Source organism: Streptomyces sp. NPDC042259, assembly GCF_055582085.1.
The window spans coordinates 787,372-900,603 of sequence record NZ_JBVJDW010000002.1 but is presented as its reverse complement, the minus strand read 5'-3'; the positions used below and the strand labels follow the sequence as shown (position 1 = coordinate 900,603).

At 72.7% G+C, this 113,232-nt stretch carries 99 protein-coding genes and 1 pseudogene (2 of these 100 cut by a window edge); 38 read left to right on the top strand and 62 right to left on the bottom strand.

Annotated elements, in window-relative coordinates:
• Positions 1-1,140 carry the 5' portion of an acyl-CoA dehydrogenase family protein gene (locus ACZ6MA_RS08370; protein WP_469432058.1) on the bottom strand. It extends 507 nt beyond the left edge of the window, so the window shows 1,140 of its 1,647 coding nt (coding positions 1-1,140); it begins with the start codon at positions 1,138-1,140; its stop codon lies off the left edge, out of view.
• Positions 1,141-1,226: 86 nt separating this feature from the next.
• Here ACZ6MA_RS08370 and ACZ6MA_RS08365 point away from each other — a divergent pair, with 86 nt between their 5' ends.
• From ACZ6MA_RS08365 to ACZ6MA_RS08350, 4 genes are all read left to right on the top strand, one after another.
• Complete coding sequence (locus ACZ6MA_RS08365) at positions 1,227-1,994, top strand: PaaX family transcriptional regulator C-terminal domain-containing protein (RefSeq protein ID WP_469432056.1); 768 nt, start codon at positions 1,227-1,229, stop codon at positions 1,992-1,994.
• A 177-nt stretch (positions 1,995-2,171) separates the two neighbouring features.
• Positions 2,172-2,870, top strand: a complete 699-nt coding sequence (locus ACZ6MA_RS08360) for a response regulator transcription factor (RefSeq protein WP_338932583.1) — start codon at positions 2,172-2,174, stop codon at positions 2,868-2,870.
• Positions 2,871-2,923: 53 nt separating this feature from the next.
• On the top strand, positions 2,924-4,462 hold the full coding sequence (locus ACZ6MA_RS08355) for an ATP-binding protein (protein ID WP_469432297.1): 1,539 nt from the start codon (positions 2,924-2,926) through the stop codon (positions 4,460-4,462).
• Positions 4,459-5,007 (top strand): hypothetical protein, encoded by a 549-nt coding sequence (locus tag ACZ6MA_RS08350; protein ID WP_469432054.1) that lies wholly within the window; start codon positions 4,459-4,461, stop codon positions 5,005-5,007. The genes ACZ6MA_RS08355 and ACZ6MA_RS08350 overlap by 4 nt, the downstream gene beginning before the upstream one ends.
• Before the next feature lie 36 nt (positions 5,008-5,043).
• On the opposite strand, the gene ACZ6MA_RS08345 is transcribed toward ACZ6MA_RS08350, so the two are convergent.
• The 5 genes from ACZ6MA_RS08345 to ACZ6MA_RS08325 all read right to left on the bottom strand — a co-directional run bounded on the left by ACZ6MA_RS08345 (position 5,044) and on the right by ACZ6MA_RS08325 (position 11,259).
• Positions 5,044-7,329: a heavy metal translocating P-type ATPase gene (locus tag ACZ6MA_RS08345; RefSeq protein ID WP_469432053.1), complete on the bottom strand. Its 2,286-nt coding sequence runs from the start codon at positions 7,327-7,329 to the stop codon at positions 5,044-5,046.
• Positions 7,330-7,465: 136 nt separating this feature from the next.
• Positions 7,466-8,008: a MarR family winged helix-turn-helix transcriptional regulator gene (locus tag ACZ6MA_RS08340; RefSeq protein WP_469432051.1), complete on the bottom strand. Its 543-nt coding sequence runs from the start codon at positions 8,006-8,008 to the stop codon at positions 7,466-7,468.
• A 121-nt stretch (positions 8,009-8,129) separates the two neighbouring features.
• Positions 8,130-9,146: an acyl-CoA dehydrogenase family protein gene (locus ACZ6MA_RS08335; protein WP_469432050.1), complete on the bottom strand. Its 1,017-nt coding sequence runs from the start codon at positions 9,144-9,146 to the stop codon at positions 8,130-8,132.
• The gene (locus ACZ6MA_RS08330; protein WP_469432048.1) at positions 9,143-10,318 is read right to left on the bottom strand and encodes an acyl-CoA dehydrogenase family protein; all 1,176 of its coding nucleotides are present in this window, start codon (positions 10,316-10,318) and stop codon (positions 9,143-9,145) included. Before ACZ6MA_RS08330 ends, ACZ6MA_RS08335 begins: the two co-directional genes overlap by 4 nt.
• The gene (locus tag ACZ6MA_RS08325) at positions 10,318-11,259 is read right to left on the bottom strand and encodes an enoyl-CoA hydratase (RefSeq protein ID WP_469432047.1); all 942 of its coding nucleotides are present in this window, start codon (positions 11,257-11,259) and stop codon (positions 10,318-10,320) included. Before ACZ6MA_RS08325 ends, ACZ6MA_RS08330 begins: the two co-directional genes overlap by 1 nt.
• Before the next feature lie 46 nt (positions 11,260-11,305).
• Here ACZ6MA_RS08325 and ACZ6MA_RS08320 point away from each other — a divergent pair, with 46 nt between their 5' ends.
• From ACZ6MA_RS08320 to ACZ6MA_RS08310, 3 genes are read left to right on the top strand one after another with little or no spacing between them, the layout of a single operon-like run.
• Positions 11,306-12,130: an SDR family oxidoreductase gene (locus tag ACZ6MA_RS08320; RefSeq protein ID WP_469432045.1), complete on the top strand. Its 825-nt coding sequence runs from the start codon at positions 11,306-11,308 to the stop codon at positions 12,128-12,130.
• A gap of 14 nt (positions 12,131-12,144) precedes the next feature.
• Positions 12,145-12,768 (top strand): TetR/AcrR family transcriptional regulator, encoded by a 624-nt coding sequence (locus ACZ6MA_RS08315; RefSeq protein WP_469432044.1) that lies wholly within the window; start codon positions 12,145-12,147, stop codon positions 12,766-12,768.
• A 34-nt stretch (positions 12,769-12,802) separates the two neighbouring features.
• Entirely contained in the window at positions 12,803-13,960 is a 1,158-nt protein-coding gene (locus ACZ6MA_RS08310; RefSeq protein ID WP_469432043.1) for an acetyl-CoA C-acetyltransferase, read from the top strand.
• Here the strand turns inward: ACZ6MA_RS08310 and ACZ6MA_RS08305 are convergent.
• The 4 genes from ACZ6MA_RS08305 to ACZ6MA_RS08290 are packed head-to-tail and all read right to left on the bottom strand — an operon-like array spanning position 13,944 to position 17,417.
• Entirely contained in the window at positions 13,944-15,002 is a 1,059-nt protein-coding gene (locus tag ACZ6MA_RS08305; RefSeq protein WP_469432042.1) for an NAD(P)H-dependent flavin oxidoreductase, read from the bottom strand. The genes ACZ6MA_RS08310 and ACZ6MA_RS08305 overlap by 17 nt on opposite strands.
• Positions 14,999-15,769, bottom strand: a complete 771-nt coding sequence (locus ACZ6MA_RS08300; RefSeq protein WP_469432040.1) for a CoA-transferase subunit beta — start codon at positions 15,767-15,769, stop codon at positions 14,999-15,001. The genes ACZ6MA_RS08305 and ACZ6MA_RS08300 overlap by 4 nt, the downstream gene beginning before the upstream one ends.
• Positions 15,766-16,614 carry a CoA transferase subunit A gene (locus tag ACZ6MA_RS08295; RefSeq protein ID WP_469432296.1) on the bottom strand — a complete coding sequence of 283 codons (849 nt, stop codon included), beginning with the start codon at positions 16,612-16,614 and terminating at the stop codon, positions 15,766-15,768. Before ACZ6MA_RS08295 ends, ACZ6MA_RS08300 begins: the two co-directional genes overlap by 4 nt.
• Before the next feature lie 14 nt (positions 16,615-16,628).
• Positions 16,629-17,417, bottom strand: coding sequence for an enoyl-CoA hydratase family protein (locus tag ACZ6MA_RS08290; protein WP_469432039.1), 789 nt, complete (start codon positions 17,415-17,417; stop codon positions 16,629-16,631).
• Between the two features lie 82 nt (positions 17,418-17,499).
• On the opposite strand from ACZ6MA_RS08290, the gene ACZ6MA_RS08285 reads away from it, so the two are divergent.
• Both ACZ6MA_RS08285 and ACZ6MA_RS08280 read left to right on the top strand, forming a co-directional pair.
• Entirely contained in the window at positions 17,500-18,315 is an 816-nt protein-coding gene (locus tag ACZ6MA_RS08285; protein WP_469432037.1) for an SDR family oxidoreductase, read from the top strand.
• 1 nt (position 18,316) lies between these two features.
• On the top strand, positions 18,317-19,231 hold the full coding sequence (locus ACZ6MA_RS08280) for an SDR family oxidoreductase (protein WP_469432036.1): 915 nt from the start codon (positions 18,317-18,319) through the stop codon (positions 19,229-19,231).
• A 4-nt stretch (positions 19,232-19,235) separates the two neighbouring features.
• On the opposite strand, the gene ACZ6MA_RS08275 is transcribed toward ACZ6MA_RS08280, so the two are convergent.
• The 3 genes from ACZ6MA_RS08275 to ACZ6MA_RS08265 form a co-directional block, all read right to left on the bottom strand.
• The gene (locus tag ACZ6MA_RS08275; protein WP_469432035.1) at positions 19,236-20,102 is read right to left on the bottom strand and encodes an ABC transporter permease; all 867 of its coding nucleotides are present in this window, start codon (positions 20,100-20,102) and stop codon (positions 19,236-19,238) included.
• Positions 20,099-22,849, bottom strand: coding sequence for an alpha/beta fold hydrolase (locus ACZ6MA_RS08270; protein WP_469432034.1), 2,751 nt, complete (start codon positions 22,847-22,849; stop codon positions 20,099-20,101). Before ACZ6MA_RS08270 ends, ACZ6MA_RS08275 begins: the two co-directional genes overlap by 4 nt.
• A gap of 91 nt (positions 22,850-22,940) precedes the next feature.
• Positions 22,941-23,489, bottom strand: a complete 549-nt coding sequence (locus ACZ6MA_RS08265) for a DUF1697 domain-containing protein (RefSeq protein WP_469432032.1) — start codon at positions 23,487-23,489, stop codon at positions 22,941-22,943.
• 58 nt (positions 23,490-23,547) lie between these two features.
• Between ACZ6MA_RS08265 and ACZ6MA_RS08260 the strand changes: the two genes are divergently transcribed.
• A complete protein-coding gene (locus tag ACZ6MA_RS08260) occupies positions 23,548-24,645 on the top strand; it encodes an alpha/beta hydrolase (protein ID WP_469432030.1) in 1,098 nt (365 codons plus the stop codon).
• 54 nt (positions 24,646-24,699) lie between these two features.
• On the opposite strand, the gene ACZ6MA_RS08255 is transcribed toward ACZ6MA_RS08260, so the two are convergent.
• The 6 genes from ACZ6MA_RS08255 to ACZ6MA_RS08230 form a co-directional block, all read right to left on the bottom strand.
• Positions 24,700-27,732 (bottom strand): alpha-mannosidase, encoded by a 3,033-nt coding sequence (locus ACZ6MA_RS08255; protein ID WP_469432029.1) that lies wholly within the window; start codon positions 27,730-27,732, stop codon positions 24,700-24,702.
• Between the two features lie 13 nt (positions 27,733-27,745).
• Complete coding sequence (locus tag ACZ6MA_RS08250; RefSeq protein WP_469432027.1) at positions 27,746-29,815, bottom strand: endo-beta-N-acetylglucosaminidase; 2,070 nt, start codon at positions 29,813-29,815, stop codon at positions 27,746-27,748.
• Between the two features lie 110 nt (positions 29,816-29,925).
• Positions 29,926-31,164 carry a glycoside hydrolase 5 family protein gene (locus ACZ6MA_RS08245; protein ID WP_469432025.1) on the bottom strand — a complete coding sequence of 413 codons (1,239 nt, stop codon included), beginning with the start codon at positions 31,162-31,164 and terminating at the stop codon, positions 29,926-29,928.
• 52 nt (positions 31,165-31,216) lie between these two features.
• Positions 31,217-32,002: a carbohydrate ABC transporter permease gene (locus ACZ6MA_RS08240; protein WP_469432295.1), complete on the bottom strand. Its 786-nt coding sequence runs from the start codon at positions 32,000-32,002 to the stop codon at positions 31,217-31,219.
• Positions 32,003-32,046: 44 nt separating this feature from the next.
• Complete coding sequence (locus ACZ6MA_RS08235) at positions 32,047-32,949, bottom strand: carbohydrate ABC transporter permease (protein ID WP_469432023.1); 903 nt, start codon at positions 32,947-32,949, stop codon at positions 32,047-32,049.
• A gap of 7 nt (positions 32,950-32,956) precedes the next feature.
• Complete coding sequence (locus tag ACZ6MA_RS08230) at positions 32,957-34,267, bottom strand: ABC transporter substrate-binding protein (protein WP_469432022.1); 1,311 nt, start codon at positions 34,265-34,267, stop codon at positions 32,957-32,959.
• A gap of 252 nt (positions 34,268-34,519) precedes the next feature.
• Between ACZ6MA_RS08230 and ACZ6MA_RS08225 the strand changes: the two genes are divergently transcribed.
• The 9 genes from ACZ6MA_RS08225 (at position 34,520) to ACZ6MA_RS08185 (ending at position 44,474) form a co-directional block, all read left to right on the top strand.
• Complete coding sequence (locus tag ACZ6MA_RS08225; RefSeq protein WP_469432021.1) at positions 34,520-35,587, top strand: LacI family DNA-binding transcriptional regulator; 1,068 nt, start codon at positions 34,520-34,522, stop codon at positions 35,585-35,587.
• A gap of 121 nt (positions 35,588-35,708) precedes the next feature.
• A complete protein-coding gene (locus ACZ6MA_RS08220; RefSeq protein WP_469432019.1) occupies positions 35,709-36,701 on the top strand; it encodes an NADPH:quinone oxidoreductase family protein in 993 nt (330 codons plus the stop codon).
• Positions 36,698-37,963: an acyl-CoA dehydrogenase family protein gene (locus tag ACZ6MA_RS08215; protein ID WP_469432017.1), complete on the top strand. Its 1,266-nt coding sequence runs from the start codon at positions 36,698-36,700 to the stop codon at positions 37,961-37,963. The genes ACZ6MA_RS08220 and ACZ6MA_RS08215 overlap by 4 nt, the downstream gene beginning before the upstream one ends.
• Positions 37,960-39,084, top strand: a complete 1,125-nt coding sequence (locus ACZ6MA_RS08210; protein WP_469432016.1) for an acyl-CoA dehydrogenase family protein — start codon at positions 37,960-37,962, stop codon at positions 39,082-39,084. The genes ACZ6MA_RS08215 and ACZ6MA_RS08210 overlap by 4 nt, the downstream gene beginning before the upstream one ends.
• A 149-nt stretch (positions 39,085-39,233) precedes the next feature.
• Positions 39,234-40,841, top strand: coding sequence for an ABC transporter substrate-binding protein (locus ACZ6MA_RS08205; protein WP_469432015.1), 1,608 nt, complete (start codon positions 39,234-39,236; stop codon positions 40,839-40,841).
• On the top strand, positions 40,838-41,830 hold the full coding sequence (locus tag ACZ6MA_RS08200) for an ABC transporter permease (RefSeq protein WP_469432013.1): 993 nt from the start codon (positions 40,838-40,840) through the stop codon (positions 41,828-41,830). Before ACZ6MA_RS08205 ends, ACZ6MA_RS08200 begins: the two co-directional genes overlap by 4 nt.
• The gene (locus tag ACZ6MA_RS08195) at positions 41,823-42,734 is read left to right on the top strand and encodes an ABC transporter permease (protein ID WP_469432012.1); all 912 of its coding nucleotides are present in this window, start codon (positions 41,823-41,825) and stop codon (positions 42,732-42,734) included. The genes ACZ6MA_RS08200 and ACZ6MA_RS08195 overlap by 8 nt, the downstream gene beginning before the upstream one ends.
• 104 nt (positions 42,735-42,838) lie before the next feature.
• A complete protein-coding gene (locus tag ACZ6MA_RS08190; protein WP_469432294.1) occupies positions 42,839-43,738 on the top strand; it encodes an ABC transporter ATP-binding protein in 900 nt (299 codons plus the stop codon).
• Positions 43,731-44,474 carry an ABC transporter ATP-binding protein gene (locus ACZ6MA_RS08185; RefSeq protein WP_469432011.1) on the top strand — a complete coding sequence of 248 codons (744 nt, stop codon included), beginning with the start codon at positions 43,731-43,733 and terminating at the stop codon, positions 44,472-44,474. The genes ACZ6MA_RS08190 and ACZ6MA_RS08185 overlap by 8 nt, the downstream gene beginning before the upstream one ends.
• A 27-nt stretch (positions 44,475-44,501) precedes the next feature.
• On the opposite strand, the gene lysX is transcribed toward ACZ6MA_RS08185, so the two are convergent.
• A complete protein-coding gene (gene lysX / locus ACZ6MA_RS08180; RefSeq protein WP_469432010.1) occupies positions 44,502-47,858 on the bottom strand; it encodes a bifunctional lysylphosphatidylglycerol synthetase/lysine--tRNA ligase LysX in 3,357 nt (1,118 codons plus the stop codon).
• Between the two features lie 223 nt (positions 47,859-48,081).
• Here lysX and ACZ6MA_RS08175 point away from each other — a divergent pair, with 223 nt between their 5' ends.
• Positions 48,082-48,276: a hypothetical protein gene (locus ACZ6MA_RS08175; protein WP_469432008.1), complete on the top strand. Its 195-nt coding sequence runs from the start codon at positions 48,082-48,084 to the stop codon at positions 48,274-48,276.
• A gap of 65 nt (positions 48,277-48,341) precedes the next feature.
• Here the strand turns inward: ACZ6MA_RS08175 and ACZ6MA_RS08170 are convergent, their stop codons facing one another.
• From ACZ6MA_RS08170 to ACZ6MA_RS08160, 3 genes are all read right to left on the bottom strand, one after another.
• Positions 48,342-49,751 carry a family 2B encapsulin nanocompartment shell protein gene (locus ACZ6MA_RS08170; RefSeq protein WP_469432006.1) on the bottom strand — a complete coding sequence of 470 codons (1,410 nt, stop codon included), beginning with the start codon at positions 49,749-49,751 and terminating at the stop codon, positions 48,342-48,344.
• Positions 49,752-49,899: 148 nt separating this feature from the next.
• Entirely contained in the window at positions 49,900-51,312 is a 1,413-nt protein-coding gene (locus ACZ6MA_RS08165; protein WP_469432004.1) for a family 2B encapsulin nanocompartment shell protein, read from the bottom strand.
• Positions 51,313-51,448: 136 nt separating this feature from the next.
• Positions 51,449-52,669: a phosphodiester glycosidase family protein gene (locus tag ACZ6MA_RS08160; RefSeq protein WP_469432002.1), complete on the bottom strand. Its 1,221-nt coding sequence runs from the start codon at positions 52,667-52,669 to the stop codon at positions 51,449-51,451.
• Between the two features lie 218 nt (positions 52,670-52,887).
• On the opposite strand from ACZ6MA_RS08160, the gene ACZ6MA_RS08155 reads away from it, so the two are divergent.
• Positions 52,888-53,760 carry a phosphatidylinositol-specific phospholipase C/glycerophosphodiester phosphodiesterase family protein gene (locus ACZ6MA_RS08155; protein ID WP_469432001.1) on the top strand — a complete coding sequence of 291 codons (873 nt, stop codon included), beginning with the start codon at positions 52,888-52,890 and terminating at the stop codon, positions 53,758-53,760.
• On the opposite strand, the gene ACZ6MA_RS08150 is transcribed toward ACZ6MA_RS08155, so the two are convergent.
• Positions 53,708-54,205 carry a hypothetical protein gene (locus ACZ6MA_RS08150; protein WP_469431999.1) on the bottom strand — a complete coding sequence of 166 codons (498 nt, stop codon included), beginning with the start codon at positions 54,203-54,205 and terminating at the stop codon, positions 53,708-53,710. The genes ACZ6MA_RS08155 and ACZ6MA_RS08150 overlap by 53 nt on opposite strands.
• A gap of 510 nt (positions 54,206-54,715) precedes the next feature.
• Here ACZ6MA_RS08150 and ACZ6MA_RS08145 point away from each other — a divergent pair.
• Complete coding sequence (locus tag ACZ6MA_RS08145; RefSeq protein WP_469431997.1) at positions 54,716-55,171, top strand: hypothetical protein; 456 nt, start codon at positions 54,716-54,718, stop codon at positions 55,169-55,171.
• 57 nt (positions 55,172-55,228) lie between these two features.
• Here ACZ6MA_RS08145 and ACZ6MA_RS08140 read toward each other — a convergent pair whose 3' ends face one another.
• From ACZ6MA_RS08140 to ACZ6MA_RS08130, 3 genes are all read right to left on the bottom strand, one after another.
• The gene (locus tag ACZ6MA_RS08140; protein ID WP_469431996.1) at positions 55,229-56,098 is read right to left on the bottom strand and encodes a YceI family protein; all 870 of its coding nucleotides are present in this window, start codon (positions 56,096-56,098) and stop codon (positions 55,229-55,231) included.
• A gap of 140 nt (positions 56,099-56,238) precedes the next feature.
• Positions 56,239-57,519, bottom strand: coding sequence for an SWIM zinc finger family protein (locus tag ACZ6MA_RS08135; RefSeq protein WP_469431995.1), 1,281 nt, complete (start codon positions 57,517-57,519; stop codon positions 56,239-56,241).
• On the bottom strand, positions 57,516-60,449 hold the full coding sequence (locus ACZ6MA_RS08130) for a DEAD/DEAH box helicase (RefSeq protein ID WP_469431994.1): 2,934 nt from the start codon (positions 60,447-60,449) through the stop codon (positions 57,516-57,518). Before ACZ6MA_RS08130 ends, ACZ6MA_RS08135 begins: the two co-directional genes overlap by 4 nt.
• 282 nt (positions 60,450-60,731) lie before the next feature.
• On the opposite strand from ACZ6MA_RS08130, the gene ACZ6MA_RS08125 reads away from it, so the two are divergent.
• Positions 60,732-61,763, top strand: coding sequence for a fatty acid desaturase family protein (locus ACZ6MA_RS08125; RefSeq protein ID WP_469431992.1), 1,032 nt, complete (start codon positions 60,732-60,734; stop codon positions 61,761-61,763).
• A 67-nt stretch (positions 61,764-61,830) separates the two neighbouring features.
• Here the strand turns inward: ACZ6MA_RS08125 and ACZ6MA_RS08120 are convergent, their stop codons facing one another.
• Both ACZ6MA_RS08120 and ACZ6MA_RS08115 read right to left on the bottom strand, forming a co-directional pair.
• Entirely contained in the window at positions 61,831-62,127 is a 297-nt protein-coding gene (locus ACZ6MA_RS08120) for a hypothetical protein (protein WP_469432292.1), read from the bottom strand.
• Positions 62,128-62,282: 155 nt separating this feature from the next.
• Positions 62,283-62,882, bottom strand: coding sequence for a class I SAM-dependent methyltransferase (locus tag ACZ6MA_RS08115; protein WP_469431991.1), 600 nt, complete (start codon positions 62,880-62,882; stop codon positions 62,283-62,285).
• Between the two features lie 297 nt (positions 62,883-63,179).
• Here ACZ6MA_RS08115 and ACZ6MA_RS08110 point away from each other — a divergent pair, with 297 nt between their 5' ends.
• Entirely contained in the window at positions 63,180-63,602 is a 423-nt protein-coding gene (locus tag ACZ6MA_RS08110) for a roadblock/LC7 domain-containing protein (protein WP_469431990.1), read from the top strand.
• 120 nt (positions 63,603-63,722) lie between these two features.
• Positions 63,723-64,688: a DUF6397 family protein gene (locus ACZ6MA_RS08105; protein WP_469431989.1), complete on the top strand. Its 966-nt coding sequence runs from the start codon at positions 63,723-63,725 to the stop codon at positions 64,686-64,688.
• 37 nt (positions 64,689-64,725) lie between these two features.
• Here ACZ6MA_RS08105 and ACZ6MA_RS08100 read toward each other — a convergent pair whose 3' ends face one another.
• Entirely contained in the window at positions 64,726-65,589 is an 864-nt protein-coding gene (locus ACZ6MA_RS08100; RefSeq protein ID WP_469431987.1) for an acyl-CoA thioesterase, read from the bottom strand.
• A gap of 49 nt (positions 65,590-65,638) precedes the next feature.
• Complete coding sequence (locus ACZ6MA_RS08095; protein WP_469431985.1) at positions 65,639-68,152, bottom strand: DEAD/DEAH box helicase; 2,514 nt, start codon at positions 68,150-68,152, stop codon at positions 65,639-65,641.
• Positions 68,153-68,294: 142 nt separating this feature from the next.
• On the opposite strand from ACZ6MA_RS08095, the gene ACZ6MA_RS08090 reads away from it, so the two are divergent.
• Positions 68,295-69,086 (top strand): metal-dependent hydrolase, encoded by a 792-nt coding sequence (locus ACZ6MA_RS08090; RefSeq protein ID WP_469431983.1) that lies wholly within the window; start codon positions 68,295-68,297, stop codon positions 69,084-69,086.
• 74 nt (positions 69,087-69,160) lie between these two features.
• Here ACZ6MA_RS08090 and ACZ6MA_RS08085 read toward each other — a convergent pair whose 3' ends face one another.
• Positions 69,161-70,942, bottom strand: coding sequence for an ABC transporter ATP-binding protein (locus tag ACZ6MA_RS08085; RefSeq protein WP_469431982.1), 1,782 nt, complete (start codon positions 70,940-70,942; stop codon positions 69,161-69,163).
• Positions 70,939-72,741, bottom strand: coding sequence for an ABC transporter transmembrane domain-containing protein (locus tag ACZ6MA_RS08080; protein ID WP_469431981.1), 1,803 nt, complete (start codon positions 72,739-72,741; stop codon positions 70,939-70,941). Before ACZ6MA_RS08080 ends, ACZ6MA_RS08085 begins: the two co-directional genes overlap by 4 nt.
• Positions 72,742-72,889: 148 nt before the next feature.
• Here ACZ6MA_RS08080 and ACZ6MA_RS08075 point away from each other — a divergent pair, with 148 nt between their 5' ends.
• A complete protein-coding gene (locus ACZ6MA_RS08075) occupies positions 72,890-74,512 on the top strand; it encodes a peptide-N4-asparagine amidase (RefSeq protein WP_469431979.1) in 1,623 nt (540 codons plus the stop codon).
• A gap of 103 nt (positions 74,513-74,615) precedes the next feature.
• Here ACZ6MA_RS08075 and ACZ6MA_RS08070 read toward each other — a convergent pair whose 3' ends face one another.
• Positions 74,616-75,056: a MarR family winged helix-turn-helix transcriptional regulator gene (locus ACZ6MA_RS08070; protein ID WP_469431977.1), complete on the bottom strand. Its 441-nt coding sequence runs from the start codon at positions 75,054-75,056 to the stop codon at positions 74,616-74,618.
• A gap of 128 nt (positions 75,057-75,184) precedes the next feature.
• Here ACZ6MA_RS08070 and ACZ6MA_RS08065 point away from each other — a divergent pair, with 128 nt between their 5' ends.
• Positions 75,185-76,981 (top strand): ABC transporter ATP-binding protein, encoded by a 1,797-nt coding sequence (locus tag ACZ6MA_RS08065; RefSeq protein ID WP_469431976.1) that lies wholly within the window; start codon positions 75,185-75,187, stop codon positions 76,979-76,981.
• Between the two features lie 85 nt (positions 76,982-77,066).
• Here the strand turns inward: ACZ6MA_RS08065 and ACZ6MA_RS08060 are convergent, their stop codons facing one another.
• From ACZ6MA_RS08060 to ACZ6MA_RS08040, 5 genes are all read right to left on the bottom strand, one after another.
• On the bottom strand, positions 77,067-78,227 hold the full coding sequence (locus ACZ6MA_RS08060) for a CaiB/BaiF CoA transferase family protein (protein WP_469431974.1): 1,161 nt from the start codon (positions 78,225-78,227) through the stop codon (positions 77,067-77,069).
• 61 nt (positions 78,228-78,288) lie between these two features.
• Positions 78,289-78,978, bottom strand: a complete 690-nt coding sequence (locus ACZ6MA_RS08055) for a LutC/YkgG family protein (protein ID WP_469431973.1) — start codon at positions 78,976-78,978, stop codon at positions 78,289-78,291.
• Positions 78,975-80,450, bottom strand: coding sequence for a lactate utilization protein B (locus ACZ6MA_RS08050; RefSeq protein ID WP_469432291.1), 1,476 nt, complete (start codon positions 80,448-80,450; stop codon positions 78,975-78,977). The genes ACZ6MA_RS08055 and ACZ6MA_RS08050 overlap by 4 nt, the downstream gene beginning before the upstream one ends.
• Before the next feature lie 50 nt (positions 80,451-80,500).
• A complete protein-coding gene (locus ACZ6MA_RS08045) occupies positions 80,501-81,250 on the bottom strand; it encodes a (Fe-S)-binding protein (protein ID WP_469431971.1) in 750 nt (249 codons plus the stop codon).
• Between the two features lie 18 nt (positions 81,251-81,268).
• Complete coding sequence (locus ACZ6MA_RS08040) at positions 81,269-82,423, bottom strand: NAD(P)-binding domain-containing protein (protein WP_469431969.1); 1,155 nt, start codon at positions 82,421-82,423, stop codon at positions 81,269-81,271.
• 114 nt (positions 82,424-82,537) lie between these two features.
• On the opposite strand from ACZ6MA_RS08040, the gene ACZ6MA_RS08035 reads away from it, so the two are divergent.
• Positions 82,538-82,960 carry a YjbQ family protein gene (locus ACZ6MA_RS08035; protein WP_469431968.1) on the top strand — a complete coding sequence of 141 codons (423 nt, stop codon included), beginning with the start codon at positions 82,538-82,540 and terminating at the stop codon, positions 82,958-82,960.
• Between the two features lie 50 nt (positions 82,961-83,010).
• Here ACZ6MA_RS08035 and ACZ6MA_RS08030 read toward each other — a convergent pair whose 3' ends face one another.
• The 3 genes and pseudogenes from ACZ6MA_RS08030 to ACZ6MA_RS08020 all read right to left on the bottom strand — a co-directional run.
• Positions 83,011-83,934, bottom strand: coding sequence for a D-alanyl-D-alanine carboxypeptidase family protein (locus ACZ6MA_RS08030; RefSeq protein ID WP_469431966.1), 924 nt, complete (start codon positions 83,932-83,934; stop codon positions 83,011-83,013).
• A gap of 114 nt (positions 83,935-84,048) precedes the next feature.
• Positions 84,049-84,531, bottom strand: coding sequence for an Lrp/AsnC family transcriptional regulator (locus tag ACZ6MA_RS08025; RefSeq protein ID WP_469431965.1), 483 nt, complete (start codon positions 84,529-84,531; stop codon positions 84,049-84,051).
• Positions 84,532-84,710: 179 nt separating this feature from the next.
• Positions 84,711-85,031 (bottom strand): annotated as a pseudogene (locus tag ACZ6MA_RS08020) (response regulator transcription factor); the annotation flags it as partial.
• A 21-nt stretch (positions 85,032-85,052) separates the two neighbouring features.
• Between ACZ6MA_RS08020 and ACZ6MA_RS08015 the strand changes: the two are divergent.
• The 3 genes from ACZ6MA_RS08015 (at position 85,053) to ACZ6MA_RS08005 (ending at position 86,762) form a co-directional block, all read left to right on the top strand.
• Positions 85,053-85,868, top strand: coding sequence for an alpha/beta hydrolase (locus ACZ6MA_RS08015; protein WP_469431963.1), 816 nt, complete (start codon positions 85,053-85,055; stop codon positions 85,866-85,868).
• Between the two features lie 325 nt (positions 85,869-86,193).
• Positions 86,194-86,436 (top strand): hypothetical protein, encoded by a 243-nt coding sequence (locus ACZ6MA_RS08010; protein ID WP_469431961.1) that lies wholly within the window; start codon positions 86,194-86,196, stop codon positions 86,434-86,436.
• Positions 86,437-86,453: 17 nt separating this feature from the next.
• A complete protein-coding gene (locus ACZ6MA_RS08005) occupies positions 86,454-86,762 on the top strand; it encodes a polyhydroxyalkanoate synthesis regulator DNA-binding domain-containing protein (RefSeq protein ID WP_469431960.1) in 309 nt (102 codons plus the stop codon).
• A 7-nt stretch (positions 86,763-86,769) separates the two neighbouring features.
• Here the strand turns inward: ACZ6MA_RS08005 and ACZ6MA_RS08000 are convergent, their stop codons facing one another.
• The 4 genes from ACZ6MA_RS08000 to ACZ6MA_RS07985 form a co-directional block, all read right to left on the bottom strand.
• Entirely contained in the window at positions 86,770-87,318 is a 549-nt protein-coding gene (locus ACZ6MA_RS08000; protein WP_469431958.1) for a hypothetical protein, read from the bottom strand.
• Positions 87,319-87,472: 154 nt separating this feature from the next.
• Entirely contained in the window at positions 87,473-87,655 is a 183-nt protein-coding gene (locus ACZ6MA_RS07995) for a hypothetical protein (RefSeq protein WP_469431957.1), read from the bottom strand.
• Between the two features lie 694 nt (positions 87,656-88,349).
• Entirely contained in the window at positions 88,350-89,810 is a 1,461-nt protein-coding gene (locus ACZ6MA_RS07990; RefSeq protein ID WP_469431955.1) for an ABC1 kinase family protein, read from the bottom strand.
• A 322-nt stretch (positions 89,811-90,132) separates the two neighbouring features.
• Positions 90,133-90,345: a hypothetical protein gene (locus ACZ6MA_RS07985; protein WP_469431953.1), complete on the bottom strand. Its 213-nt coding sequence runs from the start codon at positions 90,343-90,345 to the stop codon at positions 90,133-90,135.
• Between the two features lie 717 nt (positions 90,346-91,062).
• On the opposite strand from ACZ6MA_RS07985, the gene uppS reads away from it, so the two are divergent.
• Positions 91,063-91,722 (top strand): polyprenyl diphosphate synthase, encoded by a 660-nt coding sequence (gene uppS / locus ACZ6MA_RS07980; RefSeq protein WP_469431952.1) that lies wholly within the window; start codon positions 91,063-91,065, stop codon positions 91,720-91,722.
• Between the two features lie 406 nt (positions 91,723-92,128).
• Positions 92,129-93,106 carry a terpene synthase family protein gene (locus tag ACZ6MA_RS07975; protein ID WP_469431950.1) on the top strand — a complete coding sequence of 326 codons (978 nt, stop codon included), beginning with the start codon at positions 92,129-92,131 and terminating at the stop codon, positions 93,104-93,106.
• 61 nt (positions 93,107-93,167) lie between these two features.
• Here ACZ6MA_RS07975 and ACZ6MA_RS07970 read toward each other — a convergent pair whose 3' ends face one another.
• On the bottom strand, positions 93,168-93,347 hold the full coding sequence (locus ACZ6MA_RS07970) for a hypothetical protein (RefSeq protein ID WP_469431949.1): 180 nt from the start codon (positions 93,345-93,347) through the stop codon (positions 93,168-93,170).
• A gap of 124 nt (positions 93,348-93,471) precedes the next feature.
• Here ACZ6MA_RS07970 and ACZ6MA_RS07965 point away from each other — a divergent pair, with 124 nt between their 5' ends.
• Entirely contained in the window at positions 93,472-94,029 is a 558-nt protein-coding gene (locus ACZ6MA_RS07965) for a TetR/AcrR family transcriptional regulator (RefSeq protein ID WP_469431948.1), read from the top strand.
• Positions 94,030-94,518: 489 nt separating this feature from the next.
• Here ACZ6MA_RS07965 and ACZ6MA_RS07960 read toward each other — a convergent pair whose 3' ends face one another.
• Complete coding sequence (locus ACZ6MA_RS07960; RefSeq protein WP_469431947.1) at positions 94,519-94,668, bottom strand: hypothetical protein; 150 nt, start codon at positions 94,666-94,668, stop codon at positions 94,519-94,521.
• A 158-nt stretch (positions 94,669-94,826) separates the two neighbouring features.
• The gene (locus ACZ6MA_RS07955; RefSeq protein WP_469431945.1) at positions 94,827-95,153 is read right to left on the bottom strand and encodes a hypothetical protein; all 327 of its coding nucleotides are present in this window, start codon (positions 95,151-95,153) and stop codon (positions 94,827-94,829) included.
• 424 nt (positions 95,154-95,577) lie between these two features.
• On the opposite strand from ACZ6MA_RS07955, the gene ACZ6MA_RS07950 reads away from it, so the two are divergent.
• Both ACZ6MA_RS07950 and ACZ6MA_RS07945 read left to right on the top strand, forming a co-directional pair.
• Positions 95,578-97,086, top strand: coding sequence for an FUSC family protein (locus ACZ6MA_RS07950; protein WP_469431943.1), 1,509 nt, complete (start codon positions 95,578-95,580; stop codon positions 97,084-97,086).
• 107 nt (positions 97,087-97,193) lie between these two features.
• On the top strand, positions 97,194-98,276 hold the full coding sequence (locus ACZ6MA_RS07945; RefSeq protein WP_469431942.1) for a lactonase family protein: 1,083 nt from the start codon (positions 97,194-97,196) through the stop codon (positions 98,274-98,276).
• Between the two features lie 125 nt (positions 98,277-98,401).
• Here the strand turns inward: ACZ6MA_RS07945 and ACZ6MA_RS07940 are convergent, their stop codons facing one another.
• From ACZ6MA_RS07940 to ACZ6MA_RS07925, 4 genes are all read right to left on the bottom strand, one after another.
• Entirely contained in the window at positions 98,402-99,346 is a 945-nt protein-coding gene (locus tag ACZ6MA_RS07940; RefSeq protein ID WP_469431941.1) for a sirohydrochlorin chelatase family protein, read from the bottom strand.
• 106 nt (positions 99,347-99,452) lie between these two features.
• Positions 99,453-100,571 carry an N-acetylglucosamine kinase gene (locus tag ACZ6MA_RS07935; RefSeq protein ID WP_469431940.1) on the bottom strand — a complete coding sequence of 373 codons (1,119 nt, stop codon included), beginning with the start codon at positions 100,569-100,571 and terminating at the stop codon, positions 99,453-99,455.
• Between the two features lie 192 nt (positions 100,572-100,763).
• Entirely contained in the window at positions 100,764-101,441 is a 678-nt protein-coding gene (locus tag ACZ6MA_RS07930; protein WP_469431939.1) for a uracil-DNA glycosylase, read from the bottom strand.
• A gap of 121 nt (positions 101,442-101,562) precedes the next feature.
• Positions 101,563-102,654 (bottom strand): NADH:flavin oxidoreductase/NADH oxidase, encoded by a 1,092-nt coding sequence (locus ACZ6MA_RS07925; protein ID WP_469431938.1) that lies wholly within the window; start codon positions 102,652-102,654, stop codon positions 101,563-101,565.
• A 149-nt stretch (positions 102,655-102,803) separates the two neighbouring features.
• On the opposite strand from ACZ6MA_RS07925, the gene ACZ6MA_RS07920 reads away from it, so the two are divergent.
• The gene (locus ACZ6MA_RS07920; RefSeq protein ID WP_469431937.1) at positions 102,804-103,169 is read left to right on the top strand and encodes an ArsR/SmtB family transcription factor; all 366 of its coding nucleotides are present in this window, start codon (positions 102,804-102,806) and stop codon (positions 103,167-103,169) included.
• A gap of 33 nt (positions 103,170-103,202) precedes the next feature.
• Here ACZ6MA_RS07920 and ACZ6MA_RS07915 read toward each other — a convergent pair whose 3' ends face one another.
• From ACZ6MA_RS07915 to ACZ6MA_RS07875, 9 genes are all read right to left on the bottom strand, one after another.
• A complete protein-coding gene (locus ACZ6MA_RS07915) occupies positions 103,203-104,552 on the bottom strand; it encodes an FAD-dependent oxidoreductase (RefSeq protein WP_469431936.1) in 1,350 nt (449 codons plus the stop codon).
• 331 nt (positions 104,553-104,883) lie between these two features.
• A complete protein-coding gene (locus tag ACZ6MA_RS07910; RefSeq protein ID WP_469431934.1) occupies positions 104,884-105,579 on the bottom strand; it encodes an HAD family hydrolase in 696 nt (231 codons plus the stop codon).
• Positions 105,580-105,702: 123 nt separating this feature from the next.
• Complete coding sequence (locus ACZ6MA_RS07905) at positions 105,703-106,347, bottom strand: hypothetical protein (protein ID WP_469431933.1); 645 nt, start codon at positions 106,345-106,347, stop codon at positions 105,703-105,705.
• Between the two features lie 206 nt (positions 106,348-106,553).
• Positions 106,554-107,426 carry a DMT family transporter gene (locus ACZ6MA_RS07900; RefSeq protein ID WP_469431932.1) on the bottom strand — a complete coding sequence of 291 codons (873 nt, stop codon included), beginning with the start codon at positions 107,424-107,426 and terminating at the stop codon, positions 106,554-106,556.
• A gap of 139 nt (positions 107,427-107,565) precedes the next feature.
• A complete protein-coding gene (locus ACZ6MA_RS07895) occupies positions 107,566-108,225 on the bottom strand; it encodes an LppU/SCO3897 family protein (RefSeq protein ID WP_469431931.1) in 660 nt (219 codons plus the stop codon).
• Between the two features lie 17 nt (positions 108,226-108,242).
• Positions 108,243-108,872: a PadR family transcriptional regulator gene (locus tag ACZ6MA_RS07890; RefSeq protein ID WP_469431930.1), complete on the bottom strand. Its 630-nt coding sequence runs from the start codon at positions 108,870-108,872 to the stop codon at positions 108,243-108,245.
• A gap of 16 nt (positions 108,873-108,888) precedes the next feature.
• The gene (locus tag ACZ6MA_RS07885) at positions 108,889-109,752 is read right to left on the bottom strand and encodes a maleylpyruvate isomerase N-terminal domain-containing protein (protein WP_469431928.1); all 864 of its coding nucleotides are present in this window, start codon (positions 109,750-109,752) and stop codon (positions 108,889-108,891) included.
• 111 nt (positions 109,753-109,863) lie between these two features.
• Positions 109,864-111,822 (bottom strand): helix-turn-helix domain-containing protein, encoded by a 1,959-nt coding sequence (locus ACZ6MA_RS07880; protein WP_469431926.1) that lies wholly within the window; start codon positions 111,820-111,822, stop codon positions 109,864-109,866.
• A gap of 74 nt (positions 111,823-111,896) precedes the next feature.
• A protein-coding gene (locus ACZ6MA_RS07875) for an MFS transporter (protein ID WP_469431925.1) crosses the window boundary here: on the bottom strand, positions 111,897-113,232 show its 3' portion. Its footprint extends 116 nt past the window's final position; 1,336 of the gene's 1,452 nt are visible here — the last part of the coding sequence; its start codon lies beyond the right edge, outside the window; its stop codon occupies positions 111,897-111,899.

Here is a 113,232-nt window from a genome sequence, read left to right as displayed (position 1 = left end):
CTTGCCCGCCGCCAGCGCGAGCCGGCGCAGGGCCGCCTCGCCCGCGTCACCCGACTCGGAGGCGTCCAGTGCCGCCGCGAGCCGCATCGCCAGCAGCGTCGCCGCCTCGGACTCCACGGCGAGGTCCGCCAGGACGTTGCGCATCAGCGGCTGGTCGATCAGCTCGGCGCCGAACGCCCGCCGGTGTGCGCTGTGGTGCAGGGCCTGCCGCAGACCCGCGCGCATGCCGGCCGCCGAGCCGATGACGCAGTCGAGCCGGGTCATGTTGACCATCTCGACGATCGTCCGCACCCCACGGCCGAGTTCACCCACCGGCCAGGCCACGGCCCGCTCGTACTCGATCTCGGCCGAGGCGTTGGAGCGGTTGCCGAGCTTGTCCTTCAACCGCTGCAGCCGCATCGCGTTGCGGGTGCCGTCCGGCAGCACGCGCGGCATGAGGAAACAGCTCAGGCCCTCCGGTGTCTGTGCCAGCACCAGGAACACATCACTCATCGGTGCCGACGTGAACCACTTGTGCCCGGTGATCACATACGAGCCGTCGCCCGCCGGCACGGCCGTCGTCGTATTGGCCCGCACGTCCGAGCCGCCCTGCTTCTCCGTCATCGACATCCCGGCGATCAGGCCCCGCTTGCCCGTCGGCGGACGCAGCCCGAAGTCGTACGCGCGCGAGGCGAGCAGCGGCTCGTAGACGGCGGCCAGCTCGGGCTGGGCGCGCAGCGCGGGGACCGCCGCGTACGTCATGGAGACCGGACAGCCGTGGCCCGGCTCGGCCTGGGCCCAGACGTAGAACTTCGCGGCGCGCACCAGATGCGCCCCGGGCCGGGCGTCCGCCCAGGGCGCGGCGTGCTGGCCGCTCTCCACGGCCACCGTCATCAGCTGGTGCCAGGCGGGGTGGAACTCCACCTCGTCGAGGCGGTGGCCGAAACGGTCGTGGGTGCGCAGTACCGGGGGGTGCGCCTCGGCCAGCCGTGCCCACTCCTGCGTCTGCGGCGACCCGGCGCGCGCGCCCAGCTCGCGCACCTCCGCCTCGCCCCAACCGCCGCCGTCCCGGCGCAGCGCCTCCAGCAGCGCCGGATCGTCGGCGGTGGTGAAGCCGGTCAGGGGCGGAGCCTGGTTGAGGACTTCGTGCGTGGCGCTCACAGCGACCTCCGAGGGGTGCGTACGGCCCGGCATTACAAGTTTATGATGCGTGGTCGAAGACTGTAATGGATAGGGTTTCGCCCATCATGGACACCGGATCCCTCGCCCTGCCGCCGCTGACCGCGCGTTCGATCGTGCTCTCCACCCTGCTGGGCCACCACCCGCCCGCGCTGCCCGCCCGCGCCCTCGTCCGCGTCGGCGAACTCTTCGGCACCGCCGAGGGCACCGTCCGTACCGCCCTCACCCGGATGGTCGCCGCCGGCGACCTCGAACAACGCGACGGCACCTACCGGCTCACCGACCGTCTCCTCGCCCGTCAGGCCCGGCAGGACGACAGCCGGGCGCCGCGCACCCGGCCCTGGGACGGCGGCTGGGAGATCGCCGTCGTCACCACCGAACGGCGCCCGGCGGCCGACCGCGCCGCCCTCCGCCAGGCCATGGCCGCCCAGCGCCTGGCCGAGCTGCGCGAAGGCTGCTGGCTGCGCCCGGCCAACCTGGTGCGGGCCCCCGGCCACGCCCCGCCCGACGTGATCGGCGAACAGTGCACCCGGCTCACCGGCGTCCCCGAGGGCGATCCGGCCGTGCTCGCCGCCACGCTGTGGGACCTCGACGGCTGGGCGGCGCGGGCCCGCGCGCTGGAGGCGGCGCTGCGCGCGGAGCGGACCGAGAACCTCGCGGACCGCTTCATGGTCTCGGCGGCGGTCCTGCGCCACCTCCTCGCCGACCCGGTGCTCCCCGCCGCCCTGCTCCCCGGCGACTGGCCCGGCGACCGGCTCCGGCACCGCTACGAGAGCACCGACCGGGACTTCCGCGCGCTCCTGCTGCGGCACATCGGCGGGCCCGATCGTGGCTGAGCCCGGCCCAACCTGACCAACCGGCCCGTCCGTGAGCGAGAACGCGCCCGCGGGGCGCTCGCCGCGGGCGGCACTGCGGCAGGGGCAGCGGCGGTGAATATGAGCAGTCGGTGACAGTTGCGCTGCTCACAGGCCCGCGAGGCGCACGAGTGCGCCGAGGGGAACGATACTGTCCGCATGTCACGCGTGCTTCTGATCGAGGACGACCGGGCCGTACGGGAAGGGGTCACTCTCACCCTGCGCCGCCGCGGCCACGAGGTCGAGGCCGCGCCGACCGGCGAGGCCGGTCTCGCCGCCCTGGAGTCCTTCCGCCCCGACCTGGTCCTGCTCGATCTGATGCTGCCCGACAAGAGCGGCTTCGAGGTGTGCCGCCGTATCCGCGCCACCCAGCAGATCCCGATCATCATGCTCACCGCGCGCGGCGACGACATCGACGTCGTCCTCGGCCTGGAGGCCGGCGCGGACGACTACATCGTCAAGCCCGCCCGGGGCGAGGTCCTCGAAGCGCGGATCCGGGCCGTGCTGCGCCGGGCCGCCCCGAGCGACGGCGGACCGGACCCGGCCGTCACCCAGCCCGCGGAGACCCACGGCGACCTGACCGTCGACCGCGCGGGCCTGCTCGTCTCCAAGAACGGCCAGGACCTGGCCCTCGCCCCCTCCGAGATGAAGCTGCTGCTGTACCTCTCCGCCACCCCGGGCCGGGTCTTCAGCCGCCAGCAGCTGCTGGAACACGTGTGGGAGCACAGCTACCACGGTGACGCCCGGCTGGTGGACGCCTGTGTGATGCGGCTGCGCACCAAGGTCGAGGACTCCTCGCGGTCACCGAAGTACATCCAGACCGTGCGGGGCTTCGGGTACCGGTTCGGGCCCCTGTGACCCGAAAGACCCCCGCGACCCCCGGGAGACCCGGCCTCCCGTGGCACGCGCGGCTGCGGGACACGCGGCTCGGGCGCCCCGCGCTGGGCACCTTCGCCCGGGGGCTGCGGGCGCGGCTCGTCGTGGCGTTCCTGCTGGTGGCCGCCCTCAGCGCGCTCACCACGGCGGGGCTGACCTTCCGCGAGGCCCGCACCAAGATCCTCAAGCGCACCCAGGACACGGCCGTGGAGACCCTCCGCGCGCAGGTCAACTCGCAGGTGCCCGAAGTGCCCTTCCCCCCGCGGGACGCCGACCTCGTGAAGCTCTCCGAGGGGCTCGACCGGGCGGGGGTGGCCCAGCGCTGGATCATCCACACCCGCTACAAGGACGGCCCCCTTTTCCCGCCCACCGGCCCGAACGGCGGCCGGGGCATCCCGGCCGGCGTCCAGGGCAAGGTCCACAAGGGCATCGCGGCGTTCCAGCGCATCGAACTCGACGGCAAGCCGTGGCTGGCGATCGGACTGCCCGTCACCTACAGCGGGGACGGCGGGGAGATCTCGGGCCTCGAGGTGTACGCGAAACTGCCGCTGCGCGAGGACGAACTCAATGTGCAGGCGCTCGTCCAGGCCGCCCAGAACGGAGCGCTGCCCGCGATCGCGCTGGCCGTGGTCCCCGCCCTGATCGCCGCGCGCGGGGTGCTGCGGCCCGTACGGGAGCTGCGGCGCGCCACCCAGCAGATCACCGCCGGCGAGCTGGACACCCGGCTGAAGGTGACGGGCCGCGACGAGCTGGCCGACCTCTCCCGGACCTTCAACGACATGGCGGCGGCACTGGAGGAGAACGTGGCCGAGCTGCGCCGCATGGAGGCCAACTCCCGGCGCTTCGCGGCCGACGTCTCGCACGAGCTGCGCACCCCGCTGGCCGCGATGACCGCCGTCGTCGACGTCCTGGACGAGGACGCCGCCACGCTCGACCCGGACACCGCCTACGCCGTGCGGCTCATCAGCGAGGAGACCGGGAAGCTCGCCCGTATGGTCGAGGACCTGATGGAGATCTCCCGCTTCGACGCGGGCGCCGCGGCCCTCCACCTGGACGAGGTCGACGTGTCCGAGACCGTCCGCAAGACCCTCCAGGCCCGCGGCTGGCAGGACAAGGTCGCCGCCGATCTGCCCGAGGGCGTCCGGGCCCGGCTGGATCCGCGCCGGATCGACGTCGTGGTCGCCAACCTCGTCGGCAACGCGCTGAAGCACGGCGGCGAACCGGTGAGCGTCGCGGTCCGCACGGCGAAGGCGGCCGGCGGGGCCGGGGAACAGCGTTTGCTGATCGAGATCGCGGACCGGGGCGCGGGCATCGACCCCGAGGTGCTGCCGCACGTCTTCGAGCGGTTCTTCAAAGCGGACTCCGCCCGGGCCCGCTCCGAGGGCAGCGGGCTCGGGCTCGCCATCACCCTGGAGAACGTCCGGCTGCACGACGGAACCGTACGGGCCGCCAACGGCCCCGCGGGGGGCGCGGTGTTCACCGTGGACCTTCCGCTGCGGCGCGGGGAATTCGGCGAGAGCGGGGAGTCCGGGGAGTTCGGCGGGACCGGGCCAAACGAGAAGGGGACACCATGAGGACGCGAAGGGCGGCCGCCGTCGCGGCCCTGCTCGGTGCGCTCACCGCGCTGGCCGGGTGCGGCATCGAACCCACCGAGGTCATCGACGTGGGCTACCCGGCCACCGGCGCCAAACGGCCCGGCGTTCCGGCGACGCAGGCCGTGCTGTACTTCGCCTACCCGGGGGGCGTGGTGCCGGTGAGCCGGCCGGCCGGTGACGCGGTGACCGCGGAGGACGCGGTACCGCTCCTGCTGAAGGGGCCCAACGAGCCCGAGCGGCTGCGCGGCTACTACTCCGAGCTGCCGAAGGTCGGCGGTGTGGACGTCTCCACCAGCACCGACCGCGTCGTCATCCGGCTGGCGACGGACGTCTCCCGGCTCACCCGGACCGCCCGCAACCAGCTCGTGTGCACCGCGGCCCACAACGGGGTGCCGGGCAAGCTGCCTGCCGACGAGGTGAAAGTGAGCCTGGTCGGGGGCGGAAAGTCCGTCCCCGACCAGGTCTGTGCCTCCGTCTTCCCGCAGACCGGCCGCCCCGCCCCGTCCGTGTCCCCGCGGCCCTGACGGCACTTCGGGCGCCGGGCGCCGGTGCCGCGGGGTCTACCGGCCCAGGGGACGGAAGCCGCGCAACCGCAGGCTGTTGCCGACGACGAAGACCGACGAGAAGGCCATCGCGGCACCCGCGATCATGGGGTTGAGCAGTCCCGAGGCCGCCAGCGGCAGCGCAGCCACGTTGTAGGCGAAGGCCCAGAACAGGTTCGACCTGATGGTCCCCAGCGTCCGGCGCGCCAGCCGGATCGCGTCCGCCGCGACCCGCAGGTCCCCCCGAACGAGCGTGAGGTCGCCCGCCTCGATGGCCGCGTCCGTGCCGGTGCCCATCGCGAGCCCGAGGTCCGCCTGGGCGAGCGCGGCCGCGTCGTTGACGCCGTCGCCGACCATCGCGACGACCCGCCCCTCGCCCTGGAGCCGCTTGACGACGTCGACCTTGTCCTGCGGCAGAACCTCGGCGATCACCTCGTCGATACCGACCTCGGCGGCGACCGATTCGGCCACGGCCCGGTTGTCGCCCGTGAGCAGGATCGGGGTCAGCCCCAGGGCTCGCAGCCGGCCGACGGCCTCGGCGCTGGTCTCCTTCACCGCGTCCGCCACCTCCAGCACCGCCCGGGCCGCGCCGTCCCAGGCCACCAGGACGGCGGTGTGCCCCGCCGCCTCGGCCGCGGCCTTCGCCCGCTCCAGCTCCGCCGGCAGCGCGATGGCCCACTCGGCCAGCAGCTTCTCCCGGCCGACGAGCACGGCGTGGCCCTCGACGACACCCTGGACGCCCCGACCCGGCAGGTTCACGAAGTCCTCCGGCACGGGCAGCGTGCCGGTCTGCTCGGCGGCGCCCGCCGCGACCGCCCGGGCGATCGGGTGTTCGGACGCGTGCTCCAGTGCCCCGGCCAGCCGCAGTGCCTCGGTCCCGGCCGTGCCGTCGACGGTGTGGACGTGGCGCAACGCCATCCGGCCGGTGGTGACCGTGCCGGTCTTGTCCAGGACGATCGTGTCGACCCGCCGCGTGGTTTCCAGCACCTCGGGCCCCTTGATGAGGATGCCCAGCTGCGCGCCCCGGCCCGTGCCCACCATCAGGGCCGTCGGTGTGGCCAGCCCCAGCGCACACGGGCAGGCGATGATCAGCACGGCCACCGCGGCCGTGAACGCGGCGGTCAGTCCCGCACCGCTGATCAGCCAGAACGCGAGCGTGCCGAGCGCCAGCGCGATGACGACGGGCACGAAGACCGCGGAGATCCGGTCGGCCAGCCGCTGGGCCGCCGCCTTGCCGTTCTGGGCGTCCTCCACCATCCGGGCCATCCGCGACAGCTGGGTGTCGGCACCGACCCGGGTGGCCTCCACGACGAGCCGGCCGCCCGCGTTGAGCGTCGCTCCCGTCACCGTGTCGCCCACGCCGACCTCGACCGGCACCGACTCACCCGTCAGCATCGAGGCGTCCACGGCGGAACCGCCCTCGACGACGGTGCCGTCCGTGGCGATCTTCTCGCCGGGCCGGACCACGAACCGGTCCCCGACCGCCAGGTCCTCGACGCGGACCGGCTCCTCGCGGCCGTTCCGCAGCACGGTCACCTCCTTGGCGCCCAGCTCCAGCAGCGCCTGGAGCGCGGCCCCGGCCCGGCGCTTGGAGCGGGCCTCGAAGTAGCGCCCCGCCAGGACGAACGCGGTGACCCCCGCGGCCGCCTCCAGATAGAGGTTCCCCGCGCCGTCACCGCGTGCGATGGTCAGCTCGAAGCCGTGGGTCATGCCGGGCATGCCGGCGCTGCCGAAGAACAGCGCCCACACCGACCACGCGAACGCCGCCGAGGTGCCGACGGAGATCAGGGTGTCCATGGTGGCCGCGCCGTGCCGGGCGTTGGTCCAGGCGGCCCGGTGGAAGGGCCACGCCGCGTAGGTGACGACGGGCGCGGTCAGCGTCAGGGACAGCCACTGCCAATAGGTGAACTGCCAGGCCGGCACCATCGCGAGCAGGACCACCGGAACGGCCAGCAGGACCGCCGTGACCAGCCGCTGCCGCAACGGCAGCAGCGCGTCCGCCTCCGCGCTCCCCCCGGCCCCGCCGCGCCCGTCATGCCCGCCGTCCGCGCCGGTGGCCCGTACGGGCGCGGGCGGCGCGGCCGTGTACCCCGTGGCCTCCACCGTGGCGACCAGCTCGGCCACCGCGATGTCCGCACGATAGGTGACCTGCGCCTTCTCGGTGGCGTAGTTGACCGTGGCGGTCACGCCGTCCATGCGGTTGAGCTTCTTCTCGATCCGCGCGGCGCACGAGGCGCAGGTCATGCCGCCGATGGCGAGTTCGACCCGGGAATCCCGGGCGGTATCGGTGGTCGTCGTGGTCATCGCTGCTCCCACTTCCAGGGCTCTTGATACCCCCAGGGGGTATCCATCGAGGACATGTATACCCCCCAGGGGTAGCTGCTCGCAAGTGAGGCCGGAGGCTGTCCGATGTGCTCCGCCACCGGGGCGGAGCGTCCGCTCAGGGCTGGAGCCCGCCGATCCGCCCTTCCAGAAGGACGAGAAGGTCGGCCAGGGTCGCGGCGAGATCGTCCCGGCGCTCCACGCCGAGTCCGGCCAGCAGGGCGCCCTCGTAGGCGACCTGCTGCGGGACCAGCCGGTCGATGAGCGCACCACCGCTCTCGGTGAGCGACAGATGGGCGACCCGGCGGTCCCGGTCGTCGGGCCGGCGGGAGACGAGCCCGCGCCCTTCGAGCACCCGCAGCCGCTTGGTGACCGCGGCCCCCGAGGCGAAGGTCTCCCGTGCGATCTGCCCCGGCGTCAGCTCCCGGCCGGTGCGCCGCAGCGTGCCGAGGACGTCGAACTCCCCCCGCGACAGCCCCTCGCCCGCCAACGGGGCATCGGTGGCCTGCTGGAGCAGGGCCGCACAGCGGTTCAGCCTGCCGATCACGGCCATCGGCGCGGTGTCGAGCCCGGGGTGGACCCGCTGCCACTGGCGCAGCACGCGCGCGACGATGTCCTCCGCGGCCCCGGCGCTCCCGGCACCCCCGGTCTCATGGCCCACGGTGTCGGTCCTCTCCGGTCGGTGCACTGGAGAGTGATTGTGCCGTCTCCCGGGCGACGCGCCGAAGGAGGACACGACTCGCCCGCTGCCCACGGCACGGCCGCTCGGGCCGCGGGGCCGGCTACCCCTCGGCGTACAGCTCCAGCGCGCGGGCCCGGCAGGCCGCCGGCGTGCCCCACGCCGACCGCAGCGCCCTGGCCTTGCCGAGCCACAGGGACAGGTCGTACTCGGCGGTGTAGCCGATCGCGCCGTGCACTTGAAGGGCGGTACGGGCGGCCGCGTACGCCGCGTCGCAGGCGGCGGCCTTGGCCGCGGCGATGTCTGCCCCGGCGCCCGGCGCCCCGGACGCGAGGGCCACGGCGGCACCGTGGAGCAGGGGCCGGGCGAACTCCAGCCCGAGCAGCGCGTCGGCCAGCCGGTGCTTGACCGCCTGGAACGAGCCGATGGCCGCCCCGAACTGGGTACGGGCCCTGGCGTACGCGACCGTGCGCTCCAGCAGGGCCAGCCCCACGCCGAGCGCCTGGGCAGCCGTCGTGAACGCGGCCACGCCGGTGGCGTGAGCGGCCGCGTCCCGCACGGCGGGACCGTCCGCGAGCACTTCCCCGCCGGGCAGCGGGCGCGACAGCCGCCGCGCGGGATCCAGCGAGGGCTGCACCGGCCCGTGGCCGGTGGCGCGCCACAGCGTGGGCTGATCGCCCGTCACCACGAAGGCCGCGTCGGCGGCGTCGGCGTCCAGCGCGTACGGGCCGCCGCCCGCCAGGGCCACCGTCACCCGTGCCGTCCCGGCGGCGATGAGGGGCAGCCACCGATCGGCGGGTGCCGCCACACCGTGCTCGGCGAGACGGGACAGCAGCGCCGCCGTGGCGACCGTCTCGACCAGCGGGCCCGGCACGGCGTGCCGGCCCAGGGCGACGAAGGCGACGGACAGCTCGACGGGCAGCGGCCCCACACCGCCGTGCCCGCCGGGCACGGCGAGGGCGAAGACCCCGGCGTCCGCGAGCCGCTCCCACAACGTGAACCCCGGCCTGTGGTCGCCGTCCGCCCACGCCCGCACGACCGCCGGGGTGCCGGCGGCGGCCAGCAGCCGGTCGAGGCTGTCGCCGAAAGCGGTCTGCTCGGTGTCCAGTACGAACCTCATGCGCGGCGCGTTCCCCTCGGCAGCCCGAGCAGCCGCTCGGCGATGATGTCCCGCTGGATCTCGTTGGTGCCCGCGTAGACCGGTCCGGCCAGGGCGAAGGTGTAGCCGTCCGCCCAGACGCCGTGCGCGGGGGCGTCCCGCGCCCCGTCGGCGAGTTCACCGTAGGGGCCGAGCAGGTCCAGGGCGGTTTCGTGGAGGGCGAGGTCCAGCTCGGACCAGAACACCTTGGTGAGACTGGACTTCGCGTCCGGCCCGCCTCCCGCGGCCGGGCGGGTGGCGTCGGCGTAGGCGGACAGCTGATAGGCGCGGGCCCGGATCACGACGTCGGCGACCCGGTCCCGCAGGACCGGGTCGCCGACGTCGCCGTAGGTGTGCCACAGCCCCACGAGCCGGCGTGCGGCGGCGGTGAAGCGGCCGGGGCTGCGCAGCACCGGCCCCCGTTCGCTGCCTGCCGTGCTCATGGCGACGGACCAGCCCCGCCCGGGCTCCCCGACGATGTCCGCGTCCGGCACGAAGACGTCGTCGAGGAAGATCTCCGCGAAGGCGGGCTTGCCGTCGAGGCGCCGTACGGGCCGCACGGTCACCCCGTCCGCGTCGAGGGGGAACATCGCGTACGTCAGCCCCCGGTGCGGGCGGTCCGCGTCGGCGTGGGTGCGGAACAGGCCGAACGCGCGGTCGGCGAAGGCGGCCCGCGAGGACCACGTCTTCTGCCCCCGGAGCAGCCAGCCGCCCGCCGTGCGCACCCCGACGGAGCGCAGGGAGGCGAGGTCGGAACCCGCCTCCGGCTCGGACCAGGCCTGCGCCCAGATCGTCGCACCGCTCGCCATGGGCGGCAGGACGCGGGCCCGCTGCTCGTCGGTGCCGTGCGCGAAGAGGGTGGGGGCCAGGAGGTGGATGCCGTTCTGGGCGACCCGGGCGGGGGCACCGGCCGCGTAGTACTCCTCCTCGAAGACCAGCCACTCCAGCGGCGAGCGGTCCCGGCCGCCGTACGCGGCCGGCCAGGACACCACCGACCAGCGGTCGGCGAACAGCGTCCGCTCCCAGGCCCGGTGCTCGGCGAACCCCTCCGCGGTCTCCAGGGACCGCAGGGGCGGGCGGGGCACGTGGGCCGCCAGCCAGGCGCGGGCCTCGTGGCGGAAGGCATCCTCGGCGGGGGTGAAGTCGAGATCCATCAGCGCCGCGTCCCCCCGCGCCCCTGTGCCCGCGCCTTCAGCGCGGTGACGTCCATCCCGCCGAGCGGATCGGCGGTGGTCTCCGCGTTGTGCGCGTGGGCGAGGTGATGGAGGCCGAACACCGAGTCCAGTCCGCTGTGCAGCCCCTGGAGGTCCTCGGCCTGGTTGACGGCCCGCTTGGCGAGGGCGAGACCCATGCGCGGCATTTCCGCCACCCGTTCGGCCAGCTCGCGGGTGCGCCCGGCGAGCCGCTCGCGGGGCACCACGTGGTTGACCATCCCGACCTCGTGCGCCCGCCGCGCGCTCATCCGGTCGCCGGTGAAGAGGAACTCCTTGGCGACCCGGGGCGGCATCACCCACGGATGGGCGAAGTACTCGACGCCGGGGATGCCCATCCGGACGACCGGGTCGGCGAAGAAGGCGTCCTCGCTCGCCACGATCAGATCGCACACCCAGGCCAGCATCAACCCGCCCGCCACACAGGCCCCCTGGACGGCGGCGACCATCGGTTTCGGCAGTTCGCGCCAGCGGCGGCACATGCCCAGATAGACCTCGGACTCGCGGGCGAAGCGGCGCTCCGCGCCCTCCTTGCCGCAGTGGTCCCACCACAGGCCCGCCCGGCGGGCGAAGGGGACGTCGGCGTCGCGCCCCGGGGAGCCGATGTCGTGACCGGCGGAGAAATGCGCACCCGCCCCGGCGAGGACGACGACCTTGACCTCGTCGTCGGCCGAGGCCGCGGCGAAGGCGTCGTCCAGGGCGTAGGTCATCGCGGAGTTCTGGGCGTTGCGGTACTCCGGCCGGTTCATGGTGACGGTCGCGACCGGGCCCCGCCGTTCGTAGCGCACCACCGGATCCCCCGGTCCCGCGGCGGGGTCGGGGGCTCGGCCGTCGTGGCCGTCACGCACGTCACCGTCGCGGCCGTCGTCATGGTCGGGGGCCATCCGCCACTCCTTCCCTAACAAGTGTTTGGTAGGTTAACGTACGGCCATGAGCAGCGTCGAGGAGTCCGCTCCGGCCAGCGCTCGCCCCCCGGGCCCGCCGTCCTATCTCCCCGGTCACGCCCTGCTGGCCGGCCGTACCGCCGTGATCACCGCCGCCGCCGGTGCCGGGATCGGCGGTGCCACCGCCCGCCGCTTCCTGGAGGAGGGCGCCCGCGTGGTGCTCGGCGACCTCCACGCGCGCCGTCTGCGCGGCTGCGTCGCCACGCTCGCCGACGAGTTCGGCGCCCGCGCCGTCGCCGGGCTGACCTGTGACGTCACCGAGGAGAGCCAGGTCGCCGCCCTGTTCGACCTCGCCGAGGAGCGGCACGGCGGCCTGGACGTCGTCGTCAACAACGCCGGTCTCGGCGGCACCGCCGATCTGGTGGACATGACCGACGAGCAGTGGGACCGGGTCCTCGACACCACCCTCACCGGCACCTTCCGCTGCACCCGCGCCGCCCTGCGCCGGCTGCGGCACGGCACCGGCGGCGGAGTCGTCGTCAACAACGCCTCCGTCATCGGCTGGCGCGCCCAGCGCGGGCAGGCCCACTACGCCGCCGCCAAGGCCGGCGTCATGGCCCTCACCCGCTGCGCCGCCGTGGAGGCCGCCGCCTACGGGGTGCGCGTCAACGCCGTCTCCCCGAGCCTGGCCATGCATCCGCACCTGGCGAAGGTCACCACGCCCGGGCTGCTCGCCGAGCTGACCGGGCGCGAGGCGTTCTGGCGCCCCGCCGAGCCCTGGGAGATCGCCAACGTGATCGTCTTCCTCGCCAGCGGCTACTCCTCGTACATGACCGGGGAGACGGTCTCCGTCAGCAGCCAGCGGGCGTGACCGACAATGGGAGCGTGCCGACGAACAGCAGGAAGACCACCGCGAACCCCCCTCCCGAACGGCGCCGCGAACTCCTCGCGACCGCCGCCGAGGTATTCGCCGCGCAGGGCTACAACGCCACCACCGTCCGCCGGATCGCCGACGAGGCGGGACTGCTCGCGGGCAGCCTCTACTACCACTTCGACTCCAAGGAGTCGATGCTCGACGAGATCCTTTCCGGTTTCCTGGACGAGCTGTGGACCGGCTACGACGCCGTGCTCGACGCCGGTCTCGCCCCCCGGGCGACCGTCGAGGCCCTCGTCACGGAGTCCTTCCGGGAGATCGACCGGCACCGCGCCGCCGTCGCCATCTACCAGAAGGAGTCCCGGCACCTGGTCACCCAGCCCCGCTTCGGCTACCTCGCGGAATCGCAGCGGAAGTTCGAGAAGGCCTGGCTGGGCACGCTCGAGCGCGGCGTGGCCGACGGGTCCTTCCGCGCCGACCTCGACATCCGGCTCGTCTACCGCTTCGTGCGCGACACCGTCTGGGTCGCCGCGTCCTGGTACCGGCCGGGCGGGGCGCACCGCCCCGAGGAGATCGCCCGGCAGTACCTGTCGATGGTGCTGGACGGCATCGCCGGGAGGGAACCCGCCGCATAGGCCCGCACGGACACCATCTGCCGAAGGAGCAGCCATGGCCGAGGCGTACATCGTCGGGGCGGTACGCACCCCCGTCGGCAAACGGAACGGCGCCCTCGCCTCCGTTCACCCCGCCGATCTCGGGGCGCACGTCCTCACGGCGCTGATGGAGCGCACGGGTGTGGACCCGGCCGCCGTCGAGGACGTCGTCTTCGGCTGTCTCGACGCGGTCGGGCCGCAGGCCGGTGACATCGCCCGGACCAGCTGGCTGGCCGCCGGGCTGCCGGAGGAGGTGCCCGGCGTCACCGTCGACCGGCAGTGCGGGTCCTCCCAGCAGGCCGTCCACTTCGCCGCCCAGGCCGTGCTCTCCGGCACCCAGGACCTGGTCGTCGCGGGCGGCACGCAGAACATGTCGCAGATCCCCATCGGGTACGCCACCCGCCGGGCCACCGAGCCGCTGGGGCTGACCGAGGGGCCGTTCGCCGGGTCGCGCGGCTGGCGGGAACGCTACGGCGACCGGCCCGTCAGCCAGTTCCACGGTGCCGAGCTGATCGCCGAGCGGTGGGGCATCACCCGCCCGGCCATGGAGGAATTCGCCCTCCGCTCGCACCGGCGGGCGCTGCGGGCCGTCGACGAGGGCCGCTTCGACCGCGAACTCGTCGCCTACGGCGAGGTGACGACGGACGAGGGCCCGCGCCGCGACACCACGCGGGAGAAGATGGCGGCCCTCCCGCCCGTCATGCCCGGCGGGCGGCTGACCGCGGCCCTCTCCTCACAGGTCTCGGACGGCGCGGCGGCCATGCTCCTCGCGAGCGAGCGCGCCGTGCGCGACCACGGGCTGACCCCGCGCGCCCGGATCCACCACCTCTCGGCCCGCGGCGAGGACCCCATCCGGATGCTGTCCGCGCCCATCCCCGCCACGGCGCACGCGCTGAAGAAGACCGGCCTCGCGATGGCCGACCTCGACCTGGTCGAGATCAACGAGGCCTTCGCCCCCGTGGTCCTGGCCTGGCAGCACGAGACGGGCGCCGACCCCGAGCGGGTCAACGTCAACGGCGGCGCCATCGCCCTGGGCCACCCCCTGGGCGCCACCGGCGTCAAGCTGATGACCACCCTGCTGCACGAACTGGAGCGCACCGGCGGGCGCTACGGCCTCCAGGTGATGTGCGAGGGCGGCGGCCAGGCGAACGTCACCGTCATCGAGCGGCTGTGACCGGCGGGAGGCCCGCGAGCGTCTCGTGGGCCTCCCGCATGACGCGCTCCACCAGCTCCGCGCAGGTCGGCAGATCCTCGACGAGCCCCGCCACCTGCCCCGAGGCCATCACCCCCAGGTCCGTACGGCCGTCCACCATGGCGGCCTTGAGCAGCATCGGGGTGTTCGCGGCCAGCAGCACCTGGCTCCAGGTCAGCTCCCTGCCGTGCCGCATCGCCAGCCCCTCGCGCAGCATCCGGGGCCAGGTCAGCCCGGAGACCGCGCGGAAGGAGTGGGCGTGCCGTACCGCCCGCAGCAGCGCCCGGGCCCGGCCCGAGCGCTCCAGGGCGTCGACGAACGGCGTGCGCAGCACGCGGTGGGGGAGGCCGTCGACCTTCGTGGTGACCGTGACGTCACCGACGGATGCCGCGAGGTAGGCGGCCTTCACGGCCGCCGGCACCGTGCTGTCGGCCGTCAGGAGGAACCGGGTCCCCATCGCCACCCCGGCCGCCCCGAAGGCGAGGGCGGCGACCAGGCCCCGGCCGTCGTGGAAGCCGCCCGCCGCGACGACCGGGACGTCCACCGCGTCGACCACCTGGGGCAGCAGGACCGTCGTCGCGACGCCCCCGGTGTGCCCGCCGCCCTCGCCGCCCTGCACGACGACCGCGTCCGCGCCCCACGCCGCGACCTTCTCCGCGTGCCGCCGCGCGCCCACGGACGGCATGACGACGACCCCGGCGTCCTTCAGGCGGGCGATCAGCTCGCGCGAGGGGGCGAGCGCGAAGGAGGCGACCCGCACGCCCTCGCCGATGATGATCCGCACCCGTTCCCCCGCGTCCTCGGCGTCGGCGCGCAGATTCACCCCGAACGGGCGGTCGGTGCGCAGCCGCACCTCGCGGACCGCCTCCCGGAGCCGGCCGGGCGTCATGGTCGCGGAGCCCAGGATGCCGAGCGCCCCCGCGTTCGCCGTCGCCGCGACGAGACGCGGCCCCGCGACCCAGCCCATGCCGGTCTGCACGACGGGATGGCGGACGCCGACCAGGTCGGTGAGCGCGGTCCTCACCGGGGCACCTCCCGCCCGCGCAGCCCGGCGGGGTCGACGACCTCGCGGATCAGGCGCAGTTCACGGGCCGTCGGCTCGCGGGTGCGCGGCACGTCGTCGGGCACGGCGAGGGGGAAGCCGGTCGCCGCCCGCAGCTCGGCGGGCGTGACCCCCGGGTGCAGGGACCGCACCCGCATCGTGCGGTCCGGGGTCTCGAAGTCGAGCACGGCCAGATCGGTGACCACACGGTGGAGGTGGTGGAAACGGGTCGCGGACGGGCCGGCCGCCGCCGCCCGGTCGTAGCCCACACCGCACACCATGTCGACCCGCTCCACCAGCACCCGCGGCGAATGCCGGGGCACCCAGTAACTGGTGGGGTTGTTCACGGTGTTGACGGGAGCGCCGCGCACCCCCAGGAGCTGGCGGTCGGGCCGCTTCCAGTCGCCGACGCAGGAGATGTTCTGGTTGCCGTGGCGGTCCAGTTGGCTCGCGCCCATCATCACGTGCCGCCTGCCGCCGGTGACGTGGGCCAGATGCCGGCGGTAGGGCAGCCACCCCTCGCTCACCTCGGACGCCGCCCCGAGCGCGGGCACGTCGCCCATCAGCGCCGCCTCGCCGTCGGTCAGCAGCAGGGCGGGGGAGAAGGTGAGCTTCGCGAGCCGCGCGCCGGCCGTCGGGACGAGCCCCATCGCGGCGGCCAGGACCTCCCCGGCGCCGCGCCACGCCTCCGCGCAGGCGAGGACGCAGTACTCGGCACGGGTCACGCCCGTCGTCGCGTCCGCGCTCACGCGCCCTCCCCGGCGAAGGCCGCGACGGCGGCCCGGTAGTCGTTCTCGTCCCCCGACAGGAAGCGGCCCGCGAACGCGCGCCACGCCACCGGGTCGGCGGCGGCCTCGGCGTACGCGGCCTGGAAGGCCTCGTCGCGGTCGTAGTCCGGGGCGCAGGAGGTGAAGTGCGCGCCGCCCGGGGCGTGGACCACACCGGTGACGCAGTGCCGCCCGATCAGCAGGGTCTGCGGGCCGCCCGCGGGCGCGAACGCGGCGCTGTCCACGACCTGTTCACAGGAGACGTAGGCCTCGCGCGCCGCCTCGCAGAAGAGATCGTCGAAGTACGGGTCCGGGCCGAGGTACTGGGCGTTGCCCCGGGCGTCCGCCCGGTTGAGGTGGACGAGGGCCGCGTCCAGGGTCAGCGCGGGCACCGCGACGAGTTCCTCGCCGTCCGCGTACGGCGAGGTGACCGTCCGCAGCCGCGGGTTGACCGTCATGACGTCGGAGCCGAGTCCGGCCCGGACGGGCAGGAAGGGCAGCCGGTGCGCGGCGGCCGTCAGCCCCCACATCAGCATCGCCTCGTCCAGCTCCGTCAGCTCCAGACGGCCGCTCTGCCGGGCCGCCCGGAAGTGCGGTTCGAGCGGGACGGAGTCGAGGGTGACGAAGGCGGTCACGAGCCGGGTGATCCGTCCCGCCGCCGCCAGCAGGCCCACGTCCGGGCCGCCGTAGGAGACCACGGTGAGATCCGTCAGGCCGGAGCGCAGCAGGGCCCGGACGAGCGCCATCGGTTTGCGCCGCGAGCCCCAGCCGCCGATGCCGAGGGTCATGCCGCTCTCCAGCCGGCCGACGGCCTCGTCGGCGGTCATCAGCTTCTCGCCGGTCACGGCTCCTCCTCGTGGTCCTGCGCGGATGCCCCGGGCGCCCGGGGGCCCCGGGAGACGAAGGCCTCGCGGTGCCGGTCGGCCACACCGCTGAGCGCGGCCTCGAAGGTGAAGCCCTGCTCGAAGCGGTAGCCGCGGTGGACGTCGACCGGGTCGATGCCGTTGAGGGCGGCCTTGGCCAGGCGGATCAACGAACCGTCCTTGGCCGCGATCTCGCGCGCCAGCTCCAGGGCGGCGGCCGGGAGTTCACCGGGCGGCACGACCCGCCACACGGATCCGTGCCGGTGCAGCTCCCGCGCGGTGACGGTGCGCGAGGTGTAGTACAGGGTGCGCAGCAGATGCCCGGGCACCAGCCGGGCGAGGTGGGTGGCGGCGCCGAGCGCGCCCCGGTCCAGCTCGGGCAGGCCGAAGGTGGCGTCCTCGGCGGCGACGACGGCGTCGGCGTTGCCGACGAGCCCGACCCCGCCGCCCAGGCAGAAGCCCCGCACGGCGGCGACGACCGGCACCTCGCAGTCGTACACGGCCGAGAACGCGGCGGCACAGCCTCGATTGGCGCCGATCAGCGCCCGCCGGCCCGGCCCCCGCTGGATCTCCTTGAGATCGACCCCCGCGTTGAAGCCGCGCCCGGCGGCGGTCAGGACCACGCAGCGCACACCGGGGTCGGCGCCCGCCGTGCGCAGGGCCTCGGCCAGTTCGTACCAGCCCCGCACGGGCACGGCGTTGACGGGCGGGAAGTCGACGGTGACGACGGCGATGCCCGCTTCGGGGCGGGAGGTGGAGACACCCATCAGTGGATCAGCTACCTTTCCACCAAACGTTTGTTAGGGGCGAAGGTAGCAGCGGATCGCCCGGCGCGGGAGGTGGCACGGGATGAGCACGGAGCGCGCTCTGCACGGACGCGTCGCCGTCGTCACCGGCGGGACACGCGGCGTCGGCGCGGGCATCGCGCGGGCGCTGCTGCGCGCCGGGGCGCGGGTGGTGGTCTGCGCCCGCCGTCCCCCGGACACCCCGGTCACGGCCGCCGGGCGGACCGCCTGCTTTCGGCCCCTCGACGTGCGCCGGCCGGGCGCCGTGGACGCCCTGTTCGACGAGCTGGCCCAGACCTTCGGCCGTCTGGACCTGCTGGTCAACAACGCCGGTGGCGCGCCCTTCCGGATGCTCGATGACGCCGACGCCGAACGCCACGCGCGCGTCCTGGACCTCAACCTCACCGCGCCGCTGACCGTCGCGCTCGCCGCCCGCCGGGTGATGCGCGGGCAGCCGGGCGGCGGCTGCGTCCTGATGATCGGGAGCGTGAGCGGCACCCGCCCGTCACCGGGCACGGCGGCCTACGGCGCCGCCAAGGCCGGTCTGGAACACCTCGCCCGCACGATGGCGGTGGAATGGGCACCGGCCGTGCGCGTCAACACCCTCGTCCTCGGCATGGTGCGCACGGAGTCGGCACACCTGCACTACGGCGACGCGGCGGGCGTCGCCGCCGTCGCCCGCACCGTCCCGGCCGGCCGCCTGGCCGAACCCGACGAGATCGGCGACGCGGTGGTCTTCCTCGCCTCCGACCACGCGTCCTACATCACCGGCGCGAGCCTGGTCGTCCACGGCGGCGGCGAACGGCCGGCGTTCCTGGCGGCGGCCCCCATCAACCGGTCGGCCGCCAACCCGCCGGCCACCCCCTGCGAGGAGACCTGAGATGACCGGAATCTGCGCGGGCCGCGTCGTCGCCGTCACCGGCGCCGGCCGCGGTCTCGGCCGGGCGCACGCCCTCGCGCTCGCCGCCGAAGGCGCGCGCGTCGTCGTCAACGACCTCGGCGTAGGGCCCGGCGGGGAGGGCGGCTCGGCGGACCCCGCCCGGCGGGTCGCCGACGAGGTCCGCGCCCGCGGCGGCGAAGCCGTCGCGCACAGCGGCGACATCGCCACCACCGAGGGCGCCGCCGGCCTCCTCGCCACGGCCCTCGACACCTACGGGCGGCTCGACACGCTCGTCAACAACGCCGGCTTCCTGCGCGACCGGATGCTCGTCAACCTCGACGAGGACGACTGGGACGCGGTCCTGCGCGTCCACCTCAAGGGCCACTTCCTGCCGCTCAAGTGTGCGGCAGGCTACTGGCGCGCCGAGTCCAAGGCGGGCCGCCCCCGCCGGGCCCGCGTCGTCAACACCACCTCCGGCGCGGGACTGCTGGGCAGCGTCGGGCAGGGGAACTACGCCGCCGCGAAAGCCGGCATCGTGGCCCTCACCCTCGTCGCCGCCGAGGAACTGGCCCGTTACGGCGTCCAGGTCAACGCCGTCGCCCCCGCCGCCCGCACCCGGATGACCGAGCGGGTGTTCGCCGACACCATGGCCGCGCCCGGGGGCGGGTTCGACGCCATGGCACCGGAGAACGTCTCGCCGCTGGTGGTGTGGCTCGCCTCGGCGGACTCCGCCGAGGTCAGCGGGCGGGTCTTCGAGGCGGAGGGCGGACGCATCACCGTGATGGAGGGCTGGCGGCCGGGCCCCACGGCCGACAAGGGCGCCCGCTGGACCCCGGCCGAGGCGGGCGGTGCGGTCCGGGAACTGCTGCCCCGCACACGGGAGGCGGGCCCGGTCTACGGAGCCGCCAAGGCGTAGGCCCTTACGACACCACGTCCTTGGCCCGGAAATGCCGGAACGCGAGCGCGCACAGCACCAGCGCGTACGCCACCGACACCGCCGCACCCTTGATCATCCCGCCCCACTCCAACTGCGGCTGCAACGCGTCCCCCCACGCGTACTGCCAGTGCGCCGGCAGGAAGTCGCGCCAGTGCCCGAGGGCGGTCACCGCGTCCAGCACATTGCCGACGATGGTCAGCCCGACCGCGCCGCCCACCGCGCCCAACGGAGCGTCGGTGACCGTCGACAGCCAGAACGCCAGCGCCGCCGTCACCAACTGCCCCACGAAGACGTACGCCACCACGATCGCGAGCCGGCCGACGGCGGTCCCGGCGGGCAGCGCACCACCGGTGGGGATCCGCAACCCGTCCCAGCCGTACGCCGCCGTGCCCGCCGCCAGCGCCACCACCGGCAGCAGCACCATGGCGGCCGCGCTGAACGCGAGCGCCACGGCCAGCTTGCTCAGCAGCAGCCGGGCGCGCGGCACCGGGGCCGCGAGCAGGTAACGCAGCGAGGACCAGCTCGCCTCCGAGGCCACGGCATCACCGCAGAACAGCGCCACCGGCACCACCAGCAGAAAGCCCGCCGAGACGAACAGACACGTCGCCGCGAAGTTCGCGCCCGAGGCGGTGGCGGTGTCGATCAGCGTCACCCGCCCGTCGCGCCCGCTCGGCTGCCCGCCGATGGCGAAGGCCGCGATCAGGACGAACGGCAGCACCGCCAGCACCGCCCCCACCACGAGCGTGCGCCGCCGCCGTAGCTGACGCATCGCCTCCACCCGCAGTGGCAGGGTGTGCCGGGCCCGGTACCCGGGCGCGGACTCGGGGGCCGTGGTCACCGTGGTGCTCATGCCGAGCCTCCGATCAGGGTCAAGAACGCGTCCTCCAGGCGGCGGTGCGGGCCGACGCGCGCCACCGGGATCTCCAGCCGCACCAGCTCCGCCAGCAACTCCGGCGCGCCGATGCCGTCGAGCCGCACCAGCAGCCCCTCGTCACCGCGCACGGCCGAGGCCACCCCGGGCAGCGCCGCCACCTTCTCGGCCGTCACCTCGGGCAGCTCGCCCTCGACACCGACCAGCAGCGTGTCGCCCGAGCCGACGATCTCCGCCACCGGACCCGCGCTCACGAGCCGGCCACGGTCCATCACGACCAGATGCGTACAGCTCTGTTCGACCTCGGCCAGGAGATGGCTGGAGACGATGACGGTCCGCCCGGCGGCCGCGTACCGGATCATCACCTCGCGCATCTCCCGGATCTGCGGCGGGTCGAGCCCGTTGGTCGGCTCGTCCAGGATCAGCAGGTCCGGCAGCCCCAGCATGGCCTGCGCGATCGCGAGACGCTGGCGCATGCCCTGGGAGTACGTCCGTACCGCCCGCTCCAGTGCGGAGCCGAGCCCGGCGATCTCCAGGGCCTCGTCCAGGTGCGCGTCCTCGGCCGGGCGGCCCGTCGCCCGCCAGTACAGATCGAGGTTGGCCCGGCCGGACAGGTGCGGCAGGAACCCCGCACCCTCCACGAACGCCCCGACCCGCGACAGCACGGGCGCCCCCGGCCGGATCGCGTGCCCGAAGACCCGTACCTCACCTTCGTCGGGGCGGATGAGGCCCATGAGCATGCGCAAGGTGGTGGTCTTGCCCGCGCCGTTCGGGCCGAGCAGCCCCAGCACCTGGCCGCGTTCGATCCGGAAGGACAACTCCCGTACCGCGTACCGGTCGGCGGACTTGGCGTACCGCTTGCTCAGCCCGGTGATCTGCAACGGCACCTCGGCGAGCGCCGGGTCGGGCGCGGGCACGGCGGTGCGGCGGCGACCGGTCAGCAGCAGGGCCGCCGCGACGGCCGCACCGCCGAGCGGCAGCCCCCACGTCCACCAGGGCAGGGCGGAGGAACCGGTCCGCACCCCGGGCGCGGTCGGCACGCTCAAGGACCCGCCCACGAGGGCGGCGGTGTACGCGGCGGGCCGGGCCGGCGAGGCGTAGCCCAGGTCGGTGGCGGCGAGGACGAGCCGCATCCGGTGCCCGGACTCGAAGGTGTGGTCGATGGCGGGCAGGGTGAGTTCGACGGTGCGGCCCCCCTTCGCGTCGGTGACGCGGACGGGGGCGACGAGCTGCCCGGGCAGCACCTGTTGGCCGTTCGGCCCCACGTCGTAGACCTTGGCGAAGAGGACGGCCTCACCGGTGTCGGAGGAGATCCTCGCCTTCACGGTCGGGGAGCCGGTGACACGGACGCCCTCGGTGAGCCGGGCCGAGTCGAAGCGCGCGTGCTGGCCGGGGAAGTCGAGGGACACGCCGACGCCGAGGCCCGAGAGCTGGGTCAGCGAACCGATACCCGGCACCGCGGAGATCGCGGGCGGTGCCGCCCCCGCCGGGTTGCCGAACGACTGCTCGCGCCCGGCCAGCGGGACGGCCCGCGGAGCACCGCGCAACCCCGGATAGCGGTCGCCGCTCGCGCCGCGCAGCTGCGCCTTGCCGTCGGTGGTGTCGATCCCGCCGGTCCGGCTGACCCGGAAGGCGGGCCCCGTCTCCGCGCTCTCGTCCTCCTTGAGGTAGCGGTCGAACCACGCGCGCGTGCGCCGCGCGATCCGGTCGTTCTCGTCCGCCCCGCCGTCGTGGCCGCCCGCGATCCAGTCGACGGAGACGGGCGCGCCGTTGCGGGCGATGGCTTGGGCCGCCGCGTCGGACTGGCCGAGGGGGAAGAGGGAGTCGGTCTGCCCCTGGACGAGGAGGGTGGGCACCCTGATCCGGTCGGCGACGGCGGAGGGGCTGCGGCTCTCCAGCAGCTCCCGCGCCCGGGCGTCCGGCTTCCCCTCGACGGCCACCCGCTCGTACATCTCGCAGAGCGTCGTCTCGAACCGGCCGCAGGCGGAGGTCCCGGTGGGCGCCTTCGCCGCGCGGGCCGGGCGGTCGCCGTCGGCCGGCGCGGGGGCGCCGGGCGCGGCACCGGCCGCTGTGGTGCCGGTGGTGAAGAAGATCCCGGACCAGAGCTTCTTGAAGACGTCGTTCGGGAAGAGCGAGTCGGCGAGGTTCCAGTAGGTGATCTGCGGGGCGATGGCGTCGACGCGCTTGTCGTGCCCGGCCGCGAGGAGGGCGACGCCACCGCCGTAGGAGGCGCCCGCGATGCCGACCCTGGGGTCGCCCGCCTTGTCGAGCCGCACCTCCGGCCGCCGCGCCAGCCAGTCGATCAGCCGGCTCACATCGGCGACCTCACGGCCCGGGTCGTTGAGACCGACACGGCCGGTGGACCGGCCGAAGCCGCGCGCGCTCCAGGTCAGCACCGCGTAGCCGTCGCGCGCCAAATCCTCCGCCCGTTCGCGCAGATCGGCCTTGCTGCCGCCGAAGCCGTGCGCGAGCAGCACCGCCGGGCGGCGGGTGCCGGTGTCACCGGAGGTGAAGTACGACGTGTCGATGCGGACCGGTCCCGGGCGCCCGCCGTCCGGGGCGTCGGGCATCGTCAGGAACCGGTCCTCGCGGTGCACGGCGGCGCCCGGCCCGGTGGCCGAGGCCACGGTCCAGGTGCCGGCACCGACGAGTACGGCGCCGGCGGCCGTGGCGGCCAGCAGCCGGCCGCGTCCGGGCCGAGGACGGCGGGGAAAGCGCAGCTTCATGCCCGCATGCTAAGCGGAGCCGTCCGCCACCTGTGCCGCCGCCTGTGCCGCGTCTGTGCCGCCGGCAGGGGCGCGGCCGCGGTCCGGCCGGTCAGCCGTCCGTCGCCGCCGCCATCCCGGCGAGGCGGGTGACGGTGTTCCAGTTGCGGGCGGTGCCCTGCTCGCCCAGGCGCCGGCCCGTCAGGAGCTTCGCCAGCTTGGAGTCCCGGATGCCGTCCGGGCAGAGCAGATACACCTCGCGTTCCCCGAGGACGAACTCGTCGGGGGCGTACGCGCCCGGATCGAGGTCCGCGAACGCGTCAAGGTCGGCGGCGCCGGAGAGGAAGGTCACCAGGTAACGCGCGGGATCGACCCCCCGGCCGGCGAACGGATCGGCGTCCACGACACGCCTGAGGTCGGCCCCCTCGCGCACGAAGCAGCGCACGGAAAGCCCCAGCTCGCGCGCGATGGCCTCCTCCAGCCCGGCGGCCAGCGCGTCCGGCGCGGCGCCGGGATGGGTGAACACCGCGTTCCCGCTGTTGAGGTGGGTGCGCACCGCCCCGCAGCCGAGGCCGGAGAGCAGATCGCGCAGGGTCCCCATGGGGACGCGCTGTTTGGTGCCCACATTGATGCCGCGCAGGAATGCCACGTACGTTGTCACCCCCTCACCGTAATATGACGCGCATCTGCGAAGTGAGCGGCATGTGAGAGGCGATCGCATGGTGCACAGGGCGTGGCGCGAGAGATCCGGGGCGCGAGCCGCACGGGCACTGCTGGTGCTCGGGCTGCTGCTGCCGGTGGCGTGGGCGGGGGCGGCCGGGGCGGGCACCGCCGCCCACGCGGCCGACCGCCCGGCCCGGGTGGTCGGCGAAGTGCGGGTCGACGGCCGGACGCTGGACCTGGCGGTCTCCTCGCCCGACACCCAGGCGCCGGTCACCTGGGTACGTCTGCTGCTGCCCACCGGCTGGTCCAAGGGCGCCGCACGGACCTGGCCCACGTTGTGGCTGCTGCACGGCGGTGGGGGCGACCACCGGGACTGGACGGCCAACACCCACGTCGAGGAGCTGACCGCCGGCCGGGACGCCATCGTCGTCATGCCGCAGACCAGCGGCTGCAGCGGCTACAGCGACTGGTACAACGGCGGCGCGTGGGGCGCCCCCGCCTGGGAGACGTATCTGCTCGACCAGCTCCGGCCGCTGCTGGAGCGCAACTACCGGGCCGGTACGCGCCGGGCCGTCGCGGGGCTGTCCATGGGCGGTCAGGGAGCGCTGAAGCTCACCGCCGCGCATCCCGGGATGTTCAGCGCGGCCGCCTCGTACAGCGGTGCCGTCAACCCGCTGTACGCCTCACCCGACGGCGGTCTCAACGGCCCCGACGCGGTGAAGCTCGGCGGCCTGATGTGCCTGACGGACTGGAAGCGGGTGTGGGGCGAGCCCGGCTACCCCTTCGGCACCACCGACCCCGCCGACCTGCGCCAGCAATGGCTGTGGAAGCGCAACAGCCCGCTGGAGCGGGCCGCCGATCTCGCCGGCATTCCGCTCTACCTCTCCTACGGCAATGGCGCCGAGATGGGCGTGGGCTGGAAGTGGGGCGACCCGCCGCCGTCCCCCGCCCGCTGTGCGAACCCGGCCACGCACGGCACGAACGACCCGATCGAGCGCGCCGTCTTCGGCATGAACCAGCAGCTGCGTACCAAGCTCGTCCGGCTCGGCATCCCGGCCACGGTGTGCGCCTCGACCGGCGGGCACACCTGGCCCTACTGGGAACGCGAGCTGGTGGCGTCCTTCCCGATGCTGATGAAGGCCATCGGGGCCTGAGGCCCGGCCCCCGGGCGGACGCGCCCGCCGTCCGTTCGGGGCGGGCCCGGGCGGCTACCCGCGTGCCAGCCGCAGGGTCACGATCTCGAAGGGCCGCAGGGACAGCGCCACTTCACCGTCCCCCTCCGTCGTGGCGGTGGTCAGGGGCCGCTCCAGCAGGTCGCAGACGGTCACCGACGTCGTGCGGAACCCCGCGCTCAGCCGTGCGCGGGCCCGTCCGCCGAGCGACTCGTACAGCCGCACCACCACATCACCGCCGCCGTCGTCCGCGAGCTTGACCGCGGAGATGACGACCGCCTCGTTGTCGACGTGTACCAGGGGGCGCACCCCGGTGTCCCCGGGCACCCGCCGCTCCGGCAGATTGATCCGGTACCCCTCGCGCACCGCGTCCCGCAACGACGCGCCCGGCACCAGCGCGTACCGGAACCGGTGGGTGCCCTGGTCGGTGCGCGGGTCGGGGAAGCGCGGCGCCCGCAGCAGCGAGAGGCGGACCGTCGTCGTGGTCCCGGCACCGGCCTCCCGCACGGCACGCGTCACGTCGTAGCCGTACGTCGAGTCGTTGACCACCGCGACCCCCCACCCCGGTTCCTCCAGATGCACGAACCGGTGCGCGCACGCCTCGAACTTGGCGGCGTCCCAGCTGGTGTTGGTGTGCGTGGGCCGGTAGAGATGGCCGAACTGGGTTTCGGCGGCCGTGCGGTCGGCGTGCAGATCCAGCGGGAAGGCCGCCTTGAGGAACTTCTCCGTCTCGTGCCAGTCGACCTCCGTGCCGATGTCCAGCCGCCGCACCCCCGCCGGGAGCGACAGCGACTGCTCGACGCGGGAGGCCCCGAAGGTCCGGACGATCCGCACCGCCCCCGCGTCCGTCACCTCCAGCGTTTCGACGTCCGTCAGATCCGTGACGGTGTTCCGGTAGAAGTGGTCCACGTCCCACGCATCCCACATGTTCGGGAAGTCCGGGTGCAGTTGCAGCAGGTTGGCCGCCGCACCCGGGGCGATCGTCTCCCGGTCCGCCTCCCGGTCGTACACGGAGACCACGAGCCCGCGCCCGTCGACGTCGACCCGCAGCAGGTCGTTGTCGAGCGTGAAGCCACCGCCCTCGCGGGCCCGGACCGCCGTCGGGGCGGCGGAGGCGGCGGCGGAGGCGGGCCCGGCCAGGGCACCACCGTGGGCCGGCGCGCCTCCCCGCCCGTGCGGTGCCGCGTTGAAGACCACCGTCCCACCGGCCGAGGCGTCCCCCGCGAGCGCGGCCAGCGCATCCCCGACGACCGACTCCAGCTCGGCCGCGACCGCCGCGTAGGCCGCCACCGCCTCCCGGTGCACCCACGCGATCGAGGTGCCCGGCAGGATGTCGTGGAACTGGTGCAGCAGCACCGTCTTCCACAACCGGTCCAGCGCCTCGTGCGGGTAGCGGAACCCGGTCCGCACGGCCGCCGTCGCCGCCCACAGCTCGGCCTCGCGCAACAAGTGCTCCGCCCGGCGGTTGCCCTGCTTCGTCTTCGCCTGACTGGTGAGCGTCGCCCGGTGCAGCTCCAGATACAGCTCGCCCACCCACACCGGCGCGCTCCCGTACTCCGCGTGGGCCTTCTCGAAGAACGCCGACGGCCGCTCGAAGACCACCCGCGCCGAACCCTCCAGATCCGCCAGCCGCTTCGCCCGCGCCACCATCTCGCGCGTCGTCCCGCCGCCGCCGTCGCCCCAGCCGGTCGGCGCGAGGGAGCGCGTCGCCCCGCCCTTCTCCTGGAAGTTACGGACCGCGTGCGCCACCTCCCGACCCGACAGCCGCGCGTTGTAGGTGTCGATCGGCGGGAAGTGCGTGAAGACCCGGCTGCCGTCCAGACCCTCCCACCAGAACGTGTGATGGGGGAACTTATTGGTTTGGCTCCACGAGATCTTCTGCGTCAGGAACCACTTCGCCCCCGCCAGCCGCACCAGCTGCGGCAGCGCCGCCGAATAGCCGAAGGAATCCGGCAGCCACACCTCCTCCGTCTCGATCCCGAACTCCTCCAGGAAGAAACGCTTGCCGTGCACGAACTGCCGTGCCAGCGCCTCCGACCCCGGCATGTTCGTATCGGACTCCACCCACATGCCGCCCACCGGCACGAACCGGCCCTCCGCGACGGCCTTCTTCACCCGCGCGTACACCTCCGGCCGGTGCTCCTTGATCCACGCGAACTGCTGCGCCTGCGACATGGCATAGACGAAGTCCGGCTCGTCCTCCAGCAGGGCGGTCATATTGGCGGTGGTACGGGCCACCTTCCGCACCGTCTCGCGCAACGGCCACAGCCACGCCGAATCGATGTGCGCGTGCCCGACCGCGCTGATCCGGTGCGCGGACGCGTGCGCAGGCGCGGACAGCACGTCCGTGAGCCGCTCGCGGGCCCGCCCCGCGCTCCCGCCCACGTCCTGGAGGTCGACGGCGTCCAACGCCCGCTCGACCGCCCGCAGGATCTCCCAGCGGCGCGGCGAATCCACCGACAGCTCCGCCATCAGCTCACCCAGCACCTCCAGGTCCTGGACCAGCTCCCACACCACCCGGTCGAAGACCGCCAGATCCATCCGCACCAGCCGGTAGCGCGGCGCGCCGTCCGCCGTCTCGCGGTCGCCCAGCTCGGTCGGCACGAACGGGTGGTAGTCCAGGATCACCGGGTTGGACGAGGCCTCGATGTGCAGCGTCACCTCCTCGCCGCCCGCGACCGGCTCCCCGATCCGCACCCACTGGTTGCGGGGGTTGAGGCCCTTCACGGGTGAGCCGTCCGGCCGGTAGACGAGCCCCTCGCACTGGAAGCCCGGCATGTTCTCGTCGAAGCCCAGGTCGAGCAGGGCCTCCACGGTCCGGCCCGCCCACTCCTCGGGCACGGTCCCGGTGACCGTGAACCAGCTGGTGCCCCACGGCGGGCCCCACGGCGCGCCGGCCTCGATCGGCTCGCCCCCGGCCGCGAGGCCCTCCGCGACGGGCACGGGCTCACCGGGCGCGTGCCACACGGTGACGGCCAGCGGCACCGACTCGGGATACACGGCGGGCCGGACACGCTCGTCCAGCACCCGCTTGAGACGGGCTTCGATGACGGTGCGGTCGTTGTGCATGGCGTCGGTGTCCTCACGAAGACGGAGTGGACCAGCGGAAGGAAACACGTGCGGGTGCCGAGGGGACGTACAGCTCGTCCACGGCGCGCACGTCGACGCGGGTGACCGCCTCGCCGCCCGTACGGCGCAGCGCCGGAACGTAGTAGGCATGCCCACAGGTGCCGCCGAGGAAGCGGCGGCCGCCACCCGGCATCACCTGACACACCTCGTAATGGCGCACCGGCGGCACCCGGCGCGCCCCGGGCGTCCACAGGAGCCGCAGCGCGGCCGTACCGTCGCCGTTCGGCCGTGCCGCGGCGACCGTCACCGCCGCCGGGCGGGCGGGCACGGCCGGGCCGGGCGCCGCGCCGTCGCGCACCGCGAGGTGCCCCAGCCGCCAGCGGACGACTCCGCAGTCGGTGGCGGTGAGCCGGATGCCCAGCGCGTGGATCGTCCGTCCGGCGCGGCCGGGCAGCAGCGCGCCGACGCGCAGCCGGACCGTGGTCCAGCCGCGCCCGCCCGGGGGCAGCGTGCCCGCGGCCACGCGGACGAAGCGGCCGGGCCCGGGGGAGACCACCAGCTCCACGCGGACACCCGCCGACCCGGGGTCGCTACGGTGGGCCAGCTCCACCACCGTCGTCGCCGAGCGCGGCAGCCGGGCGGTGAACAGCTCGACGGTCGCCGGAGCGGTGAGCGGGCCGTCCACGAGCAGGCTGGTGCCGCCACGCCAGGCATCGGCGAAGTCGAAGCCCACCACCGGCCGGGCGCCGGTCGTACGGATCACCCAGCGCCGTCCGGGCAGCCGGTCCTGGAGCCCCAGGTGGTTCCACGGCGCGTCGGACAGGAGGCGGCCGCGCTCGTACCAGCCCAGGCCGTGCCCGGTGTTGAAGCTCGTCGCGAACGGCAGCGCGGTCAGGGTCGAGCGGTCCGCGACGGAGGCGGCCGGAGCCCGCCACGGCCCGGTTGCCGGAGCGGCCGGGTCCCCGGCCGGACCGGACCAGAAACGGTCGTCCCGCGCGTGGAAGGCGGCGGGCGTACGACCGCCGGCGGGCAGGCTCGTCCACGTCCACTCCGGCCGGTAGAAGCCGTAGGAGGTGACGTGCGGCCGGCCGGCGGGGACGACCGCGTCCCAGTCGACGCGGGTGTCCCAGCCGTTCGCCTCCACGTCGATGCCCGCCCACAGCTCATACCGTCCGCGCCCCAGGCGTTCGGCGAGCGTGCCGGACGACTGGAGCCCGGACCGGCTCCAGCCGAAGTTGAGGAACATCGAGTCGGCGGCGCGGAAGAAGGGGGAGTTGTGGTCGTTCAGCTCGTTCTGCCAGGAGACGTCCCCCGACACGGCCAGCGCGTCGTACCAGGTGATCCGCAGGCCCGTGCGGTGGGTGCGCAGGTGGGCGAGGAAGTCCCGCATGTCCGCGGCCAGCCGGGCATCGCCGCCCCCGGTCTCGGCGTTGACGAACCAGCCGTCGAAACCGTACGCGCGCGCCACCCGGATCAGCTGGTCGGCCAGCGGGAAGGTGCCGTCCGCGCCCCTGCGCACCAGCTCCCGCGTCCAGCTCAGCCGCCCGCCGTAGGCGACCGGGGGCAGGAACACCGTGCCGAGGACGGGCACGCCGTTGCGGTGCGCGGCGTCGACGACCGGCGCGTTCGGCGCGAGGATCAGCCCCTCGCCCGAGGAGCCGCCCCAGAACACCAGCTCGTCCAGGTAGGCCCAGTGGGTGAGGGCGTAGTAGTCGGCGGTGGGGGAGCCCTGCGACGGGTTGCGGGAGGTGTGCGCGAAGGCGGCGAGGGCGGATACCCGGGCCTGCCCCGCCCGCGCGCTCGCGTTGACGGGCGGGGGAGCGAAGCGGGCGGCCAGCGGCACCGTGGCCTTGTTGAAGGGCAGGTCGACGTCGCTCTCGGGCGCCCAGGTGCGCAGACTGCGCCAGGTGACGCCGGGCTCGGGGGAGCCCGCCGGCAAGCTGTCGGGATACCAGTACGCGGCGTACGGCTGGAGGTCCGTGGTGGCGGGCGCGGCACGAGCGGTGGGGACGGCCAAGGCACCGATGCCTGCGGCAAGGACGCGGCGGCGGGTGACCTGAGGTCGTGCGGCTCTGTCATACATGGCGGCTCCACATGTCAGCCTGTCCGGCGTTTGAGGACCGGGGTCCGGGGCGGAGCCCCGGTAACGGGAAGGGGCGGGGCTGGGGAAGCGATCCCCGAAACGGCCACCGCCTACCGCACCTGATCCACCGTCAGCACTTCCGTGATCCCCCGGCCGGCCAGGTACCCGGCATCGTCCGCCCGCTGCACCAGCACCGAAGCCGGCCGCACCCCGCGGGAGGCGAGCCGCATCCACGCCTCGAAGTACGCGCCTCCGGGCGAACACACCGACCGGTAGGGTGCCGTCTCCTCGTCACCCGCGTCCACGACCAGGGCGGTTCGGCGGGGCGGCGCGGGCCGGCCGCTCTCGCGCCAGGCGAGGACGATCCGGGCGATCGCTTCACCGGCGGGTTTGATCCGGCGGTCGTTGGTGAACAGCCCGAGGCCGTATTCCAGCTCGGGGAAGTCCGCCAGCGCGCGGTCCACGTCGTGGGAGCACCACCAGGTGACGCCCCACAGGTCCGGGCAGTCCAGCGCGTTGCGGACGGTCGCCTCGGTGAACGCGGCGGCGTGGTCGGGCGGGATGTGCGGGGCGGGCGCGCCGACCTCCTGGAGCCAGACCGGCCGGCCGGTGTCCACCGCCCAGGCCTTGGACAGCTCGACGAGATACGCGGCGTGCAGCCCGGTGGCCGTCCCGGCGTGGCCGTGGCGCTGCGCGGTGCCGTTGAAGACCCAGGAGTGCACGGCGGTCATCGCGCCGAGCCGGGCCGAGTGGGCGGGCGTGAAGGGGTGCGCGCCGTCGTACCAGGCGGCGTCGTACGAGGCGTGCAGATGCGCCCGGCCCGGGGCGCCCTTCTCACAGGCGTCGAGCATGCGCCGCAGCCAGTGGTCCGCCTGGACGGGGTCGACCCGGTCGGGGTCGGGGTGGGGGTCCCCGGAGAACTGGTCGGTCTCGTTGCCGACGGTCATGCCCAGGAAGTGGGGCCGGCCGGCGAGCGCGGCGGCGAGCACACGCAGGTACTCCGCCTGCGCTTCGACCACGTCCGGGTCGGTGAACAGGTTCCGGCGGTGCCAGGTGGCGGTCCAGGCGGGCAGGAAGTCGAAGCTGGAGAGGTGGCCCTGCAACCCGTCGACGCCGACGTCGAGCCCGTGCTCCCCGGCCGCGTCCACGAGCCGGACCAGCTGCTCGACCGCCCTCGGCCGGATCAGGGTGCGGTTGGGCTGGAAGACCGGCCAGAGCGGGAAGACCCGGATGTGGTCCAGCCCGAGGGCGGCGATCTGCTCCAGGTCGGCCCGGATGTCGTCGAGGTCGAAATCGAGCCAGTGGTGGAACCACCCCCGGCTGGGCGTGTAGTTGACGCCGAAGCGCATACGGATGTCCCTTCGGGGCGGAACGGCTGGCGAGCCGGACGCGGGAGCGGGGTCAGCCCTTGACGGCGCCTTCGCCGACCCCGCGGAAGAAGTACCGCTGGAGGCAGGCGAACATCACCAGGAGCGGGGCGACCGCGATGACGGTGCCGGCGGCGACCAGCCGCGGATTCTGCTGGAACGTGCCGTGCAGGAAGTTCAGACCGACGGTCAGCGTGAAGTTGTCCGCGTCGGAGAGGACGATCAGCGGCCACAGGAAGTCGTCCCACGCCCCCATGAAGGCGAAGATCGCGACGACGGCGAGGGTGCCGCGGACCGACGGCAGCGCGACGCGGACGAACCGCTGCCAGACGTTCGCCCCGTCGATGACGGCGGCCTCCTCGATCTCGTAGGGGAGGTTGGCGAAGGCGTTGCGCATCAGCAGCACGTTCAGCGCGCCGACCGCACCGGGCAGCAAGACGGCGATCAGGGTGTCGTTGAGCCGGAGGTCGCGCATCATCGTGAACTGCGCGATGACGATGGATTCCAGGGGCACCAGCAACGCCGCCACGAAGGCGAGCCCGGCGAGCCGACGGCCGCGAAAACGCAGCCGGGCCAGCGCGTACCCGGCGAGCGAGGCACCGACGAGGTTGGTGAGGACGTTGGCGAGCGCGACCTGGAGCGAGTTCAGGGCGTAGCGCCAGACCGGGATGATGTCCGCGACACCGGCGTAGTTGTCCAGGGTCGGCCGCTCGGGCAGGAAGCCCGGCGGGTAGGCGTAGATGTCCTCGGTGGTGCTCTTGAGCGAGGTCGACAGCTGCCAGAGGAACGGGCCGACGGTGACGGCGAGGACGCCGAGCATCAGCAGATAGCGCAGCGCCTTCTCCCCGGCGGACACCCTGGTCGTCACCGGTCCTCCTTGCGGTCGGCGCGCAGCACCAGCAGCATCAGCAGCAGCGCGATGGCGAAGACGACGAGGGAGAGGGCGGAGGCGTAGCCGACGCGCCCGTTCAGGCCCGTGCCGGTGCGCTGCACGAGCATGACGAGCGTGGTGTCCTGCCCGGCCGGCCCGCCGGTGGGCCCGGCCAGCAGATGGACCTCGGCGAACACCTTGAAGGCGGACACCGACGACAGGGCGCCGACCAGCACCGTCGTGGAGCGCACGGCCGGGAGCGTGACGCTGACGAAGCGGCGCAGCGCGCCGGCCCCGTCGACGGCGGCGGCCTCGTGCAGCTCACGGGGGACGTTGGCGAGCGCGGCCAAGTAAATGATCATGTAGTAACCGAGGCCGCGCCACACCGTCAGGGCCATGGCGCTGAACAGCAGCAGCCATTCGTCGCCGAGAAAGGCGACCGGTCCCGCACCGAGGAAGCGCAGGATGCCGTTGAGCAGGCCGCGGTCGTCCAGCATCCAGCCCCAGATCAGGGACACCACGACGACGGAGGCGACGACCGGGGTGTAGAAGGCGGACCGGAAGAAGGTGACGCCGGGAAGCCGTTTGTGGACCAGCAGGGCGAGCAGCAGCGGCAGCAGCATGGTGAAGGGCACCACGAGCAGCACGTACAGACCGCTGTTGCGCAGGGCCACCCAGAACTGTTCGTCGTCCAGCATCTCCTGGAAGTTCCGCAGCCCGACCCAGGTGCCGGGGGTGAGGGTGCGGGCATCGGTGAACGCCTGGTGGACGGTGGTGAGGAAGGGATACAGATTGAACGCGGCGATGACCGCGAGGCCGGGCAGCAGGAAGAGCCAGGGGCTGAGCGCCCGGTGGGTGCGGGTGCGGGGGGCCGGTCGTGCGCGGTGCCGGTCCACGCGGCCGTCAGCTCCGGCCGAGGAGCTTGTCGCTCCGGGCCACGGCGTCGTCGAGCGCCTGCCGGGGTGATTTCTTGCCCTGGAGTGCCTTGGCCACCTCGTTCTTGAGGACGACCTTCATCTCGTCGCTCATCACGACGGGCGTGTAATTGACCGCCCCTTTCAGCATTTTCGCCGAGGCGACCCGGACGCGTCCTTCGTCGGTCCCGTCGTCCCGGGTCCAGTACGGTTCCCGCAGCGAGCCCTTGGTGCTGGGGAAGACGGCGACCTCGTGGGCGAACGCCTCCTGGTTCTTCCGGTCGGTGACGAAGTGGGCGAAGGCGACGGCCGCCGCCTTGTGGCGGCTCCGGTCGTTGACGGCCAGACCCATGACGTACATGTTCGGCTTGCCGGTGTTGTTGGGCGCGTCGGCGATCCCGAGGTTCCTGTACAGGCCCGGTGCGTTCTTCTTGAACGTCTCCAGGTCGTGGGCGCCGCCGGGATTCATGGCGACCCGCTGTTCCAGGAACTTCTGACCGGATTTCTCCGGAGTATTGGTGAGTGCCTGCGGGTCGAGCGCGCCGTGGTCGTAGAGCCGCTTGTACTTGGTCAGCAACTCCACGCCCCGGGGTTCGTTGTAGGTGAACCGGGTGGCGTCGTCGTTCATCAGTTGGACGCCGTAGCGCCCGAAGTCCTCGATGGCCGGGGTTCCCGCCAGCGTCGCGGTCTTCCCGCCGGACCGCCGGGCCATCGTCTCGGCGGCGGCGAACAGCTCGTCGTAGTTCTTCGGCGGCTTCTCGGGGTCGAGCCCGGCCTGCCGGAACAGGGCCTTGTTGTAGAAGAGCGGGCCGGTGTTGAGGTACCAGGGGAAGGCGTACGCGCCGTTCATCCCGGGGAGGGCATTGCCCTGCCAGGCTTCCGGGGTGTATTCGCCCTTGAACTTCGCGGTGGTCTTCTCCCGGTCCAGATTCATCAGCAGTCCGGCCTTGGCCAGCGGATAGGACAGATCGGGCGAGACGTTGACGACATCGGGCAGGGTGCCGGCTCCGGCGTCGGCGCTGAGCTTTTCCGCGTAGTTCTCGGCGGGCTGGTCGAGCCATTTGACCTCGACGTCCGGATACTGCTTCCGGAACTCCTGGATCAGACCGCCGAAATAGCCTTTGAACCGTGCCCGCAGGTTCCAGGTCTGAAAGGTGATGTCCCCCGCGATCTTTCCGTCGGCACGGGATCCGCCGCCGGTGTCCGCACCGGAACCGCAGGCGGTGAGAGCCAGTGCGGCGGCGAGGAGAGGCACGGTGGCGACGGATGCTCTTCGTAACGCTCCATGGGGCACGGGCATGACCGATGAACTCCTTCGATCGGGCCGCGAGGGGCCTTGGGCCGTGAGGAGGCAGCTCAAAACCTGCACCCGGCAAGGGAGTTGCGTCAATACTTACGCCGCGACCTAATGCGCTTTAGTGTGGTGCCGCTCCAGGGTGTGTCCGCGAAGTCGCGTCCGTGCCGGGCGTCGCGGGCCGGACGGGACTTCGCGGACACGCCCCAGCGATTTGGGTAACGGCCCCGCCGGTGCGGGCGGGGCGGAGGGGGAACCATGCGCCGTACGCCCGCCCGCCGCCCGACGATGAAGGACGTCGCGCGCCGCGCGGGTGTCTCGGAGAGCGCGGTGTCCTTCGCGCTCAACGGCCGGCCGGGCGTCTCCGCGGCCACCCGCGACCGGGTCCGGCGCGTCGCCGAGGAACTCGGCTGGCAGCCCAGCACCGCCGCCCGCGCCCTGTCCGGCGAGGGATCGGCCACCGTCGGGCTCGTCCTGGCGAGGCCCGCGCGCACCCTCGGCGTCGAGTCGTTCTTCCTGCAACTCGTCTCCGGGGTGCAGGAAGCGCTCGCGGTGCGCCGACTCGGTCTGCTCTTCCAGGTCGTCGAGGACCTTGATGCCGAGTGCGCCGTGCACCGCCGCTGGTGGGCCGAACACCGCGTGGACGGACTGCTCGTCGTCGACCCCCGCGACGACGACCCCCGCCCGGCCCTCCTCGACGAACTCGGCCTGCCCGCCGTGATCATCGGCGCCCTCGACGGCGCCGGGGAGAACCCGCACGGGGCGATCTCCAACCTCTGGGCCGACGACACCGGGGGAATGGCGTCCATCGTCGGCCACCTGTACGACCTGGGGCACCGCCGTATCGCGCACATCGCCGGGCTGCCCGAACTCGCCCACACCCGGCGCCGGATCGACTCCCTGCGCGCCGAGGCCGGCCGGTGCGACCTGCCGGACGTCTTCTCCGTGACGACCGACTACTCCGACGCGCAGGGCGCCGCCGCCACCCGGCGCGTCCTCGCCGCCCCGCACCCGCCCACCGCGATCGTCTACGACAACGACGTGATGGCGGTCGCCGGCCTCGCCGTCGCCGCCGAGCGCGGAGTGCTCGTACCGCGTCAACTGTCCATCGTCGCCTGGGACGACTCGGTGCTCTGCCGCAACACCCACCCCACGCTGACCGCGCTGGCCCGGGACACGGCGGGCTTCGGCAGGCGCGCTGCCGAGCAGCTGATCGCCCTGCTCGACGGCGGCCCGGCCCGGCGGGTGCGGGACGAGGCACCACGGCTCACCGCCCGGGAATCCACCGCACCACCGCCGCACCCCGGTGCGTCCCGCCCCCGGTGAACTCCGCGCGCCCCGGCGCCCGCCCGTTCCGGGCCGCACGACGGCACTCTGTTCGTTTCCTTAGCGACCGCTTAGTATGCGATCGGCGTGGCGCTGCCCCCTACCCCTCGTGGAGGACCCGGTGAAGGCATGGCGAGTGCACGAGAACGGCGAACCGCGCGAGGTGATGCGCCTGGAGGAGGTGCCGGAACCGGCCCCCGGCCCCGGTGAGCTGCTCCTGCGGGTCCGGGCGGCGAACGTCAACTTTCCCGACGCGCTGCTGTGCCGGGGCCAGTACCAGGTCCGGCCGCCGCTGCCCTTCACCCCCGGAGTCGAGGTGTGCGCCGAGATCCTCGCCCTCGGCGACGGTGCCGAGGGCGAGATCGGGGCCCGCGTCCTCGCCCAACCCGCCCTGCCGGCCGGAGGATTCGCGGAAGAGGTGGTCGCGGCGGCGCGCACCGTGCTGCCCGCTCCCAAAGCGCTGGACGACGCCGAGGCCGCCGCCCTGCACATCGGCTACCAGACCGGCTGGTTCGGCCTGCACCACCGCGCCCGCCTCCGCGAAGGCGAGACCCTCCTCGTGCACGCGGCGGCCGGCGGCGTCGGCAGCGCCGCCGTCCAGCTCGGCAAGGCCGCCGGAGCCACCGTCATCGGCGTCACCGGCGGACCGGAGAAGGCACGCGCCGCCCGCGCGCTCGGCTGCGACCTCGTACTCGACCGCCAGGCGGACGACGTGGCCGCGGCCGTCAAGGAGGCCACCGGCGGCCGGGGCGCGGACGTCGTCTACGACCCCGTGGGCGGCGACGCCTTCGCCCAGTCCGCCAAGTGCGTCGCCTTCGAAGGGCGCATCGTCGTCGTCGGCTTCGCGAGTGGCACGATCCCCACCCCGGCGCTGAGCCACGCCCTGGTCAAGAACTACACGATCCTCGGTCTGCACTGGGGCCTGTACAACGCCAAGGACCCCGGCGCCGTCCGCTCCTGCCACACGGAGCTGGCCACGCTCGCCCAACGGGGCGCGATCAAGCCGCTGGTCAGTGAACGGGTCCCCCTCGACGCGGCCGCCGACGCCGTCCAGCGCGTCGCCGACGGCACGACCACCGGCCGGATCGTCGTCGTCCCGGAGGCCCGGCGATGAGCGGCCCCGAGACCACGCCGACCACGCCGACGCACGCGACGGCCGCGGCACGGGACGGCGGGCCGGACCCGGCCGTCATCGACGCCGGTGCCCTGGGCCGCCGGGTCGCGGAGCTGCTCGCCGCGCACGACCCCGCCACCACCGACCGGCTCGACTTCCTGCGCGCCCGCTTCGACGCCGGGCTCGCCTGGATCCACTTCCCCCCGGGCCTGGGCGGTCTCGGCGCGCCGCGCGCCCTCCAGCCCGTCGTGGACCGGGCGCTGGAGGCCGCCGGAGCGCCCGACAACGCACCCCGCCGGATCGGCATCGGCCTGGGCATGGCCGCGCCCACCCTCCTGCACCACGGCACCGACGCGCAGCGCCGGCGGTTCCTCCGCCCGTTGTGGACCGGCGAGGAGGTGTGGTGCCAGCTGTTCAGCGAACCCGGCGCCGGATCCGACCTCGCCGCGCTCGCCACCCGTGCCACCCGCCGCGACGCCGAAGGGGACTGGACCGTCGACGGCCAGAAGGTGTGGACGTCCCAGGCCCACCTCGCCCGCTGGGGCCTCCTCCTCGCCCGGACCGACCCGGACGTGCCCAAACACCGGGGCATCAGCTACTTCGTCTGCGACATGACCGACCCCGGCGTGGAGGTGCGGCCCCTGCGCCAGATCACCGGCGAGGCCGAGTTCAACGAGGTGTTCCTGACCGGGGTGCGGATCCCCGACACCCATCGCCTCGGGGACGTCGGCGAGGGCTGGCAGGTCGCCCGGACCACCCTGATGAACGAGCGGGTCGCCATCGGGGGCGCCCGGGTGCCCCGCGAGAGCGGCATGATCGGCCTCGTCGCCGACCTCTGGCGCCGCCGCCCCGAGCTGCGCACCCACGACCTCCACCAGCGGCTGCTGCGGCTGTGGGTGGAGGCCGAGGCCGCCCGGCTGACCGCCGAGCGGCTCGCCGGGCAACTCGCCCTCGGCCGCCCGGGACCCGAGGGATCGGGCCTGAAGCTGGCCTTCGCCCGCCTCAACCAGGAGATCAGCGGGCTCGAAGTGGAGCTGCTGGCCGAGGAGGGACTCGGCTACGACGACTGGACCCTGACCAGGCCCGAACTCGTCGACTTCACCGGCCGCGAGGCGGGCTACCGCTATCTGCGCGCCAAGGGCAACTCCATCGAGGGCGGCACCTCGGAGATCCTGCTCAACATCATCGCCGAGCGGGTCCTCGGCCTGCCGCCCGAGCCCCGCACCGACAAGGACGCCGCGTGGAAGGACCTGCCCCGATGACCACTCCCGCGCCGCCCGACCTGCTCTACTCCGAGACCGAGGAGGACCTGCGCGCGGCCGTACGGTCCCTGCTCGCCGACCGCGGCGGCCCCGCCGCCGTGCTCGCCGGGGCCGAGACGGGCCACCCCCACGACCGGGGCCTCTGGCACTCGCTGGCCACCGGCATGGGAACCGCCGGGCTGCTGGTGCCGGAGCGGCTCGGCGGACAGGGCGCCACGGCCCGGGAGGCCGCCGTCGTGCTGGAGGAGCTGGGCCGGTCCGTCGCCGCCGTGCCCTACCTCACCAGCGCCGTGCTGGCCGTACGGACGCTGCTCGGGTGCGACACCGCACGCCCCGAGGTGGCCGGCCCGCTCGCCGCGCTCGCCGGGGGCCACCGGACCGGGGCGCTCGGCGTCCCCCTGCCGACCGCCCCGGACGGGTCACCGCCCGAGGCCACGGGCGACGCGAACGGACTCAGCGGAGAGATCACCTCCGTCGCCGGCGCGGCCGGCGCCGATCTGCTCCTCGTCCCCGCCGGCAGCGGGCTCTACGCCGTGGACACCACGGCACCGGGCGTGAGCGTCACCCCGGTCACCACACTGGACCTCACCCGGCCGCTCGCGCGGGTCACCCTCACCGGGGCCGCCGCGACGCTGCTCGCCGAGCCGGCCCGGGCCCGTACCGCCGTCGCCGACGCCTTGCTCACCGGCGCCGGGCTGCTCGCCTCCGAGCAGCTCGGACTCGCCGAATGGTGCCTGGCGGAAACCGTGCGCTACACCGGTGAACGGCATCAGTTCGGCCGCCCCGTCGGCTCGTTCCAAGCCCTCAAACACCGCCTCGCGACCCTGTGGCTGGACATCGTCTCCGCCCGCGCGGCGGCCCGCAACGCCGCCGACGCGCTCGCGACCGGCTCACCCGACACGGCGGTGGCGGTCGCCGTCGCCCAGGCCCACTGCGGCGAGGTCGCGGTGCGCGCGGCCGAGGAATGCGTGCAGCTGCACGGCGGCATCGGCATGACCTGGGAGCACCCGGCGCACCTGTACCTCAAGCGCGCCAAGAGCGACCAGATCGCCCTGGGCACCCCCGGCCGGCACCGCCAGTCGCTGGCGCGGTGGGTGAATCTGCCGGGCCCCGCCGGCTGATTCCCGAGCCGCCCCAGCTTTTTCCGGGCCGTGCCCGGGCTTTGTCCGGGCCGGATCATGCCCGATCCTCTTCATGCTGTTTAATTGCGAGGAATTCGCAATAGCGGTTGATCTTGAGTACGTGAAAGTGCGTGAGTAGAGGTATGGGCATGACGGCCCGGTCCATTCGGGGAATGGCCGCCACGGCCATGGCAGCGGTACTGGCGGCCGGCGCGGCGGCTTGCTCGACGCCCGGCGGCGACGGGGGGAGTGCCGGCGGGGCCAAGGGGGCCAAGGACTCCCTGGTCGTCGGTCTCGCCAACGAACCCGAGACGCTCAGCCCCCTCCTCGGCTACGGCAAGGACGGCAATTCCAAGATCTTCGACGGGCTGCTCCGCCGCGACGCAGCCATGAAGCTCCAGCCGGCCCTGGCCGCCGGGCTGCCGAAGATCACCGACGACGGCCGTACGTACACCTACAAGCTCCGCACGGGCGTGAAGTTCAGCGACGGCAAGCCCTTCTCCGCCAAGGACGTCGTCTTCACCTACCGGACCATTCTCGACGAGAAGACCAACAACGCCGCCAAGGGCGAACTCGACGCCATCGACCGCGTCGCCGCCCACGGCGACGACACCGTCGTCTTCACGCTCAAATACCCCTACGCGCCGTTCGCCGAGCGCACCGTCCTGCCCATCGTGCCCGAGCACGCGGCCAAGGGCCAGGACGTCAATTCCGGCTCCTTCAACACCCGGCCGATCGGCACCGGCCCCTACGTCCTCACCCACTGGAGCAAGGGCGAGAAGCTGAGCTTCACGGCCAACCCCGGTTACTGGGGCGGTGAGCCGAAGATCAAGAAGCTCACCATGGCGATCATCAAGGACGACGACATCCGCGCCACCCGGCTGCGGAGCGGCGACCTCGACGGCGCGATCCTGCCGCCCAACCTCGTCAAGGGCTTCCAGGGTGACAAGTCCAAGCGGACCGTCACCGCCCGCACCACCGACTTCCGCGGCGTCACCCTGCCGACCGCGAACAAGGTCACCGGCGACGTGGCCGTGCGCCGCGCCCTCGACCTCGCCGTGGACCGCGAGGCCATGGTCGACAAGCTCCTCGAAGGCGCGGGCAAGGCCGGCTACGGCCCGGTCCCCACCGACAGCGAGTGGTTCGCCAAGGGCACCGAGCGCCCCCACGACCTCGACAAGGCCAAGAAGCTGCTCGACGACGCGGGCTGGGTCCTTGGCGACAAGGGCATCCGGGAGAAGGACGGGCAGCCCGCCACGTTCACCCTCTGGTTCCCCGCCGGTGACAAGCTCCGCCAGGAACACGCCCTCGCCTTCGCCTCCGACGCCAAGAAGGCCGGCATCAAGGCCGAGGTGCAGAGCGGCACCTGGGAGGTCATCGAACCGCGGATGAAGAACGACGCGGTCCTCGCCGGCGGCGGCAACCCCGCCGACCCCGACTTCGACCTCTACAACCTGCTGCACTCCTCGCTCGCCCTCGACGGCTTCAACAACATGGCCGCCTACGACAACCCCGACGTCGACAAGGCCCTCGAGGACGGCCGGCGCAGCGGCGACAAGAAGGACCGCAAGGCCGCGTACGACAAGATCCAGCGTGACCTCGCCGCCGACCCCGGCTATGTCTTCCTCACCCACGTCGATCACCTCTACGTCATGAACGACGGCTGGCAGGGCCTCACCACCCAGATCGAGCCGCACGATCACGGGCTCGGCGCGGGCCCGTGGTGGAACGTCGAGGACTGGCAGCCGAAGAAATGACGCCCCGGCTTCCCTGGAGGCCGATGGCACGCATGGCGGGACGGCGGCTGCTGCTCGCCGTCCCCGTGCTCGCCGTCGTGACCTTCGGCGTCTTCGCGATCGCCGCCGCCTCACCCTTCGACCCCGCCAAGGCCTACGCCGGGTCCGCCGGGCTCGGCGCGGGCCAGGACGTCTTCGACCAGCTGCGGGAGAACCTCGGCGCCGACCGGCCCTTCGTCGCCCGCTGGTGGGAGTGGATCACCTCCGCCCTGACCGGTGACCTCGGCGACTCCAGCACCCTGCGCCAGCCCGTCGCCGACGTCATCGGCGAACGCATCGGCTGGTCCGTCCTGCTGTGCGCCGTCGCCTTCGCCCTGGCCGTGACCGTGGGCACGATGCTGGGCGTGCTCGCCGCGCGCCGCCGCGGCGGCCCGCTGGACCGGGTCGTGACGTCCCTGGCGTACACCCTGGAGGCGGCGCCGCCCTTCTGGCTCGGACTGCTCGCCATCTGGTTCTTCGCCCTCAAGCTCGGCGCCCTCCCGGCCGGCGGCCTCACCGACACCGGCACCGACGTCGCCACCGCCGGCCAGGTCGCCTCGCACATCGTCCTGCCCGCCGTGGTGCTCGCCGTCTCCCAACTGCCCTGGTTCGTGCTGTACGTCCGCCAAGGCGTCGGTGACGCCCTGGACGAGGACCCCGTGCGCGGGGCACGCGCGCGGGGGCTGCGCGAACGGACCGTCCTGCTCGGCCACGCCCTGCGCTCGGGACTGCTGCCGGTCCTCACCCTCATCGGCTCCCGGGTGCCCGAACTGATCACGGGCGCACTGCTCGTCGAGACCGTCTTCAGCTGGCCCGGCATCGCCGCCGCGACCGTGCAGGCCGCCACGAGCGTCGACTTCCCGCTGCTGGCCGCCCTGACCGTGCTGGCCACGGCAGCGGTCCTGGTGGGCAATCTGCTGTCGGACCTGCTGTACGGACTGGCCGACCCGAGAGTGGGCTTCGATGGCTGAGACCCAAAGCGCACCCGAGGCGGCACCCACCGCCCGGCGCGCACCCCGCGCCGGAGCCCGGGGCGAGGGTGCCCGGCGCGATACGCGCACACTGCGCACCCGCGTGTCCGTCGTCCTCGTCGCCGCGGTCGTCCTCACCGTCCTCGCGGTACCCGCGCTGGTCCCCCTCGACGAGCAGGCCGTGGACCTGGGGTCCAAGCTCCTGCCGCCGTCGTGGTCCCACCCCTTCGGCACCGACGAGGTCGGCCGGGACCTGCTGCTGCGCTGCGTCTACGGGCTGCGGATCTCCCTGCTCGTCGGCGTCGTGGCCGGGCTCGCCGCGACCGTCGTCGGCACCGTGGTCGGCGCCCTCGCGGGCGCTCTCGGCGGCTGGGCCGACCGGGTCGTGATGCGCCTCGTCGACGTCTTCTCGTCCGTCCCGCACCTGCTGCTCGGCGTCTTCATCGTGGCGATGTTCCGGCCCGGCCTCTGGCCGGTGGTCGCGTCGGTGGCCCTCACCCACTGGCTGTCCACCGCCCGGATCGTACGGGCCGAGATCCTGTCGCTGCGCTCCCGCCCGTACATCGACGCGGCGGTCTCCGGCGGCTCCTCCCGCCTGCGCATCACCGTCCGGCACCTGCTGCCCGGCGTCCTGCCGCAGGCCGGACTCGCGGCGGTGCTGATGATCCCGCACGCCATCTGGCACGAATCGGCACTGTCCTTCCTCGGCCTCGGCCTGCCCACGCACGAGGCCAGCCTCGGCAACATGGTCCAGTCCGCACGCGGCACCCTGCTCGCCGGCGACTGGTGGCCCACCCTCTTCCCGGGACTGTTCATCATCGTCCCCACCCTCGCGATAGCGGGCCTGGCCGGCGTCTGGCGCGAACGGCTGAACCCCCGCCGCCGATCGGAGCTGATGCTGTGACGACGTCATCCCGGCCGGCCTTCGACGACACCGCCCCGGACACCCCGCGCGAGCGCGGGGACGAACCCGTACTGGACGTCAGCGGCCTGTCCGTCCGCTTCGCCATGCGGGGAGGCCGGCAGATCGCGGCCGTCACCGACGCCTCGTTCCGGCTCTGGCCGGGCGAGTGCCTCGCGCTCGTCGGCGAGAGCGGCTGCGGCAAGTCCGTCCTCGCCTCCGCGCTGCTCGGGCTGCTGCCCGCGAACGCCCGCACCGCGGGCCGGGCCCTCGTCAGCGGACTCGACCTCCTCGCGGCCGACGAACGCACGCTCGCCCGGACGGTACGCGGCCGCCGCGTCGGCCTCGTACCGCAGAGCCCCGCCGCGCACCTCACCCCCGTGCGCACCGTCCGCTCGCAACTGCGCGAAACCGTCCGGGAACTGACCGGCGCCCGCGGCGGCGACGCCCGGGAGAGGACCGAGGCCGCCGCCGAGCGCGCGGCGTTCCCCGCCGACCACCTCGACCGCTACCCCCACCAGCTCTCCGGCGGCCTCGCCCAGCGCGCCGCCACCGCGCTCGCCCTCGTCGGCGACGCCCCCCTGCTGCTCGCCGACGAACCGACCACCGGCCTCGACCGCGACCTCGTCGACCGCACGGTCGACGAACTGCGCCGCCACGCGGACGCCGGCCACGCACTGCTGATGATCACCCACGACCTCGCCGCGGCCGCACGGATCGCCGACCGCGTCGCCGTGATGTACGCGGGCCGCATCGTCGAACTCACCGACGCCCCCGCCTTCTTCGGCAGCCCCGGCCCCCGCCACCCCTACGCCCGCGGTCTGCTCGACGCCCTCCCCGAGCGCGCCTTCACCCCCATCCCCGGCATGCCCCCGGAACTCGGCGCGCTGCCCGCGGGCTGCGCCTTCGCCGCCCGCTGCGAGCACGCGACGGCGACCTGCGAACGGGTCCCCGCGCTGGTGAACGGCACGGCCTGCCACCACCCGCAGGAGCCGACGCGTGCTTGAACTCCACCGCATCACCGCCGGCTACGACCGGCGCGCACCCGTGGTCCGGGACGTCTCCCTGACCGTCGAGCCGGGCGAGGCCGTGGGACTGCTCGGCCCCAGCGGCTGCGGCAAGTCCACCCTGGCCAGGGTCGCCGCCCTGCTGCACCGCCCCGACTCCGGCACGTACCGCATCGACGGCGAGCCGGTCGGAGCCTGGCGCCACCGCGCGCCGCGCGAGCGGCGCACGGCCTTCGGCGTGGTGTTCCAGCAACCCCGCCAGGCCGCCGATCCGCGGCTGCGCCTCGGCGACCTGATCGCCGAGCCGCTGCGCGCGGCCGGACGGCGGACGGGCACCGAGGAGCGGGTGACCGAGCTGGCCGGGCGGGTCGGCCTTTCGGCGGAACTGCTCGGCCGCCGTCCGCACGAGGTCAGCGACGGCCAGCTGCAACGGGCCTGCCTGGCCAGGGCCCTCGTACTGCGCCCGCGCTGGCTGATCTGCGACGAGATGACGGCGATGCTGGACGCCTCCACGACCGCCGCCCTGGTCGCCGCCGTCGAGGCCTACCGCCGCGAAAGCGGCGCGGGCCTGTTGTCCGTCGGCCACGACCGCACCCTGCTGACCCGCTGGTGCGACCGCCTGGCCCACTGGACGGACCTGGCCCCCACGCCCTCGGCAGGCGACGACGCCCCCCGAGCGTCGAACCCGCCGCAGTGGAACGAACCGGCCCCGCACCGGCCCGAGGCGCGGGCGTAGGCGGACACCGCCCGCCCGGACGGCCGGTCAGCGGTGCCGGACCAGCGGAAACGGCAACGTCTCGCGAATCGACAACCCCGTCAGGAACATCACCACCCGGTCCACGCCGATCCCCAGCCCACCCGTCGGCGGCATCGCGTACTCCAGCGCGCGCAGGAAGTCCTCGTCCACCTCCATCGCCTCGAGGTCACCGCCCGCCGCCAGCAGCGACTGGGCGGTGAGACGGCGGCGCTGTTCGACGGGGTCGATCAGTTCCGAGTACGCCGTGCCCAGTTCCGTGCCGAACGCCACCAGGTCCCAGCGCTCGGCCAGTCGCGGATCATGGCGGTGCGGGCGGGTGAGCGGCGAGACGTCGGTGGGGAAGTCCTTGTAGAAGACGGGCGCCCCGGTCCGCTCCTCCACGAGCCGCTCGTACATCTCCAGCACGATGTCCCCACGGGTGTGCTCCGGCTTGTGCGGCACCCCCGTCGCGTCACAATGGCGGCGCAGCGCCTCGATGGGGGTGTCCGCGTCGACCTCCGCGCCGAGCGCCTCGGAAAGCGCGCCGTAGACGGTCTTCACCGGCCACGGGCCCGAGATGTCGTGCTCGACGAGCTTGCCCTCGTCGTCCGCCCGCAGCGCGACCGCCGCACCGTGGGCGGCGACGGCGGCACCCTGGATCAGCTCCCGCGTCAGCTCCAGCATCACCTGGTAATCGGCACAGGCCTGGTAGGCCTCCAGCATGGTGAACTCGGGATTGTGCTTGTACGAGACGCCCTCGTTGCGGAACGTCCGGCCCATCTCGAAGACCTTCTCCATACCGCCCACGCACAAGCGCTTCAAATACAGCTCGGGCGCGATGCGCAAGTACAGATCGAGGTCGTAGGCATTGATGTGCGTGGTGAAGGGCCGGGCGTTCGCGCCGCCGTGGATCTGCTGGAGCATCGGCGTCTCGACCTCCAGATACCCCCGGTCGAGCAGCCCCTGACGCAGCGCCTGCACGGCGGCGCTCCGCGCCCGTACCGTCCGCCGGGCCTCCGTCGACACGGCGAGGTCCACATAGCGCATCCGCACCCGGGCCTCGGGGTCGCTCAGACCGTGGCGCTTGTCCGGCAGCGGACGCAGACACTTGGCGATCATCCGGGTCCGGGTCACGAAGACGGTCAGCTCACCACGGTCGGTGGCACCGACCTCGCCCTCCGCCTCAAGATGGTCACCGAGGTCGATGTGCTCGGTGAAGCGCCGAAGGCACTCCGGTCCCGAGCCGTCGCGGGTGAGCGTGAGCTGCAGATCGCCGGACCAGTCGCGCAGCACGGCGAAGACGACCCCGCCGTGGTCGCGGACCAGCAGGACCCGCCCGGCGACCGTCACCCGCTCGCCCGTACGGGACGAGGGCGCCAGCCCGGGGTATGCCGCGCGGATCGCGGCGAGCGTGTGGGTGCGGTGGGCGTCCACCGGATAGGGCTCGACACCCGCCGCCCGCAGCCGGGCCAGCTTCCGTCGCCGCACCCGCACCTGCTCGGGCAGCCCGGCCAGCTCGTCCGCCGCACCGGGCTCACCGGCCCCCGGGCCGGCACCGAAGCCCAGCTCGGAGAGCGAGGGGAGCCCGGCCGTGGTCGCCGGGCTCGACACACCGCGCGCCCGCCCTCGGCTCCACAGCTTGCCCAGGCTCGGCACCGCGACGAACCCCTCCGCGATGCCTGCCGCCAATCCGATCCGTGCGAGCGCCCCCGCGTCGGCGTAACACAGGAACCGAGGGTGCCACTCGGGGTTGTACTTGACGTTCGAGCGGTAGAGCGCCTCCAGCTGCCACCACCGGGAGAAAAACAACAGCAGCCTGCGCCACAACCGCAGCACCGGCCCCGCGCCGATCCGGGCGCCCTCCTCGAACGCCGAGCGGAAGACGGCGAAGTTCAACGAGATGTGCTTGACGCCGAACCGCCCGGCCTGCGCGCACAATTGGGCGACCATGAACTCCATGACGCCGTTGGGCGCGGCCCGGTCGCGACGCATCACATCCAGCGACACCCCGTCCCGCCCCCAGGGCACGAACGACAGCAGCGCGATCATCCTGCCCTCGCTGTCGAACGCCTCGACCAGCAGACAGTCACCGTCGGCGGGGTCGCCGAGACGACCCAGCGCCATCGAGAAACCGCGCTCGGTCTCGGTGTCGCGCCAGGCGTCCGCGCGATGGATGACCTCGCCCATCTCCTCGTCGGAGAGCGCGGCGTGCCGCCGGATACGGGTGGTCGCGCCCGTGCGCTCGACCCGGTTGACGGCCTGCCGGGTCACCCGCATCTCTCGGCCGTCCAGGTCGAAGGACGCGACCTGGAGGATGGCCTCGTCACCCAGTTGCAGCGCCCCCAGCCCCGAACGCGCGTACGCCCGGGCGCCGGCCTCGCTCGCGCCCATGACGGCCGGCTGCCAGCCGTAGCGCCCCGCGACCGCCAGCCAGGCCTCGATCGCCGGGGTCCAGGCCTCCGGATCACCCAGCGGATCGCCGGAGGCCAGACAGACCCCGGCCTCGACCCGGTAGGTGACGGCCGCCTTGCCGCTGGGGGAGAAGACGACGGCCTTGTCCCGGCGGGTCGCGAAATAACCGAGGGAGTCCCGGCCACCGTAACGGCCGAGAAGGGCGCGGATACGCGGCTCCTCGTCGTCGTGCAGAGCCGCCTCCAGCCGCTGGGAGCGGAAGAGCGACATGGCGGCGTTGAGCAACGCCAGCGCACCGAGCAGACCGAGGAGGAAGAAGAGCCAGTGCGGCGGATGGCCGACGAAGTGCCGGCCGCTGACCAGGCCGCCGCACACCTTGTTGGCGACGAACAACAGCCGGTTCGCACCGCCGCGCTCCAAGGACCCGGGGAAGAGGGACACAAGCCCCCAGCCCACCAGGATGGCGACGGTCAGACCGCCGACGAGCACCAGAACGGCATGCAGGAACGCACCCCGCCGCGAGGCGGCGTAGAACTCCCGCCGGGCCAGGAGCAGCAGCGCCATCGCCGCCAGGCACAGCACCAGGGACGGGGCCGCCTCCCAGTACCCCACGATCAGCAGCAGCACGTCCGCGATCAGCAGCAGGGTCAGATAGCCGAGGACGAACCAGAGCGTGACCCGCTTGCGCGCGGCCATCGCCGCGGCGAGGAGCAGCAGGAAGACGGCATAGGCGAGGTTCGGGGCCGTGGGGACGGTCAGGGTGTCCAGCGCGTCGGTCAGCGGTGCCGCCACCCGCCGCAACGGTGAGAACAACGAGGTGAGCGCGCAGAAGAACCCGAGCAGACCGAAGAAGATCGCGAATCCGTTGGGCACCCGGTGCAGGGACCGCCGCCAGGCGGATTCCCGCACACCGTCCTCTCGCGCCCCCTCCCGCACCGTGGCGGGCTCGGTGTCCGGGACTGTGCGGCTCATTCCGCAAGCCTAGGCACGCCACCGCCGCCACGCCCGTCGAACCTCGGCCGGTCCGCCCGACGGACACGGGCCCGAACGACCACGCGGCCCCCGCTGGGACCGGCCCGGCCCGGCTCCTCGACCGGCGAATCCATACCCGGATGGAGTACACGCGTGACCCGGGGCGCGCCGGTGTGATGAGCGAGACTGGCGCGTACTCACCGCTCAGCCGAGGAGGTAAGCCGTGGTCGTTTCGATCTCCGTGGTCCTGATGCTTCTGGTGCTGGCGGTGGTGTTCCTGCGCAGTGGAGCACTCCGTGTCTCACACGCCCTGGTCTGTGTCCTGCTCGGCTTCGTACTGGCGAGCACCAGTGTGGCGCCGACCATCGCCAACGGCATTTCGACCACGGCTCAGCTGGTCAGCGGCGTCCGCCCCTGATCGGACGGGAACGTCACGCCTCCGAGCCGTGGCCGCCGTTCTCGGGCACGTTCGTCCTGCCCGCCTTACACCCGCCCGATCTCGACGTCCTCCAGGACACCGAGCGCGTCCGGTACCAGAATCGCCGCCGAGTAGTAGGCGCTCACCAAGTAGGACGTGACCGCCTGGTCGTTGATGCCCATGAAGCGCACATTGAGACTGGGCTGGTACTCGTCGGGAATGCCGGTCTGGTGCAGCCCGACCACCCCTTGGTCTTCCTCACCGGTGCGCATCGCGAGGATCGAGCTGGTACCGGTCTCGCTGATCGGGATCTTGTTGCACGGGAGGATCGGCACACCGCGCCAGGCACGCACCGACGAGCCCAGGACGTCGAGGTTCTGCGGGTAGAGGCCACGGTTGCTGCACTCCCGGCCGAAGGCAGCGATGGTCCGGGGATGAGCCAGCAGATACTGGGTCTTGCGACGCCGGGACAGCAGTTCGTCGAGGTCGTCGGGGGTGGGTGGGCCGGTGCGGGTGTGGATGCGCTGCTTGAGGTCGGCGTTGTGGAGGAGGCCGAATTCGCGGTTGTTGACGAGTTCGTGTTCCTGGCGTTCGCGTAGTGCTTCGATGGTCAGGCGGAGCTGTTGTTCGACCTGGTTCATCGGCTCGTTGTAGAGGTCGGCGACCCGGGTGTGCACGCGCAACACCGTCTGCGCCACACTCAATTCGTACTCGCGCGGGGAGGGCTCGTAGTCGACGAAGGTGCCGGGCAGTACCGGTTCGCCCACGTGCCCGGAGGCCACCGCGATGTCGGCCTCACCACGCTTGTTCTGCGGGAGCGCGGGCCGGGAGGCGAAGTCCGCGACATGATCGCGCAGTGCCTCGGAGCGCTCGGCCACTTCCTGGAAGGCCTGGCGGGAGAGCGCGAGGACGGTGCAGCGCGTCACCGCCCGTACGGTGAAGTCCCAGACCCCGTCCGGCTCCAGGGGGACCCGTTCGCCGAAATAGTCACCGTCCGCCAGCACGCCGAGCACGGTGTCGTCCCCGTACTTGCCGACGCCCGTCTTGTTGAGCTTGCCATGGGCGATCAGGAAGACCTGGTCGGCGGGTTGGCCCACCTCGACCAGGGCGTCACCGGCCGCGTACTCCCGCTGGACGAACCCGTCCGCCAGTGACTCCAGCACGGCGGCGTCGCCGAACCCCCGCAGCAGCGGCAGCTCGCCCAACTCCGGCGGGATGACGCGGACCTCCGAACCGGTGCTGATGAACTCGACGCGGCCGTCCCCGACCTCGTAGGTCAGCCTTCGGTTGACCCGGTACGTACCCGCGGACACCTGCACCCAGGGCAGCACTCGCAGCAGCCACCGGGAGGAGATCCCCTGCATCTGGGGCACGGTTTTGGTCGTCGTCGCGAGCTGGCGTGCCGCCGAGGTGTCGAGGCTCTGCTGTGACTCGCTCGCCCGTGCGGTCTGTCCTTGCTCCACTGACGTGGTCATCGCTGGTCTTCACCCATCTGTATGCGGTTCCGTATGCGGTCGCTGACGCGCAGCCCGAAGTGACATGGTCGTGACATGGTGCGGATATGGCGAGGCGTGAATGGTGCGGCGGGGCATGCCGGGGCGTGACGCTGCCCGACCGGTTCTGTCAGTGCCCGACTTCGACGTTCTCAAGAATTCCGAGAGCGTCGGGAACCAGCACCGCGGCGGAATAGTAGGCGCTCACCAGATAGGACATGATCGCTTGCTCGTTGATGCCCATGAAACGCACGGAAAGGCTGGGCTGATACTCGTCCTGGATTCCCGTCCGGTGGAGACCGACGACGCCTTGCGATTCCTCACCGGTGCGCATCAGCAGAATCGAGCTGACGCCGGCTTCGGTGACCGGGATCTTGTTGCAGGGGAAAATCGGCACACCGCGCCAGGCGGGGACGGCGTGGCCGCTCACCTCGACACTGTCCGGATACACGCCCCGGCTGTTGAACTCGCGTCCGATCGCCGCGATGGTACGCGGGTGTGCCAGAAGGAAACCGGGGTCCTTCCAGACGGTCGCCAGCAGTTCGTCGAGGTCGTCGGGGGTGGGTGGGCCGGTGCGGGTGTGGATGCGCTGCTTGAGGTCGGCGTTGTGGAGGAGGCCGAATTCGCGGTTGTTGACGAGTTCGTGTTCCTGGCGTTCGCGTAGTGCTTCGATGGTCAGGCGGAGCTGTTGTTCGACCTGGTTCATCGGCTCGTTGTAGAGGTCGGCGACCCGGGTGTGCACGCGCAACACCGTCTGGGCGACGCTGAGTCCGAACTCGCGCGGAGCGAGTTCGTAGTCGGCGAAGACACCGGGCAGCGCCGGCTCGCCGACGTGTCCGGACGCGACCTCGATGGCCGACTCGCCGTACGCGTTCTGCGGGCGTCCGGTGTCGGCGCGGAACGCCTGGACGTGCTCGCTCAGCTCCTGTGAACGCTCGAGGAGTTCCTCGAACTCCTGGCGTGGCAGGGTCAGTACCGTGCAGGCCGTCATCGCCCGCACGGTGAAGTCCCAGTTGCCGCCTTCGGTCGCCGCGAGGGCCCGGTCGCCGAAATACTCGCCGTCGGCCAGCACGCCGAGCACGGCGGGATCGCCGTAGGCCCCCTCGTGCACCTTGCTGACCTTGCCGTGGGCGATCAGGACGATTTGATCGGCGGGGCGGCCCGCCTCGACCAGCACGTCGCCGGGCTGGAACTCGCGCTGTGTGAAGCGACTCGCGAGAGCGTCGAGCACCGCGGGGTCGGAGAAGCCGCGCAGGAGGGGCAGTTCGCCCAGCTCCGCCGGGATCACGCGTACGTCGGCCCCGGTCGAGACGAACTCGACCCGGCCGTCACCGAGCGTGTGCGTCAGCCTTCGGTTGACCCGATAGGTACCGCCGGATACCTGCACCCAGGACAGCATGCGCAGCAGCCACCGCGATGTGATGCCCTGCATCTGCGGTACGGATTTGGTCGTGGTCGCCAGGTTCCGGGCAGCCGCGGTACCAAGGCTCAGCCGGCTCGCTGAATTCTCGGTGTCGGAACCGGACTCCAATGACGTCGTCATACGCGAATGCCCACCCATTTCATGAGGTAACTGGCTGCTGCGAAACCGTCGTTAAGGACTCGCCGATGGCTTCTTCGAGGCTAGCGGCGGGATTCCGCGGGCGCAGTCACCCTCAAGGGTGGATTGGGGGACGATGTTAACGTCGCACGAAAACTCCGATGCCGTTCGGGACGGTTCGTTCGGCTCCGCCCGAAGGGTGGTTGCGCACGACGGCCCGTGCTTCGCCGGGAGCGCGGGTGACCAAGGTGCTCGACCCGCCGCCGTCCAGGTTCACGGCGTCCTCCGCCCCGAGATCCCGCATGACCCCGGCCAGTTCGGCCACGGTCAGGCCCGTGCGGTACGAGGGCCCTCCGTCCAGCGCCAGGAGGTACAGACGCCGCCCCCCGTCGGCCAGCCCGGCCGAGGTCCGTACGGCCGGGGTCACCGCGTCCAGCCCGCTCAGTGGACGGCCGTCACGCAGCACCGGGAAGCCGCCCACCGCGAACCGCAACGCCCCGCGGTGCGCGGCCCGCAGGCGCTCGTCCACCCGGACCCGGTCGCCGACCCGCAGCTTGCGCAGCTCCCGCGCCCCCGCCTCACGCCCGACCAGCACGACCGTGCCGGAGGCGAGCTGACCGCGCCCCGGCTCCGCGGCCGCCGAGACCACCCGGCCCCGTCGCACGGTCAGCTCGTAGGTCTCGGAACTGCACGGGGCCGCCCGCTGCGTGTCGGTCCCGCACGTGGCCCGCAGACGGGAGACCGCACCCCAGGCGGAGGTGTACGCGCCGATACCGCCGACGGGCAGGGCGTACTGATTGAGGCCGCGCAGCGGCAGCCTCCGGTGACCGGCCCGTACCGTCCCCACCAGGGTGAGCCGGTCCAGCCGGGCCACCCCGTCCGTCCCGACGCCGATGACGTCTCTCGTGGTGACCCCCTGCGGCATCGCGGGGCCGAAGCGCTGGCCGTCCGGCACCGCCGCGCTCAGCCGGCGCCCCCTCGCGATCGACGGGCCCACCGGCGCCCCCGTCGCCTCCACCCCGGGGTGCTGAGTCTCCGTGATGTTGAAGAAGTCCCCGTTGACGCCACCGACCGCGCCCCGGGCCTCGGCCAGGCGCGACACCGTCGCCCGCGCGGCGACTCGGTCCGGGTACAAAAGGTCGAGCGACACCTTCGGATTCCGCAGATCGACGGTGAGCACATGGCCGAAGGCCGGCCCGTGCGAGCCCGAGAGCGAGAACGTCCGATAGCCGATTCCCGGCGCGAGACCGGCTCCGACGCCGAACCACGGAGCCGGTCCCGCCTCCGTTTCGGCCCAGGCGGTCCCTCCGCCGGCCACCAAGGAGAGCCACGCCACCAACACCGAGAGCACCGCGCGCACGCGGCCAGCACGTTTTCTCACAGTCTCCCCAGAGGTCCCAGCAACTCTGCCACGGCGCACGGGAGTTCACCATGCCCCGAACGAACGACAGGGAGCACCGCGGTGTCGACACGGGCAACTCTCGGCGCTTCCCTGCCCATCGGCCCTGTGGGCCCCGATACTCACAGCTGTTCGTACATGCGATCCGCCGATATCCGCCCAGAGATTCGGGAGGCACCATGCGTCCGTGCACGCGCCGCGCAGCCGTCGTCACCCTCGGAACCGCCCTCGCGGGATCCCTCGCGCCCTCCGCCCTCGCCGCCGTGCCCGGAGGCGGCCTGGGCGCTCTGCCGGGACGCGGCAAGCCGCCGCTGCGCCGGGCCCACGCGCACAACGACTACGCGCACCCGCGCCCGCTCGCCGACGCGCTCTCCCACGGATTCGGCAGCGTGGAGGCCGATATCTGGCTCGTGGACGGCCGGCTCCTCGTCGCGCACGACGCGTCCGAGCTCGACCCGGCCCGCACGCTCGAATCGCTCTACCTCGACCCGCTGCTGCGTCGTGTCGCCGCCCATCACGGTCGCGTCTACCGCGGCTACGACCTCTCCCTGCAACTGCTCATCGACATCAAGACCGCGGGCGACCCCACCTACCGCGAACTCTCCAGACATCTGCGCCGCTACCGGTCGATGCTCGGCGTCTGTGCCGACGGCCGGGTACGGCGCGGCGCGGTCACCGCCGTCGTGTCCGGCGACCGGGGCGCCCGCGCCCCCATGGAGGCGGAGCGGGTGCGGTACGCCTTCTACGACGGTCGCCTCGCGGACCTCGGTGACGGCGTCCCCGCTTCCTTCACCTCGCTCATCAGCGACAACTGGGGCCTGAACTTCAGCTGGCGCGGCGAGGGGCCGATGCCCGGGCGCGAGCGGGCGGCCCTTCGGCGCATCGTGGCGACCGCCCACGCGGCGGGCCGGCGCGTGCGCTTCTGGGCCACGCCCGACGAGCCCGGCCCCGCCCGCGACCGGCTCTGGCGGGAGCTGCTGGACGCCGGCGTGGACTACCTCAACACGGATGATCTGACGGGTCTGGAGGCGTTTCTCCGCGCAGCTCGCTGAGCACCTCGTCGAAGTGGGCCTCGGGAACCGACGGCAGCAGCAGCGCGACGACGTGCACCAGCTTGCCGAGCACGAAGGTGGTGTCGGGCGTCGCGCGCACGAGTTCCCGCACCCTCTCCGTGTCTCCGCGCCGGACGGACTCGAGCAGCACTGCGACATCCGGTGCGGCCTCCTCGTCCGTCTCGACCCAGCCAGTTTCGTCCGGTGCCCGTCTGACGAGGTGCCGCAGCACCCGGTCGGCGACGTCGGGCTGATACGCCTTGCGTACGGCTTCGTTGGCGACCCAGGAGAGCGCGGACACGACGTCCCTGGCCTCGTCGGCCGTCATGGTCTCCGGCAGTGCGGCGTCGAACGCCTGCTGGTTGCCGTGCCGGAAGGCCAGGAGGAGGCGTGCTGCCCTCGCCTTCGCCTCGTTCACGCGTATATGGGAAATCTCGGCGGTCACCGGAAAATAGTACTGTTTGTGGATCATTCCGTGGGGAGCGCCACGCAGTGGAATGTCGCGATCCAGGGCGGAAGGTGTAGCGGTACGGTCACCACGCGGTCATGGGCGGGCGCGCGTGGGGACGCTGACCGTATGGCCACCCCACCTGGACCGCCACCCGGAAACCCGCTCGGGCCGCCCCCGGGCCCGCCGCCTCCGCCGTACTGGCCTCCGCCGGGCGGATTCGGTCCGGGGGGACCGCCCTGGCCACCGGAGCCGCCCCGGCCGGAGGGCGGCGGAGGCAAGCGGATCGCCGTCGCGGTGACCGCGCTGGTGGCCGTCGCGGCGGTGGCTCTGGGCGCGGTCCTGATCATCGGGGACGGTGACGACACGAAGCCGGGGAAGAGAACGCCGTCCGGAGGTCCCACCGGTCCGGCCGGTACGTCCTCGCCTTCCCCCGGCCTCCCCACGAGTCTCCCCAGCGATTTTCCGTCGCTGCCCAGCGGCTTTCCCACGAGCTTGCCGACGGGGATGCCCACGGGCCTGCCGAGCGGCTTTCCCAGCGGGCTGCTCGGTGTGCCGACCGCGCGGGGGGTCGGGAGCGCTGTTCCGACGCCCACGGACGACAAGCCGTACTACTTCGCGCTGGCCTCCGGGGATTGCTTCGACCTGCCCGCCGGAGGGCCCGGAGGGCGTCTGGTCAAGCGCTCGTGCTTCGCGCCCCACGACGGGGAGGTGGTCGCCACGCCCAGCCTCTCGGGAACGTACGACAGCGAGAGCGCCCTGAAGAGCGAGGCCGCCGCGCTGTGCCGGCAGCCGATGCGCGGCCGCAGCCTGAGGCAGCCCGTCGGTACCGCGCGCGGCACGCTGGTGCAGTACCCGAAGCTGACGGGCTACCGACTGGGCCTTCGTTCCGTTTCCTGCAGTCTGACCGCCGAGGAAGGCGGCTCGGGCAGCGGTCGGAAGCTGACGCGGCCGCTCTCCTGACGCCCCGGCGGGACCGCGCGGGCCGCTGCCGGGACGAAGAGGGGCGAGGGCGCGGGGTCACTCCGCGGGGACCGCCTGGATATCGAGTTCGATCTTGATCGTCGCTCCGATCATCGCGATGCCACGAGTGAGCATGGACCGCCAGTCCAGGGTGAAATCCTCCCGGTGCAGTTCGGCGGCGGCCGAGCAGGCGGCACGGGTCTCGCCCATGATGCCGGTGCCGAGACCGAGGTAGCGGGTGTCGAGCGAAACGTTCCGGCTGACCCCGTGCAGGTTGAGCACCCCCTGCACGGCCCACCGCGAGCCGCCCCGGTGCACGAAGCGTTCGCTGACGAACTGCATGTACGGGTATCCGTCGACACCGAGGAACTCGGGGGAGCGCAGGTGGGCGTCGCGCTGCTCGACTCCGGTGTCGATGCTCGCGGTCTCGATCACGACGTCGAGGCTGGAGTCCTCCATGCGTTCACCGATCCACAGGGTGCCCTGGAACCGGTTGAACCGGCCGTGCACCTCGGCGAGCCCGATGTGGCGGGCGATGAACCGCACCGCTGTGTGGTCCGGGTCGATGCGCCAGGCGCCCGGAGCCGGCAGGGCGGGGGTGGGAGCCGGTTCCATGGGCACGGTCCCGAGGTCGGTCCGAGTGCCCTCCGTCGACGCACACGCCTGGCGCACGGGCTGGTACCCGTCGGCGGTCACCGCGACGCTGTACTCGCCGGGCGCCACGTTCGTGGCGAACCGGCCGTGCGGGTCGGTCTGCCCGTGCACCACCTCGGTGCCGTTCGCGTCCCGGACGGAGACTTCCGCTCTGTGCAGGGGCAGGTGCACGGGGTCGACGACCACGCAGTCGAGAGCCCCCGCGCCGTACGGAATCGGTGCGCTCTCGCGGTGAAGAGAACGCTTGTAACGGCGCAGCAGGGCGAAAGTCATCCCAAAGTGCCTTTCCATGTGCAGAAGGTGATTGAACGGTAGATCACCACATTCTGTCACTGGGGCTGAGAAGCTCCTTCATTGGCCCCTATCGCCTTGGAAAACGAACTACTACCCCTTCTGTTCCTTTGATTCCTTCGTCACTCTTCCGTGAGCAAGCTTGCGAGGGCCGCCGCGGGATCGTGGTCACACGGCCCGGCGGGCTCCCAGCGACCGCTTTCCTTGCGATACGGCCACCACCGTCCGTCCCGCCCGTAACGCAGCTGGGTGTCGGTGCCCACCACCGTCCACCGATTGCGCGTGGCCCGCAGCCGGGGTGCCTTGTCGTCGTCCTCCCACGCCGCCGCCAGCCGGGCACGAGCGCGGGCGAGGTCCTCCGCGCCGGGTGTCCACTCCTCCTCCAGCACGGCCAGCGCCGCGGCCCCGCCGTGCCCCCAGGCCCGGGCGGCGCGGGCCAGCTCCGCCCGTCCGAATCCGCAGCCCGCCGCGAGGCGGGCGGTGATCCGCTCGGGCGGCCCCGAGGCGGCCAGCCGTACCGCGTCCTGCCGCACCGTCAGCGCGGTCGCCACGGGCGCCCGCTCATGGCCGGGGGCCAGGGCCTCGGCCAGCAGCTGCCGGGCCCGGGCGGCCGCGTCCGCGACGAGGAACTCCAGCGCACCGGTGTCGAGGCCGGAGCCGGGGGACGTGTCTCCGGTGAGGACGGGCGGGCGCCCCACCAAATCCGTCACGGGCGGGGCGTCGGGCAGGGGAGGTATGACGTCCCGCGCCGCGAACGCCTCACTCGCCGGGACGCCGGCGGGCACCCCCGCGCTCTCGCGCGGCTCCCGTGACGCGGCGCGCGAGACGCTACGGGCCTGCAACGCGTCCAACAGCTCACGCTCGCCCCGCCCGCGCATCAGCAGCAGCACGAAGGGGTCCCGGTCGAGCAACCTCGCCACCTGAAGGCACAGCGCCACCGTGTGCGGGCAGTGGTCCCATGCCTCGCAGGCGCACTCGGGCTCCAGATCCCCGATGCCCGGAAGCAGATCCACTCCCACCGCCGCCGCGTCCTCGACGAGATGCGGCGGCATGTCGCGGTCCAACAGCGCCGCGATGTGCCCCGCCCGGTCGGCGACCAGATCCAACAGCCGGTCCCAGTCGGCCCCGGACAGCTGCTGGATCACCACATCGGAGCGGTACCGCGTGCCGTCCCGGTCCCGGACGAGCGCCGTGACGCGTCCGGGACGTACGGACACCGCGCCGACCGCTCCCGCGCGCGCGTGCCTGCGGCCCGCCTTCACCTGCCGGCCGTCCAGCGCCGTGTCCTCCAGCGCCCGCAGCCACGCCTGTCCCCACCACGTGTCGGCGAATCCCCGTCCGTGCGCGGGCGGCAGGGCCTCGAAGGTGCGCTCCACGCGCGCGTGAACGTCATTCCCGGTCATCGTCCGGTCCCCCTCAGTGCGACGAGATCAGCCAGCTCGGCATCGGTGAGTTCCGTCAGTGCCGCCTCACCGGAGTGCAGCACCGCGTCCGCGAGCGCCTGCTTGCGGGTGAGCATCCGCGCGATCCGGTCCTCGATCGTGCCTTCGGCGACGAGCCGGTGCACCTGCACGGGCTGGGTCTGGCCGATGCGGTAGGCCCGGTCGGTGGCCTGCGCCTCGACGGCCGGGTTCCACCAGCGGTCGAAGTGCACGACGTGCCCGGCGCGAGTGAGGTTCAGCCCCGTACCGGCCGCCTTCAGCGACAGCAGGAAGACCGGGACCTCACCGTCCTGGAAGCGGCGGACCATCTCCTCGCGGCGCGGCACGGGCGTGCCGCCGTGGAGGAACTGCGTCGGCACGCCGCGTGCGGCCAGGTGGTGTTCCAGCAGCCGCGCCATCTGTACGTACTGGGTGAACACGAGCACACTCGCGTCCTCGGCGAGGATCGTGTCCAGCAGTTCGTCGAGCAGCTCCACCTTGCCGGAGCGCCCCGCGATCCTCGGGCCGCCCTCCTTCAGGTCGTGCTCCTTCAAGAACTGCGCCGGGTGATTGCAGATCTGCTTGAGCCCCGTGAGGAGCTTGACGATCAGCCCGCGCCGCTCGAAACCGTCCGCGCCCTCGATTTCGGCGAGGACCTCCCGCACCACGGCCTCGTACAGTCCCGCCTGCTCCTTGGTGAGCGTGACCGCGTGATCCGTCTCGGTCTTGGGCGGAAGCTCGGGCGCGATGCCCGGATCGGACTTGCGGCGCCGCAGCAGGAACGGGCGGATGAGCGCCGCGAGGCGCTCGGCGGCCGCGGGATCGGCGCCCTCCTCGACCGACCGTGCATAGCGCCGGCGGAACCTGCCCAGCGTGCCGAGGAGTCCGGGCGTCGTCCAGTCGAGGATCGCCCACAGCTCGGACAGGTTGTTCTCGACGGGCGTGCCCGAGAGAGCGACCCGGGCCTTCGCGCCGATGGTGCGCAGTTGCCTGGCGGTCGCGGAGTACGGATTCTTGACGTGCTGTGCCTCATCGGTGACGACCAGACCCCACCCGGCCTCCGCCAGGCGCGCGGCGTCCAGCCGCATCGTGCCGTAGGTGGTGAGGACGAACTCCCCGTCGGCCAGGGCGTCCAGGTTCCGTGACGGGCCGTGGAAACGGCGCACGGGCGTGCCGGGCGCGAACTTCTCGATCTCCCGCTGCCAGTTGCCCATCAGGGACGTCGGGCAGATCACCAAAGTCGGTCCGGCCGCGCCAGGCAGGGTTTGGCGGTGCAGGTGAAGGGCGATCAGGGTGACGGTCTTGCCGAGCCCCATGTCGTCGGCGAGACAGCCCCCCAGGCCGAGCGAGGTCATCCGGTTCAGCCAGTCGAGGCCGCGTAGTTGGTAGTCGCGCAGGGTGGCGGCCAGCGCGGCGGGCTGGGCGACGGGCTCATGGCAGGAGTCGGGGTCGCGGATGCGGTCACGCAGGGCCGCGAGCCAGCCGGTGGCCCGCACCTCGACGCTCTCCCCGGAGTCCTCACCGCCCCTCTCCCCGGTGTGGGTGCGGCCGGTGAGGGCGGCACCCAGCGCCTCGACGGGGGTGACCTTCCGGTCCTGTCGCTCCCGGGCGCGGCGCACCGCCTCCGGATCGACGAGCACCCACTGGTCCCGCAGGCGCACCGCCGGGCGGCTCGCCTCGGCCAGCCGGTCCAGCTCCTCCTTGGTCAGCTCCATGTCACCGACGGCGAACCGCCAGCTGAAGGTGAGCAGAGCGTCCGCCGAGAGCAGCGACGGCATGCCGGACCAATCGGCATCCCGCGTGCCGGCGTCTTCCGGCGGGCCGACGACGGCGCGCGCGGTGAGCTGACGGGCCAGCTCCCTCGGCCAGTGCACCTCGACCCCGGCGGCCTCCAGCGCCGCCGATGCCGCGCCCAGGAGTTCGCCCGTCTCCTCGTCGGCGAGTTCGATGGCGTCGGGTGCCGCCACCGAGAGCAGCGGGGTGAGCGCGGGCCAGGCGTGCGCGGCACGCCGCAGGGCGAGCAGGGCCTTCATCCGGGCTCCCCGGCCGAGTGAGGCGGCCAGGGGCGAGTCTCCCGACCAGACGTCGGCCGCGTCCGCGACCAGCGCCGGGTCGGTGAGGCTGTGCAGCTGGAGGACGGCACGGAACCGCGGGTGGGCCTCCTCACCGGCCTCCTCGCCTCCGGGCGCGGCCTCCGTCAGGCCCAGTACCTCGACACGGAGGGAGAGCCGGACGCCCGCGTCGTGTCCGGCGGCGATCTCGTCGGCCCAGGCACGCTGTTCGGGCAGCCGGTGCGGTGCGGGGGCGGCGAACGCGGGACCGCCCGCGGCCAGCGCCGCGGCGGGGGAGCGCGGCAGCCCGTCGGCCACGGCGTCCAGGAAGGCACGCACCAGACGCTCGGGCTCGGGCAGCAGCGGCGGGTCGCTGTCCGGCACCGGCACGGCGTGTGCGGCCGGGGGCATCGAGGCGGCCAACTCGCGCACCCGGCGCAGATCGTCCTGGGTGAGCGGTCCGACGCGCCAGGCGTCGTGATCGGTCGCGGTCAGTCCCGGCAGCAGTCGGCCGCGCGCGGCCAGTTGCAGTGCGAGCACCGCCGCGGCGCCCCAGAACGCGGCCGACTCCCCGCCCCGCGCGGCTCGGGCGCGGGTGAGGGCGGGAAGCGCCTCGGCCACGGGCAACGTGGTGACACGGACGGTCGTGGTGGTCACCCCCGCGCCGTCCGGGACGACGATCGTCAGCTCCTCGGCGACGCCCGAGGCGGAGGGCGGAGCGTCATCCGGCCCGTCCGGCTGCCAGAAGGCGACCCGTCCGGTGCGGTGCGGGTCTCCGGGGAGGAAGACCGCCGAACAACGGGCCAGCCGGGCGGTATCGGTGGGGTCGGCGGCAGAGGGTGGTGTCACAGGAATGCGCATTCCTCAAATTTGACTAGTGGGCTCCGGAGCGCCCGAGGGTACAGGAAGCGAGTGGGCGATAAGGGTCTTCGGCCTGTGACGCTCGTCATGCCGCCGACGAGGGTGCGCTCAGCCCCCTGCGCTGTCCGGGGGTTGTCCCCCGGGCGGTCTGGGTGGTGACTCCATGGCCCTCCGGGGCCTGCGGTCCGTACGTTTTCTGAGGTCGGTCATCAGTGTGCGCGGTCCGCCCGCCCCCCTCCTCGGCCGTTCACCGGCCGTTCGTCGAAAATCTCCGGAGACCTCATGCCCCAGGCCAGCACCTTGCTCGCGGAACCCGCGGCGGGCAGCGACTTCGCCCCCCTCCTGCGCCGGATCCGCGCGGAGGGCCTCCTCGAACGACGGCGGGGCTGGTACGCGCTGACCATCACCGTCAACACGCTGACGCTGGCCGCCACCTGCGCCGCGACGGTGCTCACGGGCGATTCGTGGTGGACGCTGCTCCTGGCCGTTCCCATGGCGGTCTTCGGCGCCCGGACCGCCTTCCTCGGCCACGACAGCGGCCACGCCCAGATAGCGGGCACCCGGCGGACCCACCGCCTTCTCGGCCTGCTCCACTCCGACCTGCTGCTCGGACTGAGTTACTCCTGGTGGAACGACAAGCACAATCGCCACCATGCCCATCCCAACCACGTCGACAAGGACCCGGACGTCGGCGTCGGGGCACTGGTGTGGACCCGGCGGCAGGCCGCGCAACGGGAAGGCTTCGCCCGCTGGCTCACCCGTCATCAGGCCCGGCTCTTCTTCCCGATGCTGCTCCTCGAAGGCATCAGTCTGAAGGTTTCAAGCGTGCGCGACCTCAAACGGCAAGAGGCCGGAGAGCGACGCGTGGAGGCGACGCTCCTCACCCTGCACCTGGTGGGTTACGCGGCGCTGCTGTTGTCGTCCATGTCCCTCGGCAAGGCTCTCGTCTTCGCGCTCCTCCACCACGCCCTCTTCGGGCTGCACCTCGGTATGGTCTTCGCGCCCAACCACAAGGGCATGGAGATGCCGGACCCGAACGGGCCGCGGTGGGGGCACCTGCGCCGCCAGGTCCTCACCTCACGCAACGTGCGCGGCGGCCCGGTGACCGACTGGTTCCTGGGCGGGCTGAACTACCAGATCGAGCACCATCTCTTCCCGAACATGCCGCGCCCCCACCTCCGGCGTGCCCAGCCGATCGTCCGCGCGTACTGCCGGACGGCCGGTCTGCCGTACGCGGAAACCGGGCTCGTCGACTCCTACCGGCAGGCGCTCGGCCATATGCACGACGTCGGTGCTCCGCTACGGGCCGGGTGAACAGCGCGGCGTGTGATCGCGGGCGTCGCGCACATCGCGCCGACGCATGACGAGAGGTGGCCCGGAGTCAGCGGGCGGGCAGCCCGAGAAGCGCCCGGGCCACGGTGCGCGGTGACTCGTCGTGTTCACGGGCGAGCGCGATGACAGCGCGGCAGGCAAGTTCGTTCACGCCGAAACTGAGGGCCTCCGGGGAAACCCAGCGAGCCGCCTCCGCGCTCCCGTCGAGATCGTTCTCGGCGCACGCGGCCACATAAGTGGCCGCCGCCTCGAAGAGATTGTGCTGCCGTTTCGGGGGTGGCGGCACGGGGGACGGCCGACGGCCTTCTTCGCGGCGCTTGCGGAGTTTATGGAACACGCGGATCACCTGCCCCGTGAGCGGCTTGTCCTGCGTCGTACAAGTGTGCCCGCCGGTGGTGGGGTTGAACCGCCGACGCATGCGGGGGCGACCGCCCGGCCGAGCGCCGGTCCGCGCCGCGCACCGCGTCCCGCGGAGCGCCCGTGGCCGGTTCGGGCTTCCGGTCAGCCCGCGCGGACGGCGAGCGCGAGGAAACGGGTGTCCTCGTCGGTGTAGGAGACGAGATCCCAGCCGCCGTCCGCCAGCAGAGGGCGGAGGTTCGGCTCGGCGCGCTGGTCCTGCGGGGCCAGCGCGCGGCCGTGGCGGGCCGCGAGCGCGGCACGGCCGATGGGGTGGAAGAGCGCGAGCCGGCCGCCCGGCCGCACCACCCGGGCCAATTCCCGAAGGCCCGCGGTGGCGCCGGCGAGATGGGCGAGGAGCCCGGCCGCGAAGACCGCGTCGAGAAAGCCGCCGCGCAGCGGCAGCCGTCCGGCATCCGCGACCATCAGCAGGCCGTGGTCACGGCGACCGGCCCGGACGGCCGCGGCCAGCATCGCGGGGGTGAGGTCCGCGCCCAGCACCGTGCCCCGCGGGCCGACGGCCGAACGCAGGGCCGGCAGCGCCCGTCCCGTGCCGCATCCGGCGTCCAGCACCGTCTCGCCGTCGCGCAGGCCCAGGTCGGCGACAGCCGCGTCGTACGCGGGGCCGTCGTCGGGGAACCGGGCGTCCCAGTCGTCGGCGCGCGCTGTGAAGAATTCCCTCACCCGGGCCGGTTCGTTGTTCACGCGATGACTCCTTCGGTGATGCCCTCACTCTCGGCGCATGGGGGCACGTGCCGAGGGCGCCGGTTAGACGGCGGTGTCGGCCGGCGCCCCCACTTTGTCGATACGGACGCGAACCGGCAACTCGCCAAAAGCAAGGCCTGTCCCTGTTCCCCGCGCATTCTCCGCGCCATGTCCCCGTCTTGTGCCAACTGCCCGACAGGTACGTGCCGACGGGCAGGGCGGGTTGCCGACAGGGCGCGGGTGAGTAAGGCTGGCACGGCGGTTACGGGGAAAAACGGAACGGGGAGGCGGGGCATTATGGCAATGGCCAAGGGACTTGACTGGTTGCTGGACGACCTGACCAAGCGCGTGGAGCAAATACGCCATGCACTGGTGTTGTCCAATGACGGGCTCGTGACGGGTGCGAGTGCCGATCTCGCGCGGGAGGACGCCGAGCACCTGGCGGCTGTCGCGTCGGGGCTGCACAGTCTGGCGCGGGGTACCGGCCGGCACTTCCGGGCGGGCAAGGTCCGTCAGACGATGGTCGAGTTCGATGAAGGTGTGCTGTTCGTGACGGCCGCCGGCGACGGGAGTTGTCTGTGTGTCCTCGGTGACGCCGATGCCGATATCGGGCAGGTCGCCTATGAGATGACGCTGCTCGTCAATCGTGTCGGCGAACACCTCAGCGTCGCCTCCCGGCAGCAGGACGGCAGGGGGGAGACCCCGGGCCGCCTCCGTTGACCTGCGACGCCGACCCCGCTCCGGGTTCCGGACCGAAGTTATCCACAGGCTGGACGGGATGTCACCCCTCTCCTCTATCGTCGTCACTGTCAGTGATGAACCGGTGGCGGGGAGGGTGTCATGACGGTGCGACAGTGCGAGGTTCGGGGCACGGCCGAGGACAGCGTCGCGTACGGAAGGGCGGCACGGGAGCTGGAGCTCAAGCCGCGGGAGTTCGAGCTGGCGGTGCAGCTCGGAGACGTACGGACGGTGGCGTCCGGCCCCGGCCGGCGGCGCAGGGTCACCCGGGCGGAGATCGAGCGGCATCGCGGCGTCGACGGATTCCCCGAAGCACTGCGCTCACGGTTGTGGGTGGTCGGCACCGCCGAGGGCGCCGAGCTGATGGGCATCAGCCCGGCCCGCTTCGGCCGGCTCGCCCGGGGCGGTTGCTTCGCTCCCGTGCGCTTCTATGTCAACAGGTATCGAGCCGTTGTCTGGCACTACCTGGCCGCGGATCTCGTCGACTTCGCCGACCGTAACCCCGAGCTTCTGTCCGGCCGCACCCCCGCCCCGTTGCGCACGGCGCTGGAGGAGCGCGAGGACCGTCGCGGGCGATCCTGGCGTGCCCGCAGGCTCGATCAGCTGCTGGCCCAGACCGAGGACCCCTGGGAGCGGGCCGCGGTCACCGCGTCCGTGCTCACCCCCGAAGCCCTGGCCACCATCGTGCCGGACGAGGACGAGCGGGCCTGTCTGACCCTCCTGCGCCCGGCCCTGGTCCCCGCCAGGCCGGACGCGACGGCCGCTCACGACGTGATCGAATCGGTGATCCTGGCGGAGGAGCCCGACGAGATCGAGTGGCATCGCCACCGCCTGGCCGCCGCGTTGGCACGGGCCCGCGCGGCCGGGCCCCCTCCCGCCCCAGGCCCCCGGCCCGCTCCGCCGGTGCCGTTGGTGCCGCGCGCGGTGTCCATGACGGCCACCGACATCGCGGCGGGTGCCGAAACCGCGGCGGACGCGAAGGCGGTGACCGCCGCGGGCGCCGCGAAGAAGCCCGCCGGGCCCGTGCGGCCACGCGGTCTGTGGGCTCGGCTGCGTCGTCGGGCCTGAGGCGCTCCGCATGCCCGGTGTCTCGGGGGTGACCGTTTCAGGTGATCTTGCGGAACAACCCCTCCTGCATCACGGACACGACGAGTCTGCCCTCGCGGTCGAAGATCTGCCCCCGGGCAAGGCCCCTGGCGCCCGTGGCGATGGGCGACTCCTGCTGGTAGAGGAACCACTCATCGGCGCGGAAGGGCCGGTGGAACCACATGGCGTGGTCGAGTGAGGCCATGTCGAAGCCGCGTGGCCCCCAAAGCGGCTCGACGGGGATGCGCACCGCGTCCAGAAGCGTCATGTCGCTCGCGTAGGTGACGGCGCAGTTGTGGACGAGGGGATCGTCGCCGAGCGGTCCCACCGTCCGCATCCACACGGCACTGCGCGGCTGCGCTGCGGAGAGTTCCCGTGCCGTCCAGCGCAGCCGGTCCACGTACCGGATGTCGAAAGCCATGCGCCGTTCCATATGACGCAGGGCGCTCGGCAGCTCCCCGAGGTGCTCGCGGATCTCGTCCGCGAGCCGCGGCAACTCCTCGGGGCCGGGCACCCCCGGCACGGCCACCTGATGCTCGAAACCCGGCTCGGCCTGATGGAAGGAGGCGGTGAGGTTGAAGATCGTACGGCCCTGTTGGACGGCCACCACGCGCCGCGTGGTGAAGGAACGCCCGTCGCGCACCCGCTCCACCTGGTACACGATGGGCACGCCGGGCCGCCCCGGGCGCAGGAAGTACGCGTGCAGGGAGTGCACGGGCCGCTCGCGGTCCGTGGTCCGGCCGGCCGCGACCAGCGCCTGCCCGGCCACCTGCCCGCCGAACACGCGTTGGAGCGACTCGTCCGGGCTCCGGCCCCGGAAGATGTTCAGGTCGATCTGCTCCAGGTCGAGCAGATCGACCAACCGGTCGGCGGGACTGGACATCGGTGCTCCTTCACTTCCGGGGCGCGCCACGCGGGCGGCGCCTCGGAGGCTACAGCTGACCGACCTCCATCACCCGTACCACCGCGCGGCCCTCCTCGTCCGAGGCGGCGAGATCCACCTCGGCGGAGATGCCCCAGTCGTGATCGCCGTTCGGGTCGGCGAACGTCTGACGGACGCGCCACAGCCCGTCCTCCGGCTTCTCCTCGATCCGCAGCAGCTTGGGACCGCGTGCGTCGGGACCGGTACCCAAGTCCTCGTACTCGTCCCAGTAGGCGTCCATGGCCTCGGCCCAGCGGTCCTCGTCCCAGCCGGCCTCGGCGTCCATCTCGCCCAGCTCGCCGACCTTGTCCAAAGCGGCCAGCTCGACCCGGCGGAACATCGCGTTGCGCACCAGCACCCGGAACGCGCGCGCGTTGGCGGTGACCGGCTTGACCTGGTCGGCGCGCTCCTGCGCCTCCTCGGCGGTCTCGTTCTCGGGATTCGCCAGCTGCTCCCACTCGTCCAGCAGGCTGGAGTCGACCTGCCGCACCATCTCGCCGAGCCAGGCGATCAGGTCCTCGAAGTCGTCGGACTTGAGGTCGTCCGGGACGGTGTGGTCCAGCGCCTTGTAGGCGCTCGCGAGGTAGCGCAGCACGATGCCCTCGGTCCGTGCCAGGTCGTAGAAAGAGGTGAATTCGGTGAACGTCATCGCGCGCTCGTACATGTCACGGATGACCGACTTCGGCGAGAGCGGGTGGTCCCCGACCCACGGGTGGCTCTTACGGTAGACGTCGTAGGCGTGGGACAGCAGCTCTTCCAGCGGCTTGGGGTAGGTGACGTCCATGAGCCGCTCCATGCGGTCCTCGTACTCGACGCCGTCCGCCTTCATCACGGCGATCGCCTCGCCGCGTGCCTTGTTCTGCTGCGCCGCCAGGATCTGCCGCGGGTCGTCCAGCGTCGACTCGACCACCGAGACCATGTCCAGCGCGTACGAGGGCGACTCGGGGTCGAGGAGTTCGAAGGAGGCGAGCGCGAAGGTCGACAGCGGCTGGTTGAGCGCGAAATCCGACTGCAGGTCCACCGTCAGACGCACGATCCGGCCCTCGGCGTCGGGCTGGTCGAGCTGCTCGACGACACCGCCGTCCAGCAGCGAACGGTAGATGGCGATGGCCCGGCGGATGTGCCGCAGCTGATTCCTGCGGGGCTCGTGGTTGTCCTCCAGCAGACGGCGCATCGCCTCGAAGGCGTTGCCGGGCCGCGCGATGACCGACAAGAGCATCGTGTGCGTGACCCGGAAGCGCGAGGTGAGCTGCTCGGGCTCCGAGACGATCAGCTTCTCGAAGGTGTTCTCGCCCCAGTTGACGAAGCCCTCCGGAGCCTTCTTGCGGACCACCTTGCGGCGCTTCTTCGGGTCGTCACCCGCCTTGGCCAGAGCCTTTTCGTTCTCGACCACGTGCTCGGGAGCCTGCGCCACGACGAGACCGGCCGTATCGAAGCCGGCCCGCCCGGCCCGCCCGGCGATCTGGTGGAACTCCCGGGCCCGCAGGGTCCGCACCCGCTGGCCGTCGTACTTGGTGAGCGCGGTGAACAAAACGGTGCGGATCGGTACGTTGACCCCGACACCGAGCGTGTCCGTGCCGCAGATGACCTTCAGCAGACCCGCTTGCGCCAGCCGTTCCACCAGCCGCCGGTACTTCGGCAGCATCCCGGCGTGGTGCACACCGATTCCGTGGCGCACGTAGCGCGAGAGGTTCCGGCCGAACTTGGTGGTGAAGCGGAAATTGCCGATCAGCTTGGCGATCTCGTCCTTCTCCTCGCGCGAGCACATGTTGATGCTCATCAGCGCCTGGGCCCGCTCCACGGCCGCCGCCTGCGTGAAGTGCACGATGTACACCGGTGCCTGCCGCGTCTGGAGCAACTCGGTCAGCGTCTCGGTCAGCGGCGTCGTGCGGTATTCGTAGGACAGGGGCACCGGCCGGGTCGCGGATCGCACCACCGAGGTGGGGCGGCCCGTGCGCCGGGTCAGGTCCCCCTCGAACCGGGACACGTCGCCGAGCGTCGCCGACATCAGAACGAACTGCGCCTGCGGAAGCTCCAGCAGCGGGATCTGCCACGCCCAGCCCCGGTCCGGTTCCGCGTAGAAGTGGAACTCGTCCATGACGACCTGGCCGATGTCGGCGTCCTTGCCGTCCCGCAGGGCGATGGAGGCGAGCACCTCGGCCGTGCAGCAGATGACGGGCGCGTCCGCGTTGACCGAGGCGTCACCCGTGAGCATGCCGACGTTCTCCGTGCCGAACAGCTTGCACAGGTCGAAGAACTTCTCCGAGACGAGGGCCTTGATCGGCGCGGTGTAGAAGGTCACCTGGTCGTTGGCGAGCGCGGTGAAGTGCGCGCCGGCCGCGACGAGGCTCTTGCCCGAGCCGGTCGGTGTAGACAAGATCACGTTCGCCCCGGAGACCACCTCGATCAGCGCCTCCTCCTGCGCGGGGTACAGCGAGATGCCCCGCTCCTCGGCCCAGGTCGAGAAAGCTTCGAAGAGGGCGTCGGGATCGGCATTGCTCGGCATCTGATCGATAAGGGTCACGCCTCCATACTGCCTGGCCCCGGGCCGGATCAGGGAACCGGCCGGTCGAACGGTGATCATCCGGGCGCTACGCTGAGTGGCCGACCGGGCGTCAGAAGAGCGGGACGTCGTCAATCACAGGGCCAATTGAGGTGGAACGACCATGATGGGACCGGCGCACTCGCTTTCGGGAGCCGCCGCCTGGCTCGGAGTGGGCGCGGCGGTGGCCGGCGCCGGCCACCCGATGCCCTGGCCGGTGCTCGTCGCCGGGGCCCTGATCTGCGCGGGTGCGGCGCTCGCCCCCGACCTCGACCACAGATCCGCGACGATATCCCGTGCGTTCGGCCCGATCTCGCGCTGGCTCTGCGAGATCATCGACAAGCTCTCGCACGCCGTCTACAAGGCCACCAGGACCCAGAGCGACCCGCGGCGCAACGGCGGCCACCGCACCCTGACCCACACCTGGCTGTGGGCGGTGCTGATAGGGCTCGGCGCCTCGGCACTGGCGATGACCGGTGGCCGCTGGGCCGTCCTCGGCATCCTCTTCGTCCACCTGGTGCTCGCCGTCGAAGGGCTGCTGTGGCGGATGGCACGGACCTCCAGCGACGTCCTGGTCTGGCTGCTCGGCGCGACCAGCGCGTGGATCCTCGCCGGTATCCTCAACGAGCCGGGCAACGGCGCCGGCTGGCTGTTCGGCGACCCGGGCCAGGAATACATGTGGCTCGGTCTGCCGATAATCCTCGGCGCGCTCGTCCACGACATCGGGGACGCGCTCACCGTCTCGGGCTGCCCGATCCTGTGGCCCATCCCCATAGGCCGCAAGCGCTGGTACCCGCTCGGCCCGCCGAAGGGCATGCGCTTCCGGGCCGGCAGCTGGGTGGAGATGAAGGTGCTCATGCCCGCCTTCATGGTGCTCGGCGGATTCGGCGGGCTGGGCGCCCTGGGCTATATCTGAGCGTCCCGGGACACCGGCTCCGACGCGGTGGGTCCCCGGCCGCATGGCCGGGGCACCGCGTCCTCACCGGGGGGCTACTGGTGCCAGGAGCGCCACAGAGCCGCGTACGCGCCATCGGCCGCGACCAGCTCGTCATGGCTGCCCAGCTCGCTGATCCGGCCGTCCTCCGCCACCGCGATCACATCCGCGTCGTGCGCGGTGTGCAGCCGGTGCGCGATGGCCACCACCGTCCGGCCCTCCAGCACCTTCGCCAGCGACCGTTCCAGATGCCGGGCAGCCCGCGGGTCCAGCAGCGAAGTCGCCTCGTCCAGCACCAGGGTGTGCGGATCGGCGAGGACCAGCCGGGCCAGCGCGATCTGCTGCGCCTGGGCCGGGGTGAGCGTCAGACCACCCGATCCGACCTCCGTGCCGAGCCCGTCCTCCAGCGCCCGCACCCAGCCGTCGGCGTCCACCGCGCCGAGAGCCGACCACAGCTCACCGTCCTCGGCCGTCGTACGCGCCAGCAGCAGGTTGTCACGCAGCGAACCCACGAAGACGTGATGTTCCTGGTTGACCAGCGCCACATGCCTGCGCACCCGTTCCGTGGGCATCCGGGCCAGCTCGGCACCGCCGAGGGTCACCGCACCGGAGCGCGGCGCGTAGATCCCCGCCAGCAGCCGGCCCAGGGTCGACTTGCCCGCACCCGACGGCCCGACCAGAGCCACCCGACTGCCGGGCCGGACATCGAGGGACACGCCGTGCAGGACATCGCTGCCCGCCGCGTAGCCGAAGCGCACCTCGTCCGCCTTGACGTCGCGCCCCACCGGGCTCACCCGCTCGTCCGCGCTCTCCGGCTCGATCTCCCTCACCCCGACCAACCGTGCCAGCGACACCTGGGCGACCTGCAGCTCGTCGTACCAGCGCAGGATCAGTCCGACCGGATCGATGAGCATCTGCGCGAAGAGCGCCCCCGTCGTCAGCTGGCCCACCGAGATCCAGCCCCACAGGACGAAGACGCCCCCGAGGATCAGCACCGAGCCGAACAGCAGGGCGTGCGTCACATTGATCACCGGAAAGAGGACCGAGCGCAGCCACAGGGTGTAGCGCTCCCATTGGGTCCACTCGGAAACCCGCTGATCGGAGAGGGCGACCCGACGCCGACCGAGCCGGTGGGCCTCGATGGTCCGCCCCGCGTCCACGGTCTCCGCGAGGGACGCCGCGACCGCGGCATACCCCGCGGCCTCGGAGCGGTAGGCCCCGGGAGCCCGCCGGAAGTACCAGCGGCAGCCCACGAGCAGCACCGGCAGCGCGACCAGCACACCCAGCGCGAGCGGTGGCGCGGTCAGCGTCAGCGCGCCCAACAGCAGCGTCACCCACACGAAGCCCACCGCCAGCTGGGGCACGGCCTCGCGCATGGCGTTCGCGAGCCGGTCGATGTCGGTGGTGATCCGCGACAACAGGTCACCGGTCCCGGCCCGTTCCAGCACCCCCGGCGGCAGCGCCACCGACCGCACGAGGAAGTCCTCGCGCAGATCCGCCAGCATCCGCTCGCCCAGCACCGCCCCACGCAGCCGCACCATGCGCACGAACAGGGTCTGCACGGCCAGCGCCACCGCGAAGAACGAGACGACACGGCCCAGGTGCGGATCCTCCTCGCCCGACGACAGGTCCTCGACCAGCCCGCCCAGCAGATACGGCCCCACCATCGAGGCGATCACCGCGATCGCGTTGACCGTCACCAACAGGACGAACGCCGTTCGATGCCTGCGGAGCAGACCGCTCACATACGCCCGCACCGTCGCGGGCCTGCCGACCGGCAGAGTCGTCGCCGACTCCGGTGCGGCCGGGTCGTACGCCGGTGGCGCCACGCCGATCATGCCGACTCCTCGATGTGCTCGGTCCGCTTCAGCTCCGCGAACTCCGTGCCCAGCTCTTCGTCCGTCTCACGGGTGACCACGGCGCGGTACGCGCGGTGCTCCCGCAGCAGTTGGCGGTGCGTGCCCACCGCGGCGACCCGGCCGTCGCGGACGAACACCACCCGGTCGGCCCGGTCGAGCAGCAGCGGGCTGGAGGAGAACACCACCGTGGTGCGCCCCTGTCGTATCTCCCGCACCCCGTCCGCGACGCGTGCCTCGGTATGCGAGTCGACCGCCGAGGTCGGCTCGTCCAGCACCAGCACCTCGGGGTCGGTCACCAGCGACCGGGCCAGCGCCAACCGCTGCCGCTGCCCGCCGGACAGGGAGCGGCCCCGCTCGGTGATCCGGGTCCGCATCGGGTCGCCGGAGTCGTCCGCCGAGACCTGGGCGAGGGCGGCCAGCACGTCCGCGCACTGCGCGGCGGCCAGCGCCGCGCCGGCGTCGACCGCTCCCGAAGAGGGCACGTCCAACAACTCCGCGAGGGTCCCCGACATCAGCACGGGGTCCTTGTCCTGGACCAGGACCGCGGCCCGGGCCGCCTCCAGCGGCACCCCGTCCAGTGCCACCCCGCCGAGCAACGCCGACGGCGTCCCCTCCGCCTCCTCGGCCGGATGCCCGCCCAGCCGGTCGGCGAGCCGGCCGGCGACGTCCGGATCGCCGCACACCACCGTGGTCAGCGACCCGGCGGGAGCCAGCAGCCCGCTCGTGGGGTCGTACAGGTCGCCGGCGAACACCGCCCCGGCATCTTCGTGCGCCGAGGGTTCGGTTCGCCGCAAGGCGAGGACCCGGGCGGCGCGCTGTGCGGACGGCCGGGAGAAGGAGTACGCCATGGCGATCTCCTCGAACTGACGCAGGGGGAACAGCAGGAACGTCACGACGCCGTAGACCGTCACCAGCTCGCCGACGCCGATCCGGCCGTCCTGGGCCAGCCCGACCCCGTACCAGACCACCGCGATCAGCAGCAGCCCCGGCAGTGCCACCTGAACCGCCGCGATCAGCGCCCACATCCGGGCGCTGCGCACCGCCGCCTCGCGCACCTCTTGCGAGGCACGGCGGTACCGGGTGAGGAACAGCTCCTCACCGCCGATGCCGCGCAGCACCCGCAGCCCCGCCACTGTGTCCGACGCCAACTCCGTGGCCCGGCCCGCCTTCTCACGCTGCTCGTCGGCCCGCTTGGTCGCGTGCGGCAGCAGAGGCAGCACCGCCAGGGTCAGCACGGGTACACCGATCGCGATCACCACGCCGAGCGCGGGCTGGTAGACCACCAGGGCCACGCACACCGCCACCGTCGTGACCGCCGCGGAGGCGAAGCGCGACAGGGCCTCCACAAACCAGCCGATCTTCTCGACGTCACCGGTCGACACCGCGACGACCTCGCCCGCTGCCACGCGTCGGGTCAACGCCGATCCCAACTCGGCCGTCTTGCGGGCCAGTAGCTGCTGCACCCGCGCCGCAGCGGTGATCCAATTGGTCACGGCCGTGCGGTGCAGCATGGTGTCGCCCAGGGCGGTCAGAGCCCCGAGCAGGGCCATCAGACCGCCGGCCATCGCCAGACGGGCGCCGGACCGGTCGACGACGGCCTGCACCGCGAAGCCCACGGCCACGGGGAACACGGCCACCGCCGCCATGTGCAGAACACCCCACAGCATGGCCTTCACTTGGCCGGACAGCTGATGGCGCCCGAGCCAGAGGAGGAAACGCGGCCCGGATCGGACATCCGGACTGCCGGGATCGGTATAGGGAAGGTCGCGTATCTGCATGACGTCCCAGGGTCGGGGGTGGCGAGGCGGGAGAAGTGAAAGGTTCGCGTTCCAGGAGTGCCGAATTCAACTGGTTTTCCGCGCGGTCGACGGATCAGGCCAAAGAGGCTCTGGCGCGCCGCGGTACGGCACGCTTCACTCCTGCCCCATGAGACCGAGACGACTGCTTCTCGCGCTGTGTGCCGCGGCCGTCGGCCTGACGTTGGGCGTGAGCCCCGCCGCGGCCGCGGAACCGCCCCCCGAGTTCGGCACCGACTGGCACGACCCGGTCACCGCGACACCGCCCGTGGCCACCCCCGACACCACCTCGTGCGAAGTGACCGTCGCCGAGACCGAGTTCCGCGACTACACGCCCTACAAGAGCACCTACACGCCCCCCAAGGGATGCGGCGACCGCTGGAACAAGGTCGTCCTGAGGCTCGAAGGATCCGTCGCCGGACGGCAGTACGACCGCCTGGGCTACCTCCACATCGGTGGTGTGGAGGTTCTGCGCACCTCCACACCGGAACCCTCACCCGAGGGCATCGCCTGGAACGTGGAGAAGGACGTCACCCGCTACGCGGCGGCCCTGCGTTCCGACCAGCCCGTCGAAATGCTCATCGGCAACCTCGTGAACGACACCTACACCGGGGTCATCAAGATCAAGGTGACCCTCACCTTCTACGCGGCCGAGGGCCGTGTGCGCCCGGCCCGTACCCCCGACAAGGTCCTGCCCCTGGACGGGGCGCACAACGAGGGCGGCGTCCACGAAGGACGGCTGACCACCCCGCTCAACAGCGAGCGGATCGTGGCCGAGGTGTACGCCACCGGCTCGGGCGGCGGCTGTGAGGAGTTCTGGTATCTCACCGTGCCCGACGCGGCCCCCTACTCGTGCAAGGCCGAGGACGGCCCGTACCGCGAGGTGCGGGTCTCGGTGGACGGCCGGCTCGCCGGGATCGCCGCGCCCTTCCCGACCGTGTGGACCGGCGGCTGGTCCAATCCCTTCCTCTGGTACGTCATACCCGGGCCGCGCGCCTTCGACGTCCGGCCCGTGGAGTACGACCTCACGCCCTTCGCCGGCCTGCTGAACGACGGCAAGCCGCACCGCGTCACCGTATCGGTCACCGGGGTGCCGCAGGGGCAGAGCGGCTGGAGCACCCCGACCAACATCCTGGTCTGGCAGGACGCCAAGGCCACCCGCGTCACGGGTGCGCTCACCACACACAAGGCGGCGGATCTCGCCGACACCACGGTGTACCGGCCCGGTGCGGAGCACCGGCTGACCTCCGAGGGCGGGCACTCCCTCACGGTCGCGGGGTACACGGACACCTCGCACGGCCGGGTGACCACCACCGTCGCCCGGAGGGTCGCCGGCACCTCCGTCCACCGGTGGACCGACCGTGAGACGACGGACGCGTTGCGGGCCCGGTGGAACGACGACGAAACGGTGACGGTCGCCGGACGCGGCCCCGCGACCACCACCGAGACCCATCGCGTCTACCGCATGGACGGCGAGACCACCATCGGCACAGGGGACCGGCTGCGCACCGTGATGACCATGGGCGACCGGGCGGACACGGTCACCCTGCGTGGCACCAGCCGCCTGGGGTGGTCCCGGATGGACGACACCTACACGGGTGACGCCGCCTACAACCAGAACGTGCCGCGCGAGCAGCGGCACGCGACGGGCGTCTCGCGCGAGCGCTACCGCTTACACGGCCCGGGAGTCTGCTACGCCCGGACCCTGGCCACGGCACAGGGAGCCCTGACCGAGGACCGGCAGGGCTGCTGAGCGCTCATCCGGGGGCGGGTTCACGGGGGCTCGAACGCCCCGTGGGCCCGCCCCGCTCGTCCGCCGGGCGGCGGGCCCGTGCGCCGGGCCGTCCGGCGCAGGGTCAGCAGTCGCGCTCCGGACCCGCCATCAGTTCGTTCAGCAGACTGCCGAGCACGCTCCGCTGTTCGGTGCTCAGCGGGGCGAGTATGTCCTCCACGGCCGCCCGCCGCGCCTCACGCAGCGCGCGCAGCGTCGAACGGCCCTGGTCGGTGATCTCGATCCGGATGACCCGGCGATTGGAAGGGTCCGGCACCCGCCGCACCGTGCCGTTGGCCTCCAGCGCGTCGACCAGCGTGGTGACCGCCCGGGGTACGACTTCGAGGCGCTGCGCCAGATCCGCCATGCGCGGGGGTTCCTCGTAGTGCGAGACGGTGCGGAGCAGCCGGGACTGGGCGGGCGTGATGCCGACCGGGTCGAGGTAACGCTTCTGCGCGCGGTGGAGCCGACGGGTGAGGCGCAGCAGCTGCTCGGGGAGTTGCCCGGACGTATCGGGAGCGGTCATGATCAATAGAATACCAGGACAGAGGTCATTGTGAGCTTAGGTAACAGTGAGCTATGCTCGGTCAACGTGAGTGGATTCCCCTCCGCTGTCCCGCCCTCCTCGCTGTCCCGACCTCTCTGAAGGAGCCCATGCGTCACGACGAACCGGACTGGACGCCCCCACCCGCGGACCCGGAGCAACCCGCGCAACTGCGCCGCATCCTCCGCCTCTTCCGCCCCTATCGCGGCCGCCTCGCCCTTGTCGGGCTGCTCGTCGCCGCTTCCTCACTCGTCTCGGTGGCCTCCCCGTTCCTGCTGCGGGAGGTCCTCGACGTCGCCATCCCCGACGGCCGCACCGGTCTGCTGAGCCTGCTGGCCCTCGGCATGATCGCCACGGCGGTCGTGAACAGCGTGTTCGGCGTTCTGCAGACCCTCATCTCCACCACGGTCGGCCAGCGCGTCATGCACGATCTGCGGAGCGCGGTCTACGGCCGGCTCCAGAGCATGCCGCTCGCCTTCTTCACCAAGACCCGCACCGGCGAGGTGCAGTCCCGCATCGCCAATGACATCGGTGGCATGCAGGCGACCGTGACGTCCACCGCCACGTCCCTGGTCTCCAACCTCACCAGCGTGATCGCCACGGTCGTGGCGATGCTCGCCCTGGACTGGCGCCTGACCGTCGTCTCGCTCCTCCTCCTGCCGGCGTTCGTATGGATCAGCCGTCGCGTCGGCCGGGAGCGCAAGAAGATCACCTCCCAGCGGCAGAAGCAGATGGCGGTCATGGCCGCCATGGTCACGGAATCGCTGTCCGTCAGCGGGATCCTGCTCGGTCGCACGATGGGCCGAGCCGATTCCCTGACCAGGGACTTCGAGAAGGAATCCGAGCGACTGGTCGGGCTTGAAGTACGGGCGAACATGGCCGGGCGGTGGAAGATGTCCGTCATCGGCATCATCATGGCCGCCATGCCCGCCGTCATCTACTGGACCGCCGGAATGGCCCTGCGGACGGGCGGGCCCGACATCTCGATCGGTACGCTGGTCGCCTTCGTCTCCCTCCAGCAGGGGCTTTTCCGCCCCACGGTCAGCCTGCTGTCCACCGGTGTGCAGATGCAGGTCTCCCTGGCCCTCTTCCACCGCATCTTCGAGTACCTCGACCTTCCGGTGGACATCGCCGAGCCCGAGAAGCCGGTGCGGCTGGAGAAGATCCGCGGCGAGGTCCGCTTCGACTCCGTCTCCTTCTCCTACGACCCGTCGGCCGAGACGCTCTCGGGCATCGACCTGACCGTCCCGGCCGGCAGCAGCCTGGCCGTGGTGGGGCCGACCGGTTCGGGCAAGAGCACGCTCAGTTATCTCGTCCCCCGCCTCTACGACGTCACCGGCGGCCGGGTGCTGATCGACGGCGTCGACGTCCGCGATCTCGACTTCGACACGCTCGCCCGCGCGGTGGGGGTGGTCTCGCAGGAGACCTACCTCTTCCACGCTTCCGTCGCCGACAATCTCCGCTTCGCCAAGCCCGACGCGACGGACGACGAGATCAGGGACGCCGCGCGGGCGGCCCAGATCCACGACCACATCGCCTCCCTGCCCGAGGGCTACGACACGGTCGTGGGAGAACGCGGCTATCGGTTCTCCGGCGGCGAGAAGCAGCGCCTGGCCATAGCCCGCACCATTCTGCGTGATCCGCCCGTGCTGGTGCTGGACGAGGCGACCAGCGCGCTGGACACCCGGACCGAGCACGCCGTGCAGGAGGCCCTCGACGCCTTGTCCAAGGGGCGGACGACGATCACCATCGCGCACCGGCTGTCCACGGTCCGCGACGCCGACCTGATCGTCGTCCTCGACGGTGGCCGTATCACCGAGCGCGGCACCCATCAGGAACTCCTCGCGGACGCGGGCCAGTACGCCGCGCTCGTCCGGCGCGACACACGGCTCACGGCAAGGGTCTGACCCCTCCCGGCGCGATCCCGGGCCGACGGCTCCCGCCGTCAACCGGTAGCCGCGGTCGTCGGGGTGCCGGAGACGGCGTGTGCCGCTACCGCGGGCCCGGCTCCGGGGAAGCCGGGAACTCGGCCCGGATCGCGGCCGTATGCTCCCCGGCGGCGGGCACCGCACCCATGGCCGCTTCCCTGCCCCGCACCTCGACGGGCGGTAGCAGACCGCGCAGCGGTCCCGCGGGCGAGCCGAAGTAACGCCAGCGCTGACGCGCCGTCAGCTGTGGATGGTCGGCGAACTCCCCGACGGTTCGCAGGCGGGCGTTGGCGATGCCCGCGCCGTCGAGGAGCGCGAGGAGACCGTCCGCCGTATGACAGGCGAAGGCCGTCTCCATGACGGCCGTCAGCTCGTCGTCATGCGCCCGGCGCAGCGGATTGTCGGCGAAGCGCGGGTCGCGGACGAGTTCGGGCTGTCGCAGCACCTGTGTACACAGGGCCACCCACTCCCGGTCGTTCTGCACACTCAGGAACACGCGGGCGCCGTCCCCGCACGCGTAGTGCCCGTAGGGGGAGATGGACGGGTGGCGGGCTCCGCTGCGGGTGAGGGGCGCGCCTCCGTAAGCCTGGGCGAAGTACGGGTGCCCCATCCACTCGGCGAGCGCGTCGAACAGGGAGACCGACAGCGCCGAACCCCGGCCGGTGCGCTCGCGTTCGTACAGGGCGGTCAGTATGCCCGTGTAGGCGTACATCCCACCGGCGATGTCGGCGATGGATATGCCCGGACGGGCCGGGGCGTCGGGGCCGCCGGTGATCGACACCAGCCCGGCCTCGCACTGGACGAGCAGGTCGTAGGCCTTCTTGTCGCGGTAGGGGCCGTCGGGGCCGTATCCGGAGAGATCGCAGGTGATCAGGCGCGGATCACGGGCGCGGAGCGTCTCGGCACCGAGGCCCAGCCGGTCGGCCGCCCCGGGTCCGAGGTTCTGGACGAACACGTCGGCGCGGGCCAGAACGCGGTCGAGCAGCGACCGGTCCGTGGGGTCCTTGAGGTCGAGGGCGACGCTCTCCTTGCCTCGGTTGACCCAGACGAAGTAGGCGGAGAGCCCCTTGACGCTTCGGTCGTAGCCACGGGCGAAGTCACCAGGCCCCGGGCGTTCGATCTTGATCACGCGCGCGCCCAGATCCGCGAGCTGACGGGTGGCGAAAGGCGCGGCGACGGCCTGCTCGAGGGCGACGACGGTGATGCCGTGCAGGGGCAGTTCCATCACTCCTCCTTTATCGCAATTGATCATATGACCGGCCCCGCGTCCGGCGGAGGAGCGGAGGTCACATCGGCCGTGGGTCGCCGTCCACCAGGATCACTTCCAGGGTGCGCGGTCCGTGGACGCCTTCGACCCGCTCGAGTTCGATGTCGCTGGTCGCGGACGGACCCGAGATCCAGGTCAGCGGCCGCGTGGGAACCAGCCTCTCCAGGGCCTGCGGCACCGAGTCCACGACCTGGTCGGCGATCCGCACCACGCACACATGGTGGTCGGGCACGAGCGAGACGCGGCGGCGGCCCTGGTCCGGGCCCGCGTCGAGGACCACCGTGCCGGTCTCGGCGATGGCCAGCGCGCAGCCGGTGACGACGCTGTCCACGGTGTCCAGCTCCCGCGCCGTCAGGGCCGCGGAGTCGGGCACCGCTTCCACGTGTGCTTCGGCGAGCCACCCGCCCGGCAGTCCGGCCGGTACGACCACACGGCGGCTGCCCCGCGCGGTGAGCAACCGTCCCACCAGGGGCGGCAGTCCGGCCGGGTCCGTGCGGTGCACGACGGCGCGGTAATCCGCGAGGTTCCCGGCGAGGAGGTCGACGGATTCGGCGGGGGTCCGCTCACCGTGTGCGCGGAGGTAGTCGCGGACGACGCGGTGGTCGCGCGGGCGCTCGTGGCGCGGTACGTCCGTCAGCGCGCGCCGGATGCGTCCCAGGACGCGTTCCCGGCTCGCGCCGCCGCCGGCACCGCCCGGAACGGCACTCATGACACGTGTCCCGGGGGCGGGTTGAGCGCCGGTCCGCCGCGGGTGCGGGCCCACCAGTCGCGGAACGACTCGGCGGGCATCTCGGGCAGCTCCCGGCTGTCGGTCCAGGCACGGCCCGGCCCGGGCAGCCGGCGCGGGTGGAAGCGGCGGGTGCGGGCGGCGAGACGCTGACCGTCGCGGAGCGCGGCGGGATGATCGAGGACCCAGCCGGCGGTGCGCATCAGCGCACGCTCGGCGGCGTGCCGCTTGGCCGGCCGGATGACGGTCCTCGTGCCCCGGACGGTCACCTCGCCGCCCTCCACGACCCGCTCGCGCAGATGGACCAGGACCTCCGGGATGTCGATGGCGACCGGGCAGACCTCGTAACAGGCACCGCACAGGGAGGAGGCGTAGGGAAGGGACTCCTCCAGCGGGGAGGCCAGGCCGCGCAACTGCGGTGTGAGGATCGCGCCGATCGGTCCGGGGTAGGGCGAGCCGTACGCGTGCCCGCCGGCCCGCTCGTACACGGGGCAGACGTTCAGACAGGCCGAGCAGCGGATGCAGCGCAGCGCCTGGCGGCCGGTCCGGTCGGCGAGCGTGTCGGTCCGGCCGTTGTCGAGCAGCACCAGATGGAAGGCGCGTGGACCGTCCTCCGCGGTGGTGCCCGTCCACATCGAGGTGTACGGGTTCATGCGTTCGGCGGTCGAGGAGCGGGGGAGCAGTTGGAGGAAGACCTCCAGGTCCTGCCAGGTCGGCACGGTCTTCTCGATGCCGACCACCGAGATCAGGGTCTCGGGGAGGGTGAGGCACATCCGGCCGTTGCCCTCGGATTCCACGACGACGAGGGTGCCGGTCTCGGCCACCATGAAATTGGCCCCGGAGATCGCGACCTTGGCGTTCAGGAACTTCTCGCGCAGATGCAGCCGGGCGGCCTCGGCGAGATCGGCGGGACGGTCTGTCAGCCCTTCCGGCGCCGGGCGCCCCCACCGCGCCATCCGGTCACGGAAGATGTCACGGATCTCGCCGCGGTTCCGGTGGATGGCGGGGACCAGGATGTGCGAGGGCAAATCGTCGCCGAGCTGGACGATCAGCTCGGCGAGGTCGGTCTCGTACGCCCGGATCCCGGCGTCGGCGAGGGCCGCGTTGAGGCCGGTCTCCTGGGTGACCATGGACTTGACCTTGACGACCTCGCGCTCGCCGGTGGCCCGCACGAGGTCGGTGACGATGCGGTTCGCCTCGGCGGCGTCGGCCGCCCAGTGGACGGTGCCCCCGGCCCGGGTCACGTTCTCCTCCAACCGCACCAGGTAGTGGTCGAGATGCCGCAGGGTGCGGTCCTTGATGGCGGCTCCGGCGGCACGCAGCCGCTCCCAGTCCTCCAGCTCGGCGACGGCCGCGGCGCGCTTGGCGCGGATGGTGTGCGTCGCGTGGCGGAGATTGGCGCGCAGTGCGCTGTCACGGGTGGAGACGGCGGCGGCCCGGGGGAACGCGGGCATGCCGAGGTACGTCGTGGGGGCGGAGCCGCCCGCCGGGCCTCCGGAACGGCTCACAGGGCGCTGCCTTCCGTGCCGGCGAGGATCTCCGCGATGTGCACGGTGCGGACGGCGGAGCCGGCGCGGGCGAGTGTGCCGCCGATGTGCAGAAGACAGGAATTGTCGACCGCGCACACGGCCGCCGCACCGGTCCCCGCCAGCGCGCGGGCCTTGTCGGCACCCATCGCGGCGGACACGGCGGGGTTCTTGACGGCGAAGGTGCCACCGAAGCCACAGCACTCCTCGGCCCCGGCGGGCTCCCGCAGTTCGATCCCCCGCACCTTCTCCAGTAGCCGTAGCGGGCGGTCACCGAGACCCAGCACCCGCAGCCCGTGACAGGTGGGGTGGTAGGTGACGGTGTGGGGGAAGTACGCCCCGACGTCCGTCACCCCCAGGACGTCCACCAGGAATTCGGTCAGTTCGTACGTCTTGGCCGCTGCGGCCGCCACCTTGGACATCACGTCACCGCGCCCCTCGGCGGCCGCCTTCGCGGCGATCCGCGGGTAGTTGTCGCGGATCATCGCCGCACAGGAACCGGAGGGGGTGACCACGTGGTCGAAGCCCGCGAAGGCAGCGGCGTAGCGGCGTACCAGGGGCTCCGCCAGGTGGCGGTAACCCGTGTTGAACTGGGGCTGGCCACAGCAGCTCTGTGCCATGGGGAAGTCGACCCGGACGCCGAGGCGCTCCAGCAGGGTGACGACGGCCTGGCCGGTGCGCGGGTAGAGCGTGTCATTGACACAGGTGACGAACAGCCCCACGCGCATGATTCCTCCTCGCGCGGCTCATACTGCCGCAGCGAGCGAGTGCTGTGAAGGGCCGCCAGGGTGGTCGACGTGGCGGTCGGCCGGTGCGCCGGCCGGTTCGTCACCGGATCCGGCCAGCAGTGACCGGATCTCCCGTACGGCCTCCCGGCCCGCCCGGTTGGCGCCGATGGTGCTGGCCGAAGGCCCGTAGCCGACCAGGTGCACGCGGGGGTCGCGGGCCGCCCGGGTGCCCACGAGGCGGATGCCGCCGCCCGGCTCGCGCAGCCCGAGCGGTGCCAGGTGGCCGACGGCGGCGCGGAAGCCGGTGGCCCAGAGAATGACGTCGGCGGCGATACCGCGGCCGTCGGCCCATGTCACACCGGTGGGGGTGACACGGTCGAACATCGGCAGCCGGTCGAGCACGCCCGCGGCCCGGGCCCGTTCCATGGCCGCCGTCATGGGCAGCCCGGTCACGGACACCACACTCGCCGGCGGCAGTCCCCGCCGTACCCGTTCCTCGACCCGTGCGACCGCCTCCCGCCCGCGTGCCTCGTCGAAGGGGCCCGCGCGGAAGAGCGGAGGGCGCCGGGTCACCCAGGTCGTCTCCGCCGCCACCTCGGCGATCTCCATCAGATGCTGCACAGCCGACGTGCCGCCGCCGACGACCACGACCCGCTGTCCGGCGAAGGTGTCCGGCCCCGGGTAGTCGGCCGTGTGCAGCTGCCGGCCGCGGAAGGTCTCCTGGCCGGGGTAGCGGGGCCAGAACGGGCGGTCCCAGGTGCCGGTCGCGTTGATCAGGGCCCGCGGTGCCCACACGCCCTCCGACGTCTCGACCCGCAGCCGCCCCCGCGGCCCCGCACGCACCGCGCTCACCTCGACCGGGCGGCGCACGCGCAGATCGAAGGCGTCCTCGTACTCCGCGAAGTACCCGCCGATCACCTCGGAGGAGGGCCGGGAGTCGTCCGCCCCCGTCAGCTCCCTGCCCGGCAGCGCGTGCATGCCGTGCACCTTGCCGTAGGTCAGCGACGGCCAGCGGAACTGCCAGGCACCGCCCGGGCGGGGCGAATGATCAAGGACGACGAAGTCCCGGTCCGGCTCGTAGCCCGCCCGGCGCAGGTGGTACGCCCCGGACAGGCCCGCCTGCCCGGCGCCCACCACGACGACCTCGACCTCACGCGCCACAGTTTCGTTCACGATTCCACTAACAGTGGCGGTACGCGTTCCCTTCCCGCTGCTGTCCGGCCGCTCCCGCTGCCGCCACCCCTGCCCGACCGGGTCGCGGGCGTTGTCGGCGGGCAAGATGGAGGCATGACCGAAACGTTCCGTACGCATGTCCTCGACGTCTCCACCGGCTCTTCGGAGACCGTGTACGACCTCACCCGCGACTGCGAGGAGTTCCTGGACGCCGTGGCCGCGGGCCGTGACGGCCTGCTCAATGTTTTCGTCCCGCACGCCACTGCCGGAGTCGCCGTGCTGGAGACGGGCGCGGGCAGTGACGACGACCTGCTCGCCGCGCTGCGGGATCTGCTGCCGGCCGACGACCGCTGGCGGCACCGGCACGGGAGCCCCGGCCACGGCAGGGACCATGTCCTTCCGGCGCTCGTGCCGCCGCACGCGACGCTGCCCGTCCTCGGCGGAAGGCTGGAGCTGGGCACCTGGCAGTCCGTGTGTCTCGTGGATACCAACCGGGACAACCCGGACCGCCAGGTGCGGCTGACCTTTCTCGGCTGACGCTTGTCGACCGGCTGCCCGGCGGCCGGTCACCCCACGTCAGCCGGGTGTCAGTCCTTCTGGGCCGACGCCGGCAGCTGGCGCAGCTTCACCGGGGTCTTGGTGTTGAAGGCCCAGTCGAGCATCTTCGTGGCGTCCGCGTAGCGGTTGGCATCGTTGAGGATGACGCCCACGACCGTGCGACCGTTTCGCTGGGCGGCGAACACCAGGCACGGCCCGGCCACGGAGCCCGTGCCGGTCTTGATACCTATCGCGCCCTTGTACGAGCCGAGCAGCTTGTTCGTGTTGTCCCAGTAGTAGGTGCGATTGATGTTCGCGGCCTTCTGCTGGGTGCTGGTCGACTTGACGACCGTGCCGAACGTGCTGTTGGCCATCGCGTGGCCGGCCAGCTTCGCCGTGTCGCGCGGCGTCGTGTAATTGGCGCCGGCCGCCGATATGCCGTCGAAGGAGTCGTACTTGGTGTTCTTCATACCAAGGGCGGCGGCCTTCTTGTTCATCTTGCCGATGAACGACTTCGTGCGCGCGGCCTCGGTGCTGCCGCTGCCGAAGGAGTCGGCGAGCGCGTACGCGGCGTCGCACCCGGAGGGCAGCATCAGGCCGTACAGCAGCTGCCGCACCGTCAGCTTGTCACCCACGCGCAGGTCCGCCGTGCTCGCGCCGTTACGCGCGACGTAGTCACGGTAGGACTGCTTGATGGTGACCAGCTTGTTGAGGTTGACGCCACTGGTGTCCAGGACGACGGTCGCCGTCATGACCTTGGTGGTGCTGGCCATCTGGCGCTTGGTGTCGGCGTCCTTGGACCACAGCCGGCTGTTCTTGCCGGTGTCGAGCAGGAACGCGCCCTGAGCGGTGACTCCCGAGGGGCCCGCGGCGGCCTCGGCGGTCGTCGCCGGGAGCACGACGGCGATCGCCGCGGTCGACGCGACGAGCGCCGTTCCCCACCGGCGCACCGGTCTTCCCCCATTTCCAACCATGTACATCCCCTTGTCCTCGCTTGTTGAGATGAGCGAGCAGATAATCCCACCTATGCGGGGGAGGGGAGACATCGGGGCGCCTCTACGCAGAATTGGCGGCCCGTCAGAACCCGGTCAGGCGGACCGGTGCGCCGCCCGGCCCACCGATTCCACCAACGGCACCATCCGGTAGGGCACGCGCTCGCGCAGCACCACCTCGGTACGCGTGCGCACCACCCCGGGCAGCTGGACCAGCAGCTGGATCACGTCCTCCAGGTGCGCCGCGTCGCGCGCGACGACCCGGGTCATCAGATCCCCGCCCCCGGTGATCGAGAACGCCTCGATGATCTCCGGCACCTCGGTGAGCGCGTTCGCCACCGTGTCCAGATGACCCTGGGTGACCTCTATGTGGACGAACGCCAGCATGGGATGACCGAGCGCCGCGGGGGACAGCCGCGGTCCGGTGCCGGTGATCACGCCCTCGCGCTCCAGCCGGTCGAGCCGGGCCTGCAGCGTGCCGCGCGCGATGCCCAGCACGCGCGCGTACTCCCGCACGCTCGTCCGGGGCTGCTCCAGCAACAACCGCAAGATCTTGGCGTCCAGCGCGTCCACCGCCATGAGCCGACGGCCTCCTTCTGGTCATCGTTCCCGGCTTGGCACTGTACCAATGGTCCGGCTTGCCGAGGACGTGCTGAGCCATTGAGGGGACCTGCTGAGCCATTGAGGCTCCAGAACGAAGCCCCCCGGCCGGGCGGCGGTGCCCGGATCGGTGGCGATCACGCGAGCCGGTTGTCACGTCAGCCGGTGAACCCCGGCACCACCAGACCCGATTCGTACGCGATCACCACCGCGTGGGTCCGGTTCTGCGCGCCGAGCTTGGTCAGCACGTTCCCGACGTGCGTCTTCACCGTCTCCAGGCTCACCCTGAGCGACAGGGCGATCTCCGGGTTGGACAGCCCCGTGGCCATCGACCGCAGCACCTCCTCCTCCCGCTCCGTCAGCGCCGCCTTCGGCAACGCCCGGGCACCGTCCAGCGGGCGGGCGGCGACCATCCGGCGCAGGGCCGCCGGGAAGACTCCTACGGAACCTACCTCGGCGCCGTCTACACGCAGATGTTCCCCCGGCGAACCGACCGATTCGTGCTGGACAGCGCAGCCGACCCCGCGCGGTACGGGCGGAGCATGGTCCGGGCGATGGCGGAGAGGGCCGAGCCCGCCTTCACGCGATGGACCGAATGGGCTGCCCGGCGGCACACGACGTACGAACTGGGCCGTACCCCGACCGAGGTCGGCACGACGTTCTGGGACCTCATCGCCCAGGCCGACCGCCAACCCATCGACTACGGCGGGACACTCCTCACCGGTGACGCCATCCGCGCCCAGCGCGCCACGTTCTCCCGCGTCCAGAAGGCCGCCACATGGATCACCGAGCTGAAGAGGGCAGCCGAGGGCAAGAAGCCGGATCCGTCCGGCACGCCCGAGCAGACCCCGGGCCCCTCCGGGCCGGCGTCCGCCCATGACGTCCCCCCGGACAACGAAACCGCGAGCGTCTGGGCTGCCCTCTGCGCCGACACCCGCACGTCGTGGCCGCGCGACCCCGAGCAGTTCCGCCGCGACGCGATCCGCGACAAGGCCCGGTATCCGCTGTCCGGCGATTTCGACTCCCACATCAAGCCGTGTGCCTTCTGGAAGCCGGGCAGCGAACCCCGGACCACAGTGACCAACAGGGTCCCCGCACTCATCCTGCAAAACGAGTGGGACCCCGTAACACCCCTGGCCGGCGGCCAGGCCATGCACCGGGCCCTGCGCGGCTCCCGGATGGTCACCGTCACCGGCGGAGAGGGTCACATCGTCCACGGCACCAACTCCTGCGCGGACAGGAGCGCCACGGTCTACCTGACCACGGGCAGGCTCCCGGCCAAGGACCTGACCTGCCGGGCGTCTGCCGGGCAGTAGGCGGAATCCCGCATGCCGCCGTGCGTGCCCCCGGCTCGTCCCGGCCTCCTCGTGCCGGCGTACTGAGGCGCCCACGAGCGTGGTGCGTACCGGGGGCGGGGCGTGTCGGAAGGCAGCGGGGCGAGCAGCCACATCGTGCGCCCTCGCGGCCTTCTCGCGGTGTCCGAGTGCCGCCGGACGGGCCGGTGCGCGTCTGGACGGGAGGGGTGGCGCATGTCGTTATGAAAGGAGTGGCCGAGCCCGTTCGCGAGAGTGCCGCGTGGGCACGGCCCCCCTGCCCGCGCGTGCCGGCCGGGAAGAGCCGGCGCAGAAGAAGGGGCCAGTCATGACCACCCGCTCGAAGGGCCGCCGCCGAAGCGGCCTCATCCGTTTCATCGGCGACGTCCTCGATGACGCGAAGGACTTCACCGACGAGTGTCTGGACCGGGCACGCGATCTGGAGTACGACCTGCGCAAGGCGGCGAGCAACGCTGTCCGGCCCGACGAGGACGACGACCACCGGCCGCCCGCCCGTACCGGCCACGCGGGCACCCGGCAGGTGGCGGCCGACAAGAGCCCCCGGACCTGACGGGCCCGGGTGCGTTGATGCGCGATACCGCGCCGCGCCGCGAGCCGCCCGGGCCGGCCCGGGAGGCTCGTGAGCTGAGCCGCCACCACGACGGCTCGCTGCACGACACCACTGCCCACCGGCCCGTCTCGCTCGGCGAGCTGGCGGATGACATCCGCGCAGGCGCCACTTTTCGGGCGCGGGACGCGGCCACGGACCAGGACTGCACCTACCAGGTCCTGGCCACCGTCCTCGGCGCAGCGCTTTCCTGGAAACTCGCCCCCTTCGGGCACGGGGCCGTGCCGTCCGCGACGATTGCCACCCTTCTGGCGCCCGGGCGCGGCTGAGGCGGCGTTACGGGCAGCTGTCGGCGGCGCCGTCCGGCAAGCCGTGTTCCACCGGTCCGGCACCGGGGGAGGGGGAGCGGGAGGTGAGCGGCGTGCCGTCGCATACGGCCACGGGCCGGCCGAACGATGTGGCGTCGTCCGGCGGCACGTCGCCCGGGAGCGGCCGGCGGTGGCACGGCGACGTGGGGTCGACGGCGGGCGACGGTTCGTCCCGCGCACCACTGCGGTCCGGTGGGATCTCGCCGCCCGCGGTGGCGCCGGGTGGCAGGCTCGGTGGTGTGACGGAGCGCGGGGAGAGGGCGTCCTGGCTGTTCGCCGAGGGCGTCGGCGGGGCGTCGCGTGCCGGGGCGGGCGCGGTGGCGGGCGGTGGGTCCCGTCGCGTCGCGCCAGGGGACGGGACAACTGCGGTCCGGGAGGGCGACGCGGCGGAGGCCATCGGCATGGCCGGACCGCTCCTGCCGGGTGCCGGTGACGGGACCGCGGGCGGCCGCTGCGGGACGGGCTCGACGTACGTGGTGCTGAACGAGGCGCATCCGGTAACCGTCGCCAGGGACATGGCGGTGAGCATGCGTCGTAAAACGTTGCGGCGAAACGGCACCAGGGAACTCCTTTGCTCGGGACGGCTCTTCGGCCTCCTCGTTGCGAGGGGGTAGCGGGCCTTTGCCCGGCCGCGGGGCATGGGGCAGGGCCGAGGGCGGGTACCGAGTCGGCTACCTGCCGTCACCTGAGGAGCTGAGCACGCTCATGAACGTCTTCAGTCCGGTGAAGAGAGTGATGGCCGCCCGCCAGACGGCCAGGATCGCGTGGGCCGTGGCGACGGGAGCCGTCGCGATGAAGAACAGGACGATGATCACGACCAGCCAGAAGAAGAGACCGCGGGGACGCGACAGCAAGGGCCTTACCCTTCGTGGCGGGCGGGATCGGGCGGGCGGTGTGTGCCGGGCTCACGTCCTTCTGCCGCTTCGGGCGCGGGACTCAGTCGGGGTGTGGGCGGCGAGGGAGGACGCCCGGGGCCGACGGCCGTCGCTCCCGTCCGCCGGACGGCGCGGCGGCTTCGGCCGCTTGGAGGCATGGGCCGTGTCCGGAAAGCAGCGCCGTACGCCCGCAGGGCGCGGCCCGGGGCGCCGGCGGCTCCGGGCACCGCTGCCCCGGGGCCTGCCCCTGGACAGCCGTCCCGGCACCCGTGCGAACGAGCGCGGCCACGGGCCACATCCCCTTCCACCACGTCGGTACAGCCGCCCGGCGAACCCCTGCGTCCGTGACCGCTCGGGAGCGCACGCCGGCTCTCAGCACGGGGCCGGCCCCTGCCACCCGGCTCCTCCCTTCCAGTGCACGGCACGCCGGCCCTCGCCGACAACCCCCACCGGGCGGCGCGCAAGCGCATCAGGCGCGTACGGCAGATCTCCGGCGGCGTGCGCGGCGGGAGTGCCGTCTGGTCACGTCCCGGGGAAGCTGTTACGGGTGTCAGCGACGCGGTCGGCTCCGCACGCTCGTCACCTGCCCTGCGCTCCGGGGGCCGCGACAACGACGCGGGCGCGGTACTGCCGGCTCCGGAGGGCAGTGGCAAGGCAAAGCGACGTTGCCAGGTCATCCTCTCCTGCCGCGTGCGAGGTAGCCGACGAGAGCGAGGGCGGTCCAGAGGGGCCAGGACCCGGCGTCCGTGGCCTTCTTCCGCCGGTCGTCCTCACCGGCCACCTTGGCGTGGACAGTGATGTCCTGCTCGGCGAAGGCGCGGAGAATTCCCCGGGTCTGCTGGAGAGCCCCCGGTGCGGCGATCATGAGATCGAGGGCGGTGCGGGCGGCCTGTTGTTCGGAGAGGGTCTCGCGGGCGAGGCCGAAGATGATGGTGCGCAGGTTCTCGGCGAAGACCTCGGTGACGGACAGCTCCGGGCACAGGTAGCGGATGGATCCCTCGAGGTTGGCGAAGGACTTTCCCAGCAGGGAGATGACTGGGCTGGTGCGGATGCCGCGGCGGGTGGCGTGGGCGAGGACGGCGGTCAGGGTGACGCCGAAGTTGAGTTCCTCCAGCGTGACGGAGGCGATCTTCGGGACGAGCAGGCTGATGTCGGAGCGGAACCCGGCGACGTCGGCCCAGGTCGTGGCGGTCCCCATGTCGATCCACGTCGCGGCCAGGCCCGCGCCGTCATTGGCCGCGAGGTTGAGCAGGGCCAGCACCAGGTGCCGGCTGGTACCGCTCTCCATACGGCCCACCATGCCCCAGTCGATCAGATGCGCGGGCTCGCCCGGGGCGACGAAGATGTTGCCCGGGTGCGGGTCCGCGTGGAAGAACCGGTCGAGGAAGTAGCCGCGGTACATGAACGCCATCAGGTCCCGGCCGATGCCGGTGCGCTGGGCGGTGGTGAACGCGCCCGGGTCGGCGTCGCGGATCGACACGCCCGGGGCCAGCGCCTGCACCAGCACCCGCCGGGTCGGCGGCAGCAGCACCCGGGGCACGGACAGGCACGCGAACTCCTCGCACAGCTCCCGGGCCCGGCGCATGTGGCCGGCCTCCACCCGGAAATCCGTCTCCGCCTCCATGGCCTCGAACAGCACGCCCAGCATGGCGGACACGTCCACCACGGCTGTGAACCGGGGAGCGGCCCGCGCCAGGAGGCGGGCGGCCCGCCGCAGCAATTTGATGTCCTGGGCCATCACGTGTTCCACACCCGGGCGTTGGACCTTGACGGCGGCGAGTGTGCCGTCGGCCAGCCGCGCCCGGTAGACCTGGGCCAGCGAGGCGGCGCCCAGCGGCGCCGAGGTGTCGATCTCCCGGAACAGCCGCCGCCACCGTGGCCCGAATTCCGCCGCGAGCACCGGCTCGAACGTGCTGAACGGCGCGGGGGTGACCTGGTCGTGCAACTGCCCCAGCTCCTCCAGCACAGCCGGCGGCACGAAGTCCGGCCGGGTGGAGAGCATCTGCCCCACCTTGATGTAGAACGGACCCAGCTCCTGCAGCGCCTCCCGGACGGCCCGCGCCTGGCCCTCGGCGTCTTCCCCCGGCTTCGCCCGGCGGACGCGGACCTGCTCGGCCAGCAGCCGCCCCACCACACGCGCGACATGCCGTGTGCGGCCACCGCCCACAGACCCTCCCCTGCGCACGACCCGCGCCGGAACCGGCGATACGGCCCACCCGTGCATCGGGGGCGGGTACTCCCTGCTCTGACTCTCTTCCGGTCACCTCCAGTGCACGGCACCTCGCCGTCGGCTCACAACCCCGCACCCGACGGAGCGCGAAGGGGACGGGGAGGCGCACGGCGCCCGGCAGCGGCGTGCGCCCGCCCACCCCCGCCCGCGATTCCGCGCGGCCCTCCGTCCGAAAGGACACCGCGCGCCCAGCCACCGCCCGGCTCGTGCACCCGGCATCGGGCGCTCATGAGCAGAGGCGCACGGCCGGGCAGCTTCCCGCCTCCCGCGGATGCTTCCGCAGGCGCAGGCGCAGGCGCAGACGCGTCCGCGCCGCCGCCAGGCCGAAGGCGTCGGCGACGAGCGCGGCCACCGGCGGGGGACCGGCGACGTGGATCGACCTTGGGGTGCCGGTGTCCGGAGCCAGGGTGGCGCGCTGCCGTCGCAGACCGCGCAGCACCTGCGGCCACAGTGCCCGCAGACGGGCCTCCGGCGACGGAGTACGCCCCCCGAGGCTCGCATGCCCCGTCCGGCAGCCGGGATGTGCTCGGCGGGCGCACTCACCGGCCGGGGGAAGCGCGCCGGTACTCCCTGACACCACACGGATCCAGGCGCGGTCCCGGATGCCATCCGTGTGCACGACCCGGCTCTGCGCGGTCGCTCGTTCCGCGACTCCGCGTCGTCCCTGCGCCTGGCGCGAGCCGACACCCCAGCGCAGTCGTCAGTGATGGGCGGGGCGGCATGCCGTACGCCCCTGGCGTACTCCGCATGATTGCCGAATGCCCCCGGCCGGGGCGTTGCGCACCTGGACTGGCAGGGCGCGGTGTGTCGTCATAAAAGGAGCGGCCAAATCCGCCAGAGGACCGAGGGAGGATGCCATGGCACGGAATCGAAGGGGAGTCGGCGGCCTGCCCTCCGGCCTGACCGGGGGCTTAGGCGGCACGGTCGCATCCTCTGGTCCAGCGGGTCCCCCAGCGGTTGGCACAGTGCGGCTACGCGGAACTCCGGACCGTCGCCGCCGACGAGAAGGCCGGCACCTTCTCACTCCCAGGAAGCTCCGCCGCAACCCGCTTGTCCAAGCGAATTGAGCGGGGAGGCCGACGTGAATGTCACGGACGTGCCCCAGCCCGTCCCGGCCCCTCGACACACAGCGGACTCGCAGGGTGCGCCGAGGCATGTGGCGGTGATTCTTGACGGCAACCGGCGCTGGGCCGCGGAACACCGGCTCCCGCTCTTCGCCGCATACCGGGCAGGGGCCGTACGCGTGCACGAACTCGCCGGCTGGTGTGAACAGGCAGGCGTCACCTTCGTGACCGTCTGGGCGCTCTCCCGGGACAACCTGCGGAGGGCTCCCGCCGTGGTCCGACAGATCATGGACGCGGTCACGGCCGGGCTGCAGAGGATGGCGTCCACCGGGCGGTGGCGCATCCGCATCATCGGCGCCATGGACGAACTGGAGGCTGAGGACGCCCGCACCCTGCGAGGGATCACGGAACAGACCCGGCACATCCAGGGCATCACGCTGAACGTGGCCCTCGCCTACAGCGGGCGGGACGACATCGTGACCGCCGTCCGCTCCCTCGCCCGCAGCGAGGGTGCGGGCGGCGGGGCTGTCACCGAAGACCGGCTGGCCCGGCATCTGTCCACAGCCGGCCAGCCCGACATCGACCTGGTCATCCGTACCTCGGGCGAACAGCGCCTGTCCGGATTCATGGTGTGGCAGGCCGCGGAAGCGGAACTCTACTTCACCGATACCGCATGGCCCGACTTCGACCACCACAGCTTCGACGCGGCACTGCGCTGGTATCACGGTCGCCATCGACGTTTCGGCCGCTGAGAATACTGATCGTCACGAAAGGTCGGGGACCGCGGTCCTGGACGCCCACCACAGCCGCACCCGGAGCCCCGGGCCGTCATCGGGAGGTGTGTTGAACAGGACCCGACGGCCGCTCTCCCGACGCCTTGCCGTGCATCGCATACCGGTTCACCTCGAAGCCACCGGACAACGCCTTGGAGCCCCTGCCCACCCCCACCATCAACTGGTGGGACCACATCGCGACCACCCGAGGCCCGGCTCACACCCCATGGCCACGAGTACCTCGTCGCCGTCACCTCCGCCGTGCTGTGTGCCGTCGGCCAGCCGGTGATGGCCTCGCACTCCCCGCGTTCGCCGCCCGGCGCCGCCGGTTCGGCATCCGACCCCTCCACGCTGGCATGACCAGCCATCGAAGACAGGTGTCCCCATGCCTCTGCTGGACTTCGACCTTCCCTTTCCACCGCTGCCCGCGTCAGCCTGCATGCCCGGGGAAGTGGAAGCGGCCCGCGAACGAACGGTGCGCTGGCTCGCCGAACGCGACCTCATCCGCAGTCCCACCGAGAAGGAAGTGCACCTGGCGAACCACCTGGCCGAGTGGAGTTCCCTCAGTTACGTCGATATCACTGGGCCCCAACTCGACCTGCCGATCCGTATCGGCAGCCTGATGTACCTGCTCGACGATCACCTTGACGGACCCGTGGGCCGGCACCCCGATCAGGTACTGGCCTTGTGCCGAGAAATCGAGTCCGTCCTCACGATTCGCACCCCCCGGAAAAATCGAGGATCCACCCCGCTGATTCGAGGGTGGGCCGAGTGCTGGCAGGAATACATCCAGGGGATGCCACCCACCTGGATCTCTCGCACCCACCGAAACCTCCGGGACTGGCTGTGGACCTATCCCGCAGAGGCCCACACGCGCCTGAGCGGATCCATCCCCGCACCCAGGGACTACCTCCGCCAGCGTAGGTTCACCGGCGCCCCGGAGGTCTACTTCGACCTCGTCGAGCGTATCGCCGGATTCGAGCTGCCCGAACACATCTACCGCACCTGGTGGGTCCGGGACATCCGCAGCGTCGGTACCCAGGTCTGCACTCTGGTCAATGACGTGCACTCCGTCGAACGGGAAGAAAGGGCCGGAGACGTCCACAACCTGGTGCTGGTCCTGGAACACCACCAGCACCTCACCCGTGCCCAGGCCGTCGAGGAGGTGCGGAAGATGACGCATGAAGCCGCGGCACGCCTGCGGGACCTGGAGACAAGGATTCCTGTGCTGTCCAAGCCGTTCCCACTCACCTCGGACCAGCAGGCCGACCTCCACCGGTACGTAGAAGGGGTCAGGGTTGTCAGCCACGGTTCACATCAATGGTCCTTGTCGGCCAAGCGCATGAACCCGACCTGGCGGTAGCGCGGAGTTGATCGGTGCCAGGTAGGTGAAGGCTTGGAGGTCTTCGAGGTCCGGTCACGGGCTAACGCGTTCGCGCCGGGGCGAAGGGGATCCCCGATGACATGCCGCGGCGGCCGATCACGAGGGACTCGCCGAGGAAGCTCACGCCAATGGCGAGCTGGAGGGGGCGTGCTTCCTCGTGCATGCCCATATTCACCGCCACGATGTTGAAGCCGGCCGAGACTGCCAGAGTGCCGAGCACGGCGAGGAAGGTACGGCCGGTGTACCGCTGCCACAGGACGCCCTTTCTTTCGACGAGTTGAACCGTCGTGCCGCGGAGTGCTCCGAGTGCGGCACCGAGGGTGGTAGCGCAGGCAGTCCTGGACGTGGCCGCCCGGCATGGGCTGGAGCATGCGTCGCTGCGCAACGTCGCCGAGGAAGCCGGACTCGCCGTCGGCTCGGTCCGCCACTACTTCGCGGATCACGACGAGTTGATGACCTTCACCATGAGGGAGCTGGGCCAGCGCATCGGCGACCGCGTCCGAACCCACGCCGAACGGCTCCTGGCTCCCGACGGCGGCACCGACCGCCGGGCCGCAACGCAAGAGCTCCTGGCCGAGCTCCTTCCCCTGGACGAGGCCCGCCGCCGGGAGTCCGCACTCTGGCTCGCCTTCACCACCGCCGCACACACCCGCCCCGAACTGCGGCCCTGCGCCGCCGAGATGCAGGCCGGCCTGCACGCCCTGATCTCGCGCGTGCTGCACGAAGCGCGGGGCGCCGGCGGGCTACCGGGCGACATGGACATCGAACTCGAAAGCACGCGACTGGCTGCCCTCCTCGACGGACTCACTCTCCAGGCAACGCTGTTGCCCGACCGCTATCCGCCGAAGCTGCTCTTGCAGGTACTGCAACGGCACCTGGATGCCCTCAGGGCCGGCGACTGACCTCCGGCCAACGCGTCCAGCGCGCTCGTTCGAAGTGGCTTCCCGGTTCCCGCACCGGAGGCGTTGCGGGGTGCGCGGTGCCTCCGGCCTGCGGGAACGGGGTCGATCAGGCGCGTACGAGGTGGCACGTGGCCGTTGCGGTTGAATCCGGGCCCGGCCTTCTGCGGGGCCGGACCGTAGTTGTCCGAGGCGGGTACGGCCGGGTCGAGCCAACCGGTGCGCTTTGGTAGGGCAGGAGCCCTCCCCAACCCGACGTGTACCGAATTTCCTCGGAGTCGCCCGCCGAAACGGGGTACGCACCCCCGAGGCGGTGTGCAAAGCTACGAGGTATCAACTCTTATGTGTCACGGCGGCCAAGTTGAGATGTGACAGCGCCGCGCTGAAGCAGGCGTGAGCTTCGCTCCGACAGCCCGCATGCCATCGGAGCGAAGCCGTCATCGGGCGGCCCCAGATCCACCGACCCCCGGAGCTACGATCCGGGGGTCGGTGCTATCGCGCCATCCAGTTGCCTAAGACCGGCATCACGAACGCCGCGATCACTACCAGGGCCTGGTGACGGCGCTCGATCCCGTCCAAGACCACGCCGGCCCCGTCCGAGATCTTGCCCAGCCACTCCCGCACGCGCTGAAACACAGCCATCGCCCCTCTCTCGACCCCGGGCCCTCAGGCCCGAGCCCCAGGCAGGGTGCCCGGGGGGCACCTGATGAGGGATCGCTATGCACAGCAATCGCGATGCTACGGCAAAACCACGGGCCTGCAGGCGAGTTGTGAAAGATGAGCGGCGCCGCCACCGCGAGCTACAGCGAGGCCGGGGGGTGCGCGTGCGGGCACTGGGTGGCGGCGGGTGCGGGGAGGATGCGCATGCGGCGCAGGAGATGACGGGTGGTGCGCCGGCTCAGGGTGCTGCGCCAGGTCATGCCGGGGTGGCGGGAGCGTAGATGTGACAGGGCTCGGGTGGCCAGGCCTGTGTGCTGGAAGGGTTGCTCGATGACGACATCGGTGATGACGGCCTCGGCGCAGTCGGTGCAGATCCGGTAGTGGACCTGGCCGACGACCTTGCGGATGTGGACGAGAAGCAGGCACTCCTCGCCCGGGTGAGGATCCCCGGGGATGCGTGAGGACAAGAAGTCGATTGCCCGGTAGGCGAGGATCCGGCGGCGCAGCCGGCCCGAGTTCTGGCCACGCCGTGAGTGCCGGGCAGTCCGTGGGCGGTGCGGCCTCTCGGTCTCGGGGGCCGCGCCGAACAGGGTGCTCGTGGGACGCGCATGTTGTCCGTGCATAAAGCCCGCCTGCCCAGCCCGGGGCCACTGATGCCGCTGCCTGAAGGACCGGCGCTGCCGCATCCGGATGAACGCTGCCTGTCCCGACCGCTGTGTAGCCATTGGCCCTCTGATGGTGCAGTTCCAGGGGCCAAGAGTAGGCCAATGGCCCAGTACTGGGGCCCTCCCTTGAGCCAACAGCCGGTGTGATGGTGTGATGGGGATGTCGATGGCGCTGCGGATCCCCGCGGCGCCTTTTTCATGTCGGGACACCGAAGGGCGGGAAGCAGTGCTGAAGAGGGCGTTCGTGGCACCGGATCCGGGGCGGGGCAGACTGCGGGTCGCCATCCGCGCCGTCGTGGGTGTGGCTTCCGCGGTCGCCGTTGCCCAGATGTCCGGCCTGCCGCTGACCGCCTCCATCACCGCTGGGCTCGCAGCGCTGCTCGCGCTGTTCACGGTCGCTGATCTCACCGTGCGGCGCCAGGTGATCACCACCGCGTTGCTGCCGGCCGTCGGTTTGCCCGTGCTCGCGCTGGCGGCCGGGCTGCACAGCCTCCCGCTGGTGCGGGACGTGGCCTTCCTCGCCGTCGTGTTCTGCGGGGTGTACGCCCGCCGCTGGGGTCCGAGGGGCAACGCGCTCGGCATCTTCGGCTTCATGATGTTCTTCGCGACTCAGTTCCTGCACGCCGTTCCCGCGCAGTTGCCGCACTTGTACGCGGCCGTGATCATGGCTCTGGCAGCCGCCGGCCTCGTCCGCTTCGGGCTCTGGTGCATTGAGCGGCGCACCCTTCCGCCGGCCGGCCCGGCGCCTCTCGCCGCGACGGGCCTGGCGCGCGTCACGACCCGGCAGGCCTTCCAGGCCACCTTCGCCTGCGGTCTGGCGCTGGCCGTGGGCCAGCTGGTCTCGGACGAGCGCTGGTACTGGGCCGTCGGTACAGCCTGGTGGATCTTCGTCAACACGGCATCGCGCGGCGAGACCCTCGTCCGGGGCTTCCGACGGGTCCTGGGTACGGTGATCGGTATCGCCACCGGCATGGTCGTGGCGATTCCCCTGCACGGGGCCGTAGCGCCCACCGGAGCCCTCGTCGCGGTGTGTGTCTTCGGGATCTTCTACACCGCCGCCGTGTCGTACACGTGGATGATGTTCGCCGTCACCGTGATGGCCGGGCTGCTCTACGGGCTCATGGGTGTCCTGGACGCGGACCTGCTCACCCTGCGCCTCGCCCAGACCGGCGTCGGAGCGGTGGGTGCGGCCCTGGCCGTCCTGATCGTGCTGCCCGTCACCACGCACGCTGCCACCGACGCCTGGATACAGCGCGCCCTTCGGTGCGTGCACGCCTGCGCCGCCGAAGCCGGCGCACGGCTCGCCGGCTCCGCGGCGGCCGACCCGGCGCCCCTGGTCGCCGAACTGGAACTGCTGCTCGGCCGGGTGCGGCTCTCCCTTGCCCCGCTCGTCCACCCGCTGAATCCCTCGCGTACCCGCAAGGAGAAGGCTCGTCGCGTGCTGGCGCTCCTCGATGACTGCGCTCGCGAAGTCCGTGGACTGGCATCCATCGCCGCGGACCCGGAGGCTTCGCACGACGACCGGCTCGCGGCCGCTTGCTGGCGCGTGGAGGCCGCGGTGGAGGCACTCGCCCCGACGGGGAAGGCGCGCGACGCGAAGATGGCCGGAGCCGCCATCCCGCAGGTCTCGGCATCCGACGACGCGCTCGCCCACTTGCACGGCCTGGAGAGGGCACTGGCCGAACTGGCCGGGCCTTTGCACAGCTCCCGCCCCTCGCCCCTGGCCGGGGCCTGACCACCCTCTGCTCTCGTCGGCGACGCGGTGTAGCGTCGGCCGGACATGCACTGGACGCACCGGACGGGCCGACGGGGCTGGACGGGACTAGACGGGGGAGGCGGCGCGTGGCCGGCACGGGACAGCGGGTACGCAGTCGGGGGCGGCGGGCGTACATCGGGTCGTTCACGGAGGCGGGCGGGCAGGGGCTCACCGTCGCGGACGTCGACGCCGTCACCGGCGCGCTGACGCCCCTGTACGCCACCGACGCCGTGGTGAACCCGTCCTTCCTCGCGCTCTCGCCCACCGCGGACGTCCTGTACGCGGTGAGCGAGATCCCGGAGGGGGCCGTCGTCGCCTTCTCCCTCGCCGACCCGGACCGGCCGGTGCCGCTCGACGCCCCTGTGCCCGTCCGTGGCGCCTCCCCGACGCACCTCGCGACCGCCGGAGGGCACGTCCTCACCGCCAATTACGGCTCGGGCAGCGTCAGCGCCCTTCCGGTGCGTGCCGACGGCGGTCTGGAGGCGCCCTCGGCGGTCCTGCCGCACCGGGGCGGCGGCCCCGTGGCCGGGCGGCAAGAAGCCCCCCACGCGCACGCCGTGGTGCCCGATCCGTGCGGCCGCTGGGTGCTCGCCGTCGACCTCGGCACGGACTCCGTGTGGAGCTACGCCCTCGACCCGGTGACGGGGGTGCCGAGGCCCCACGGCGCGACACCGCTCCGCCCCGGGACCGGCCCCCGGCAGCTCGTCTTCCACCCGCGCGGCGGCCGCGCGTACGTCCTCAACGAGCTGGAGTCGACCGTCACGGTCTGCCGCTGGGACGCCTCGGCGGGGGACCTGGAGCCGCTCGGCGAGGAAAGCGTCATCCCTCGGCGGACCGCCGGGGCTCCCGGCACCACGGTGCCCAATTACCCCTCGGCCCCCGTGGTCTCTCCCGACGGCCGGTTCCTGTGGGCCGCCAACCGCGGCCACGACACCATCGCCACGCTGGCCCTCGACGCCTCGGGTGACGTCCTCGGGCTCCGCGCCACCGCCGACTGCGGCGGCCACTGGCCCCGCGATCTGGCGGCGCACCCGGGAGGCCGCCTGCTGTACGCCGCCAACGAACGTTCCGGTGACGTCACCTGGTTCACCGTCGAGCCCGGCACGGGCCTGCCACGCCGCGCGGGGTCGATCGCGATGCCCGCCGCTTCCTGCGTGGTCTTCGCCTGAGACGCGGGCCGGCCCCGGCCCCCGGCCGACGGCCGGCCGGGCCACCAGCCTCCGGAAACGACCGGAGGGGCCCATGAGGGCCCCTCCGAACAGCGAAGCGTCCCGAGAGGGACGCCGAACGAGCGTCAGCGGACCGGCGCGCCCTGGAGGGACGGCTCGGGCGCGATGCCCAGCGCGGCCGCGTACTTGGCCAGGGCGAGCTTGCCGATCGCCGGGTAGGCGCCCAGCGGCTCGGCCGCCGCGCAGCCCGCCTCCTGGGCGGCCACGGCCGGGAGGGACTCGGCCATCTCGGGGCCGATCAGGCAGGGCGCCAGGGCCAGGTTCCGGGAACCGGAGCCGCGCAGCCGCTCGGCGGTGCGGGCGATCGCGCCCTCCTCGTCCAGCGCGGCGGCCATCACCGGAACGGCCAGGCGCGCGGAGAGCAGCATGCCGGTGATCCCGGCGGCCTGCACGGCTTCCTCGCCGCCGATCGTGGCGAGAATGATGCCATCAGCAGCGGTTGCGACTGTGAACAGTCGAGCGCGGTCGGCGCGGGCCAGGCCCGCCTCGGAGAGGCGCACGTGCAGCGCTTCGGCGAGCAGCGGGTGCGGACCGAGCGCGTCGGTCAGCTCCACCACGGAGCCGCTGCTCATGACGGACTGGCGTATGCGGCGCAGCAGGGCGCTGTCGGGCCCCGCGAGCAGCGGCACGACGACGGCGGCGGGCCCCGCGGCCCACGCGTCGCCACGCTCGTCCGCGGCGGCCTCTTCGCGGGCTTCGCTGGCGCGAGCGGCGTGCTGGGCCGTGGCGTAGCCCAGGACGGCGTCCAGGGACGGGTAGCCCTCGCTGCCACCGTCGGCGTCCACGTAGCCGATGCGCGCGTCGAGCCCCGGGAGCTCGGCGCGCGCGATGCTGAGGATCTCCTCGGCGAGGAGGCGCGTGGCGGGGTCGGGCGTTCCGGGTACGGCGAGGACCAGCGGGGGCGCACCCGCTGGAGCGGCCGCGGGCTCCGGCCGCCGGTGCCGTCCAGGCTGGCGGGGACGCGGCATTCGTACAGGCAGGCCGGATACGGGCCCTGTGGGGGAGCTCATGGCGCCGCATGTTAGTCGTTCGGAGGACTGGGCCGTTCGGGTGGGGGCAACTAGATGACGTCTGTCCGGATTTATTCGGTGGTTCATACGATCAGTGGAGATGTGTTCAGCAAATGATCCGTAGTAATCCGGCTTCGGTGGGTAGTCGCAGTTCGTTCTCCGCCAAGGCCGCTGCCACGAGCGACGCCCCGCCCAGCGGGTCGTCCGCCGCAGCGGTCAGACGCGCATGAGGTAGTTGCAATTGCAACTCTCGATGAAGTGGTGTCAGGAGGGGTTCGCCCATACGGAGCAGTCCGCCGGTGAGGGCCACCAGCGGGGGCCGGCCCGTCGCGGCCGCCGGACGGGACGACTCCGGACCGTGCTCCGACCCGCGCTCCGACCCGCGCTCCGGCCCCCGTTCCGGATCCTGTTCCGATCCGCGCTCCGGCCGTGGGCACACCGCCGCCGCGGCCCCGGCGATATGCCGGGCGGCCTCGCGCAGGATGCGGGAGGCGACCGGGTCGGTCCCGGCGCACCGGCCGACCTCGGGGGCGAACGACGCCAGCAGCGCGGGCCGGTCCGCGCGCGGGTACAGCTTTCCCGGCAGGTCAGGCGCGTGGCCGAGCGTGGCCTCCAGCCTGGCCAGCAGGGCGGGCGAGGCGCCCTCGCGGCCGTCGTACGCGCGCATCGCCGCCTCCAGCCCGGCACGGCCGATCCAGGCGCCGCCGCCGCAGTCACCGAGGAGGTGCCCCCAGCCGTCCGCCCGCCGCCAGCCGCCGCCCGGGGTCAGGTCGGTGCCGAGCGCGACCAGCCCGGTGCCGAGGGCGACGACCGCGCCCGGCCGCTGGCCCAGGGCACCCGCGTACGCGGTCACCGCGTCCGAGGCCAGGGCGAGCCGCCGTGCTCCGAGCGCGTCGCGCAGCGCGCCGGGCAGGACGGCACGGAGATCGTCACCGAGTGTGGCCATGCCGGAGGCGCCCACACAGACGGCTTCGCAGTGCTCCGTGCCCGCCTCGCGCAGCAGACGTACGGCGGCGGGCAGGACCCGGTCGAGGAGGCTGCGCGCGTCGATGCCCCGGTCGCCCATGACGGCGGGTTCCGGGGAGGACCAGAAGAGGGTCTCGCCCGCACCCCGGGCGGGCGTCAGGGCGATTCTGACGCCCGAGCCGCCGGAGTCGATCCCCAGGACGGCGGAGTGACCGGGCCGGGGACGGCCGGGCGGCAGGCTTCCGGGGGCGCGGTCCACGGGATCAGCTGCAGCCGCGCGCGGCGCGCTCGCTCGTCGGAGCGCCCATACGGACGGCGCCCGCGCTCGCGCACGGCCGTGGCGCGCCCTGGGCCCGTGCCCGCCGCGGTGTCCGCCGCGGCGCGTCCGTCCGCCGTGGGTCGTCCGTGAGATCCGCGCGGGTGGCCATGGCGGGCACCTTACCGCCCAAGATCACGGAAGTTGCCAGTTGACGGGAGCCGCCCCCTGCTGGACCAGGAGGTCGTTGGCGCGGCTGAACGGCCGGGAGCCGAAGAAACCGCGGTCGGCGGACATGGGGGAGGGGTGGGCGGACTCGACGCACGGCACTCCGCCGAGCAGCGGACGCAGATTGCGGGCGTCGCGGCCCCACAGGATCGCCACCATCGGCCGGCCGCGCGCGACCAGCGCCCGGATCGCCTGCTCGGTGACCTCTTCCCATCCCTTGCCCCGGTGCGCGGCGGGTTTGCGCGGGGCGGTGGTCAGGGCCCTGTTGAGCAGCAGGACGCCCTGCTCGGCCCACGGGGTCAGATCACCGTTGGACGGCCGGGGCAGCCCGAGATCGGTGTGCAGCTCGCGGAAGATGTTCTCCAGGCTGCCGGGCAGCGGCCGCACCTCGGGCGCGACGGAGAAGCTCAGGCCCACGGCATGGCCGGGCGTCGGGTACGGATCCTGACCCACGATCAGTACCCGTATGTCGTCGAACGGCTGCTGGAACGCGCGCAGCACATGGGCGCCCGAGGGCAGATAGGTCCGGCCCGCCGCGATCTCGGCGCGCAGGAAGTCGCCCATCGCGGCGATACGTCCGGCGACCGGCTCAAGTGCCTTGGCCCAGCCGGATTCGACGATCTCGTTCAATGGTCGTGCAGCCACGGGGCGTCACTCTACTGGCTGAGCCCGTGCCGGTACGAACGGAGCGGGCAAAAGACGGCCGCGGCCGGTGCGGGCGGTCCGCCGCCCGCACCGGCCATGACCTCCGGCAGGGGAATCCGGGTCAGACGGCCCAGCCGTACTGGTCGGGGATGCGCCGGTCGGCGCCCAGGGCGGTCGCCGCGCGGCGCGCCCAGAAGGGGTCGCGCAGCAGCTCACGGCCCAGCAGCACCGCGTCCGCCTCCCCATTGGCGATGATCTTCTCGGCCTGCTGGGGGTCGGTGATCAGTCCCACCGCGGCGACCGGCAGACCGGTCTCCTCCTTCACGCGCCGGGCGAACGGCACCTGGTAGCCGGGGCCGACCGGGATGGTGGCCGGCGCGTTGCCGCCGGTGGAGACGTCGAGCAGATCGACGCCGTGGGCGAGCAGCTCCCGCGCGAAGCGCACGGTGTCGTCCGCCGTCCAGCCCTCGCGCTCGTCCTCGGGGTTCTCCGTCAGCCAGTCGGTCGCGGAGACGCGGAAGAAGACGGGCTTGTCCTCGGGCCACACGGCGCGGACCGCGTCCACGACCTCCAGCGGGAACCGGACGCGGTTGTCGAACGAGCCGCCGTACTCGTCGGTCCGGCGGTTGCTGTGCGGCGAGAGGAACTCGTGGATGAGGTAGCCGTGCGCGCCGTGCACCTCGACGACCTCGAAGCCGGCGGCCAGGGCGCGCCGCGCCGCATCGGCGAACTGTCCGACGATCTCCTTGATCTGCTCCACCGTCAGCTCCGCGGGGACCTCGTGGTCGTCCGCGTACGGCAGCGGGCTCGGCCCGGCCACCGGCCAGCTCTCCTCCCGGCTCGCGGGGCCACGGCCCCGCCACGGCCGCTCGGTCGCCGCCTTGCGCCCGGCGTGGGCTATCTGGATGCCGGGAACGGTGCCCTGCCCCTTGAGGAAGGCCGTCACGCGGCTAAGCGCCTCGGTCTGGGTGTCGTTCCACAGGCCGAGGTCGGCCGGGCTGATCCGGCCCTCGGGGCTGACCGCGGTGGCCTCGACCAGGATGAGCCCGGTGCCGCCGGCCGCGCGGGCGGCGTAGTGCTGGAAGTGCCAGTCGTTCGCGACACCCGCGTCCGGCCCGAAGACCTCGGCCGAGTACTGGCACATCGGTGCCATCCAGGCGCGGTTGGGGAAGGTCAGCGAACGCAGGGTGTAAGGCTCGAACAGGGAACTCACGACAGGCTCCTTCTCGTATGGGCCGAGGCGCTCGGGCGGGCCGGGGCACGCTCGTACGATAACTGTCGTACTACGGTAGATGTCAAACTACGAGAGTTCTCGTACGAGCCTCGTATACTCGGTCCTCGCAGCGACCCCGAGGAGCACCCGTGCAGACGCCGTCCGGAAACCCGTCGCCCAGTCGCGTCCTCGACCACCCCGTCCGCGCGGACATCCGGCTCGAGTGCGTGCTGCACGCCCTGTCGGACCCCATGCGTCTGCGGATCGTGCGGTCCTTGGCGGCGGCGGGGACCGAGCAGTCCTGCTCCGTCCTGGAACTGCCCGTCAGCAAGTCGACGACCACGCACCACTTCCGTGTGCTCCGCGAGAGCGGTGTGGTCAGCCAGATCTACCGGGGCACGGCGAAGATGAACGCCCTGCGCCGGGACGATCTGGAGGCACTGTTCCCCGGCCTCCTCGACAGCGTTCTCACGGCGGCCGACCGGCAGGCCGGCCGGCTCGGCGAGGACGGCTGAGGCAGACCCGCGGGCGACCGGGGCCGGCCTCGGTCAGGGACGGTCGCGTGCCGCGGTGAGCAGGCCCTCCCAGTCCGGGATCTTCACCGGTCCACGGCCCAGCCGCTGCCCGAGCGCGGCCTCCGCCGCCTCGATGGCCAGCCAGCCCGGCCACCGCACCGGATCCTGCCCCGCCGCCCGCAGCGCGCCGCGGGGGTCACCCGCCGGTCGTCGCGCCATGAGCGCCCGGGCGTCGGCCAGCAGTGACGTCACCGTCTCCTTGGCGCACGAGCGGTTGGTGCCGATCACCCCCGTCGGCCCGCGCTTGATCCAGCCCGCGACGTACTCGCCGGGCGAGGGGACGCCGCCGCGCAGGACGCGCCCGGCGGTGTGCGGCACGGTTCCGTGTTCCGCGTCGAACGGCAGCCCCGGGACCGGTACGCCGCGATAGCCGACCGACCGCAGGACCAACTGGGCCTCGATGTCCTCGAACCGGCCCGTGCCGACCACTCCTCCGTGCTCGTCCGGTGCCGTCCGCTCGAAGCGCACCGCGCGCACGGCGTCCTGCCCGAGCAGGGCGACGGGCCGCAGGAAGAACCGCAGCCGGATCCGGCGCGCGAGGCCCCGGGCCGGCCGCCCGCACCAGCCGCGCAGCACCTCCACATTGCGCCGGCCGGCCGCCGGCAGCCCGGACGGGTCGTCCCACGCGGGGTCCAGAGCCGCTTCCCCGGCCCCCACGAGCACCTCCGCCCCCGGCAGGGCGCCCAGCTCCCGCAGTTCCTTCGTGGTGAACTTCGCCTGACCCGGGCCGCGCCGGCCCACCATGTGAATGTCCGCCACCCGGCTGTCGGCGAGCGCGGCCAGCGCCGCGTCCGGCACATCGGTGGCACGCAGCTCGTCCGCGCCACGCGCCAGCACCCGGGTCACGTCGACCGCCACGTTGCCGACCCCGATGACGACCGCCGAGCGCGCCCCCAGCACGAACCCGCCGGGCGCCGCGTCCGGGTGGGCGCTGTACCAGGAGACGAACTCCGTGGCCGAGAAGCTGCCCGGCAGGTCCTCCCCGGGGATCCCCAGGCGCCGGTCGGTCGCGGCCCCGACGCAGTAGACGACCGCATGGTAGAGGTCCAGCAGCCGGCGCGGTGCCAGGCCCCCCGCCTCGTCACCCACCCGGACGTTGCCGAAGAAGGAGACGGCCGGGTGCTCAAGGGCGGAGCGCAGAGTGCTCTGCAGCGATTTGATCTTCTCGTGGTCGGGGGCCACCCCGTAGCGCACGAGTCCGTACGGGCAGGGCAGCCGGTCCAGGACGTCGACCGTCACACCGGGCACGTCCTGCTGCTGCACCAGGGCCTGGGCGGTGTAGATCCCACTCGGGCCCGATCCGACGACGGCGACGCGAAGCACGGCGGAACTCCTTCCCGCGGGTGCGTCCAGGATCGCACCGGGGGCCCGGATGCGGGAGGCGTGCGGGAGACACGCGGGGGAGACGCGGGAGGACTGAGGGAGAGCCGGGGGAGAGCCGGACGCCGCCAGGGCGGGCGCGGGGTCTCATTGACCGAGGCGGTGCGCGGGGACATGCTGTAACCCCTGCGGCGGCCGGCCCCCGGACCGGTCCGTTCGGCAGGGCTTCGGTGGTCCGCCCCGCTGACGAGGGTGGCCTCCGGTGTGTCCGCTGATTTTGGGCGACACGGGGGAGCGCCCAAAATCAGCGGGCTGCCCTAGGTTTGACGGCGCGTCAGCCGACCAGGTCGAGCACCGGGCGCAGCGCGTCGGGGCGTTCCTCGACCGGCAGGTGATCGACCAGGTGCACCGCGCAGCCCAGCCGGGCGGCGCCCCCGTCCGCGTGCCGGTTGTCGCCGACCATCAGCGCGTCCTCGGGCGGCAGGCCGAGCGCCTCGCACGCCGCCCGGAACAGTCGTGGATCGGGTTTCTGGACGCCGTGTTCGTAGGAGAGCGCGTACGCGTCGATCCATCGGTCGAGTCCGTGCGCGCGGAAGACCGGCCGCGGGTCCCAGCCGATGTTGCTCACCACGGCGATGCGCACGCCGCGCCGCCGCAACCCGGCCAGGACCTCGCCCGCGTCGGGGTACGGGCGCCAGGCCGCGGGCTCCATGTGGCGGGCGTACAGGGCGTCGTAGAGGTCGGGGTGCGGCAGCGGGACCTCGCGGGCCATCCCGGTGTAGGCGGCGCGGTGCCGTTCCGCGGTGCGGTCGCGCTCCGCCCACACCTCGGCGAGGTGCGCCGGAACCGTGCGCGGGGCGATGCCGCCGGGCAGGGCGCCGACGGCCTCCAGGGCGCGGGTCAGTCGCGCGAACTCGGCCCCGTCCAGCTCGATCCGGGCCCCGTCGAGCGCGGAACGCAGCCAGGAAGCGGTCGACTCGATGCGGAACAGGGTGCCGGAGAAGTCGAAGAGAACACCTTTGGCGGTCATCGCGCCAGTCTCCCGGCCCGGCCCGCTCGGCGCTCCGGGTTCCGGGACCCGGGGCGGTCCGGCGCGGCCGGCCGTCGGCACCGGCGGCCGGTGTGCGACGGGCCGGACGGTGGCCCGGGCACGTCAACCGGGCACGTTCGGGCGTGAGTCGCGCGCGAGGCGAGTGCCGACGATGGGCCGCGTCGTCGCGGCGTAGACGAGCGCCACGGTGACGCCCGCGAGGTGCCCGAGAGCGGCGATGTTGGGGATCAGCGCGACCTCGATGATCATGGCGATGGCCGTGCCGGAGACGAGGGTGGGGGAGCGGCACGCCCACCCGACGCAGATGAGCAGCCCGACCACGGCGGCCGACGGGCCCGTGTCGAGGGCGTGGATGTCGACGTCCCGCATGCCCGGAAAATGGCCGGAACCGAGCTGCGCCAGGGCGCGGACGGCCAGGCTGGCCGTGAGGGACGACAGCAGTGCCACCACGGCCGTGCGCCGCGCGCCGAGGACGCATTCGGCGAGGGCGAAGACGGGCGCGACCTGTGCCACCGACGCCAGGTAGGGCAGGTCGGGGGCCGGTACGAACAGGGACATCGGCAGTCGGGCCACGGCCAGGGGCAAATCGACGTCCGCCCGCACTCCGCCCAGCAGCCATGCCAGATGAGCCCCGTCGGCGGAGAGCGACGCCGCGTGGAAGAAGGTGAGGAGAAGCAGGGAGACGGCGGTCAGTGGTACGGCGGCCAGTCGCCGCGTGCGCACCGTGGCCACGGGCAGGTCGACCACGCGGTGCCACTCCGCGCCCAGCGACCGGGCCGCCCTGCCGAAAGGGGAGCGTTCTCCTTCTCGCGTCGTGATGCCGTCTCTGAGCTGCCTGACCATCGCAAACCGCGCCATACGTGCATAACGATAAAAAACCGGACAGGAAACGCCACGACTCCGGTACCCACTCGGCTCAGTCACAGATCGGCGAATTCCCCGTCGCGGACCGGTCATACGCGTCCGGCCGGTTCGCCGTCGTCCGACGCGCCCTTGGGCAGAAGGAAGACCCCCCAGGCCACCAGCAGCGCTCCCACGCCCTCCGGCACCAGCCACCAACCGGTGCGGACCCGGTCGCCGTAGACGATGATGCCGAGCGCCAGACTGGCCAGGGCCTCACCCAGGACGAGGGCCGGCTGGGAGGCGACCAGCGGACCGGACTCCATGGCATTGGCCAGCAGGAACAGCGAGGACGCCCCCGCGGCCACGAAGCCGTAGGTCTGCCAGGAGCCGAGGAACGCGCCGATCCCCCCGTCGCCGAGCGTGTCCATGGCGTACTTCATCAAGATGGCCGTGACCCCGTACCCGATCGCCGCCGCGCTGCCGAACAGCGCCGCCCGGGCCATGCCGCGGGGGCGGGTCAGCGCCGCCGCGACGCACAGGGCCACGCACCCCGCGGCGGCGAGCAGTGTGAGGACCCACACCGCCGGGGAGAGCGGCGCGCTGCCTTCCCTGGGCGCCGCCGCGGTCAGGGCGCCGCCCAGGCCGGCGGCGACCATGCCGGTCGCCAGCCAGGCGGCGGCGGACATCCGCTGCCTCGACGTGGCACTGGCGATCAGGAGGGCCAGGGGCAGCTCGGCCACCAGGATCGGCTGCACCAGCGTCACCGATCCCAGCCCCAGGGCGAGCGCCTGGAAAGCGGCCGCGGCGACGGTGACCACGATGCCCACCAGCCAGGCCGGGCTGCGCAGCAGGAACGGAACGACGCGCGCGCTGAACGCGTCACCGGGCGGCAGCCGACGGGCCGCGACGCGCTGCAGCACCGTCGCCGAGGCGTTGGCGACGGCTGTCAGCAGGGCGAACAGCACCGAAAGCGCGGGCGTCATTCCTCGGCCCCATCCTGGACGAGTCGCTCCTGGACCGCGGGCCGTGGCCCGCGCACAGTCAACCGGCATCCCGGCGGGATGTCCGGGAGGCCCGCCGTCCCACCGGGGGATGTACGGCTCCGCCCGCGTCGCCGGACGGTCATCCCCTCGCGTACGAGCCGAGGCCGACCAGGCAGTAGACGACTTCCCACATCGTCCGGCCGCCCCACGTGCTGCGGCTCGAGTAGGCGTACTCCGTGGAGGGGTTGCTCTGGCACCTGTTCATGTCCGTGGTGCCGGGGAACGTCTGGATCACCCGGTAGTGGGCCGTGGAGGAGGAGCAGGGGACCACGTCGACGTCGACCTTCACCGGGGTCGTCGAGTGGGGGATGGTCCCGTCGAGACAGGTGCCCGACCGGAAGGGACTGGCGGTGGGGGTCGGGGCGACGGGCGGCGGGGAGCCGGGGAGCGGCACGGCGGGAGCCGTGGTCGTCGGGGCGCCGGGCGGGGTCGCCGAGACCGTGGGCGTCGGGGCGGCGGCCGTCGACGAGGAGTCGTCACCTCGGTTCAGGGCGACGATGAGGGCGATGACGGCTGCCGCGACGGCGAGGGCGACGAGCCACGCCGCCCGGCGGCCGTGCCCGGCCGGCACCACCACGCGGATGAGCACCTCGCCCTGTGCCGTGGTGATTCTGATGAGGTTGCCGTTCCGCACCGGCGGGATGCGGATCGTGACGTTGCCGGACGGGAGCGGGATCTCCCGGGTCGTACCGGAGGAGGCCTCTTGGGGGGTCAGGTGGAGCGTGATGACATCTGGCACGGGAACTCCTCGGCTGGTCAGGTGGGCTGCCCGGGCCCGGGCGGGCTGTCGGTGGTGTCGGTGGGGGCGAAGAGCCCGGGCGGCAGCCGGTCGATCCAGCGGATCGTGGTGCGCGCGGTGGAGATGCCGTAGTCGAGGACGGCGAGGAGGTGGGGGTCGGGGCTCTCCGCCCGCAGGGCCCCGCGCAGTTCGCGGTAGCCGGCCAGCAGGCGGACCTGGTGCTCGCGCTGCCGGCGCAGCACGTCGGCGAGATGTCCGGGAGGAAGGTACTTTCCCAGCGCGACGAAGAGCAGCAGCGGCAGCCGCATCGTGGCCTCGCCGGGCCCTTCGGCCACCCACCGCGCGAACGCCCGGCGGCCCGCTTCCGTGAGGGTGTACGGGCGGGACCGGCGCCGCCCCGCGGGGCCCGGGTCGACCAGCCCGGACGCGCTCATCGCGATCAGCTCACGGTAGACCTGACTGCGCGTCAGCGACCAGAAGGGGCCGATGACCTGCTCGGCCACGGCCGCCAGGTCCCAGCCGGTGCGCGGCCCGTCGTGGAGGAAGCCGAGCAGCGACGCGGCCGTGGAGTTGACCGCGAGGACATCCGCCTCGGCCGGTAGGGCATCGGTGGCGGCTGCCTGCTCGCCGTCCGCGCCTTCGTTCATGGCGGGTTCCAGCCTGTCAGGGTGATGTGAAGAGGGTGTGCAGCCGGAGGCCGCGCCAGGGTCTGCGGCCGTAGGCGGTGATGCGGCCGGTCGCCATGGCGCGGCCGACCGACTGCCGGCGGAAGCCGACCAGCAGCGCGGAGCGGGCGTTCATGGAGACCACGCAGTCGGCGGCCCCGCCGCCGGCGGGCGTGCTCCGTGCCGTGCCGTGGGCGATGCGCAGGACGAAGGGCGTTCCCCCGCGCACGCGCACCTCGATGCTGCCGGCGAAGCGGCGTGCCCGTTCCCGGTCGAGCAGCAGCGGCAGCATCTGACTCATGACGGTCGGGGCCACCGCCGCCGCCGGGCGGTCCGCCATCCGCGTGCTCCCGCCGAGCGCGCGGGCCAGGTCGTAGCCGTGCACCAGCGTCTCGCTGACGGCGAGGGCGGCCAGCGTCCCGGTCGTGCGGGTCACCCCGGGCCCGTACCAGGGCGTCGGCCTCGGCTCGTGCGGGTCCGTGAGGCCGCCGAGCGCGGCGAGCAGCCTCCCGGCCGCACCGGTCAGCGCGTCGGCCGCCCCCACCGCTCCGGTGAACGTCGTCGACCGGACCGCGACGGCGTTGGCGGCCGTCACCCACTCCCGTAGTGATGCGGCGGTGGCACCGGCCACGCCGGTGACACCGACCAGGTCGGCCCATCCGTCCGGCAACTCGCCGCGGAGCGAGGCCGCGTAGGTGTCGTAGACGGTGCACAGGTGCGCCGTCAGTTGGCCGGCGTTCCAGTCCAGGCCCGGTACGGGCGCATCCAGGCGGCCCGCGTCGCCCACCGAGCGGGCCACGCGGCCGCTCTCGGTGACGAGCGCCGACCGCACGGCCCTCAGGTCCGGCACGACAGCCATCATGCGGCGGAGTCTGCTGCCGGGGGCCGCGCCCGTCAAGACATTCCACAGTGGAAGGTGCCGACATGACACATCGGACGGTGGAGCGGAGAACTCCGTTCAGCGCGACGGGAGTTATTCGCGCCGGTACGTGGGGCCGGCCGGCTTCTTGTGGCCGTTCAGGCGGTGCAGCCGCAGGGCGAGCTGGAGTTCGAGGGCCCTGGCGGGGCTGTTCCAGTCCGGGCCGAGAAGCCGGGCCACTCGGTCCAGCCGCTGCACCACGGTGTTGACGTGCACGTGGAGGGCGTCCTTGGCCTTGGACAGGCTCGCGCCATGGGTGTAGTAGGTGTCGAGGGTATGGGCCAGCTCGGTGCCCCGCTGCCGGTCGTAGGCGAGAACGGGGCCGAGGAAACGCTCGACGAAGCCGTCGATGTCCGACCGGTCGCCGAGCAGGACGCCGAGGAAACCGAGCCCGGCGATGTCGGCGCCGTCGCCGGTGCGGCCGAGCGCGTGCAGGGCGTCGAGGCAGCGGCAGGCTTCGGCGTAGGTGCCCGGGAGCCGTTGGGGCCCGGTGGCCGGCCCGGCGGATCCCACGGTGACCGGCGCCCCGGCCGCCTGCCCCAGGTCCCGGGCCAGCCGCGCGGCGAGTGCGCCGGGCTCCGACGACGGTACGAGGACGACGACGTGGCCGTCGCGGACCCCCGCGAGCCCGCCCAGCGAGCGGGCCCGGCGTACGGCTTCCGCGAACAGCCGCGCCCGCGGCTCACCGCCGGTGTCCACGGTGAGCACGGCGCAGGGCCGGGAGAGATCGAGGCCGAGCTTGCGGGCACGGATGGCGAGGCTTCCGGTGTCGTGGGGGCCGCCGTGCTGATCGAAGGTGAGCAGATCGTCGAGGAGTTCCCCGCGGACGCGATCCTCCGCCTCGGCGATGGTGCGGCGCAGCAGCAACAGCAGGGCGGCGACCAGGGCGGCGCGTTCGAACAGACGCCGGTCGGCGGCGGCCAGATCCGCGCGGCCGGTCAGCACGACGCTGCCGAGGAGTTCGGAGCCGGCCAGTACGGCGCACACCCAGGTGCCGTCCACCGGGACGGCATGACCACCGGTGCGGGAGGCGGCGATGCCCTGGGGGGACGGGGCGAGGGGGCCGGTGCCGGCCCGGGCCATTTCGGTGCCGTCCGCGTCGTGGAGGGCGAGACCGCCGCCGAGCAGGGCGGCGATCTCACGCACCAGGTCGTCGACGCTTCCGCCGCGCAGGACCAGGTCGGTGAGCCGGTCGTGGGCGTCGGCGGCACGGCGGAGGGCCGCGCTGTGGGCACGGGCGGTCTCGTTGGCCTTGTTGAGTTCGACGAGGGCGGCCCGGGTCTCCTCCAGCAGACGGGCGCTGTCGATGGCGACGGCGGCGTGGTCGGCGAGCGAGGTGAGCAGCGCGATGGCGCCCGGCGGAAAGCCCCGGGTGGTGCGGTCCGCGGCGAACAGCACGCCGATGACGCGCTCGCCGACACGCAGAGGGACCCCGAGGATGCCGCGCAACCCCTCTTCGCCGACTGCCGCGTCGATGGGGCGGGTGTGGGTGAAGCGGGGGTCGGCGCGGTAATCGGCGCTGGCGTACGGGCGGGCGGTCTGGGCGACCAGCCCGCCGAGACCCTCGCCCATGCCGAGCCGCAGTTGCTGGAAGCGGGCGGAGATCGAGCCGTCGGTGACCCGCATGAAGGTGTCCTCGGCGACGGGATCGTTGAGGGTCAGATAGGCCACGTCGGTGCCGAGCAGGGTTCTGGCCCGGTGGACGATGGCGCGGAGGACCGCGTCCAGGTCACGCAGTGCGGCGAGGTCGCTCGCGGTGTCGAAGAGCGCGGCCAGTTCGGCCTCGCGTTCGCGGTGCTGGTCGAGGGTCCGCCGGATCTCCAGCGCGGCCCGTGTGGCTTCCTCCAGGACGGACCGCTCCCCGGGCGGGAGTGCCGCGGTGGACACGTCGGCCGACAGGCGGGTGAACTGCTCGGTGGGTGCTCCGGAGGCCAGCATGGTCAGCAGCTGTCCGAGGGCCACCGTCGCGCTGGGTGCCGCCGCGCGGGAGGTGTGGTTGTTTACGGCGGCCATGGGCCGGTACTCCTTCCGTCCGGGTGCGGGGGAGCCGGCCGCGTGCGGGACGCGGTCCGGCTTGGGGACACGGCTTACCGCGTGCCCCCGGTTGTCCGCCGCGTCCCGTCCGCGGTGCGACGGGCGGGGGCGGGGGTGCCCAGGCTTACAGGGTGCCCGGGCCGGGACGTTCGGCCGGGGGAGTCGGCCGTGGTGGTGGCGGTGAGGTCCCGGCCGCGGGTTTCCCCGGCGACGGCGACGGTCACGGCGGTGACCGTCGCTGCCAGACAGAGGTACAGGGCGACGGGGACGGCGGAGTCGCACTCCCTGAGGAGTGCGACCGCGATGATCGGTGCCGGCGCGCCGGCGACGATGGAGGCGAGCTGGGAGCCCATCGACGCGCCGGAGTAGCGGACCTCGGTGTCGAACAGTTCCGTGATGAAGGCGGCCTGGGGGCCGTACATGGCGCCGTGCAGCAGCAGGCCGGCCGTCACCGCCAGGGTGATCACGGTGAACGACTCGGAGTCGAGCAGGGCGAAGAAGGCGAAGGCCCACAGTGCCATGCCGGCCGAGCCGATCAGGGTGACCGGCCTGCGGCCGACGCGGTCGGAGAGCGCGCCCCACAGGGGGATGGTGACGAAGTGGACCGCCGAGCCGATCAATACGGCGTTCAACGCGGTGCTCTTGGGCAGTCCGAGGTGGGTGGTGACGTAGACGAGGAGGAAGGCGGTGAGGACGTAGTAGGAGATGTTCTCGCCGAAGCGGGTGCCGATCGCCGTGAGGACCTCCTTCCGGTTGCGCCGGAACACCTCGATCACCGGGGCCTTCTCCTTGCCGCCGCGGGCGGCGCCGGCCTGGGCCTCGGCCTGGGCGGCGAGGAAGACGGGGGACTCGGAGACGGAGACGCGGACCCACAGGCCGAGCAGCACCAGGATGCCGGAGAGCAGGAACGGGACGCGCCAGCCCCACGAGCTGAAGGTTTCCTCCGACTGGACGGTGGCGAGCAGCGCGAGGACACCGGTGGCCAGGAGATTGCCGCCCGGGGCTCCGGCCTGCGGCCACGAGGCCCAGAAGCCACGCCGCTCGTCGCCCCCGTGCTCGGAGACGATGAGGACCGCGCCGCCCCATTCGCCGCCCAGCGCGAAGCCTTGGACGAGGCGGAGCACGGTGAGCAGGATCGGTGCGCCCACGCCGAGCGTCCCGTAGGTGGGCAGCAGACCCATGGCGAAGGTGGCCCCGCCCATCATGAGCAGGCTGATGACGAGCAGCTTCTTGCGGCCGATCGTGTCCCCGAAATGCCCGAAGACCATGCCGCCCAGCGGCCTGGCGGCGAATCCGACCGCGTAGGTGATGAAGGCGATCAGGGTGCCCACGAGCGGGTCGGCGGTGGGGAAGAAAAGGGTGTTGAACACCAGCGCGGCGGCGGAACCG

Coding starts and splice junctions, on each gene's coding strand:
- ACZ6MA_RS08000 (WP_469431958.1), bottom strand. CDS start 87,318: ATGTCCCTGGCGACGGTTACCGGATGCGCCTCGTTCAGCACCACGTAC.
- ACZ6MA_RS08090 (WP_469431983.1), top strand. CDS start 68,295: ATGATGGGACCGGCGCACTCGCTTTCGGGAGCCGCCGCCTGGCTCGGA.
- ACZ6MA_RS07885 (WP_469431928.1), bottom strand. CDS start 109,752: ATGATGGCTGTCGTGCCGGACCTGAGGGCCGTGCGGTCGGCGCTCGTC.
- ACZ6MA_RS08295 (WP_469432296.1), bottom strand. CDS start 16,614: ATGACCGCCGACGAGGCCGTCGGCCGGCTGGAGAGCGGCATGACCCTC.
- ACZ6MA_RS08045 (WP_469431971.1), bottom strand. CDS start 81,250: ATGCGCGTGGGGCTGTTCGTCACCTGTGTCAATGACACGCTCTACCCG.
- ACZ6MA_RS08335 (WP_469432050.1), bottom strand. CDS start 9,146: ATGAGGTTCGTACTGGACACCGAGCAGACCGCTTTCGGCGACAGCCTC.
- ACZ6MA_RS08365 (WP_469432056.1), top strand. CDS start 1,227: ATGGACACCGGATCCCTCGCCCTGCCGCCGCTGACCGCGCGTTCGATC.
- ACZ6MA_RS08240 (WP_469432295.1), bottom strand. CDS start 32,002: ATGCTCGGCGTCCTCGCCGTCACCGTCGGCCCGTTCCTCTGGCAGCTG.
- ACZ6MA_RS08100 (WP_469431987.1), bottom strand. CDS start 65,589: ATGTCCAGTCCCGCCGACCGGTTGGTCGATCTGCTCGACCTGGAGCAG.
- ACZ6MA_RS07890 (WP_469431930.1), bottom strand. CDS start 108,872: ATGAACGAAGGCGCGGACGGCGAGCAGGCAGCCGCCACCGATGCCCTA.
- ACZ6MA_RS08345 (WP_469432053.1), bottom strand. CDS start 7,329: ATGACCACGACGACCACCGATACCGCCCGGGATTCCCGGGTCGAACTC.
- ACZ6MA_RS08255 (WP_469432029.1), bottom strand. CDS start 27,732: ATGCACAACGACCGCACCGTCATCGAAGCCCGTCTCAAGCGGGTGCTG.
- ACZ6MA_RS08195 (WP_469432012.1), top strand. CDS start 41,823: ATGGCTGAGACCCAAAGCGCACCCGAGGCGGCACCCACCGCCCGGCGC.
- ACZ6MA_RS08060 (WP_469431974.1), bottom strand. CDS start 78,227: ATGGAACTGCCCCTGCACGGCATCACCGTCGTCGCCCTCGAGCAGGCC.
- ACZ6MA_RS08030 (WP_469431966.1), bottom strand. CDS start 83,934: ATGGTTGGAAATGGGGGAAGACCGGTGCGCCGGTGGGGAACGGCGCTC.
- ACZ6MA_RS08065 (WP_469431976.1), top strand. CDS start 75,185: ATGCGTCACGACGAACCGGACTGGACGCCCCCACCCGCGGACCCGGAG.
- ACZ6MA_RS08285 (WP_469432037.1), top strand. CDS start 17,500: ATGAGCACGGAGCGCGCTCTGCACGGACGCGTCGCCGTCGTCACCGGC.
- ACZ6MA_RS08010 (WP_469431961.1), top strand. CDS start 86,194: ATGACCACCCGCTCGAAGGGCCGCCGCCGAAGCGGCCTCATCCGTTTC.
- ACZ6MA_RS08110 (WP_469431990.1), top strand. CDS start 63,180: ATGGCAATGGCCAAGGGACTTGACTGGTTGCTGGACGACCTGACCAAG.
- ACZ6MA_RS07975 (WP_469431950.1), top strand. CDS start 92,129: ATGCCTCTGCTGGACTTCGACCTTCCCTTTCCACCGCTGCCCGCGTCA.
- ACZ6MA_RS08070 (WP_469431977.1), bottom strand. CDS start 75,056: ATGACCGCTCCCGATACGTCCGGGCAACTCCCCGAGCAGCTGCTGCGC.
- ACZ6MA_RS08130 (WP_469431994.1), bottom strand. CDS start 60,449: ATGCGCATTCCTGTGACACCACCCTCTGCCGCCGACCCCACCGATACC.
- ACZ6MA_RS08035 (WP_469431968.1), top strand. CDS start 82,538: ATGACCGAAACGTTCCGTACGCATGTCCTCGACGTCTCCACCGGCTCT.
- ACZ6MA_RS08270 (WP_469432034.1), bottom strand. CDS start 22,849: ATGAAGCTGCGCTTTCCCCGCCGTCCTCGGCCCGGACGCGGCCGGCTG.
- ACZ6MA_RS08080 (WP_469431981.1), bottom strand. CDS start 72,741: ATGCAGATACGCGACCTTCCCTATACCGATCCCGGCAGTCCGGATGTC.
- ACZ6MA_RS08230 (WP_469432022.1), bottom strand. CDS start 34,267: ATGCCCGTGCCCCATGGAGCGTTACGAAGAGCATCCGTCGCCACCGTG.
- ACZ6MA_RS08250 (WP_469432027.1), bottom strand. CDS start 29,815: ATGTATGACAGAGCCGCACGACCTCAGGTCACCCGCCGCCGCGTCCTT.
- ACZ6MA_RS08055 (WP_469431973.1), bottom strand. CDS start 78,978: ATGAGTGCCGTTCCGGGCGGTGCCGGCGGCGGCGCGAGCCGGGAACGC.
- ACZ6MA_RS08325 (WP_469432047.1), bottom strand. CDS start 11,259: ATGGCCCCCGACCATGACGACGGCCGCGACGGTGACGTGCGTGACGGC.
- ACZ6MA_RS08245 (WP_469432025.1), bottom strand. CDS start 31,164: ATGCGCTTCGGCGTCAACTACACGCCCAGCCGGGGGTGGTTCCACCAC.
- ACZ6MA_RS08135 (WP_469431995.1), bottom strand. CDS start 57,519: ATGACCGGGAATGACGTTCACGCGCGCGTGGAGCGCACCTTCGAGGCC.
- ACZ6MA_RS08205 (WP_469432015.1), top strand. CDS start 39,234: ATGACGGCCCGGTCCATTCGGGGAATGGCCGCCACGGCCATGGCAGCG.
- ACZ6MA_RS07910 (WP_469431934.1), bottom strand. CDS start 105,579: ATGACCGCCAAAGGTGTTCTCTTCGACTTCTCCGGCACCCTGTTCCGC.
- ACZ6MA_RS08155 (WP_469432001.1), top strand. CDS start 52,888: ATGCGTCCGTGCACGCGCCGCGCAGCCGTCGTCACCCTCGGAACCGCC.
- ACZ6MA_RS08170 (WP_469432006.1), bottom strand. CDS start 49,751: ATGACCACGTCAGTGGAGCAAGGACAGACCGCACGGGCGAGCGAGTCA.
- ACZ6MA_RS08280 (WP_469432036.1), top strand. CDS start 18,317: ATGACCGGAATCTGCGCGGGCCGCGTCGTCGCCGTCACCGGCGCCGGC.
- ACZ6MA_RS07880 (WP_469431926.1), bottom strand. CDS start 111,822: ATGGCCGCCGTAAACAACCACACCTCCCGCGCGGCGGCACCCAGCGCG.
- ACZ6MA_RS08145 (WP_469431997.1), top strand. CDS start 54,716: ATGCCCACGGGCCTGCCGAGCGGCTTTCCCAGCGGGCTGCTCGGTGTG.
- ACZ6MA_RS08330 (WP_469432048.1), bottom strand. CDS start 10,318: ATGGATCTCGACTTCACCCCCGCCGAGGATGCCTTCCGCCACGAGGCC.
- ACZ6MA_RS07960 (WP_469431947.1), bottom strand. CDS start 94,668: ATGGCTGTGTTTCAGCGCGTGCGGGAGTGGCTGGGCAAGATCTCGGAC.
- ACZ6MA_RS08225 (WP_469432021.1), top strand. CDS start 34,520: ATGCGCCGTACGCCCGCCCGCCGCCCGACGATGAAGGACGTCGCGCGC.
- ACZ6MA_RS08025 (WP_469431965.1), bottom strand. CDS start 84,531: ATGGCGGTGGACGCGCTGGACGCCAAGATCTTGCGGTTGTTGCTGGAG.
- lysX (WP_469432010.1), bottom strand. CDS start 47,858: ATGAGCCGCACAGTCCCGGACACCGAGCCCGCCACGGTGCGGGAGGGG.
- ACZ6MA_RS08140 (WP_469431996.1), bottom strand. CDS start 56,098: ATGACTTTCGCCCTGCTGCGCCGTTACAAGCGTTCTCTTCACCGCGAG.
- ACZ6MA_RS07940 (WP_469431941.1), bottom strand. CDS start 99,346: ATGAGCTCCCCCACAGGGCCCGTATCCGGCCTGCCTGTACGAATGCCG.
- ACZ6MA_RS08320 (WP_469432045.1), top strand. CDS start 11,306: ATGAGCAGCGTCGAGGAGTCCGCTCCGGCCAGCGCTCGCCCCCCGGGC.
- ACZ6MA_RS07900 (WP_469431932.1), bottom strand. CDS start 107,426: ATGACGCCCGCGCTTTCGGTGCTGTTCGCCCTGCTGACAGCCGTCGCC.
- ACZ6MA_RS08075 (WP_469431979.1), top strand. CDS start 72,890: ATGAGACCGAGACGACTGCTTCTCGCGCTGTGTGCCGCGGCCGTCGGC.
- ACZ6MA_RS08050 (WP_469432291.1), bottom strand. CDS start 80,450: ATGCCCGCGTTCCCCCGGGCCGCCGCCGTCTCCACCCGTGACAGCGCA.
- ACZ6MA_RS08085 (WP_469431982.1), bottom strand. CDS start 70,942: ATGATCGGCGTGGCGCCACCGGCGTACGACCCGGCCGCACCGGAGTCG.
- ACZ6MA_RS08125 (WP_469431992.1), top strand. CDS start 60,732: ATGCCCCAGGCCAGCACCTTGCTCGCGGAACCCGCGGCGGGCAGCGAC.
- ACZ6MA_RS08290 (WP_469432039.1), bottom strand. CDS start 17,417: ATGGGTGTCTCCACCTCCCGCCCCGAAGCGGGCATCGCCGTCGTCACC.
- ACZ6MA_RS08005 (WP_469431960.1), top strand. CDS start 86,454: ATGCGCGATACCGCGCCGCGCCGCGAGCCGCCCGGGCCGGCCCGGGAG.
- ACZ6MA_RS08275 (WP_469432035.1), bottom strand. CDS start 20,102: ATGAGCACCACGGTGACCACGGCCCCCGAGTCCGCGCCCGGGTACCGG.
- ACZ6MA_RS08215 (WP_469432017.1), top strand. CDS start 36,698: ATGAGCGGCCCCGAGACCACGCCGACCACGCCGACGCACGCGACGGCC.
- ACZ6MA_RS08210 (WP_469432016.1), top strand. CDS start 37,960: ATGACCACTCCCGCGCCGCCCGACCTGCTCTACTCCGAGACCGAGGAG.
- ACZ6MA_RS08200 (WP_469432013.1), top strand. CDS start 40,838: ATGACGCCCCGGCTTCCCTGGAGGCCGATGGCACGCATGGCGGGACGG.
- ACZ6MA_RS08165 (WP_469432004.1), bottom strand. CDS start 51,312: ATGACGACGTCATTGGAGTCCGGTTCCGACACCGAGAATTCAGCGAGC.
- ACZ6MA_RS08350 (WP_469432054.1), top strand. CDS start 4,459: ATGAGGACGCGAAGGGCGGCCGCCGTCGCGGCCCTGCTCGGTGCGCTC.
- ACZ6MA_RS08310 (WP_469432043.1), top strand. CDS start 12,803: ATGGCCGAGGCGTACATCGTCGGGGCGGTACGCACCCCCGTCGGCAAA.
- ACZ6MA_RS08360 (WP_338932583.1), top strand. CDS start 2,172: ATGTCACGCGTGCTTCTGATCGAGGACGACCGGGCCGTACGGGAAGGG.
- ACZ6MA_RS08190 (WP_469432294.1), top strand. CDS start 42,839: ATGCGGGGAGGCCGGCAGATCGCGGCCGTCACCGACGCCTCGTTCCGG.
- ACZ6MA_RS08105 (WP_469431989.1), top strand. CDS start 63,723: ATGACGGTGCGACAGTGCGAGGTTCGGGGCACGGCCGAGGACAGCGTC.
- ACZ6MA_RS08260 (WP_469432030.1), top strand. CDS start 23,548: ATGGTGCACAGGGCGTGGCGCGAGAGATCCGGGGCGCGAGCCGCACGG.